Below are 115,343 nucleotides of genomic sequence, written 5' to 3'. Positions count from 1 at the left end.
CATCATTTTATCGCAGGCCGACAAGATGCTGCGATGCACATTTTGCCAGGGGCCAGGCGAGCCGACATTCTTTTTCAGGACGGGCTCGTCTGCCGTTTTCCAAAGGACCCGGGGATGGGGAGGCATGTTGAAATCGGCCGAAAGCGAGTCGGATTGCGCACGGACGGCGCCTGCCAGGCACAGCAACAGGAAAAGCCAGGGTAGCTTCATAACGGGTGGATTGTTCACCGTCAAAATACGACCTTTCGGTCCGAACCACATGTTTATGTGATAAACGGCCGGACGGCGCCGGCGTACCTTTGTGGCATTGTTAAATCATCCCCATGCGCACTCCCCTTCTCGCCAGCTTCCTTTGCTGCATCCTTTTTTGCACTGCCTGCAAACGTAACCGCACCGAAGTGTTGGCCACTTATTCCGTGCTCGTTCAGCAACTGGAATGGAAAGACGGCTCGTTCGAAAACTGGAAATACGACGCGAACGACAACATCGAAAACACGACGGGCGCCGGCCCTGCCAGTTCGGCCATCGAGCGGGATTTCCTCTATAACGGGGATCAGCTGGCCCTGATGCAGAAAACATCGCTCAAGGAAGATACCTTCTATTATGATGCGAACCGCCGGATCGTCCGCATCGAGGAAGGCATCATGGGCATGCGCGAACAAGGCCGGTTCCGGCTGGATTTCACGTACGATGGACAGGGAAAGGTCATCCAGATGGATTTCGGGCATTATAAACCGGGCGTCTACACGCTGATGACGAAGTCGATCTATACCTGGAGCGCAGACGGGCTTTTGCTGCAGATCAAAACCACGGCTCCCGGCAAGCCCGATGAGATCATCTATGACCTCACGCCTGAAAACCGGTCGTTCATTTTCAACGAATGGGCATTCGTAAACCGCTACCATCTTGTGTTCGACCAATACGAAATATGGAATATCCCCGTGCTGAAAAGTATGGACAGGTTACCGAAGCGCGTGGTAAGAACGCACAAGGTCGGCGGACAGGTATCCGATCAAACCACGCAGGAATACAGCCATAACGTGGACGCCATCGGCCGGCTGTTGCGCCGCGGCATGCCTAACGGCGACTGGATGAAGATCACGTATCAACCTACACGGTAAGCCCTTCCGTTATACAGCCGGTCCACGTAATTCCGTGGCAAAAAACGACAACGCCGCTCCCCGCAATGCAGACGGGAATCCACAGCGGCACACCTAACTATATGCTTATCAGCTGCTATTTCCGCTTCAGGGGAATTGGCATGGAATTGTTTGGAAAAAGGAAAACGGAACAGTTATGGAAAACAGGCATAAAAACTCCAGGCAAGGCATTCCCCACCCCGACTTAATGTACCTGGCCGTAAAATTCAACGTTTCGCTGCAAAAGGTGAAAGCGGCCGTGTATACGCTGGGTAACGATTTACGGCAGATCGAGACATGGTTCCGGCAACGGCAGGCGCTGCGCGACCGCAATCTTGTTTGACGATCAGAGCGGATCTTCGCGGAGGCGCTCGTCGGTGTAGGTGATTTCCGTCCGGCCGTGTGGCTTGGGAACGCCGTTCTCGTCTACGCTGACGAATACGATTTTATCGATGGTGAGGATGGATTTATGCGTGATTTTGTTGCGGACTTCGCAGGTGAGCGTGATGGACGTACGGCCGAATTGCGTGGCTTTGATGCCGAGCTCCACGATGTCTCCCTGGCGCGCGGAGTTGATGAAATTGATTTCGGACATGTATTTCGTAACGCAACGGTTGGTGCCGAGTTGAATGATGGCATAGATAGCGGCTTCTTCATCGATCCATCGGAGGAGGCTGCCGCCGAAGAGGGTGCCGTGGGCGTTGAGGTCTTCCGGTTTCACCCATTTCCTGGTATAAAAATTCATGTACGCTCCGGTTTTGGCGCAAAATTAGTTAAAATCATGCGGATTACTTCCGCTTCGCCTGTTCACTCCGGCAGTTAAACATTCTAAAGTCCCCCTTCACTCAACTTTTCTTGCCTTTCCCGACGTATCGCCGGTAATTTGCGGTGCGATGTCTACCAGGCGCGAATCTTTTTCCTTATACAAAAACCGCTTCCCGCAGCGCGGGGAGCGGTGATGATATAACCGGCTACACCGGTGAATTTTCTTAAATGGTTATGAAGCTGAAAAATGTAAGCCTCTGTATCTACAGAGGCTTCTATGTTTTTTGCACAAACATTATGTCAATTCATATGCCCCGTTATCCAGTAAGGGCCGTTCCGGCCCGGGGCTCGTCCCCTCGTCACAGATTTATGCATTTCATCACACTTTTTATGTTTTACGTAAATTTATTTTTGTTTAATGAAAATATCCATTTACCTTCGTTTCGTAATCAAACCTCTACCGCGTTATGTATACCTTTCTCAAAGCGGCATGGCGGAATTTGCGGCAAACGGGCTCCGTTGTGGAGAGCTCACCGGCGCTGACGGCGCGGATGACCGACATCATCCAGTTCCAGAAACCCTTATCCATCGTAGAACTGGGAGCAGGCACGGGCGTCATGACCAGGCATTTGCTCGGTCGTATGAGCCCCGCTTCCACCCTCGCTTCGTTTGAAATAAACCCGGAATTGTACCGCATCCTGTCTGCCGTCAAAGACCGGCGCGCGTCTCACCACAATGCAGACGTATTGCGGCTTCCGGCGTATATTCCCGACGAGTCGGCCGACTACATTCTCAGCGGCATCCCCCTCGCCAACCTCGACCCCGGCACCAAATCGCAGCTGCTCGAGCGTTGCCACAAGGCGCTCAAGCCCGGGGGCTTCTTCATCCAGTTCCAGTATTCCCTGAAAGACATTGCCGCCATCCGCCAGCGGTTTCCCGCGGTATGTTACGGTTTCACGCTGCTTAACATCCCACCCGCATTCATTTACTATGCCCAGAAATGACACATCCGCCACCGGCCGCACGCTCCGGATCATCAAGGTTTCGGTGCTGCTGGCCGCCATCGCACTGTACGTAATATTTGCCCAACGCTTCTCCACCGACGATCTTACGGCTTTCGTGGGGCGATATCCGGGGTGGACGGTCGCCGTATACTTCGCCATATGCGTGGCGCGCGGCGTGGCGCTTATTCCCGGAACGCCGTTCCTCGCGGCGGGCATCCTGCTGTTCCGCAACGAGCCCTGGCTGCTGCTGGGCGTGTTCCTGGCATCCATCGCCGTGGTATCGTGGATGTTGTACCACCTTTCGGGCTGGCTGGGCCTGGCGGCGTGGTTCGAAAAGCATTATCCGGAAAAAACGGAGCGCATGCGGCAGCGGCTGCAGGGGCCGTACGGACAGTGGTTCGTAGCCTTATGGGCCTTTGCGCCCATCGCCCCCACCGATCTGGTATGCTACGTGGCCGGTACGCTGAAAATCCCCCTGCGGAAATTCCTGCCGGCACTGCTGGCGGGCGAGGCGGTGATCTGTACTTTGTATATCTTTATCTTGCGTAACATCTGATCCATCCTGTATGCACCACACACCTCCTGTTTCACGCAACCGTTTCTTCCACGCCATGCGCTGGATCGTGAATATTTGCTGGTACCTCAATTTCGTATTAGCCGCCATCGGGCTATTCTTCCTTGTCACGTCGATGTTTGGCGGAACGAAATTCAATTTCAGCACCATCGTGCGCCTGAACGCGCCGCTTTCCGTTATTGCGGTGCCCGGCGGCGAAATGGAAACGCAGGACGTGCAACTGAAGATGCTCCTGCCGGTGAACAATCTTTACCGGATTTACTCCTTCGTGTTTTTCTTCCTGTTCGAATTCCTCGTCATCGCCGCCATTTACAACCTGCGCCAGGTTTTCCGTTCGCTGGGCCGGCAAAGCCCCTTCACCGGCGAAACCATCCGCCGGCTCCGGTATACCGCGCTTTTCATCGGCCTGCTGGCGCCTTACAACTTCCTGCTGAGCGTTATGCAGGCGGAGGTCGCCAATGCCTACATCCCCGCGGCGGAGCGCAACTTCCACATGAATTGGAATTTTGGATTACCTTACATCGCTGTTGCGGCTATCATTTACGTCATGGTAGATATTTTCCGGTACGGAATGCAACTGCAACAGGAAAACGAAGCTTTTGTATAATGGCGATCATTGTTAATCTGGACGTGGAAATGGCTAAAAACAAGATCTCGCTGAAAGATCTTGCGGCCCGGATCGATATTTCCGTTACCAATCTCAGCTTGCTGAAAACCGGCAAGGTGAAAGGCATCCGCTTCGAAACGCTCGAAGCCCTTTGCCGCGAGCTGAACTGTAAGCCGGGAGACATTCTCGATTATTCGGCACGCGAAGAATAACCGCCCTTGTCATAAAAACAGCAAAGGCCGCCTCAACGGGCGGCCTTTCGCATGTGATCGTTACAGTTATGGGAAAAGAGTCGTGGTTATTTGCCGAATGCATACTCGAACGCATAATTACCGGAGCCTACCTGCAGGGAAGCATCCTTCCCTTCCGCCGAAAGCTGCACCGGTTTGCCCGATTCCGTCACCGCAGCGCCGGCCGCGCCGGGCAACACGATTTTGGCGGTGGTATTTGCGGGAACGGTCACTTCCAGTTTCAGTCTCCCCCCGTCCAACTTCCATTTCGACGCAATGGTGCCGTACAGCGATTTATATTCCGCGCTGGCATGGGTGAGCCCGCCGCCGGGGCGCGGCTGAATGCGGAATTGCTTATAGCCGGGCGATGCGGGATCCGGCTGGATGCCCGTCACCGTTTTATACATCCAGTCGCCGATAGCACCGTAGGCGTAGTGGTTGAAGGAGTTCATCCCCACATCCTGGAAAGTGCCGTCGGGCTTGATGCCGTCCCAACGCTCCCAGATGGTGGTTGCGCCCATTTTCACGGGGTACAGCCAGGAAGGGTAGCTTTCCTGCATGAGCAGTTTGTACGCCACATCCGTATATCCGAAGCGCGTGAGCACATGGCAGAGGTACGGCGTGCCGAGGAAACCGGTGGTGAGGTGATTGCCATACGACGCGATGTTGTCTGCCAGCCGTTTTGCGGCGGACGCACGCTGCGCTTCGGGCAGGATGTCGAAGTTCAGCGCCAGCACGTACGCCGTTTGGGTAGACGAAACCATGCGGCCGTTGGGCGTTACGTATTCGCGGATGAACGCCGCCTTGATCCTTTTAATCAGCTCTTCGTACTTTTCTACGTCTGCACCTTTGCCCAGCACTTTCGCGGCATTGATGACGTTTTGGGTGGAATGGATGTAAAACGCCTGGGCGATGAGGTATTTATCGGTGATGGCAGAACGGCCATCGTTATCGTGCGGCGCGGAATAGAAGAGCCAGTCGCCGAAGTGCGGGCCATGGTTCCAGAGCTCGCTTTTGCTTTGCGCGGTGATGTAATCCACCCATTTGCGCATGCTTTCGTATTGCACTTCGAGCATGCGGCGGTCGCCGTAGTTTTGATAGAAATTCCAGGGAATGATGGTCACCACGTCGCCCCAACCCGCCGAACCGGGCGAAGGGATGGATTTTACGTCAGGGATCACGACAGGGATGTCGCCATTGCTGCGCTGGTCTGCCGCCACGTCTTTCATCCATTTGGTGAAGAAGCCCGTCACGTTCATGTTGTAGGCGGCGGTGTTGAAGAACACCTGCGCGTCGCCGGTCCAGCCGAGGCGCTCATCGCGCTGCGGGCAATCGGTCGGCACATCTACGAAGTTCCCTTTCTGCCCCCACTGGATATTTTTCTGGAGTTGATTGATGAGCGGATGCGAGCAGGAGAAGCTGCCGGTTTCGCCCATATCCGAATACACGGCCACACCGGTGAACATAGACGTATCCAGCGGCTGGCGCAGGCCTTTCACGCGGATGTAACGGAAGCCCTGGAAAGTGAACCTGGGCGCGAGGGTTTCCGTCCCCCAACCATTCAACACAAATTTATTCTCCTGTTTGGCGGCGCGGAGGTTGGCGGTATAGAAATTCCCCGCTTTGTCCAGCACTTCGGCATGATGCAGGGTAATGGTGTCTCCCGCCTTGCCTTTCACTTTCAGTTCAACCCAACCTACCATGTTCTGCCCAAAATCCACGACGGCATCGCCTTCGGGCGTGGTGATGAATTTGACCGGCTTCAATCTTTCGTGCTGTTTCACGCCGGGCCCTTCCTGCGCAACGAGGTTATCTTTCGTGAGCGGCAGTACGGCCACCTTTTCCCAGGAAGCATCGTGGAAGCCGGGGTCTGCCCATCCGGTTATTTCCATCAGCGTGTTAACGGTTTCGCCATTATAAATATCGGAGTAGCGTACCGGGCCGGCATCGACGGATTTCCAGGAGCCGTCGGTGGCGATGGTTTCCTTCGAGCCGTCGCGGTAGGTGATTTCCGCCTGGAGGAGCAATGCGGCGGTTTTGCCGTAGGTATTCCTTTGATTGAAGAACACGAGGTTGCCGCGATACCATCCGTCGCCGAGCATAGCGCCGATCGCGTTCTCACCGTTTCGGAGCATGGGCGTGATATCGTACACCTGGTACTGGAGGCGTTTGTCGTAGGCGGTCCAACCGGGCGTGAGATAATCGTCTCCCACCCTTTTGCCATTGATATGCGCTTCGTAGAGCCCGTGCGCCGTTACGTACAGGCGGGCGCTTTGAACCGGCTTGGACAACCGGAACGCTTTCCGGAAAAGCGGGCTGGGCCCGGGCTTCCCTGAAGTGTCGCTGCTCCGTGCGATCCACTTGGCCTGCCAGTCGGCCGGTTGCAGGAGCCCCATTTCCCAGGAAGCCACTTCGCTCCAGGGCGAGGCTTTCCCGTTTTTGTCGAACACGCGCACTTGCCAGTACACGCGCTGGCGCGAAGCGAGGGGGCCGCCGCCGTAGGGAATGTGCAACGACTCGCCGGAATTTACCTTGCCGCTTTGCCAGGCAATATCTTTCCCTTTGGCCAACGCGGCCGCGTTGGCACCGGTACGTACTTCATAGGCCGATTGCAGAAAATCGCGGCCGGAGGATTGGATCTGCCAGCTCATGCGCGGCTGCGATGCCGCGATGCCGATCGGCGCGGATTTATATTCCGTCGTCAATTTTTCGGGACGGAAAGATTGTGCGGAAACAGACAAGGGGACCGCCGCTGCGGAAACGGCGGCCGTTGTCAAAACGTGGAATAGCCAGGATTTCATATACATGTCGTAATCAGTTTTCTAGTGGTGCCGCTCAAAATATAATTTTCATCCGTAACTACTATCCTGCACTCACCTGCCCGTTCCCGATTTTTCGTTAAATTACAGGTACCCATCATCAAAACCATGCAACATGAAAGCATTACTTGCCGCGATCCTCTTCACTTTCACCATCCATACCGCTGCAAAAGCACAGGCAGACGCGGTGAACGGCGTGTGGCTCAACGAAGAAAAAGACGCGAAAGTCCAGATATATAAAAACGGTGACAAATACTTCGGCAAACTCATCTGGATGGCCCATCCGCTGGAAGCCGACGGTAAAACCCCGCGCCGCGATGCGAAGAACACCAATGCTTCCCTCCGCGCCCGCCCGCTGCAGGGCCTCGTGATCCTCACCGGTTTCGAATATGACGCAGACGATCAGGAGTGGGAAGACGGAAAGATCTACGACCCCAAAAGCGGCAAAACCTACAGCAGCAAAATGAAAATCAAAGGCAATACGCTGGATATCCGCGGGTACGTAGGCGCCCCGCTTTTCGGCCGCACAACAGTCTGGACGCGCGCCGAATAAAAAAATCCGCAGCCTTACTGCGGATTTCCCTTTTCATCACAAGCTTCCTTAGCGGTAATACGCTGCCATCTGCGGCGGGCTCAGCGGTTGCGGCACCACGTTCTGCACCGGCTTCACGGATTTCAGGTACGTGAAGATCGCCTTCAGGTCATCGTCGGCCAGGTCGGGCATTTGTGGCATGGGCGGCAGCAGGTGGCGCGTGCCTTCCAGGCCTTTGTACATCCCCTGGCGCAACGCTCTTCCGAACTGTTCTTCCGTCCAGCTGCCGATTCCCGTGGAATCTGCCGTCAGGTTCGCCGCGAAGGAGATGCCCCAGGGCCCGGCGATGGCGGTATTGTTCATATTGAACAGCACCCAGTCTTTCGCCGTAGCCGTGTCGAATTTAGCGACGGGCATCGCCGCGGGATGGCCGGAAAGCAGCAGCGCTTCGTCGGGAACGGGGCCCTGCGCCGTCATTTTCTTGGGGGAATGGCAGTCGTTACAGCCCATGATCTTTACGAGATAGGCGCCGCGTTTTACGAGACTGTCTTTGGAGGGAATTTCTGCCGTCGGCGCACCGGTAGTTCCCGTACAGGAATAGATCGCCATTGCGCTCAGCAGGGCAAGGCCGATGAGGGGTTTACAATTCATAACTCGGTAATTTTTTGCGCCGCTAAGATAGCAGCATTACCTAAGTATGCTATGGGCAGTACTACCCATCATGGGAAAAGCCGGGCGTTTCCGCCCGGCCGTTGGTTGCCTTAACGGCCTTCCTTCCTCCGTCAATCGTGCCCATGTTGCTTGACGAGCTTGTTATAAATCCCGAAAAGCAGGAATGGGGCCGCCCATTGCCCGATGAAAAGGCCTGCATGTTTCTTCCGCATCAGCGTCAGCGCAAGCGAAATACTCATGGCGCCAACCGCCGCCCACAAAAAGGTGTCTGAAGGCAGTTTCGCCGTCTGGTCTTCGATCATTTCCGCCACTTTCCCTTCGCCGTGGCTATTTGCTAATTTTTCCATAATGCATGGTTTTTAATCACTGTTTTTGTCGATGCTGAATTCGTTGTTTTCTTCGTCTTCCGAGCCGATGTCTTCCGCTTCGTCGTCGTCTTCGCTGCCGGGAACGTCCAGTTCGTCGTCTTCGTTGAGGGGGTCTCCATCGTCATCCGTTTCGTCGGGCAGGGCTTCGCGCAGGCGTTGTTCGTCTTCGTAGTCCGGGTCCCTGCTGGCGGCATCGTCGAGCAGGTCGCGTTCCAGGCCGGAGACATTGTCCTCGCCTTCGAGGTCCAGGTCTTCATCGTCTTCTTCCTCATCCAGTATGCCTTCCCCTTCCTCATCGGCGGAAGATGCGGTGGTGTCTGCCATTTCCCCTGCCGGGGGAACGTGGATGTGTTCCTGTCCGGGAATGTCTTTCACTTCCGGAAGCTCCATATTGATGTCTTCGGACGATGGCAGTTGTTCGTCCAGGTTTTTATCGGCGATGCCGGGTTGTTTTTTCATGATGCTCGTTTCAGGATATGGCGAAATAACCATGCCATGGATGAACAGCCGCAGGATGCAGGGAGATTTGTAGCGGGTTTGCCACGATCGCTTCCCCGCTTTGCCGGAATTCCACAACTCAACCCCTTCATCCGGCGGTTCGTGGATAAATCGGCGGCGTGCCGGGCCTGCGGGGCGACTTTTGCCGTAAATCATTCGATCATGAAACTGACCAGCTTCATCCTCATGATACAACTGCTGACCACCACGGCGCTCCATGCGGCCGATTTCAGGCTGGTGAAGCAATCCGGCGACGTTTTCCTCTACGAGCGCTGGATTGGCGACGGCGATGCCGCCGTTCGCGAGCTGAAGGCCGTATTCCTCGTGAAGGCGAACGCGCCATCGATCATCAGTCTCCTGCGCGATCCGCAACGCGGCCCCGGATGGAACCCTTCTGCCCGGGAATACAAAGTGCTGCCCGCGCCCGAGCCCGACAAATGGATCAACTACATCCGTTACGCCATCCCCTGGCCTTTCGAGGACCAGGACTGCTGCCTCTCCTTCCATGTGGAAAACCCGCTGGAAGTCCGCTTCGAAAGCACCCAGCACCCGGCTTTCCCGCCGGAAGAAGGGCGGACCCGGCTCACCGGCGTACGCGGAAGATGGCTGCTGGAGCCGCGGAACTCGGGGTTCGTGCAGGTACAATACTTCATTACCACCAACCGCAACCGGAAACTGCCGCGCTGGGCATCTGACCCGATCGTGCACAGCAACCTGGTCAAAACCATGACACAATTCAAACACCTCGCAGAACAATGACTTACACGCTGATTACCGGCGCCAGCGCCGGATTGGGAAAAGCTTTCGCCATACAATGCGCGCGGATGGGCATGAACCTCGTGCTCATCGCGTTGCCCGGCGGCCAGGCGCATTCGCTGGCGCGCCATATCATGGAAGAATACCCGGTAGACGTGCGCGCTTTCGAATTCGACCTCACGGATGTGGACCAATTGCAATACCACCTGCCTGCCATCCTGGACGCCTGCCCGGTAGATTTCCTCATCAACAACGCCGGTGTAGGCGGAACGGCCCCGATGGCGGAAACGCCGCTGGAGAACATCGACCGGATCATCCAGCTGAACGTACGCGGAACGGCGCTGCTCACACGGATCCTGATCCCGCATTTGCTGGAACATTCGCGCAGCCACATCCTGAACATTTCCAGCATGGCGGCTTTCACCCCGATCGCGTATAAAACGGTATACCCGGCATCGAAAGCCTTCATCACTTCCTTTTCGCTCGGGTTGCGGGAAGAGTTTTCGGGAACGGGCTTGTCGGTGAGCGTGGCTTGCCCGGGCCCGATCCTCACCAATTCCGGGACGGCGCGGCGGATCATCGGCCAGGGGCTCAAAGCGAGGCTGGGCCTGCTTCCTACCCACGAGATCGCGAAAGTGGCGATACGGCTCACGCTCGCGGGGCAACCCGTCATCATCCCCGGCGTGGCGAACAGGATCAGTCATTTCCTCATGCAGCTGATGCCCGGCAACCTGCGCCTGCGGATCATTTCAAGGGAAGTAAAAAAAGAAATGCAATTCAGTATATGAGCAAAATCCTCATCACCGGCGCCACTGGTCTCCTCGGCGCCAACCTCACCCGCGAGCTGTACCGGCTGGGACACGACATCCGCCTGCTGGTGCGCCCCTCCGCCAACCTGCGCACCCTGGCCGACATTCCCGTGGAATTGTTCCACGGCGATGTGGGCGACCCGCAGGCCGTTCTGCTGGCCGTTGCGGGATGCGAATACGTCGTCCACGCCGCGAGCATTACCGACCAGTGGGGCATTTCGTTCGAAGATTACGAGCGCGTCAACTTCACCGGCACCGTGCACATCGCGGAAGCCTGCCGCCGCCACGGCGTGAAAAAACTCGTGTACGTGAGCACCGCCAACACACTGGGCCATGGCACCAAAAACGAACCGGGGAACGAGCTCGCGGGGTTCTCGCTGTTCTCCGCCGGCTCTGGCTACATCAACAGCAAATACCTCGCGCAGCAATACGTACTGGAACAGGTGGAGAAACATGGATTGCCGGCCGTGGTCGTGAACCCGACGTTCATTATCGGTCCGCACGACGTGCGCCCCAGCAGCGGCAAACTATTGCTGCACGGCGTGCGGTCGTGGTTCGTGTGGTGCCCGCCGGGCGGGAAGAACTTCGTGCATGTGGGCGACGTGTGCCGCGGCATCGCCCTGGCGATCGAAAAAGGGAAGCCGGGCGATTGTTACCTGCTGGCCGGTGAGAATCACAGCTACCGTGAGTTTTTCCGTATCGTGAGCCGCACCATCGGCCGCAAGCGGCTGCTGTTCACTATTCCAGCCTGGGTGTTGAAAGCAGGCGGACTGGCGGGCTCGCTGGCCGGGCAATTCACCGGCCGCCGGCCGAAGCTCAATTATACGACAGCGAGGCTCCTTTGCCTGGGGAACTATTACTCCGGCCGCAAGTCCGAACGCGACCTCGGCATGCGGTACCTTTCCACCGAAACGGCCGTGGCCGACGCCTGCGCCTGGTTGAAGGAAAATGACTATTTTTAACCAGACGGCAACACATGGAAGTTAATTCGTTCGACAAATATTTTTCCAGCAGATACGCCCGCCTGTTCGTGCGGATCGTGATCCTGTACCTCATCTCCACCATCTTCAAATCTTTCGACCAATCCTTCATCGCCGACCTCAGCGTCTTTAACCTCCGCGGCCACATGTTCAGCATCGTGTACGTGCTGTATGGCCTGCTGGCCTGGGAAGGCGCTATCGTAGTAGCGAAATGGGCCGCGCCGCGGTTCACCCAGAAGAAATTTTTCCTCCTCGCCGGATGCCTGCTCGCTTACGGCGTGGTGGCGTCGTATATTTTCGGATTGACGTATGCCGTGTTCGACATCGTTTTCTTCCACCGCTACGAAGCCTGGGAAAGTGTGAGCCATTTCAGCTGGGACCTCATCTTCGGCACCTGGATCTTTTACCTGCTCCTGCTCACCGTCAACGGGATCATGTATTATTACAAAGCCTGGAAAGAAAATCAATTGCAGACCGAGCGCCTCATGCGCGAAAACATCCAGGCGAAATACGATGCGCTGCGCAACCAGATCGATCCGCATTTCTTCTTCAATTCGCTCAGCGTGCTGACGAACCTGGTGTACAAAAGCCCTGACCTGGCGGCCGATTACATCACCCAGCTGGCCAAAACCTATCGCTACATCCTCGACAAAAAATTCGAGAACCTCGTGCCGATCCGCACCGAGCTGGATTTCCTGGAGTCTTACCTTTTTCTCATCCGGATCCGCCACCAGAACAGCATCCGGTTCCATGCGGAGATAGACGATTCCGTGAAGCTGAAAGGCCTCATCCCGCCGGCTACGCTGCAATTGCTCGTGGAAAACGCCATCAAGCACAACCGTTTTTCCGCGAACGATCCGTTGCTGATCGAAGTAAAAAGCACGGGCGATTCGCTGGTGATCACCAACCAGCTGCGGGCGAGGCTGCATCCCGAAACGCCCTCCGGCATCGGGCTGGAAAATATTCATAAACGATACGAACTGGCCATCGGAAGGGGGATCGAAGTGATCCCTTCCCCGGATACGTTCACCGTCAAAATACCGGTCATTCTCTCATGAAAGTAACCATATTCGAAGACGAGATCCACAACGCGGAAAGGCTCACGCAGCTGCTGCGGCAATGCCGCGCCGATATCGAGATCGTGGGCGTGATCGCCTCCGTGGCCGAAGGCCTTCAGTGGATGAAGGAAGAACACCCCGCCGATTTGATGTTCATGGACATCCAACTGTCTGACGGCAACTGTTTCGAAATGTTCAACCAGGCGCAGGTAGTGACACCCATCATTTTCACGACCGCGTACGACGGCTTTGCGCTCCAGGCGTTCAAGGTGAACAGTATCGATTACCTCATGAAGCCGATCGACCAGAAGGAATTACAGCAGGCGCTGGACAAATTCGAGCAGTTCCGGCCCGCGCAGCCTTACCGGCTAGACATTGCAGGCATTGCCGAAGAATTCCTCCGGCGCGATCATGCCCGGTTTATCGGGCGGCTCAATAATCAGCTCATTTATGTAAAGGCGAAAGACATCGCCTGGCTGCAGTTTACCAAGGGCGTAACCTGGGCAGTTACGTTCGAAGGGCAGCGCCTTCCGCTCGATTATTCCCTCGACCAGATGGAAAAGCTCCTGGACCGGCACCAGTTTTTCCGGATCAACCGGCAATACATCGTGCAAATCGACGGCATCAAAAAGATCATGACCTATTACAACAGCCGCTTCATCCTGCAACTGGAGCCGGCTGCGGGGGAAGACGTCATCATCAGCCGCGAGCGGGTGAACGATTTCAAGAATTGGCTGGAAGGGCGCCTGTCTTCCGGTGTTTAGAAATGTTTTTCCTGGACTTTATCGTGATACGGCAGGTACATCGGTAAGGCGGCCGAGCCGTACCAGCGGAGGCAATCCGCCGCCAGGAGCCCTCCTGCCACGGCCGGATCGGACTGCAGGAGCGCCTCCGCTTCTTCGACGGTAGGTACATTGAGGATGAAAATCCCGCGCCAGTTGCGGTCGTTTTTCCCCAACGGTCCGGCCACAGCCAGTTTCCCGCTTTTGGCCATGCGGCCGATATTTTCCATATGCCCGCGGAAAAGGGCCGCTACGGTGTCTTTGTTATCGGTGGACCGGGGGCCGGTTTTTAGTATTACCAGCACATAATATTTCATGCCGTAGGCATCGGCGCCGAGGGAGTCGGCCAGGGGCTTGTTGTAGCCGGGGTTGGCCGTTTGCGCGTGGAGGGAAATGGCCGACAGGGCCAGTAACGCGGTGATAACGAGCAGCTTCATACAGGTTGTTTCCGCGAATGTAGGGAATTCCCCCTCACTAGGAATTATTAAAAAATATTGCTAGTATTGTCGGGAGGGCCTATTCCACCTGACATGGGAATCTACAATGGACGAAGCGTTTTTCAGGGCTACATATGAACGGTATTGGTCCAGGTTATACAGTATCTGTTACTTTACCATCGGATCGCGCGAGGCGGCGGAAGACACGGTGACGGAGGTTTTCATCTCACTGTGGAACAACCGCGACAGGCAAGTCATTGAAAATATGGACCACTACCTCGTTCGCGCCGCCAAGAACCTTTCCCTTAAATATCTCATCCGCCAGCAAAAAATGGACGCGGCGCTGTTGCGGATGGTAGATACCCTGCAAGACCATCACCGCCACTCCCAGCCCGAGCGCCCGCTCGAAGTGAAGGAAATCCGCGCCATGGCGCACCGCACCCTCGAATCCCTGCCGGAAAAAACCCGCGCTATTTACCTCATGAACCGGGAAGACGGCCTCACCTACCAACAGATCGCCGAAAAAACCGGGCTGTCCGTCAAATCCGTCGAATACCACGTCTCCAGGGCTTTGCGCGCGCTCAGCCAATCCCTCCTCGTCGTTCTCCTCGAACTTTCCTCCCACCATTCCGGCACGATTTAAAAAATATTTTTAAAAACGTTTAGGGTATTTGCCCTGAAATGGAACTTATATACAGGGACCATCCCGGAAAGACATGCAATTATCCAAAGAGATCATCGACAAATTCATCGCCGGCGAGTGCGCTGAAGCCGAATTGGCGGAAGTAGCCGCCTGGTTGCAAAGTGGTGAAACCGACGGGCTGGAAGAAGTTCCGGGCAACGGGGCCGCCATCTGGCGCAAGATCGAAGCGCGCCGCAGGCCTTTGTGGCGGAGGTTCGTCCGCCGTGCCACGGTAGCCGTCGCGGCCGCCGTGTTTGCCGCCGCAGCGATTTACGGCATCCGGCTCATGCGGGGGCCGCAGGAACTGACGGTCCGTGTAGCGGCCGGTCAAACCTCGCGCATCGTGCTGCCCGATAGTTCGGTCGTGTTCCTGCAGGGCCCCTCGGCGCTGCGGTACCCCAGCCGGTTTACGGAAGGCGAGCGGATGGTGTTCCTTACTGGCACTGGCGCTTTCGAGGTGAGCGGGAATGCCCGGAGCCCTTTTACGGTGGTGAGCGGCAAGGTGAAGACCACGGCGCTGGGAACGTCTTTCGAGGTGCGCGCGCCCGAGGGCTCGGAAGAGGTGAAGGTTTGGCTGCGCTACGGCAAGGTGGTGGTGACGCGCGAGCGCGACAGCATGTACCTCCGGCCCGGGGAGGCGCTGGGATACACCGGCGCCGCCAGAACGGTGGAGCGCGCCGCGCCCGAAGCTTACCGCGGCAGCGTGCTGTATTTCAAGCACGCGGGGCTAGACGAAGTGATCACCAAGCTCGAGAATTACTATAACATCCATATCGTCGCCGATACCGCGTTGTACAACCGGAAGTGGCAGGTGACAGGGGAATTTGCCCGGGAAAAACCCGAGTTCGTTGTCCGCAACATCGCCTTCATCGCCGATGTGCAATACCGGATGGCAGGCGATTCCCTCTGGCTGCTGCCGCAACCCATGCCACAGGGACCATGAAAAACAGCCGTCATATGCATACATCCGAACCTTAAAAAAACCGTCTCATCCTGCGACCCGTAAACCCACGGCGGTGCCGATGCACCGCAGGGAATCGTATTGCCCGTATCAAAGTATACAAACCAAAATCCATGTAGAAACATGCAACATGCTCCACGATGTTACGCACTGAAAACTGCCCGCAAGCTTTTACTCGCGGCGCTGTTCCTCATTACCCTGTTGCCGCTGGCCGCACGCGCCGACGCACAGGAGCTCGATACCAAAAAGATCTACATCAGCCTCCCCTATGACCGCTTACCGCTCGAACGCGTGTTCGCCGAGATAGAAAAACGGACAGACATCCGCTTCCTCTACGACGCCGCCGCCTGCAACGCCGGCCAGAGCGTGAAGCTCCAGGTGAAGAACGAATCGCTCTTCAACCTCCTCAATTACCTGAAAGAAACCACCGGCCTGGAATTCCGCCAGTCTGACCGGTACTTCTCCGTTCGCCCGACAAAAATGCCACTGCCCAAATCCATGCAGTCGGAAATCGCCGCGCCGCAGAACAACGTCATCAGCGGCAAAGTGACCGACGCCGACGGAACGCCCCTCATCGGCGTGAGCGTACAGCTCAAAGGCACTTCCACCGGCGTGGTGACCGACGCGCAGGGGAATTATTCCCTTTCCGCACCCGCCAACAGCGTGCTTATTTTCTCCTATGTAGGATATGAAAAACAGGAAATTACGCTGGAAGGGGAAACGACGGTGAACGTGCTCATGAAAACCAATTCCGGCGGCCTGGAAGAAGTGGTGGTGGTAGGTTACACCAAACAGAAGAAAATTTCCATCGTGGGATCGCTCGTGACGGTAACCGGCGACGAGCTGAAGCAAAGCCCCGCTTCCAATCTTTCCAACGCCCTCGCAGGACGCCTCCCCGGCCTCATCGCCATGCAGAACAGCGGCGCGCCCGGGGCAGACCATTCCCGCATCCTCATCCGCGGCTACTCTACGTCCGGCGATAACAGTCCGCTGATCCTCATTGACGGTGTAGAGCGTACCATGAACAATATCGACGTACAGGAGATCGAATCCATCACCGTGCTGAAAGACGCTTCCGCCACCGCGCAATACGGTATCCGCGGCGCGAACGGCGTTGTGGTAGTGACCACCCGCCGCGGCAAGGCCGGTCCGCCGAAAGTGGACTTCAGCGCCAACTACGCCGTGAACCAGGCTACGCAGCTGCCGGAATTCCTCGATTCCTACAACCACGCCACGCTGTACAACGAAGCCCTGGCCAACGACGGCCGCGCACCGCAATATTCCGAAGAAGCCCTGCAGCAATACAAAGACGGCTCCGACCCGCTCAAATACCCGAATACCGACTGGGTGAACCTGCTCTTCCGCGAAACTTCGCCCACGCAGCGCTACAACCTGAGCATCAACGGCGGCAACGACAAGGTGAAATACTTCGTGTCTGCCGCTTACCTCAACCAGCAGGGCATCCTTCGCAAATACGAGAATCCCGACTACGATACCCGCGACGTATTCCGCCGCTGGAACTTCCGGTCGAACATCGATATCGCGCTGTCCAAAGATTTCAACATCGCCGTTGACCTTGCCGGCGTGATCACCAGCAAACACGCTCCCACAGCGGGCGTTGAGGGCGACATGCTCCGCCAGGTGTATTGGTACCAGCCCACCTACCTGGCCCTGCTGCCCGACGGCAAGATCGCCCAGCCCGGCGCCCATACGCAGAACCCGATCGGCGATCTCAGTCGAACGGGCTACACCGAAACCTTCGACGGTACCGCACAGGGCACCATCCGCGCCATCCGCAAACTGGATTTCATCACCCGGGGCCTGAGCACGGGACTGAACTATTCCTTCGACCGCGCATTCAACTATCGCATGAACCGCACGCAAGGTTATGGTATGTACGTTTGGGACGAAGCCACGCAATCGCCGAAGCTCTCGCTCGGCAACGACTCCAACCTGGAGCCCATTACCGAGGCATCCAGCTCGCCGAACTATGCGCTTAACTTCGAATATTACATCAACTACGCCCGCCAGTTCCGGAAACATAACGTGACCGGTATGGTGCTGTACAACCAGCGCAAACGCGTGATCCAGGGCGCCCAGTACGGGAAGCCCTTCTTCGTGCAGGGCGTAATGGCGCGCATGAGCTATAATTACAACAATAAATACTTCGTGGACGTGAACGGCCGGTACGACGGGTCGGAGAACTTCCCGCAGGGCTCCAGGTTCGGGTTTTTCCCCTCTGTTGCGGCAGGATGGGTGATGACCAGCGAACCGTTCATGAAAGACGTTTCCTGGCTGAACTACCTGAAGCTGCGCGGCTCTTACGGCGTGGTGGGCAACGACCAGATCGGCGGGCGCCGCTTCCTCTGGCAAAGCATTTACCAGGCCGGATCCGGTTATAGCTTCGGACAGAACGGCGAAGTGTGGTATAATGGACTTTCCGAAGGATCGGCCGGTACGCGCGGCGTAACCTGGGAAAAGCATAAAATCCTCAACGGTGGCCTGGAAGCACGCTTCTTCCACGACAAGCTCGGCATCAACCTCGATGTATTCTCCAAAAACGTGACCGATATCCTCATCACGCCCGGCACCATCGTGGCAACATATGGCGGTCCGCTCCCGGCGATCAACATGGGCGAAACCAAAAGCCACGGATTCGAACTGGAACTGATCCATCAGAACGAAGTGAACAAAAACTGGGGCTACCACGTGAAAGGCAACATCAATTTCACGAAGAGCAAGGTGGTATATGCCGACGAGCCTCCCCGCCGCTACCCCTGGCTCATGCGCACGGGGCACCCCATCAACCAGTATTTCGGGTATAAATCCCTCGGTTTCTTCCAAAACCAGGAAGACATCGCCAAAAGCGCGGCGCAGTTCGGACAGGTGATCCCCGGCGACATCAAGTACGCCGACCTCAACGGGGACGGTGTGATCGACGCCAACGACCAGACTTCCGTAGCCGGGACCGACATTCCTACCCATACCCTGGGCGCCTCATTCGGCGTGCATTACAAACAATTCGATTTCAGCGTACTGTTCCAGGGCGCGTTCGGCGCCTATACCCTGCTGGAAGGGTTCGCCGCGTATGAATTCTTCAGCAACGGTAAAGTGACCGAAAAGCACCTCGGCCGCTGGACACCCGAAACCGCCGCAACCGCCACTTACCCGGCCCTTCACGCCACGCTCAACACCAACAACACCGTGGTGTCCGACTTCTGGATGAAACGCACGGATTACGTCCGCCTCAAGAACTTCGAGATCGGATACAGCCTGCCCAAATACCTCGTGAACCGCCTGAAGCTCCAGGGCATCCGGTTTTATGTGAACGGGCAGAACCTATGGACGTACATGAAAGACATGAAAGACTTCCAGTTCGACCCCGAAGCGCCCTCCGGCAACGGTACCTTCTATCCGCAACAGAAGATCTACAACTTTGGCGCAACCGTTAGCTTTTAATTCCTGATCCTGAAATCCAACAACATGAAGAAATTATCCGCATACATACTGCTCGCAGCCGCCCTCGCAGGCGCATCCTGCAAAAAAGTGCTGGACCAGGCCCCGCAGCTCGATTACGACGAATCGAAAGTATTCGGCGACATCGATCTCACCAACCAGTTCCTCACCGACGTTTACGCCTACACCTTCACCAAGCCCGGTAACTTCATGGATATCGGCAACTCCACCACCGGCGCGGGAACGGACGAGCTCGATAACTCCTTCGGCGGAACGCCCGTCGAAAAGTACCAGAACGGCTCCTGGAACCCCAGCGATAACCCGGACGATATCTGGGCCTACACCTACCGCACCATCCGCAAATGCAACCTCATGTTGCAGAACATCGATAAAGTGCCGAACAAGCACGCCGGCCAGGTAACGCAGTCCGACCTTACGCCCAAACGCATCAAGGGCGAGGTGTTTTTCCTCCGCGCATGGAATTACTGGGAGCTGCTGAAACGTTATGGCGGCGTACCCATCATCACACAGCCCTACGACGCCGATTCCGAAACGCTGCGCAACACCCGCCGCGGATCGGTAGACGATGTGGTGGGCCAGATCCTCAAAGACCTGGACAGCTGCGCCAACAACCCCGAAATTCCCCTGGTATGGTTCGGGCCGGACCCCAACAATCCCGGAAAGGAACTGAATCGCGGCAACATCGGGCGGGCCAGTAAAACGCTCGTAAAAGCCCTCAAGTCGCGCATGCTCCTGTTCTACGCCAGTCCCCTCTTCAACCCGGAAGGGAAAGTGGAAAGATGGCGTTCGGCGGCCGACATCTCGAAATCGCTTATCGACGACGGGAAATATTCCCTCCATCCCAATTATGCCAACATCTTCCTGTTCTCCGACAACAACGAAGTGATCCTTTCCAGCAACCGCGCGGCTTTCAACGAAGCCATCGCAGACCCTGCAGGCATGGGATGGGGCGGCACCAATCCTACGCAGGATATGGTCGACAAATACAACATGGCCAACGGCAAAGAAATCACCGATCCCGCCAGCGGCTACGATCCGCAAAACCCGTACGCGGGCCGCGATCCGCGGTTTTATGCTTCGATCAATTATCATGGGGCCGTTCATAAAAACGTAACGTTGAGCATGCTGCCCGGCGGCAACCAGGACCCGGCCATCGGCGGCGACTGGTCGCGCACCAGCTACTATATGCGCAAATTCCAGAATGCCAATAACCAGAGCGGCGTTCGCCGGTTCTTCCCCATCATCCGCCTCGCCGAGATCTACCTCAATTACGCCGAAGCGCTGAACGAGGCAGACGGCCCGGTAGCGGAGGTGCACCGCGTCATGAACCTCGTTCGCCGCCGCGGTGGCAACGGCATCACGCAAGATCTGCCCACAACGCTCACCAAAGACCAGATGCGCCAGCGCATCCAGAACGAAAGGGCCGTGGAACTGGCTTTCGAGAAACACCGTTTCTGGGACGCCCGCCGCTGGAAGAAAGGCGCCGAAATCCTGGGGGCAGACATCCATGGCGTGCGCGTAACCCGCAACGGGAGCGGAACGCTCGTGTTCACTTACATCAAGGTAGAACCGCGCAGCTTCAGCGACAAAATGTATTTCTTCCCCATCCCGCAGGGCGAAATCGACAAAAACCCGAACGTACTCGATCAAAATAAAGACTGGTAATGATGATAAAAACGCTGTTGATGATGGGCCTGCTCACACAGGCCGGCGGGCCGGGGCCCGGGAAGAACGAAAAGCCGAAATACATGTGGTTCGACGCGGAAGCCAACTTCAAAAGGTTTTCCAGCAAGGATTCCATCCGGTTTTACCTCGACAAGACCAAAGCCGCCGGCTTCAACCAGGTGGTGATCGACGTGCGGCCCATTTATGGCGACGTGCTGTACGGAAAAACGAAAACCATGCAGCCTCTCAAACAGGTAGGCGCAGAAAAGCGGACCGCCAAATGGGATTACCTGCAGGTGTTCATCGACGAGGCAAAGAAACGCAACCTTAAAGTGAGCGTATCTACCGCCATCTTCCCCGCCGGCCATCCGCAAACCGGCAATGGTCCTGCGTACCGCGACAAGCGCTTCGAAGGGAAGACCACGATGGAACATACGCCCAATGGCATGAAAGACATCCGGAACGATAAAACCAAAGTAGCCGCATTCCTCAATCCGCTCATGCCGGAGGTACAGGACTACGCATTGGGCTTTATCCGGGAGATCGTTTCCGGATATGACATCGATGGATACGTACTGGATTACTGCCGCTTCGCGGACGTGGAGAACGATTTTTCCGCTTACACCCGCGCACGTTTCGAGGCATACATCGGCAAAAAAGTAGACCGCTTCCCCGACGATATTTTCACCTGGGAAACGTATGAAGGCCAGAAAGTGAGGAAAGACGGGCCGCTGGCAAAACAGTGGTTCGCATTCCGCGCGGGCGTGATCCATGATTTCATCGCAAAGGTGCGGAAGGAAGTGAAAACCATCCAGCCCGACGTGCAGCTGGAATACTGGGCGGCCTCCTGGTACGGGCACCTGTACAGTAACGGGCAGAACTGGGCCAGCCAGACCTACGACGCTACGAAAGAATACGGCTGGGCCTCTCCTGCCTACAACAAAGCAGGCTTCGCCGAGCAGCTGGACGTGTTCATGAACGGCACCTATCTCGAAAGAACGTATGGCCTGAACGATCCCGAATCGATTGAATTCGGCCTGGCACGCGGTAAACGTATCATCAACGGCGCCTGCAAAATGTATGGCAGCCTGTACGCCCTCAACCACAGCGATATCGAAGACCAGGTGTACGTCTGCCTCACGCAGAGCGAAGGCCTGGTGATGTTCGACATCGTGCAGGTGATCGGGTTCAACTTATGGGACCGCCTGAAAGCCGGCATCGACCGGGCGGAGCGGTCTGGAAAGTAATAATGATTTAAGTGGAAACCTCAGCAAGCTGAAACGGGGCACATCTGTGCCCCGTTGTTTTTTTCATAAGCATAATGCTGCCTTGCAGCGTATCGGGTTAAAAAATTCCATCTCCATAACGGGTAGTCCTGCCCACCTGCGATTCTCCGCCGTTCGTGCCGCCGACGATCTGGTAATCGACGCCGTCGAAGGTAATGTTGAAGGGAAAACCAGCGGCTTGCGTCCAGCACCAAACGTAGGCCATGGTGGAATAGCCGTGCACGATGCCGGTGGCCGCGTCGAAATCGGAAAGGCCGTCGATGCGGGATGCCAAAGCCCTGCCCTCGCCGGAATAGATCGTTTTGGAGGCGACGGCGTCGGCGGTGTACACCTTCCAGAAAGTTCGGGTAACGGTATTGGTGACCGTATCGGTGTAGATGAATTTAGCTACCCAGAGTTTGTGCTCGAGGTCGAAAACGGCTTTGGTGGCCCAGGGATCGGAAATCGTTTTGGGCGTGCCGCCTTCGTGGAACACGAAGACTTGCGGGGGAATGACGGTCACTTTTTCGCTGGCGGTCGGCGTAGGCAATGTGGACGAGCCTTTGGCGGCCATCAGCGAGCCTTTGATCGTCTTTTCCACGATGGTTTCGGGTGTGGATTTTACCGTATTCCAGTTGGAAAATACCTGGTCGAAACGAACGGCGCCGTTATGCACGAGGGCGTACGTGCGCTGTGTTCCTTGTGGCGAAGTCCAGGTGAATTCGGCGATTTCCGCACCCAATGCGAGCAGGGAGTCCGCCATATGACCGGCCGTAGCCTGGAGGCTTTCGCGGTCGGCGGCGGCAAAATCGCTTAAAGCACGGAAGGCCGGATTTTTCATCGAGCCGGGTAAAAGATACACGGCTTTGCCGGACAGGAACAGCGATTTGGACGCAGCGGCATCCGCTTTCGGCAGCAACCGGTAACTTTGCGGCTGATACGGCGATTGCCGGAAGGTGGATTTCCATTGATCGAATGCGGCGGAAACCTGGGTTTGCAACGTATTTTCGGCGGGTGATCCGGGCGTGGCGTCGTTGTTTTTCTGACAAGCGGCCGTAACGACGAGGGCAAGCAACGGCAAGCCCTTGTAAAGGGAATTCTTCATGGTAATCGTGGAAGTGGATTTCTTGGGTTAAATAATTTATTTTAACTAAATGGCCATTAGTTTCATAAATATAATAGTATTACCCAGCTATTTATTAATTATTTTAATTATTAAGGAAGAAATTCACGTTTACTTTTCATGTAGATGAGAAAAAGCATTGAAACCCAATCATTCTGAAATTTGCCGGTTACAAAAAAGAAAACCGGCAAGCTTTCGCCTGACCGGTCCCTTTACCAATTCAACGTTAATGAACTATTTCGATAAGGTAAATGCTGGTAGTTGGATCAGCGCACCGCCTTGTTGAGCAGATGCATGCGCCAGGATACCCACGCAGGTAATATTGGCCGATTGTACGGCGTTCGGGTATGGCTGCGTCCCGGTTTTGAGGGCATGCAGGAACGCGTGTACCAGGTGCGGATGCGAACCGCCGTGGCCACCGCCCTGTGTGAACGACAGGTGTTGATGATCGTCTGCATCATACACCCCCTGCCGCGTGAACGCCTGTATCTCTGCCGGCAACAGGTGCGCGAAATCGGGGCATTCCGTTTCTTCAGGGATTTCCGGCTCGGGGCGCTTGGCCGTATGCACCACCAAAGGCCCTCCTTCGATCAGCGGCCATTCCACCGACTTTTTCGATCCGTACACTTCGAAGCTTTCGCGGTACTGGCGCGCCACATCGAACAGGGATCGGTAAATATGCGCGCCGACGTCGCTGTTCCGGAATTTGATATGGGTCGTCTCCACCGCAAACGGCGATCCGTAAAAACCATGCATCTCCTCGCGGATGGTACCCGAGCCGAAGCAGGACACGTATTCCGCTTCGCTGCGCATCAATCCCAGCACTGGCCCCACGCAATGCGTAGCATAATACATCGGCGGCAGGCCCGGCCAGTAGCCCGGCCATCCGTCCATATCCTGCTGGTGACTGGCTTTGAGGAACTGTACTTTTCCCAGTTCGCCCTTATCGTACAACTCCTTCATGAAAAGGAACTCGCGCGCATACACGACGGTTTCCATCATCATATAAGTCAGGTTCTTTTCCCGGCTCAGCGCCACGATCTCCTCGCACTCTTCCACTGTAGTGGCCATCGGCACCGTGCAGGCAACGTGCTTGCCGGCGCGGAGCGCTTTGATGGACTGCTGTCCATGGTCGGGGATGGGCGTATTGATATGGACCGCGTCGATATCCGGATCGAGCAGCATTTCGTCGAGATCGGTATACCGCTTTTCGATATGAAAGGCATCGCCGATCTCGTCGAGCTTGGCGCGGGTGCGCTGGCAGATGGCCGCCAGTTTCGCATCCGGATGTTTGAGATAGATGGGGATGAACTCGGCGCCGAACCCCAGTCCGGCGATGGCTACGTTAATAGGTCGGTTATACATGGCTCATTGTTTGAAAAGTTGTTGTAAAAAACGGATGCCTTCGCGGGCGAAAGTATCCTGGTCGGGCGCGCGCTGCTTCCAGATACAAACCGCACCGGCCAGTTCCTGCACATCGGGTGTAAAGCTTTCGATGGAAACCACACCGCTGTAACCGGTCTCCTGCAACGCATCGCGGAGCGAATGCCAGGGCGTTTGTCCCGTTCCGGGAATGCCGCGGTGGTTTTCCGATACCTGAACGTGCGTAAGCCAGCTCCCTGCCGTGCGAACGGCTTCGCCCGGGTCCGCTTCTTCGATCGACATATGGAAACTATCCAGCCCCACGCCCGCCGACGGATGCTGCAGTTCTTCCGCCATGCGGCGCGCATCTGCGGCGGTATTCACGAGGTCGGACTCGAAACGGTTCAGCGGTTCGATGGCGAGGCGGACGCCTTCCTGCCCCGCGATGCTACATACTTCCCGCAAGCCTTTCACGGCAAGGTCCCACTCCGCCTTACGCTGCGCTTCCGGCAGCTGGCGGGCTTTCCCCACGGCGGAGTACATGGGGCCGGCAAAAACCGGCGCGTCCCATTCCGCGCAAAGCTCCAGGCATTGCCGCATGTAGGCGATGCTGGCTGCGCGAACGGAGGCGTCTGCATGCGTGAGGTCCCTCGATGGACCGAAAGCGCCGCAAACAATGGCTGCAAGGCCGGTTTCTTCCAATGCGCGGCGCACGGCCTGCGCATCGATCTGTTCCGGGTATTCCACCGGAATTTCCACCGCTCCGAAACCCATGTCGCGTATCTTGAATAAAAGCGGGATGGAATGGGTGTTGAATGGAGACGTCCAGAGCCAGGTGCTAGCGCCCAGTGTAATGTTTTGCATGATCATCTGTTTTTTCCGGGTGCGCCCGGCGGATGCGGGAGCGGTCTCCTTGCCGCTCCCACCCTTCCGGGAACCTGTAAACGTGGAATATCAAAATGTGGATTAACGTACTACTTTCATGATGCCGTTCATGATCGACCAATGGCCGGGGAATGTGCACACGAACGGATAATCGCCCGGTTCGCCGGGCACCTTGAAGCGGAGCACGACGGTTTCCTGCGGGTTGACGAGCCGCGTGGAAAACAGTACTTCCGGCATCTGGGGCACATAGTTCATTTCCGCGCCATGCGGATCGGCAGCCAATTTGTTGGCCGCCTGGCCCACCTTCTGCAACGATCCCGGCGTAACGATGACGAGATTATGCTGCATGAAATCCGGGTTCTCCAGCACCACGTCCACCACCGTACCGGCTTTCACCGTAAACGACGCCTGGTCGTATTTCATCTCGTTCTGGATCACCTTCAGCATCACCGTCTGGTCTGCCTTTCCGGCGGGTGCACCGGCTACGGGCGCATCTTGCCGGTTGAGGTACGTGTAGGCGAACGTTTCGGCCAGGCCGCGTTCGGCGAAGAGTTTGACGCCTTCGCCGTTGAAGATTTTCTCGACATCATATTTCCACTCGCCCGCCAGCGGGATCTTCTTTCCACCGGCTTCGAGGTACATACCATCGGGTTTTCCGTACATACCGCCGCCACCACCTGTATCGGTCACTTTAACGGTGATGACGTTGCGGCCGGGCTTGAGCACTCCGGCGCGTATCGTGTATTTCCGCGGTTCGGCCCATTTCTTTTCCGTTTTGCCGACGGATGTCCCGTTTACGAAAGTTTCATCGGAATCGTCGATGGGCCCGAGGGAAAGCGTTGCAGCAGATCCTGCGGCGGCGGCCGGAACGTCGACCACCGTGCGGAACCAAACGATGCCGTCGATCGCGAGGCCGGCATTTTCGATGTATTGCGGAAGGCGCATGGTTTTCCATTTCGTGTCGTCGATATCGGTTACCGAACGACTCGCATTTTCAGCGGCCTTTTCACCGAACCCGGGATGCTCCGACATAAACGCAGCGATGAACCCTTTGCGGTGGTGCGCCGCCGCGGCATACAATCCTTTGGCCAGCCACTCGTCTCCCCTGACGGCGGGTTCCTTGCTCAAGTTGTACAGCGCGTGCCCGAGCGTGTCCGACGCCGGGATCCCCGCCACTGCCACGAATGCGGCCAGCCGGGTATTCGCATCTTTATCATGCAGCACGCCGGAAGCCAGCAACTGCTTGTCCGTCCACCGGTGGCGGGCCATGATCTGGATGGCCGCTTTGCGCACCGATGCATCTTCGTGCCGCAGGGCTTTCTCCACCGTTGCGCGATGTTTCCCTGCGGCGCCGAGCCCGTCGATGGCCCAAAGGGCATGCAGTGCGGCGGGGGCCTTTCCTGCGGCCAGTTCAGCGAGTTTCGGCAATGCGGCCGGATCTTTCTTTTCCACGATGAGCCGCTGGGCGGTCATCCGCCAGAAGAGGTTGTCGTGGTTAAGGGCATCGAGGTTAGATGCGGTGTTCCCGAGTTGTATTTTGGTGGATGGTTTGGCATTTTTATGTACCACGCGCCAGATGCGGCCATGGGTTTTATCGCGCAGGGGGTTTTCATAAGCATTCCCCTTTCCGTTGACCGCCGCATACCCGCCGCGTTCCACCGTGGGCGTGGGATTGTGCTGCACGATGAAGTTGTACCAGTCCAGCACCCACACGGCGCCGTCGGGACCGGTTTTCGCTTCCACCGGGCTTACCCATTCATCGGCCGAAGCAAACAGATTCCAGCCGTCTTTTTCCTTAAAACCGGCACCGTCTTTTTCGATGCGCGCCACATGCACGAGGTGCCCTGTCGGCTCGCAAACGAACGCTACGGACTGATATGCCGCAGGATATTGCGAAGCGGTATAGAAAGAATGCCCCGAAGCGGCGGTGAACCCGCCGAAAACGTCTACCTGCCGCACATGCGCCGTTACCGGGTGCATGGCATAATGCCCGTCGATCTTCGTGCTTCCGGAAATAGCAGCGCCTTCCACGCCATTGAGCGCGGCGTTCGGGATGCCGACGAATACGCTGTGGGTATTATTGGCGGTGGATGCGAAGATATCGTTGGCCGCGTTGAAACCGAAGCCCCAGGTGTTGTTGCTCGTCGGCGTGACGAATTCGAAGTCGGACACGTCCGGCCTGAAACGGTACACCCCTTGCGAAAAATCCCGGAATTGCCCGCCAGCATTGCCTTTGAAGCCGGAATACCCTACCGTTCCCCAGATATGGTTGTCCATACCGTATTGCAGGTTCGAGGGGCCGGCGTGGGTATCGAAAGTCCCCCATCCGCTGATCAAAATTTTTCTTACGTCGGCTTTGTCATCCCCGTTGGTATCCTGCAAAAACAGGAAATGCGGGGCCTGGGAAACGATGATGCCGCCATTGGCGAAAACGAGGCTGGTGGGGATGTTGAGCTTGTCGGCGAAAACGGTGAACTTATCCGCCCGGCCATCTCCATCCGTATCTTCGCAGATCTTGATCCGGTCGTCGCCCTCGCCTTCGGTGTTGCGGACGGTGTTGGGATAATCCACCGTTTCGATCACCCAAAGCCTTCCTTTCTCATCCCAGGCCATGGCGATGGGATTGATGATATCGGGTTCGGAAGCGAACAATTGCAGTTCGAATCCCGGCGGTACCTGTATGAGTTTCGCAGAGGAATCCGGGCTCAGCGGCAACTGGAACCGCGGCGCCGGATCGCGCTTTTCGTAGTTGGGTATGTTGGCCTCGTCGCGGTACTGCAACGTGGGCATGGTGGCACGGAAAGCTTCCCAGTTTTTGCGGGCTTTATCCCCGGCCGCCCACAGGATGCCGTTCTTTATTAATTGCTGGAATCCGGGGGCCGACCAGGTGCGCTCGTCGTGCCCGTAAGCCGTGTAGAACACGCGGCCGCTTCCGTATTCTTTTACCCAGGTCCAGGGCTCGTTGCGGCCGTTCTCGGGGCGTTCCTGAAGCACGGTACGGTCGTCCGACAAATGATCGTGAACATACGTTTCATCCCAGGTCGTGAAAGGTTGCAGGCCTTTCGTGACGGGGTGCGTGGTATCGAGCGTGGTGACGTTGAAAGTGGCCGTGTCGTGGGATTTGAATTGTCCGCCGACCATTTTCACGAATGCTTCCGAGTTGCGGAAGCAATAGCTGGCGCAGTGAATGGGAACGAAACCCTTGCCCCCGCGAACGAAGCCGAGCAGCGCAGCTTCCTGGGCCGGGGTAATGGAATCGTGGTTCGCATATAACATTAATACATCGAAATCCCGGAGGGTTTCTTCGTTAAGGACATCCGGATTATCCGCATAGGTGAACTGGATACCTTCCGTTGCCAGCGCGGAGGCCAGGATGGGCATGTACCGTTCGGAATGGTGATGGGTGGACGGATGACCGAGAAATAATACCTGCAGCGGCCCCTGCGGCGCTTTGGAACAGGCCGTCAGGAACAGGACGGTCAGCATCAGGCTTAAGACGTGGAATCGAAGTTTCATTGGTTGTCGTAATTACATCCCAAATTGCAACTTAAAAAAAAGACGCCATTCCTCGATTATGTCGGATTCAGACTGTATTTTGTCATGAATTTCGATTTATTACCTTTATCAGGACAAAAGACAGGTAACATGAAAGCCGTTCAGAAAGCCCGCATATCGCCGGACAGTGCATTTGCCGTGCAGCACCTGCATGCGCCGCATTTCGATCATAACTGGCATTTCCATGCGGAATACCAGTTGTTCGTGGTGCTGGAAGGCACCGGCACGCGGTTCATCGGCGATCATGTGGAGCCTTTTGCGCCGGGAGACCTCGTCTTTACCGGGCCCGACCTGCCGCACCTCTGGCGCAGCGACCCCGAGTATTTCGAGGGAGACCGCGGCCGGCAGACGGAAGGCGTGGTGATTTATTTCCATGAAGACCTCCTGGGCGCGGCGCTCCTGTCCAAAAACGAATCCCTCCGTATCCGGCAATTACTGACCCGGTCAACGAGGGGCATCCAGTTTACCGGGGCCACCCAGCAGGAAGCATCCCGCAGGATGCAGGAACTGCCGCAGCTGCGCGATTTCGACCGGGTACTGGCGCTCCTGCAGCTGCTCGACCTCCTGTCCCACTCCGACCACTACCGCCTCCTGGCCGGCGCCGGCTATACGAACGCGCTCAAGGCTGAAGACACCGAGCGCATGAACAGCGTGCATGCATACGTCATGCAGCATTTCCGCGAAAAGATCAGCCTCGGCGCCGCGGCCGCGCTGGCCAATATGACGCCCACATCCTTCAGCCGCTATTTCCGTACCCACGCCAACAAAACGTTCTCCGATTTCCTCAGCGAAATCCGCATCGGCTACGCCTGCAAACTCCTCCTCGAAAAAGAGATGGATGTAGCCCAGATCGCCTATGAAAGCGGCTTCCAGACACTTTCCAACTTCAACCGGCAATTCCGCGCCCTCACGTCGTACAGTCCGCTCGCCTACCGCCGCGCCTATTCCGAATCGGGATACCCCGCACAGGGTATGCCCAGAACGGAAGGCTGACAAACTTGTTTGCGGATTTTCCCTGCTTTGTAATATAAGTGTAAAACATAATTTAATACAACGTCCCGTTGCAGTGACGGGAGGTACTTTACCGCCGAGGCATCATGTCAACCGAACTGTATGCATGTAACCCATTGAGCAAAGCCACGTCAGATAGCGCATCCAACTTGAACATGAACCCTGGCCGAGTTTGTAGATAACGATAAGCATTCATCAACCAATTAATACGAACCCTCATGGTCTACAAAGCCCTGTGCCGTTCCATGCGAACGCGCCGAACCCTGTCCTTTTCATTACAGGCCCTCATCCTGGCCACCACGCTTCTCTGTTCTGCAGTATGGCGGTCCGCCTCCGCACAATCCATGGAAATGAAGGTGAACGCCGCCAATCCGAAGCTGCCCGACTGGGTACGGCTCATGTACGGCGAAAATCCCGATCCGGAAAAAGTGACGGAAGCGTTCGAGAAGTATTATGAAACGCATCCGTTCGTCAAGAACGAATACACGCAGTATTACAAACGCTGGCTGCGCGAAGTGAGCCGCAACCCGTATTCCTCGCCGCCCGACAAAGGCCCGAACGAGAAAGACCGCCAGCTCGGCCGCGCTTACCTGCAGCGTTCGAACGAAGCGGCACAGCTGCGCGCCCTGAGCGGCGTCGCCAACTGGACCTGCGTAGGGCCCATCAATTTCGACAACGGCGCGTCCGGCACCAGCTATGCTTCCGGAGCGGCGCATGTGTACACGGTGGAGCAATCGCTCAGCAACACCAACGTACTGTATGCCGGCACGGCCAACGCGGGATTGTTCAAGTCGACGGACAAGGGCCTCAATTGGACGGCCCTCACCGACAATATGCTCGTGAGCAGCATCCTGAGCGTGGAGATCGACGCGCTGAACGCGGACATCGTCTATTTCGGCGGCGCCAGCAGGCTCTACAAAAGCACCAACGGCGGCACGAGCTTTTCCCAGGCCGGCGATGCTACGTTCAACAGCGTCAACCATACCATCAACGACATCGTCTCCCGGCCCGGTTTCAACAACACCCTCTTCGTGGCGTCTAACCAGGGGCTGTACCGCTCACTCGATGCAGGGGCTAATTTCACGCAGATCATGACCGGTACTTTCCAGGAAGTGGAATTCAAGCCGGGCAGCAATACCACGGCTTATGCCATCCGGCAGACCGGCGTAAAAACAGAATTCTATAAAAGCACCGACGGCGGCGCCACCTGGACGATCAAGACGACAGGCTGGCCCAACCCCACCGCTTCCGGCGAAGAGCAGAAACGCACCGAGATCTCCGTGACGGCAGCCAACCCGAACATCATATACGCCCTCGCAACGGGCGCTGCGAACGGCGGCAGCGGGCTATACGGCGTTTATAAAAGCACCGATTCGGGGGAAAGCTGGTCGTTCTCCTGCTGCGGCACCGGCCCCGGCGGCGTGCCCAACGCCACCACCAACAAGAACCTCATGGCCTGGGCAGACGACGGCTCCGACGACGGCGGCCAATATTACTACGACCTCGCGCTGGACGTAGACCCTGCCAACGCCAACAACATCCAGCTCGGCGCGGTGAACCGCTGGGTAAGTACGGACGGTGGCGCGAACTGGACCTGTCCGGCCAAATGGAGCCATTCCAACAAAGTGAACTACGTGCATGCAGACATTCACGACATCCGCTTTTACGGCAGTGATCTCTGGATCGCCTGCGACGGCGGGATTTTCTACAGCAACGACGGCGGCGCCAACTTCCAGATACGCATGAAAGGCATCAAGGGGACGGATTTCTGGGGATTCGGCGTCGGCAACTGGGAAGGCAACAATGTGATGGTTGGTGGCACGTATCACAACGGTACCCTGCTGAAGGATAACAACACCTATACCGACGGCTGGATCAGTACCGGCGGGGGCGACAACTACCTCGGCGCCGTTTCCTACGCCAACGATCGCATCGTGGTATTCGATTACGGCAGGAAACAGCTGACGGGCAGCAGGGGCACGGCTCCTATCAATCTTCCCAACGGCAAGCTGCCCAACCGTTCCTACACCATCGGCCAAAGCAGCGACATCATCTGGGATGCGCAATATTACAACACGATCTGGCTGGGAGAAGGCAATGCGCTGTGGAAGTCGACCGATCATGGGGCTACCTATTCATCGGTATATGATTTCGGGGAAAAGATAGGATGCATTGCCGTGGGGTACCGCAATCCTTCCATCATGTACGCCGCTACGCTGGGTACGGTAAAGAAAGTGATGAAAAGCACGAACGGTGGCAGCAGCTGGACGGACGTAACGCCCACAGGGCTTTCCAGCAGCGGCGTAGCGTTCGACATTACCATCAGTGCCACCAACCCCGATCACATCTGGGTGGCGCGCGTGAATTCGACCGTAGACGGGCAGAAAGTATACAAATCCACCGACGGCGGCGCTACCTGGACCAACCTCAGTACTACATTGCTGAACGGCGAGCAGGTGACGGAAATCATCCATCAGCGGGGCACCAACGGCGGCGTTTATATCGGCACGAAGCGGTCGGTCTATTACCGCAACAACACCATGGCCGATTGGGTCCTCTTCAACCAGGGCCTTCCCGCGCTCACGTTCTGCACCCGCCTGGCGATCGATTATAAAGACGCCAAGCTCATCAACGGCACCAACCGCAGCGTATGGGCCAGCGACCTTTACGAAACCTCACCCCCGGAAGCCCTCATCGCCGTAGACGCGCCCACCAAAACCGTCGGCGATACCGCGCGCTATTACAACAATTCCGCGCAACAGGTAACCAGCGCAGCTTACAGCTGGAGCTTCCCCGGCGGGTCGCCCGCCACCTCTACCGCCCGCAACCCGAAAGTGGTGTACAGCGCTCCCGGGCAGTACAATGTTTCGCTCACGGTGACGGACGACCAGGGCAACAACAGTCTTACCAAAACGAATTTCATCACCATTACCGGCGGCAACGGGCTGATCGACAGCGCCATCTACGAGCTCAAGCCCAGCCACGGCCTCACGCGCAACCTCAACGTGACGGGCGGCGGCACGGCGGACGAAACCAACGTAGACATCCTCACCGACAACAGCGCCAATTACCAGCGCTGGCGCCTCATCAACGTCGGCAGCGGTTATTACAACCTGAAGCCGCAGCATGTTACCGGGAAAGCGCTGGACGTTTATGCCAACGGAACGGCGAACGGGACCAATGTGCAGATGTACGCCGAACATACCGGCAACTCCCAGCGATGGAAGATCGTCAACGTCGGCGGCGGGCTGTATAAATTGCAGGTAGCCAACGACCTTACCAAAGTCATGGAAGTGGCGGGCGGCGCCAACGCAGATAATGCGAACGTACAGATCGGCGCGGATGCCGATCTCGCCTCGCAGAAATGGCGGTTCGATATCATCTCCGCTCCCGCCTGCGGCGGCGGCACCGTTCCTGCCAAAAGCAACTGGAGCGTGAAGTTCGTATCCTCGGAAGAGCTCACCGGAGAAGGCGCGAACAACGGCCGGGCGATTCACGCGATCGACGGGAATACAAGTACTTACTGGCACACCGCCTGGTCTACTTCCACGCCCACCCATCCGCATGAGCTGCACATCGACCTGGGCGCCTGCGCCACGATCGGCAGCATCGGGTACCTCCCGCGACAGGATGCCGGAACCAACGGCACTATCACCGGGTATGAAATTTACACCAGCTCCGACGGTGTGAACTGGGGCACGGCTGCGGCTTCCGGCACCTGGCCATCGGGCGGCAAATCGGAGCGCACGGCCACTTTCACGGCGCGCAATGCACGGTTCGTACGGCTGAAAACGCTTTCGGCCGCCAGCAGCGGCGCATGGGCCAGTGCGGCGGAAATCAACGTGTACGCACCTCCGCCGGTGGTCGTGCAGGATTCCGTGCAGACGGGCGCAGAGAAGGTTTCCGTGGTGCGCGTATACCCGAATCCCGCCCAGCAATACCTGAACATCCAGCTGCCTGCCGGCGCAAAACTGCCGGTGAAATTCTGGGTGCATAACATGGACGGCAAACTGCGGCAATTCGGCATCCTTCAGCAAACCACCCACCAGCTGAATACCGCCATGCTGCCGAACGGCATGTACATCCTCACCATCGAAACACCGGGCGGCAGGGAAACTTCCCGCTTCGTGATACAACGGTAACAGGAAAGCGGACATACCTGAAAAGGTGTGTCCGCTTACTTTTCAGCAAACCGGTCCGCGCGGCGTGTAAGCGAACTTCCGGCAGCAGCATGCGTTGCGCATAGCGCTTAAAATGGATTTCGCATTATCCATTCGCCCGGACTCTGTTATTATTCAACGATCCGATGTAAAACAACCCGATGAAACACCCTCCTTTACATAATATTTTTCTCCTCGCTGCCGTGTTTTCCGTTGCCGGAAAGACCGCTGCCGCACAGGAGCGCCCCGCCGCCAGGGATTCCGTGCACCCGCTGGCGGAAGTCATTGTGACAGCCAATAAATTCGAAGAAAAAAGCCGGTTCGTGGCGCAGAAAGTGGAAGTGATGCATGCCCCGGAAATCAGGGCCTCATTGTCCAACAACACGGGCGGGCTCCTCGAACAAAGCGGGAAAGTTTTCGTGCAGAGAAGCCAACTGGGTGGCGGAAGTCCCGTGCTCAGGGGCTTTGAAGCCAGCCGCATCCTGCTCGTGGTAGACGGTGTGCGGATGAACAACGCCATTTACCGGACCGGCCACCTGCAGAACGTGATCACCATCGACGACGATATCACCGAAAAAGTCGAAATCATTTACGGCCCCGCCTCCACCATTTACGGATCCGACGCCCTGGGCGGCGTCATCCATTTCCGGACGAAAGACCCGCAGTTCCATCGCTTCGCCACCAACATCTCCGCCCGCTACAGCAGCGCGTTCGAAGAATATACCGGGCATGTGGACGTGAACGCCGGCGGCCGGAAGTTCGCCTCACTGACTTCGTTCTCCTATTCCGACGTGGGAGACCTCCGCATGGGGGCGCGCCGCAACCGGCACGACGGCGATTGGGGCAAGCGCAAACAATTCATTGGAAGCGTCAACGGTGCGGACTCGGTGCTATCCAATCCAGACGAGCGCATCCAGCGGAACAGCGGCTACCGGCAATACGACCTGTTACAGAAATTCAGGTGGCAGCCGAAGGAAGGACAGGAACATCTCTTCAATATCCAGTACTCCACCAGCAGCGACATCCCGCGGTACGACCGGCTGACGGACCTCCGCAACGGCAAATTGCGCTGGGCAGAATGGTACTACGGGCCGCAGGACAGGCTCATGGCCGCCTGGCAATTCAAATCCTCCCGGCTGAACGGCTTTTTCGACCAGCTGATGGCCGGGGCGAGCTATCAATCTGTGGAAGAAAGCCGCATGCAGCGCGCCTACCGTAATCCTCAGCGCGACCATCGCATCGAAAACATCCATGTAGCCGCGTTCCACCTCGATCTGCGCAAAAGCAAAGGCAGGCATGAGCTGAACGTGGGCGGCGACGGACAGTTGAACTTTCTCAAATCCACCGCCTTCCGGCAAAACATTCAACAGGGAGAAAAGCGGACGGGGCTCGATACGCGCTATCCCGACGGGCAGAACCGCATGCATTATTTCGGTGCATACGCACAGCACCTGTACAAGATCGTTCCCGGGAAACTGATCCTCAACGACGGCCTGCGCGCCAATTACACGACATTGCACTGCACTTTCGCAGACACGTCCATCCTCCACCTGCCCTTTACCGAAGCTAACCAGCGGCATGTGACCTGGAGCGCCAATCTAGGCCTGATCTACCTTCCAGACACACAAACTAAATTGTCGATCGATGCTTCCACCGGCTATCGCGCACCGAATATCGACGACATCGCAAAGGTTTTCGAATCTGCCGGCGGCGCGCAGCTGGTGGTCCCCAACCCTGACCTGCGGCCGGAGCAAACCGTCAATTTCGACCTCGGAGCGGCACGGCAATTCGGGAAACGGCTGTACGTGGAATTGAACGGGTTTTACAGCCTGCTGCGCAACGCCATCGTGCTGGACGCGTTTCTTTTCAACGGCAAGCCCGGCGTGGTGTACAACGGACAGCTCACGCCCGTGGTGGCGGCGCAGAACAAGGCCAAAGCCACGATCGCGGGCTTCCAGGCGGCGGCGCAATGGCAACTGCTCCAGCGCCTGCGCGCATATGGCAACGTCACGTATACGCATGGCAGATATACCGATGCAAAAGGCGCCCGTATGCCTATGGACCACATCCCGCCCGTGTTCGGCAAAGCCGGCGTTCAATTCGGCTGGCAGCAGCTGGAAACGGAAGGTTACGTGCTTTTCAACGGCTGGAAGAAAACGAAGGATTATAATCCCAACGGCGAAGACAACCTCGTCTACGCCACGCCCGAAGGCACGCCTTCCTGGACGACGCTCAACCTTTCCGCGCGCTATCCGGTGTTGCCATGGCTGAAAGTGCAGGCAGGACTGGAAAATCTCCTCGACGAACATTACCGCGTATTCGCATCGGGCATCAGCAGCCCGGGGAGGAATGTGGTACTGAAGCTGCAAGCCTCATTTTGATGGAAAGTTAATGTCATGGCGGCTTCCGGCCCGGGAGCCGCCATTATTCGAACACCAGTTCCACTGTGCAGGCGCCGGGTACGAAGAATTCCCGGCTTCCGTCGTCCAGTTGTTTGCCTTCTTTTCGATCACCATCCACTTTCACCGTTACCGCGGGCAGCGGTCCGTTTTCGGCAGGCAGTATCCGCATGCGGCAAAACATGGCCGGGTGGCCGGTTATGTTGAAGGAAAGGGAACCACCGGCACCGGCCGCTATTTCCCCGGTCGGGTAATCTACATACACCGTGCAACCCTGGTCTTTCAACACCTTGTAATGCCTGGGAACGATGCAAAAGGCCAGTCCGGCGCCGTACACCTCCTGCCCTACCGTTCCGGATTGGTTCCAGCCGTCCTGCAGGTCTTCGACCGGTATCCAGGTGTCTGGCTCAATTTCGCCGGTTTTAGGCTTTTCTGCCAGCATTTCGCGGGAGACCATGGGTGGGTAATAGAAAGAAGCGCGGTGCAACATATAGCGGATGAATTCGGACAACAGCAGCGTGATATGGGCGGGAATCCCGGCTTCCGGCGCCAGTTTGATGATATCGTGGAACGAAGCCAGCACCTCCTGTTCCTCGTACACCGCGGCATAGGGTGCATCGTTCAGCGGGAACAGCACGAAGAACGTGGCGAGGTTTTCCCCGAAGCCGTAATTGCAATCCCAGAGGCCCGTATTTCTGATGAGGCCGGCAATTGCGGTGATGGCCACTTTCCGGAAGATCTCCTCCCGTTTCACGAGGTACAGCCGCAGCAACGCCTTCGCTGCGAACGCAGTGACGTTGGCCTGGTAGAACATGTGGAAGCCCTTTTTCTCAAGCGCCCTTCCTGCCGCCGCCGCTTCTTCGAGAAAGCGTTCCTCCTTCGTCATATCGTACATCAGCAACATCAGGTGCGCGTAAATCCCGGCTACGTCGTGCTCTCCGCCCTTTCCCGGCGCGGTTTCCGCCTTGATGACCTCCAGCGTGTCCAGGTGATAAAACACCGGCCATTCGTACTTGAAATGATGCGCCACGCGAATGGCATATTCCACGGAATCCAGCAACAGATCACGGAAATCGCCATTGCTTTCCATGACCATCCGCGCCAGGTTCACAAGCGGATGATGGAGGTACCAGGAATCCATCACGCGCGGGCGCTTGTGCTCCTCCGATCGGTCGAGCTTGTCCATGGCGGAAGGCAGCCACCTGCCCATCGACCTGATCTTCTCATCGTAAAACGAAGGAATGCCGGCCTGTAAAGCACTGATGATCTTCAGGGATTCGCCGCTCCATTGCTGGTAATCCAGCAGCGGCAGCAGCACCGCCAGTTGCACCATGATCTCGGGCGCGGTATCGTAATCGCAGAGATAGGCATTGAGATAGGAATGTCCGCCGGCGCGGTACCAACAGCCGCAATTGACTTCCAGGTCGCGGAGGGTACGTTGCAGAACGGTTGGCCAGGGCTTGTAACTCGTAGGCGGCAGTGGCAGGTGCAGGTAAAGCTTGCCCGTCAGCTCCAGAAATAACGCGGCAAGTTCGTTTTCGTCTTCCGGCAATTGGGGGTGCATGGCGAGATACGCGTCGCCGATAATCATCTCCCGGCCGGCCGGCAATGCCTTTTCCGGCGAAGGCGGCAGGCCTGTCCCCAGTTCCGGCCATTTCCCACCCACGATATCGCCCAGGCTGGTATGGGTGGTCCTGGCGTAATCGTTCAGCGCCGTCAGGTTCTGGAAATAGAGGAATGCACAGGGATCGGTGGAACGGATGCCGCCAAACAGCCAGCCAGACCGCGTGCCTTCCTGCGCCACGAAAATCTCCCCATCAAAGGCTTCTTCCTTTCCGGCAGATCGCAGCACCATGAGGTCGCGCGGCCAGAACGGAATGCGGAGATCGCATGCCGGCGTGAGCTTCGTGATGCAGCGGACGAGCGGGAACGAGGGATCGGGGATCGACAACTCGATCTGGAAACGCCCGACCGAAGTATCCGCCTGAAACACGAAACGATTGCCGCCGGGCGCAGTGTTCAGCATCCGGAAACCGTTGCCGGGAAAATATCCCGTGCGCAAAGCCAATACCGGCTGCCGCCGGAAAGAAATGGTCAACCACAGCGAGTCGTCGGAATGATGCACATCGTAATCGAAATCGCCTGTCTGCCGCTTCCATAATCCGCCGCCGGCGGGGCGGCTATCGAAATGATACCAGGGAGAAAAACCGTTCATATGGATGATTGTGCTTATTGTCGGACTGCGGTATTACCACAGTAACATGATATGAAACGCCATTCCGGAAGGAAGGCTACGGGTTAAATCAATTGCTGTTTCGGCCGGATCTTCATTTCCACTACATCACAGCGTTCCGGCCGCGTCAGTACGAAGTGTACGGCATCGGCGATATCTTCGGCCATCAGCATTTTCTCTTCTTCGATCTGTTGCCTTTTTTCGTCGGACGGCTGTTCCTGCATATCCGTATCCACGGCGCCGGGCTCGATCAGTGAAACACGGATGCCTTTGGGATTAAGTTCCTTGCGCGCCGCTTCCGCAAAACCCTGGATGCCGGACTTAGTGGCTACGTACACGGAGCTTTTCGCTTCGCGGGTATCCGCGCTCATGGAACCGATATAGACGATATGGCCTTTCGTGCCGGCGGCGGCCATGCGTTTGGCGGCTTCGTGCGTACAGGCCAGGTATCCGAGCACGTTCACGTTGAGGATGTATTGCCATTCTTCGTAGTTGCCGGACAGAATGCCCTGGTAACCGAGAGCGGCATTGTTGACCAGCACGTCTATCCCGCCTTGCGCGTCCACTTCGGAGAATATTTTCCGGATACCGTCTTCCGTGGCCACATCCGCCGTAAACCCGATTGGATCGCCGTCGGTAGCCGATTCCAGCAAAGATTCCAGCGCTTCGTTCATGGCGCTCTCATCTCTCCCGAAAATCATCACCATGGCCCCTTCCTGCGCCAGTTTCCGGGCTATTTCCCGGCCGATGCCGGTGGTGCCGCCGGTGATGAGCACTTTCTTTCCTGCCAGCGATTTTTGCTTGCCGGCCAATGCCGGTTGCGTAGTTTGATGCTCCGCCATAACTGTGTTTTTTGGATTCATGAATCCTGTTTTTTGAAATGTGTCTTTTTCGGTTTTCGTCCATTGGCCGGTTCGGGCGGCTGTTCGCCCGATTCGATGAATACCCGGAAATTGTCCAGCTCTTCCTGCAACATTTTCCGGAACATGGATGTGAACATCCTGGCTACAGATTCCCCGGCGGGCCCCAGCGGCGCGCGGTACGTGATGACGGCATCGATGTCGGTACCGCCGTTTTCGCCGTCGCGGAACGTTATTTTGCCTGCGTTGTCGAGCACACTGTCGGGCATGGAATTCCATCCCAGCAGGGAGCCCTCCTCTTCCTTGACGATTTCAGCGTCCCAGGAAACGATGGACGGGAATCCCGGGAATTGCGCCACCCAGTGCGATACCTTTTCATCGCGCTGCTCCACCGAGCGGAGGTGCTTCATGAACAGCGGCAGGTTTTCCAGTTTACGCCAGAAGGCATATACTTCATTGCGGGGCTTGTTTACGGTGATAGCGCTGCGGATATTGATGTTGCGCGCCGGGTCGGGAAGCCTTTTTTTGCCAGCGGCCGTGTACAACGGGCAATTGCCCGATATGGCGCGATACAGCAGGAATGCGCCCGCTGCACCGCTTACCGTGCGCGCTTTTTTCCCGCAGGCAGCTTGCCAGAAAAGCGCGGCGCCGGCCAGGGCAGACAGGATGCGTTCCATCTTTCCTACGTTTACGGGCGGTTTAGGCCCGGCAGATGCGTTTTCGTTCATACGTTCCGTTTTTAGTTTGAAAGAATGTCCTGGGATTGCGTTCCCATCTTTTTCCATACATCATATCCGAAAATGGACGGGAACGCTACCCTATAACATGCAAACCCCGTGCATAGCGAAACAACAGGAAAATGCCGCGGTGCTTCGTGTAAGGATTCCGCAAAGTGAGGACTTCCGTGGAAACAGCCGTACCGCCTTCCACGCGGGCTTTGCAGGTATGGAGTTTGTGATTTTTCCATTGATCACCAATTCAGTTCATCATGGGAAAAGACAGAGAAGGGAAATTCATCCCGCCGAAAGGAAAGCCCACGGGAAACGGCCGTGAATCGGAACTGGGGCTTCGCCCGAATATGGAAGGCACTTCGATCCGGCAAGACCGCAACATCACGAAACGTTATACGGAGAAAGACGAGAAACTGGCGCCCAACGTGCGGGTCATGCACCCCAACCGCAATCTGCACAAGGGCGAGGAGGAATTAACGGCCCCGGAGCCGCGCCCTGCGGCTGGTGCACCGTCGCACACCGCTGGGAAGCCCCAGCCCGAAGGGATCCAGGAAATCACACGCCTCGACCGCGATCTGTTCGCCAGGCTTGCCGCGCACCGCGCGCCCATGTCCATCTCGCTACTGCTGCCGACCCATCGCCGCGGCATGGAGGTGAACGAGCAGCAAGACAGTATTGCCCTGAAGCATCTCGTCCGCCAGGCGGAACTGGCGCTCCTCAGCAACGGCGCCCCGCGAAACGAACTGGGGCCGCTGATGGAATGCGCCCGTATCCTGGTGCACGACCAGGTTTTCTGGCGCAACCAGCGCGAAGGGCTCGCCATCTTCCTCGCCCCCGGCAATTGCCATTTCATCCGCCTGCCCTTTCCCGTTAAGCAGGAATTTTACATCAATCATACGTTTTACCTCAGTCCGCTCCTCCCGCTCCTCACGGCCGGCGAACGCTTCTACCTGCTGGCGCTCAGCAAGCACCGCGCAACGCTCTATGAAGCCGATGCCTGGAGCATGCAGGAAGTGGAAGTGCCGGGCATGCCGCGCGGCGTGGAAGACGTGGTCCATTTCGAAGAGAAAGACGACCAGAAACTATTCCGTACGAGCAGTTCCGGTGCAGGCGGCGGCGCCAATTACCATGGCATCGGCGCCGGTAAGCCCGACGACAAGGCGAACATTTCCATGTACCTCGACGAAGTCGACGAAACCCTGTGGAAGGAGCTCCTCCACACCAGCAACCTTCCCCTCCTGCTCGCGGGCGTGGAGTACCTGCTGCCCATCTTCCGCCAACGCACGAAATACCGTTACCTGGCCGACGCGCAGCTTACCGGCAACATGGAGCACATGGGCGTCAATTCGCTTTTTCAAAACGCCCGGACTGCCATGGAGCCTTTGTTCTGCGAAAAGCGCGACAAAGCCATCGCACGGTTCAACAATAATACCGGCGGCAACCTTGCCAGTAAGGACCCTGCGGAAATCATCCCCGCTTGTTTTTATGCACGAGCAGAGCTGTTGCTGGTCACCGAAGGCGCTAAGCTTTGGGGCAAATTCGTGAAGGAGACCAATCAGCTGGAGCTGCACGGCCAGGAGCAGGAAGGCGACGAATGCCTCGTGAACGCGGCCGTCATGCAGGCGCTGCTCAACGGCGCGGAAGTGCACTACGTGCCCGCGAACAAAATGCCCTGCAAAACGGAGATGGTGGCCGTTTTTCGGTACTGACAAAAAAATCCCGGTCGCACATGACCGGGATTTTCCTTTTAGCTTTTATCCAGTAGCCGGAGGGCGTCGTCGTCCTTATATTGAACGATCTGCCGGCGCAGCTCCGCTTTCAGGTCTGCCGTGATTTTTTCAAAACCTTTCCGGCCGATGAGGTTATGTACCTGTCCCGGGTCTTTAGCCAGGTCGTACAGCTCCCAGTTATCCGCCGGGCCGTAGAACCGGATGAGCGTGTATCGCTCCGTACGCAGCCCGAAATGCGGTGAAACGCGGTGTGGTTCCGGGTATTCGTAATAATGGTAATAAGCGGCCTTTCGCCATTTCGATTTATCGCCATGGTTGGCCACGAGCGGCATGAAAGATGTACCCTGCATATCTTCGGGTGTGGGAACGCCCGCCCAGTCGAGGATCGTGGGTGCCCAGTCGATATTGCACATCAATTCCTTCACCTGCGTACCGGGCTTGATCTTCCCTGGATAGCGCACCACGAAAGGCGTCCGCAGCGATTCTTCGTACATGAAACGCTTGTCGAACCAGCCGTGCTCGCCAAGGTAGAAGCCCTGGTCAGACGCGTACACGACCACCGTATTTTCTGCGAGGCCGGAGCGGTCGAGGTAGTCGAGGAGCCGGCCGATATTGCGGTCGAGCGAATTGGCCGTTGCCAGGTAATCTTTCAGGTAGCGTTGATATTTCCATTGGGTGAGGGCGCTGCCGGTGGGCTTCAATGCGTCGAATTCCTTCGTGACCTTTCCTTCGTAATAACCTTTGAAAGCCGACAGTTGTTCTGGCGTGAAGCGGTTGTAGACCCAGCCATTATAGTTGGCGTGCACTTTCAGGTCGAAGTCGAGCCGCATGGTGGTAGCGATGGTCATATCCTGGTTCCGGGCGGCTTCGCGGCCTTCGTACGTATCGTTGAAATTGGCGGGCGTGGGGAAGTTGATGTGATCGTAGGCGCCGAGGTCTTGCAGGTCGGGCAGCCATTCGCGGTGCGTCGCTTTATGGCCTACTACCAGCATGAAGGGTTTCGTAGTATCGCGGTGCCGGATCCAGTCGAGGGAGTAGTCTGTCACCAGGTTGGTCACATACCCTTCGGACCGGGCGGTATCTTTTCCTTTTTCGATAAAGTCGGGATTGTAATAGTGTCCCTGTCCGGGCAGGATGCGCCAGTAATCGAAGCCTTCGGGCAAACTGCCGAGGTGCCATTTCCCGATCCACGCGGTTTGATAATGGTTTTGCTGCAGTACCCGTGGAAAGAGGACCTGCGTTACATCGAACCGCTGCTCGTTCCTCGGATAGCCGTTGCGGTGGCTGTATTTGCCGGTCAGCAACGTAGCGCGGCTCGGCCCGCAGATGGAATTGGTGACGAGGGCGTTCCGGAAAATCGCGCCTTCCCTTGCGATGCGGTCGATATTCGGCGTTTTGGCGAGCCTGCCGCCATATGCGCTCACGGCCTGGAACGCGTGATCGTCTGAGAAAATGAAAATGATATTGGGCCTTTTCGAAGATTGTGCGTTGGCGCCCAGCCCCAGCAGGGTCAGGGAGGCCAGCAGCATACTGCGGAATTGCATGTCACTGTTTTTGATGGTCTGATCAAAGATAATCATCCGCGCCAGCTTTCCGGCATAAAAATCAAACGTTATATTTGATGTAAATCCCACTGCCATGCGCTTGTTCATCCTTTCCCTGTTCCTGTTCGCGCAAGCTTCCTCAGCCCAGCAGAAAAACTGGGCGGTCATCAACGATCCTGACGGGTCCACGAACGTCCGCCTGCAACCATCCGCCACTTCCCCAGCTCCCTACCAGGTCAGTCAATACCAGGTTTTTTCCTGTACGAAACAGCCCGGCGACTGGTGGCGATTCGAAATACCGGCAAGCACCGCTATCCCGTTGCCCGGCGGTAAAGGGTACATCCACAAAAGCCGGGTGCGCCTTTTCCGCGAGATGCCCGATTCCGCCCTTCAAACTACCATCTGCCGCATCCTGGCCAATTACCGCGCATCCGTGGTGGCGCATTCCCGGTCTTTTGACAAATATCTCGCCAACGGGAAGCGATTTTCTGCGGATGAGGAAGCCGAACATAAAAAGCTCGTGAGCAGAAGCGAGAACCTGCATGAATACGGTTACGTTCCGCTCCTGTTCTACATGCCGGATTATCTCCAGCGTACCCGCGACAGCGTTGTGCTGCTGGAATGGTGCAGGGTATTGGCGGAAGATACCGGTAGCGCCAGCGAAACCCCGGGATATGCGATGGCGGAGATTTTCAGCCAGGCGCCAGAATGGGTGGCGCGCATCATCAGGCCGCTTCCCAAACGGGAACGTTCCGTGGTGACCGGTCAGATCTTATTCGGGTTGATGGAACTAAAACTTCCGGAAGCGAAGCGGAAAGCGTTCGAAAAAAGGCTCCGGGAACTGGAAAATCAATGAAATATAACACTGATTCAACCCGATTGGCTGCTGAAGCACCTTCGCGCCTATCCCAAAGCCCAACGCATGCAGTTTTACGACGATATTTCCCAAGGGCTTACGTTCGCAGACGAATTACCGCCTGCCCAGCTTTTGCAACTGGAGCAGAAATTAACGCAGGAAAGGAAGCGGCCGTAGCATTACTGCATAAATACATCGTCGCGGGTGAGGTCGTAGAACAGGTTCTGTAATTGGTGCAAATGCACGAGGGGACGGCCGTACGGCACAAATGCCTTTCCATTTGCCGCCAGGGGCTGGAATTTGTCGCCGTCGTCGCGGATGTAGATACTGTCTGACCGGTTATACTTGTAGGTGTATACATCCGGATCTTCGCCGTAATCGGGGTCGCCAGCGAGAAAACCGAACTGGAAGAGATGCTGTACTTCCAGTTTCAGGGGGTTCGTTTTTTCGAGACGGAGCCGGCTGCGCGGGAGGCCTGAATTGTATACATAGCCTTCATGGATGCCTTCCACACGGAACACGGTTTCGACCATATGGTAGTCATAATACCATAGCAGGTTGCCGATCCGGATGTCCGTTGCTTCGATCATGCCCGGAAATTAGGGATTTTTGCGGGGATGTGGAAATGCCGGGGTCAGGACTCGTCGCGCGTGTTGCGCACCAGCCCGATGCCCGCAGCGAAAAATACCACACCGATCACACCGACCACCAGCATTTCGCGCCAGTTGGTATTTTGACGGATAAAACCGTAGCCCGTGTAGAGGATGCCTACGATGCCCAGCACCGTGAGCAGCGTCCCGAAAGTCCGTTTGAGGTTCATAAGCCCGAGTTTACCTGTCACCAATCAATATTTGTGCCTTTTCGCTTCCGGAATCTGTGGATTTTCGTTATCTTCCCCTGAAACAATTTATCCCGACGCCATGACAAGTATGCTCACCATCATGGACTGGTTTGGTCCGCTTCCCGTTTTTGAAAAGATCTTTTGGTCTGTGGCCATCCTGTTTTCGCTGCTGTTCCTTATCCAGAACGTACTGAGCCTGCTCGGCGGGGACCATGACGGAGCAACGGGCGATGTGAGCGATATGCTGGATGCGGACGACGGGATCGGGTTCCAGTTTTTCACCATCCGCAACATGTTCGGCTTTTTCACCATCTTCGGATGGGTGGGCCTGGCCTGCATCCACAATGGGCTGTCGCCCGCGGTAACGATCATTACCGCATCCGTGGCGGGCCTGGGCATGATGCTCATCATGGCCGCCATGTTCTATTACACCGGCAAACTCGCTTACGACGGTACGCTCAGGATGCACAACGCCCTGCATGCCACCGCTTCGGTATACCTTACCATCCCTCCCGCCCGTACCGGCACTGGAAAAGTAACCCTCCAGGTCCAGGGCGCCTGGCGGGAGCTCGACGCCATGACGGACGAAGCCGAGCCCATCGGCACCGGCGCTTTCGTGACCGTCCGCTCCGTGCTCGACAACCAGGTATTAATCGTCACCAAACAAACCCGATAGTAACATGGATTACATGCTGATTGCCGTTCTCGTAGCGGTCGTTTTTGTGTTCACCCTCCTCTATGCCCTTTTCAAACGCTACAAACGATGTCCTTCAGACCAGATACTCGTCGTATACGGTAAAGTAGGCAAAGGCCCGGACGGTTCCCACAGCGCCAAGTGCATCCACGGCGGCGCCGCCTTCATCTGGCCCGTGATCCAGGATTATGCGTTCATGGAACTGACGCCCATTTCCATCGAAGTAAACCTCACCAACGCCCTCAGCCGCCAGAACATCCGGGTAGACGTACCGTCCCGCTTCACCGTGGCCATTTCCACCGAGCCCGGCACCATGACCAACGCCGCCGAAAGGCTCCTCGGCCTGCAGCGCAGCGCCATCCACGACCTCGCCAAAGACATCATCTTCGGCCAGCTCCGCCTCGTGGTAGCTACCATGGACATCGAAGAGATCAACAACAACCGCGATAAATTCCTCGCCAACGTGGCCAGCAACGTGGAAGCCGAAATCAAGAAAATCGGGATGAAGCTGATCAACGTGAACGTGACCGACATCAAAGACGAATCCGGCTACATCGAAGCACTCGGCAAGGAAGCCGCCGCCAAGGCCATCAACGAAGCCAAGAAAAGCGTGGCAGAACAGGAAAAACTGGGTGAAACCGGTAAAGCCGAAGCCGACCGCGAAAAAGATATCACCATCCAGCAAACGCTGAAAAACCGCGACGTCAGCATCGCCGAAACCCAGCGCGACCGCGACTCCCAAATCGCCACCGCCAATAAGGACAAGGCCATTCTCATCGCCGCCGCCAACCGCGACGAATCCATCGGTAAAGCCGAAGCGGAAAGGGACACGCGTATCCGCGCCTCCGAAGCCAACGCACGCGCCGTAGAAGGTGAAAACACCGCCCGCGTGATGATCGCCCAGTCGGAAGCCGAACGCCGCGAAAAAGAAGCCGAAGCCGCCAAACGCGCCGTTGCCGCGGAAAAAATCCAGTCCGCAAAAGCCCTCGAAGAAGCGTACGTGGCCGAAAGAAAAGCGGAAGACGCCCGCGCCGACCGCGAGCGCGCTTCGCAAAACGCCAACATCGTCGTAACCGCGGAAATCCAGAAACAGAAAGCCATCATCGAAGCTCAGGCCGAAGCAGAGAAAATCCGTGAAAAAGCCAAAGGCGAAGCAGACGCGATCTACGCCAAAATGGAAGCCGAAGCGAAAGGTATGTATGAAATCCTCACCAAACAGGCAGAAGGTCTCGACCGCATCGTACAGGCCGCCGGCAACAACTCCAAAGACGCCGTGCTGTTGCTGATCGCCGACAAATTGCCGGAACTGGTGAAATTGCAGACCGAAGCCATCAAAAATATCAAGATCGATAAAATCACCGTTTGGGAAGGCGCCAACGCGCAAAACGGGCAATCGTCGACCGCCGGGTTCATCAGCGGCCTCTATAAAGCCGTTCCGCCGTTGCAGGACATGTTCAACATGGCCGGTATGGACCTCCCCACCTATCTTGGGAAACACAAGAACGGAGATACCGAACTACCCGCCACCACCGAATAAAATTCCCAGAAGCCATCCCACCGGATGGCTTCTTTTTTTCACGATAAATTCACCGTCATGCCATTCTACCGCCATTCTCTCCTGATCTTCGCCGCAGCGTTCCTCTGCGCCTGCGACAGTAACCACGAACCGCCGCCACCGCCGCCGAGCGAGTACCGGTTCACCGAAGTTTTTACATTGCCCGCCATGCCCGTTGAAGACCAGGGCCGCTCGGGCACCTGCTGGTGCTTCTCCACCACCTCGTTCCTCGAATCGGAAATCCTCCGCCTGTCCGGCGACAGCGTCGACCTTTCAGAAATGTACTTCGTCCAAAACGCCTACCTGCTCAAGGGCGGGAACTTTATCCTCCGCCAGGGTACTTCCCGTTTCACGGAAGGCGGCAGCAATCACGATCCGCTTTTCAGTATGCCGGTATGGGGCATGATGCCTGAAAGTGCTTACCAGGGGCATAATGTGGGCGATTCGATATTCGACCATTCAAAAATGTACCCGGAAATGCTGGACAGCATGCAGATCTGGGCCGATCCCGGCAAAAAGCGCACCGCAGCCTGGAAACAAGGCCTGCCGGCCATTCTCGAAAAATATATGGGAAAAGCTCCCGGCACGTTCCACTACAAAGGCGTGGAATATTCCCCGCAAAGCTTCTGTGCGGCCATGCCTATCCGGCCGCAGGATTACATCAACATCACCTCGTTCAGCCACCACCCGTTTTATCAGCCCTTCATCCTCGAAATCCCCGCCAATCATCTCAACGGGCCATTCTATAACCTCCCGCTGGACGTCTACATGGCCGTTATCCATCATGCGCTGGACAGTGGCTTCACCCTCGCGCTCGACACAGACGCCATGGAACCGGGATTCTCCCCGCAATACGGCGTAGCCTTGGTGGCGGCCGATCCGGGAAATGCGGAAACCGTGGCCTGGAAAGTGCAGCCCGAAATGGCGGACATCAGCCAGCAATACCGGCAGGAAGAATTCGAAAACCTCCGTACGGTAGACGATCATAACATGCACATCGTGGGCAAAGTCAAAGACCAGCATGGGAAAGTGTATTTCAAGGTCAAGAACTCCTGGGGCGAAAAGTGCTGCAATAACGGGTTCATGTACATGAGCCAGCCATACGTAAGGCTCAAATCCATCTACGTCATGCTGCACAAAGACGGCCTGCCGGCAGACATCCGTGCAAAACTGGGATTGTAATTGGGATGAACGGCGTTGTGAATAATTGTCATTTTTACTATTTTAACGGGACCGTCCGGAAATTCCGGGCTATTATTTTCCACGTCAAGTTAGCTAGCATGAAACAACCCGTTATGCGCCAGGCACCTGTCTGCGCCCTTGTCTTTTCCGCACTGCTGGCCGGTTGCGGACAACCGGTCACCGATCTGCGGATCAAAAAAATGGATTCCGCCCAAACGGCAAAAATCGCCACCGCCATCGAAGCCGAGGTAAAACCGGTACTGGCGGAAGGTTTGACGATGCAGCTCTGGGGGATCGATTCGCTGGTGGTGTCTCCCATCGCCATCGATATCGACGACAACGGCAGTATTTACTACACGACCACCAACCGGCAGAAGCATTCCGAGTTCGACATCCGCGGGCACCGGGAATGGGAAATCCCTTCCATCAGCCTGGCCACCGTCGAAGACCGCCGGAAATTCCTGCACGAAGAGCTATCCCCCGAAAACAGCCACCGCAACAAATGGCTCGCCGATCTGAACGGCGATAGCTCGCACGACTGGCGCGACCTGGCCATCGAAACCGAACTCGTTTACCGGCTCGACGATTCGGATGGCGACGGGCGGGCCGACCGTTCGCAGCTCGTGGTCAACGATTTCCACGACGAAGTGACCGACGTGGCCGGCGGCGTGCTGGTAGACGGTAAAGACCTCTACGTGGCCGTTGCGCCCGACCTCTGGAAACTGCGCGACAAAAACGGCGACGGGATCGCGGACGAAAAAACGTCATTATCACACGGATACGCCGTGCACATCGGGTTCAGCGGCCACGGCATGTCTGGCGTGGAAATGGGGCCAGATGGACGGATATACTGGCAGATCGGCGATATCGGTTTCAACGGAACGGATAAAACCGGGAAGAAATGGGAATTCCCGAACTGCGGCGTCATCGCCCGCTCGAACCCCGACGGCAGCGACTTCGAAATTTTCGCGCACGGATTGCGGAATACGCATGAATTCGTGTTCGACGAATACGGCAACCTTATCAGCGAAGACAACGACGGCGACCATCCCGGCGAAAAAGAGCGCCTGGTGTATGTCGTGAACGGCGCAGACGCCGGCTGGCGCAGCAACTGGCAATACGGCAAGTACCGCGATCCGCAGAATAATGCCTATAAAGTCTGGATGGAGGAAAAAATGTACCTCCCCCGCTGGGACGGGCAGGCCGCATACATTGTTCCGCCGGTGGCCAATTTCGTGAGCGGCCCCACCGGCATGGTGTACAACCCGGGAACGGCGCTGGGCCCGGAATATAACAATACCTTCTTCATCGCGGAGTTCGTGGGCAATCCTTCCGGCTCCGGCATCCACAGTTTCAGGCTGAAGCCTTCGGGCGCAGGGTTCGAACTGGGCGACCAGAAAAAGGTGCTCGGCGGCATACTGGCCACTGGCCTCGATTTCGGGCCAGACGGCGCGCTGTATGTGGCTGATTGGATCGATGGATGGGATACCCACAACTACGGCCGCATCTGGAAACTCGATCGTGCAGGCGCTGCCGAAGCTGCCGCCAGGAAAGAAGTGAAAGCCTTGCTGGCCGCCAGCTTCGCGGATAAGAAAACCGAAGAATTGGGCAAGTATTTACAACATGCGGATTATCGCGTGCGGTTGAAAGCGCAATTCGAACTGGTTGGCCGTGGCCAGGCAGGGAAAAAAGTCCTGGAAGCCGCGTTGCAGCAAACTTCCCATCAATTGGCCCGTGTGCACGCCATCCAGGGCCTCAGCCAGCTGGGCCGCAAAAACCAGGACGACGCGGCGGCGCTCGCAAACGCCCTCCGCGACCATGATCCCGAGATCCGGGCGCTCGGCGCCAAATGGTTGGGCGATATCAAACGGAAAACCTCAGCACCTTCCATCGTTCCGTTGTTGAAAGATACGTCCAGCCGCGTGCGGTTCTTTGCCGCCGAGGCACTGGGGCGCATGCAGTATGCGCCCGCCATCCCCGATATTATTGCCATGCTGGAAGCGAACAACGAGCAAGACGTCTACCTCCGCCACGCCGGTGCCCTGGCCCTTGCGCGTATCGGTAATCCCGCGCCGGTGGCGGCTCTCGCCACAAACCCATCGCGCGCGTTGCGCATCGCCGCGGTAGTGGCGCTCCGCAGGATGAAGAGCCCCGAAACCGCCCGGTTCCTGCAGGATGCGGATGAGTTCGTTGTAACGGAAGCTGCCCGTGCCATCAACGACGACAACAGCATTCCTGCCGCCATGCCGGCGTTGGGCGCGCTGCTCGGCAGCACATCGTTCAGCAACGAGCCCCTCATCCGCCGGGCCATCAACGCCTGCCTGCAATCCGGCAGCGACTCGCTCCTGCAGACGCTCATCGCCTACGCAACGAATGCATCTAAACCAGCGGCCATGCGCGCGGAAGCCGTTGCGGCACTGGGCGTTTGGCCCAACCCGTCTGTCCTCGACCGGGTCGACGGCTGGCCCAAAGGCCCGAAAAAGCGCGACGACAAAAAAGTCATCGCAGCTGCTTCACGATCACTTATTCAACTGTTGGCCGATAAGGAAACGGGCGTAAAAACCAGTGCGGCGTTGGCGCTGGAGAAACTGAAGGTCGCCGCGGGTGCTCCTGCACTGCTGGCCGCCGTAAAAAACGACGGTTCGCCGGAAGTCCGCATCGCCGCGTTACAGGCGTTGGTGACCTTGCAGGCGCCTGAGCTGGAAACCGCGCTCCGTGCAGCGTTGACGGACAAGGAAAAGAACGTGCGCGTGGCCGGCCTCGATCTGCTCGACCGGATGAAAATCCCCCAGGCTACCATGTCTACACTGCTGGCAGACGTGATCGCCACCAAAACGCTGGAAGAAAAACAAGCGGCCATCCTCGCCCTCGGCAAATTACAGCCCGAACATTCCTCCGCACCGCTCCGCAAGCTCCTCGACCAGATGGCCGCAGGCTCCCTTCCTCCGGCGGTAGTATTGGAACTCGGAGAAGCCATCGACAGCAGCGGTGCCAAAGACCTGGCGGAACGCTACAAATCCATCAGCGCCAAACGCGCGCCGGATGAGCTGATGGCGCTCTATGCGGGCAGTCTTGAAGGCGGCGATCCCCATCGCGGGCAACGCATTTTCTTCCGGAACGAGAATGCGCAATGCATGAAATGCCATTCGTACGACGATCGCGGCGGGAATGCCGGTCCGCGGTTGAACGGCGTTGGCGCCAGGCTCAGCCGCCAGCAGATACTGGAAGCCCTCATCAACCCCAGCGCGCGCCTGGCACCGGGTTTCGGGATGGTGGTGCTGGAATTGAAGGATGGTAAGAAGATTGCGGGCGTATTGCAGGGAGAAAGCAAAGCCGGGCTGAAAGTGAAGGTGGGCGCGGAGCCGGAACAGCTCATCGCAGCGGCGGACATCATCAAAAAAACCTATTCCCCTTCCAGCATGCCGGATATGAAAACCGTGCTGTCGAAAAAGGAAATCCGTGACCTGGTGAGTTTCCTGTCCAGCGCGAAAACCGATGAATGATATGCCTGACGTAAACGGCAGGCGCTTTCCGTCCAGCGAAAGTAACCGGCTGAACGATACTACTGCATCCTACCGGGAGCCCCGCAGCCGCGGGGCTTCCTTCGTCAACCGAAACCCGGCCCTAAAGAACGAAAGGCGGCCTCCGACCGGAAACCGCCCTGCTTTTTATCTACCACTCAAATCATCTGCTATTTCCCTCCGAAACGCCGCTCCTGGATGCGGTCGTACAACTTTACATAATCCGGGTGCTCCGTACCGCAAATACGGTCCCACACCCGGAAATACAGCCCGTAATTCCCCTTGAACTTCGAGTGATGCAGGTTGTGGAAGGTGGAAGTGTTCACCACTTCGAACAGCACCGAATGCCGGAATTGCTTTGGCATGATCTCATATCCCAGATGCCCGTAAACGTTGATCACGAGCGACGACAGCGCGAAAAGCGCCACGGAGAGGGGATGCATCGGCATCGTAAACACGAGCACAATTACCACAGCCCCTTCCGCAGCGGCTTCCAGAACGTGGAACGAATAGGCCGTCCACGGCGATGGATTCGTGGACTGGTGATGGACCAGGTGGGTTAAGCGGAACAGTTTCTTATGGTGGAGGATGCGGTGCATCCAGTAGAAATAAGTGTCATGAACGATGAGCGCCAAACCCACGCTGACAGGCACCCACCAGGCCGGGTACGCCTGAATGTCCATATAAATCATCGTATACGGTCGCACCCATTCCGAAAACGCGAAAATGGCCGTTGCCGCCAGCAGGAAGCTTGATATGGAAGAATGCATCACTTCGCGCAAAAAATCCTTCCGGGAAGCCTTTCGCTCCTGGATTTTGTTGTTGGACAATTTGATGGACAGGAACCTGTAGCAAATGAGAAAAGCCAGTCCTGCTACGAAATAATACCGCAGCAACGTGAGCACGGCTTCACTGAAAACGTACTTGAAAAAACCGGTCATAAGCGATCGTTTTACATTCCCCGGGGCCCGCGGGCCCCGGGGTTAGATGTGTATCGGTGAGTGAATGGCGGCGGTGTCAGTAGCCGGGGTTCTGGTAGAGCGACGGCGCGATCTCCAGTTCCGCGGCGGGAATCGGCAGCAGCAATTTGCTATCCGACCAGGGTTGCTTGTCCGGGTACAGGGCTGCCATTTCTGCCGCTTTCCCGGCGCGCTTCAGATCGAACCAGCGGTGGCCCCATTCGGCAAACAGCTCTACCCTTCTTTCCCGGAGGATGGCGTCCAGCAGCGCTGGTTTTGTGGAAGCGGTGGTGCGCTCCAGCCCTGCCCGTTCGCGGATGGCGTCCAGGTCGGCGGCGGCGCCGGCAAGGTTGGTGCCCTGCTGTGCGCGGGCTTCTGCACGGATCAGGTACACTTCCGCCAGGCGGACCATGCATTGGCCGAGGTCTGCCGGTTCCACCAACGTCAGCGAGGAATTGTATTTCGCCGAAAAATAAGTGGTCTTACCGTTATAAGGAGCGGCCTCCGGCCAGGGGATCGAGTCCATCCAGACCGTCTTGCGGCGGTCGTTGGGCTCAAATGCGCCCGTCAGCTCCGGCGACATCTGGAATATGGGAATGATCATCCCCAGGTCCACACTGATCATTTCAAACATATCCTTGTCGTACCATAACATGTGCGCATCGGGCGGCATGACGCTGAAGCGGTATTTAGGCGAGAAATTGAAGGCGTCCATCAGGTAATCGATATTCTGCCCGGCTGCGTTCCGTTTGAGCGACCAGATGGTTTCCCGGCTGGTTTCACGGAATGTTTTAGCCAATGGTTCCAGCACATAGGCAGCGTTGCCGATTACCTTGGCAGCTTCTGCTTCCGCTTCGGCCCACCGGCCCTGGTAGAGATACACCCTGGCGAGCAGGGCCGCGGCGGCGAAGCGGTTGGGACGGATGCGGGCGCCCCCGCCGAAATGGTAATCGGGCTGCAGGAGGTCCCAGGCGTCTTTCAGGTCCGCCTCCAGCTGCGCATACACTTCCGGCATGCCTGCCCGGGAAAGGTAGCGCGTCTTCGTGACGTCTGTAGTCAGCACCAGCGGCACCGGCCCGAACAGATTGGCGAGGTTAAAGTGCGTCCAGGCGCGGACGAATTTAGCTTCGCCCACTACTTGCCGGCGCGTTGTATCCGACAGATGCGGAGACGCCGATCCTTCCACCCCTTCGATCAGGCTATTGGCAATATAAATGTACCGGTACCCCTCATTCCAGATGGCAGACAACCGATCGTTGCGGGGCAGCACTTTGTTGAGGTAAAACGGGCCGTTCACCAGATCAACCGTTCCGGCGCTGGGAAAACATTCGTCGGCCATCAGCCCGCCTATCAGCGTAAGGCCACCGAAGACGAATGTATTCTCTGTTGTTGTGTTGATCATTTCCCCGTAAAGAGCGGCCAATGCGGCATTGGCCTTGGCATCGTTCTGGAAAACCTGTTCGGTGCTGATGGAATTGATAGGCGGATCGATCTCTATCAGCTTGCTGCAGGAAACGGCGGACAGCAAAGCCAGCAGCAGCCAGGTTTTCAGGCGATAAGTTTTATGAAAGCGTTTGATTGGATGGATCATGGGTCGGCAGGATTAAAATGAACAGTTAATGCCAAAAGAAACATTCCGTGCAGGCGGCGTCAGCCCGGGCGAATCCGGGTCTACGCCTTTGAAGTCTGTCAGGATAAAGAGGTTGTTGGCGTCTGCCCGCAGCGTGACCTGTTGCAGCTTCCGGTTTTTCAGCCAGCGGTCAGGCAAGCTGTAGCCGATGCCGGCGGAAGGGATGCGGAAAACGTACACCTTCCTGTACCGGCCGGTAGACTCGGTAAAATAGTTGCCGCCGGGATGCGGCTGCGTGGTGGCCCTTGGCACCGTGGTTACATCACCGGGCTTCGTCCAGCGGTTATCGTACACCCATTGCAAAACGTTCTTCATCGTTCCCAATTCGCCGCCGAAAGCGTCGAACACATTTTTCTTCTTATACACGAAGTTGGTGGCGAGGTTGAAACGGCCGAGGGTCAGGCTGGAATACATGCCCAGATCGGCCAGCGGCTGCACGAGCACCGGCACAACGCGGTCGCCCTGCCACATCGGTACGTCATAATTTTCCGCGATTTTCCCGTCCCCGTCGGCATCCCTGATCATCGGGTAACCGGTAGCCGGGTCGATACCCAGGTATTCGAATGCGTACCAGACGTTCACGGATTCCCCGATCCGCAGATTCCTGTAATATGGCGATTTCTCGAACATGGGGTAATCGACCAGTTCGTTCCGCGACTGGTGCATATTTATCCTGACCGTCCAGTTCACCCGTTCTTTCCGGATTACCTGGAAAGTGGTGCTGAGCTCAAATCCCTCGTTCTTGACGTCTGCAGGGGAATTGGAATAAACGGTACCAAATCCTGTAAACGCTCCCACCGGAAAATCGATCAGCTGATTGTTGCACCTGTCGCGCCAAAGCGCGAAATCTATCATGACCCGGTTATCCAGGAACCCTGTTTCCACGGCTACTTCCGATCTCCTGATGCCCTGCCAGTGATATTCGTTGTTGGCATGCAGCTGGGCTTTGAGCGGCAGCACTTCATCGTAGGGCAACATAGGTTCCTGCGCGGTACCCAGGTTGTTCCACTGCGTCATAAAACGGTAATCGGAACCGCCGTCGCCCCCCACTACGCCGTGGCTGCCCCGGAATTTCAAGAGGCCCAGCCATTTCGGCAGGAGCTTTTGCGCAAACGCTTCTTCCGTCACGATCCATGCGCCGGCCACCGATCCGAAGTTCCCGAACTGGCGCCCCGGGCCAAAGCGGCTGCTGCCATCGCGGCGCCCGCTGAGGCTCAGGATGTATTTTCCCATCCAGTTGTAATCTGCCGACAAATACACCCCGGCATACTTGTATTGCCCGCTGAATTCCACTACCCGCAGGGATCTTGCGTTCGACATGGAACCCAGCAGGTCGTCGCTGGCGAAGTCGGAGCCCATCGTAGCCTGCGACCAGGTCATATTGGCCTGATAGGTGGCGCCGGCCAGGGCGCTGAACTTCCCGCGGCTGATGGCGCGGCTGTACCGGATGCTGGGATCGATGTTCACGTTGGTATTGCTGTTGTTTCCCAAAGACATCCTCCCTTTTGTGACCGACAAATATTCTGGCTGTGAAGCCTTTGGCGTTGTGGCCCTCGACAATGCCGTCATTTTATTAAACCCCGCAGCAAGGTTTACGTCCAGCCCGTTGGCCAGGTTATAGGCCATGTTGATGGAGCCCGTCGCCGTATTGTTTTCCGATTGGGCCGAGGACCCGAGGCCGCTGAACGGAAATTGCTTCAAGGGCGCATATGCATCGAAATTCAGTTCGCCATTCGGCTTGTAGATGTCTGGCGCGTTGGGCGCAAGATTGAGGCTGCCCGTCATCGTGCTGGCGTCGCTGTTGCCGTTGTTGTACATGCCCGTGAAATCGAGCGAAAATTTCTGGTCCAGGCTTTTTATGCCCATGGCGAATGCCAGCGATATCGTCTTTGCTCCGCCGGAAGTCCGCTCGATCGACTTCGAATCGCTGTACCCTGCAGAAAGCCGGTAACTGGTATTGCCGCTGCCGCCGGAAACGCCGATGTTGGCAGTGGTATTCCTCCCGGTTTTTCCGTAGAGCACTTCGTACCAGTTGGTGTATTTCGTGGTGTCCCATACCATGAGGTCGGGCGCGAAGCCGCGGCCCGGTGTAGCGGTAGGCTCGATGCCGTCATTGGCGAAAGCTTCCCTTCTTAGTTTCAGGTAATCCTGTGTACTGAGCATTTTGGGGAAACGGATGGCGTTATTGAAACCCGTGTTCAGCGAAACCGAAACGCGCGGTGTGCCCGTTTTCCCTTTCCGGGTAGTGATGATGATCACGCCGTTGGCGCCCCGGCTGCCATAAATGGCCGTGGCGTCCGCATCCTTCAGCACTTCGATGGATTCGATGTCGCGCGGGTTGATGCCGAAAAACGGGCTCATGCCGCCAGACACGCCGGACTGTTCGATCCCCAGCGACATCTGGTTGCTGCTGAACAGGCGTTCGCCCGCGGTTGTCTTCAAATTCAGTACAGACATCGGCACTTTATCGATGATGATGAGCGGATCGGAAGGGATGTTCGGGTTGATGGATTTGCGGCCACGGATCTCGATCTTGATGGGTGCGGCCGGGTTGGCGCCCAGCCGGGTGACGGAGAGCCCCGGCACACGGCCTTCCAGCGCCAGCAGCGGGTTCTGGACCGGGAGGTTTTCTATTTCCTTTCCGGATACGGTAACGATGTTGCCGGGATTGAAGCGTTTGCTGGTAGTGCCGTACGCTTTTACGACCACGTTGTCGAGATTGTTGGCCGCCGGCTTGAGGAAGCCGCTCACCAGCCGGTCGTCTGTCAGTATTTTCCGGAATTGCTCGTAACCGATATAGGTGATCACGATCTCCTCTCCTTTCACAACCCCTTTCAGTTCATACCTGCCCTGCGCGTCGCTCAGCACCATTTTCCGGGTTTTGGACGACATGACGGAAGCCCCGGGCAACGGCGCGCCGCCGCCGAACACCATGCCCCTGATATGCATGGTATCTTCCGCCGGCTGGGATGGGGAGGCCTGCGGCCTGACGCGGGCGGCCGTGTTCACAGACACCACTTTATCGATGACTTCATACCGGAACGGCGAGCCTTCAAATACTTTCGCAATGGCGGTTTCCACCTTTTCGTTCCTGAGGTCCAGGCTCACGGGGAATTCCTTTTCCTTCAAATCTTTCGCGTAGACGAAATAGAATCCCGTCTGTTTTTCGATTTCCTTGCAGACTTTTTCGATGGGCGCTTTTCTGACGGAGAGGTTCACCGTTTGCGCGCTCAGCGGCAGTGCCGCCAGCAGGGCCAGCGGTAGCATGAACAGGCGCCTGGTTGCGGACGCCTGTGGCCGGCGGGGGATAAATAATTTGAATATTTTAATGTCGTTCATGCCTGATAAGCAATTTAGATTCCTGGTTATTTGTCTGATCGTATGCTTGTTCACGGTCTTACGGTAACCGTGCGCCCGTTTACTTCAAAATGTACCCATCCGGTGCTTTCGAGCACTTTGAGGATGTCGGAGAGTTTCATGCTGCGGGGGATTTTACCGAGGAATTGCTGGTTTACTTCTCCTTCGTACACCACGTCTACGTCGTACCACCTTTCCACCTGCCGCATGATTTCCCCGATGGATGCGTTTTCGAGGCTGATGAGGCCGTTCTTCCAGGCCGTGGCCGCGTCAACATCCGCTTCCTGCACCGTGAGCTGGTGCGATCCTTTCAGCACCGCCTGCTGGCCCGGAGCGAGCACTTCAGTGCTTCCGCCGTTGCTCACGCGCACTTTGCCGCTTACGAGCGTGGCCGTGCGCAGGGGCTCATCCCCATATGCCTGGACATTGAACTGCGTTCCGAGCACGTCTACCGTCATGGGCCCTTTTCCCGGCGCCGTCACGGCTACACGGAAAGGCCTCGCGGCATCGGCTGCGATGTCGAAGTACGCTTCGCCGCTCAGTTCCACGAGCCGCTCGCCGCCTTTGAACGCCACCGGGAACCGCAGGGACGAAGCGGCGTTCAGCCACACTTTGGACCCGTCGGGCAGCGCAATCTGGTATTGCCCGCCGCGCGGCGTGGTGACGCGGTTCCAGGATTGCAAAGCCGCATCCTGTGCCGAATTGTCGTCGTACGCCACTACCCCATCTTCCGCTTTTACGATCCTTGAATTGCCCTGCAGGGCGAGCGTGCCAGTGCCGGCGCTGTCGAGCCCGATGAGGCTCCCGTCTGCCAGTTCCAGCACCGCGCGGTTGCCCCCGGGCAACGCGTCACCTTTGTAACGCGCTGCCACTGAGGTTTCCGGGGTCTGTCTATGCTTATGAGAAAATAAGTACAATGCCGCCGATCCTGCCACCAAAACAACCGCTGCCGCAGCTACGGCACGCAGCCACAGCCGCCGCACTTTCCCTTCCGGCTGCCATTCTTTTTCGCCGATGCGCAGCCAGACGTCGTTCAGCGCGGCAGATTCGTCGTACCGGTGAAAGGCCTGCATCGCCGATTCGACGGCCGGCATTTCCTGCATCTGCGCGTAAGCGGTCCTGTGGCTTTCCGGCTGCATGCGGAGCCAGGATTCGAGGGCGGCTTCGCCATCAGCGTCCAGCGTGCCCTGCAGCTTGCGGTGCATCAGGCCGGCAATGCGGGCTGCCGTTTCGAGATGGGTTTGTTCGTTGCCGGGATTGGATCGGGTGTTCATGATTTAGCTTTTCTTGTCTTCCAGCTGTTTGATCTTGCGGTACATGGCTTCGAGATGAAGTTTGGTGGCGGGATCGGTGGTGCGGTCCATCGCGGTCTTGACGATGCCTTTCACCTTCATGATCTCCGCCATCGCGATGCCCGCAGCTTCGGATTCGGATGCAGACGGGTCGGGGGACTGCATCACCGCCATGAGCGCGCCCAGGTAAGTGCGCTGCATATTGCGCTGGTAAAGGTCCGCTTTCATCTGCCCGCCGGTCAGCGGTTTCCAGATGGCGGTACGGATCCGGCCGATGTATTCATGAATGCCCAGCGTGTTGCTGCTGCCGAAACGGTCTTCGTTGCTGATCATGAAATTGAGGCGCTGCACGTCAAATAGGGAATTCAATGCCTTTTCCTGCAGATCGCCCACAAAATCCTTCACGGCCGCTTCCTGCGCAATGTTGTAGACTTTCGGGTCCATAAGCCACTGCGGTGTGTTGAACAGTTCGTCTTCGAAGAACCTGATGGCAGCCAACTGCTTTTCGCGCGGAACGGGCTCATGGGCGGGGCGCAGATCGCCGTCGTTGCGGACGGTATACTGCGTGGTGCCGATAAACCGGATCACATGGCCCACATACCGGCCATACTGGCCCTTCACGGTTTGGTACATCTCGGTCAGCTCTTCGTTCAGCCCGCCATCAGTGGCCGTCCACTGCGGCAAGCCGGCGATAACGCGCTTGAGGTTTTTGATGCCGAGGGCATTGGCTTGGGCCACATCGTCGCCCAGGTCTTCCATCTGGCAGCGGGGGTCGCTTTTGCGGGTCTCGCCATCGCCGAACCACAAGCGGGGATTGGCCGCCAGGCGTTCCGTGGCCAGTTTGCCCATGATCTTTTCATCGTCTGCGGCCGTGGCGGCGCCGGTGTATTTGTAACCCCATTCAATGGCCCACTGGTCGTATTCGCCGATGCGGGGGAAAAGGAGTTCGCGCGGGATATTGTCTTCCGGCTGCGCCACGTAATTGAAGCGCGCGTAGTCCATGATACTGGCGGTATGGCCGTGCCGGGCGAGGTAGGTTTTGCTGCGGAGGCTGTCTGTAGGCGTCATGGCGCTGCTCCCGAAATTGTGGCGCAGGCCGAGCGTATGGCCGACTTCATGGCTGGACACGAAGCGGATCAGCTGCCCCATAAGCTCGGTATCGAATTTGGCTTTGCGGGCACCGGGATCGTTGGGCGCGGCCTGCACCATGTACCAGTTGCGGAGCAGCTGCATCACGTTATGGTACCAGCCGATATGCGTCTGGATGATCTCGCCGCTGCGGGGGTCGTGAGTATTCGGGCCATATGCGTTGGCAACGGGCGAAGGGAAATAGTTGATGAAAGAATACCGCGCGTCTTCCATGTGCATGGAATCGTTTTCCGGCCATTCTTTCGCCATGATGGCATTCTTGAAACCTGCTTTCTCGAAAGCCGGCTGCCAGTCGTTCACGCCGAGGATGAGGTATTTGCGCCATTGCTTCGGCGTAGCGGGGTCGATGTAGAGCACGATCGGGTTGGCGGGCTCCACCAGTTCGCCGCGTTTGTACTTCTCCATGTCTTCCGGTTTGGGCTCCAGTCGCCAGCGGTTGAGGAACTGGCGCTGTTTGGTTTTCTGCTGGTCGTCGCTGTATTCCATGACCCAGTCCGTAAAGTAGCCCACGCGCTCGTCGAAATGGCGGCGTTGCATGGGCCTGGCGGGCAGGAGCACGAAAGAGGTGTTGGTTTCGAGGGTGATGGGCGCGGCGTTCTTTTCGAGCGGATTGGCTTTAAAGGTGCCGTTTTTGGAGGAAGCGATCTCCACGTTCAGCGGGTATGCGCGGATGCTGCGGATCTCATGGTCTTTGAGGGTCTTGGCATCGAGCGCGGCGGTCAGCTGTCCTCGGTCCAGGCTATGGATGATGCTGCCGGCTTCCTTGAGGTACCGGCTCATCTCGATAACGTAACTGGCGGAATCCTTGCCATAGGCCTTGATGGGGAAAGAAGCCAGCACGGCGTTCACGTTCGAGCTGTTCACCGCGCGGCGGATCTGGTCTGCGGAATCGGCGTGGCTGTACACCATGTTCACCCGCATGCGGATCGTTTCGTTCGGGCCTTTTTCGAAGTAGATGGCGCTATTGTCGAGCTCCTCGCCCGCATGCACGTTCATACCTCCGGGCGCGCCGGTGAGCCGGTTGATCACGAGGATGTCGCGGCCCAGGATGCTGTCCCCGATCTCGAAGAAAACGCTGTCCATTTCCTTCGAATGGATAACGGTGAACAGGCCTTTATGGACGGTGAGGTTTTTTGAGATGACGGTAGCATAGGGCTTGACGCCGTTCTTGCTTGCCGGCGGAACCGGCTTTGCCGCAGCGGCTGCGGTGGCGGCGGCTTTCTTCTGTTTTGCTTTTTTGCCGCCTTTGAATACTGCGCAGGAGGCAAGTACGGTGGCAAGGGAAATATAAACGTAGCGTTTCATCGCGAAGTTTTCGGTTGTTTGATAAAAATGAATGGGGGAAGCATAACGCAGGACGGCCCTGTTACTGGAAGCATGCGGCGCCGGAAACGGCTTTGATGCCCGGAACGGTTTGCAGGGTGCGCAGGTAAGCGGAAGCCCGGAAGGCGGAAGATCGGTCCCACAGCAATACCACAGAGATGCTGCGAACGGGCGTCTTCACACTGAAATCGGCCCGCTGCGTGGCTTGATCGCCGGCGCGCAGGTCGAGCACGATCCCGTTATCGTTACTGCCCGCCCACTGGTTGATCATTGGGCCGGCAATGGGCCGGTAGGTTTCCGCGAGACTGAATGCGAGAGAATCATAGGATGCATCCGGAAGAGGAACGGTCAGCCACGAGGCGCCCGTCCCATCGATCGACAAATCTACCATTCCCTCCGCAAATCCGGAAGCGAAAGCGGGGTTTCCCGATGCAAAACTGCATTCCTGCTTTTGTCCGCCAGGGAAATCAGGTTCCGGCAGTTTGTTGCGCGACTTCGGCAGGCCGGCCCCTCCAGAGCATCCCGCCGCCACGCCGGCCAGCAGCAGGCAGGCCGTCGACAGATGTTTAAAGTTGAATTTTATCATAAGTTCAAGCGTTACTGGAAATAGAACACGCAACTTTCTCCATCGAACTAGCCAACTTAAAAATATTTTTTCCCGCGGCCCGTGCTTGCCGGATTCCGGCGAATTGCCTACTTTAGCCCGCTTGCCTTTTGCATTCCACATTAAACCAAAGTCTTATGCCAGCGCACGCGGACCCGTGGGAGGAGCTCATTCCCGCGTTCCAGCAAGGTGATTCTTCTGCTTTCAATGCTTTCTTCCGGGAGCATTACAAGCCATTGTGCTATTTCGCGGAGCAATTGACGGGGAATACGGCGGCGGCGGAAGACGCGGTGAAAGACAGTTTCGTGAAACTGTGGGACGGGCGCGAAGGGTTCCAGCATCCCAAAAGCATCAAAAGCTTTTTATATACCGCCACGCGCAACGCCTGTCTGAATCTGTTGCGGCATGAAAAGGTGAAGGAAAATTTCAGGGAAGAAGCAAAATACCTGGACGCATCCGCGGCCGACGCGCCGGTTTTGCAGGAAATGATCCGCACGGAGCTGATGCAATCTATTTACAAAGAAATCTCGCTGCTGCCCGAAAAGCGCAGGCAGGTGTTCAATATGGTTTTCCTGGAAGGGATGAGTTTCGAAGAAATCGCCCGGGAACTGGGCATTTCGGTGTTTACGGTGAAAGAGCACAAGGCAAAAGCCCTCGCGCAATTGCGGCTCCGCTTCAGCGATCGCCAGCTGGTACTGTTCATCCTATTCGGCGGTTCCCTCTTCCCCGCCTTTCGCTAAACCGCTGTCACGCTGACGGTAAGCGTCTCCCCAATCGCACAGTGCCTGCATTACGGGGATGAGCTGTTTGCCCAGCGCCGTCAGTTTATATTCCACTTTCGGGGGCGATACGGCGTAGACTTTCCTTTCGATGACCCCGTCGGCCTCCAGTTCGCGCAATTGTGCGGTGAGCGTGGCATGGGTGATGTCGATCATCTTTTTGCGCAATTCCCCGAACCGCATGGGGCATTCTTTCCGGATGGCGTTCAGCAGCAATAATTTCCACTTTCCACCGATCACCTGCATGGCCAGTGTCATGGAACAGTTATTTTCCAGCAAATGCGCGGATGCGGCGTTCACCGCAAAGGCGCCATTTTCCTCGTTAGTATCTTTTTTCATACCCGGTATCTTTCGTTGAACTACTTGTCTGCGGGCCGCAGCTGCCTGAAATTTGGCGGTTTAAAGGTAACGAATAATGAAAAGACAGACATCAGACGGATTAAGGCTCGCCATCATTTCATCGGCCATCTTCCTGGCCGTAATCGATATTTTCATCGTGAACGTTGCGCTGCCGTCGATCCGCGCCGGACTGAACGGCAGCGATGCGGACATGCAGCTCGTCATCGCCATGTATTTGCTGGGATATGCGTCGTTCCTCATCGTGGGCGGCCGGCTGGGCGACCGGTTCGGCAAGAAGCGCATCTTCGTTTGGTCGATGCTCCTGTTCACGCTGGCGTCCTGCTTTTGCGGGGCTGCGGGCACGCCGCTGCAGCTGAACATCGCGCGGTTCGTGCAGGGCGTGGGCGCGGCGCTGCTCGTGCCGCAGAGCATCGCGCTCGTGCATGTGCTGTACCCCGGGCACCAGGAGCGCATCCGCGCGCTGGGGATTTACGGGACCATCGCGGGCGCGGCTTCGGTGATCGGGCAGTTCCTGGGCGGGATCATCCCCGACCTGGATACGGCCGTGGCGGGATGGCGGCTCATCTTCCTGATCAATCTCCCCGTCGGACTGCTGGCCGCTGCATTGGCGTGGCGCAAGCTCCCGGAAACGCCTCTCGCGCCCCGCGCCCGTTTCGATGTGGCGGGCGTAGCCCTGCTCACGGCGGGGCTGATATGCCTCGTGTTCCCGCTCATCCGGGGCCGGGAGCTGGGCTGGCCGCTGTGGTGCATCGGGATGCTGGGCGCCTCCGCCCCCATCCTGGCCGCGTTCATCTGGCTCCAGCGCAGGAAACCGGAACCGCTCATGCAATTACGGCTGTTCGCCATCCCCGATTTCCGGATGGCGCTGTGTGCTACGCTGTGTTATTTTATGGTCCAGGACTCGTATTTCCTCATCCACTCCGTTTTGCTGCAAACCGGCCTGGGATTGGGCGCCACGTCAACCGGGCTGCTGTTCGTGGCCCAGGGCGTCGGGTATGTGCTGGCTTCCATGATCGCTATGCGGCTATTGGGAAAATATGGTAAAAAGGTACTGCTGGCGGGCGTTTTGCTCATGATCGCCACGCTGCTGATGCATATGTTCCTGTTTGCCGGCGAACGGCCGGGGAACACCGCCCTGCTGCCCGTGCTGTTCCTATACGGGATGGGTTGCGGAACGGTATTGCCGTCGATGCTCACCATGGCCATGAAGAGCGTCCCGGCGGAGCTGTCGGGCGCGGCGTCGGGGACGTACAGCACCATCCAGCAGGTAGCCGTGGCGCTGGGAGTGAGCATCTGCGGCGGGGTTTTCCTCAGCCTGCTGCAGGAAGGGAATGATTATACGCAGGCGTATCTGCCGGCAATGGGGCTCAACATCCTCCTGCTGTTGCTGACCGGTTGTTGTTTGTACCTGTTGCCTGACGGGGATGCCCAACCCTTGCATTCCTGGCATTGAAAAACGTAGTTCCGGGACCGGAGACACATGAACGGCAGGAGAATTGCGTGTATTCTTGACAACTTATGTTATATTTAAGCACCGATTTTCCAAGCAAATCATTCAAATATGAATATCTATCCGACTCCCCATTTCCTGCGCGCGCTTTGCGTAGGCGGAGCCGTGGTGATCGCATCCTGCGGCCAGGGCACTTCCGGGAACACGAACCAGGACAGCACCGCGCAACCTGGCGCGTCAGACACCACCCAGCTGCCGCCCGTGGAAACCACGGCTGCCAACACCGATTATAAACCCGCATTCGAAGGCCAGACTCGGATCGGCGGTGTAAAAACCCAGACGCCGTATGAAGGTAAAGTGCTAGCCGAAGGGCTCAGCAAACCCTGGGGCATCACTTCCCTGCCCGACGGACGGCTGCTCATCACCGAAAAAACCGGTACCATGCGCATCGCCTCCACAGACGGGAAACTCAGCGACGCCATCACCGGCATCCCGGCCGTGAATTCCAACGGACAGGGCGGCCTGCTCGGCCTGCGCGTGGACCCCGACTTCGCCAGCAACCGCATGGTATACTGGGTGTTCTCCGAACAGCGCCCCGGCGGCACGCTCACCGCGGTTGCCAAAGGCAAGCTTTCGGCCGACGAAAAGAAGATAGAAGGCGCCACCGTTATTTACCGCGCCACGCCTGAATACGACGGCACGCTCCACTACGGCGGCCGCATCCTTATCGACAAAGACGGCAATCTCCTCGTGAGCACCGGCGAACGTTCCGACCTGGCTACGCGCCCGCAGGCGCAGGACCTCAAATCCGGCCTGGGCAAGATCGTCCGCATCACGAAAGACGGACAACCCGCAGCAGGCAATCCTTTCGCCGGCAATAGCAACGCCCGTCCCGAATTGTATTCCTACGGCCATCGCAACGTGCAGGGCCTCGCGTTCCATCCCGTTACAGGCGATCTCTGGGAAACCGAGTTCGGGCCCCGTGGCGGCGACGAGCTGAACCGCGTGGAAGCCGGCAAAAACTACGGCTGGCCTACTATCACCTACGGCCTCGAATACAGCGGCAAAAAGATCGGCGACAGCATCCAGCAGAAGCAGGGCCTGGAGCAACCCGTTTACTATTGGGACCCCGTGCTTTCCCCCAGCGGCATAACGTTCTATAAAGGGACCGACATTCCCGAATGGCAGAACAACCTGTTCATCGGCGGCCTTAGCAGCACGCATATCGCGCGGATCGTGATCGAGAACAATAAAGTGGTGGGAGAAGAGCGCATCCTTGCAGGCGAAGGCCAGCGTTTCCGCGATATTACGCAAGGGAACGACGGCGCACTGTATGCCGTAACCGACCAGGGACGGCTGTACCGCATCGCGAAGAAATAATGACACCGTAAATAGTGAAAACGCCCGTGGAGCAAGGAGTTCCACGGGCGTTTTTCCGTTTGTATGATCTCACCAGAATTTGTACCAGGGCTTTTTGTCCGGCGACTCCGGCGGCCGGATGTGCCAGAATGCATCGTTGAACGGGGTTGCTGCGTAAGGTTTCGTGAGCTCATACGCATAAGGGTACACGGAGTCTTCGAAACCGTTTTGCGCGCGCTTGATGATCTTCATCATCGGCCAGACCTGCGACCCGTCGGGAAAGCGGACCTCCGCGTTGATCTCGCCCTGCGGGTCGGAATCGTCCAGCACCCAATCTGCACCGGGAACATGGCGGATGATGGTTTCGCCGAGATAGGCGCCCAGGCCGAACAATATCTGACCGAAGTTCGATGCCAGCACCGAGCCGGGTACCGGTTGCGCATCTACGATATTCTTCTGGAGAAATCCGTCGATATGGACGATACTGTCCACCGTATAATCGAGCGGGAGCTGGATACTGCCGAAGCATTGAACGATCCATTCGGAACAGGCAGTGATGTCTTCTTTCAGTTGAGGCATATTCGGGATATAAGCTAGATCGGGTTGACCGTAATTTACGAATAAACCGCCGGAATTTCATCCCTGTCCCCGCTCAACCCGCCCGTATCATAAACAATATTCTCACCCATTTGCGCATTAATCTCATTTTTCGCTAAGATCGTTATCAAATGTGGTAAGATCGTTAAAGCCCCTGCCCCATCCTCCCCTGTATTTTCGCTGGACTAAATTTCACAGACATGAAAAATACGGGAAGAGCACTACTCATCTTCTTCGCCATTATCGCCAACGTCTATGTCGCCTATGGTCAATCCCGCACCCTGACGGGCACGGTTTCAGACAACAGCAACCAGCCATTGCCGGGGGTGACGGTATTAATAAAAGGCCGGACCGGCGGAGCCGTCACCGATGCGACGGGGAAATACACGCTGCAGATAGACGCCGGCGGTACCGCGACCATCGAATTCAGGCTGATCGGCTATGCTACGGTCAGTAAACCCCTCGGCACCGCGCCCACCCTGAACATCATCATGGAGCCCGACGTAAAAGGCATGAACGAAGTGGTAGTGGTAGGTTTCGGCACCCGGAAACGCGCCACGCTGGCGGGCTCCGTAGGCCTTATGAAAGCAGATGCCATCGCCGGAAGGCCTATTACCAACGCTTCGCAGGCGCTCTCCGGACAGGTGCCGGGCGTTTGGGTGAACCAGACCAGCGGCCAGCCCGGGGCCGACGGCGCCAGCATCCGCGTGCGCGGCATCGGCACCATGGGCAATTCGGACGCGCTCGTGCTGATCGACGGTGTGGTGGGATCGCTGCTGAGCGTAAACCCCGCAGACATTGAGTCCATATCCGTCCTCAAAGACGCGTCTGTAGCCATTTACGGCTCGCGCGCCGCCAACGGCGTCATCCTCGTTCAAACCAAAAGCGGGGCAAAAGGCAGGATCAACCTCGATTTCATGACCTCCTACGGTAAGCAGAAAGCCACCAAACTGCCCGAAACGCCCACCAATGCAGTGGATTACATGGAGCTCTACAACCAGGCGCTCAAAAACCAGAACCAGCCCGCCTATTATTCCGATGCGGTGATCAACGAATACCGCAATGGAAAAGACCCCTATCTCTATCCCAACACCGACTGGCGCAACCTCGTGATCGGATCTGCCGGTATACAATCCAACCAGGTCAGCATTTCCGGCGGAGAGAACAAAACACAATTCAACGTTTCCCTGGGGTATACCGACCAGGACGGCATCGTGCGGAACGGGAACGCCAAACTGCACAACCTCCGCGCCAACGTGACCACCAAAGTGAACGATAAACTGGAAGTAGGCCTCCGCACCGGGATGCGCTACGAAAAATCGCGGGAATCGCATAACGGCGCGGGCAACCTGTTCACCGAACTGAACCGTACGCTGCCGTTCTACACGCCTTACACCTCCAACGGGGAATACGGCGGCACCTGGGTGCGCTCCATCAACACCCAGTTCCGCAACCCGCTTGTGATGACCGACGAAGGGAAGAACGAAACCACGCGGGGATTCTTCAACGGCAACGCCTTCCTCAATTATGAGATCATCCCCGGACTGAAATTCAACGTCACCGGTGGGGCCAACTACGTTACGACCGACAACCAGACGTTTACGCCTAAAGTGGACATCTACAACCCGAAAACGCTGACGGTGGCCACCACCATGAACGCCGGCGGGGCGAAAGCCCTGAACAGCTGGGAGAAAACGCTGTACACTACGCTTTTCAGCAGCTTGACCTATAACAGGACCTTCGCGCAGGACCACGACCTGACGCTGATGGGAATTTACAGCCAGGAACAGAGCGATACGCGCAACCTCGGCGGATCGATCATGGGCTTCGTGAATAACCGGCTGACGGAAATCAACGCCGGGCTGGAAACGCCGCTGATCAACGGAACTACCTACGGATGGGCGCTCCGCTCCTACATCGGCAGGCTCAATTACTCCTACAAAGAAAAGTACCTGCTGGAAGCCATCGGGCGGTACGACGGTACCTCCCGCGTTTCGGCTGCCGGGCGCTGGGGCTTCTTCCCCTCCGTGCTCGTAGGCTGGCGCATCACGAAGGAAGCGTTCATGCAGGACCAGAAAATATTCGACGAACTGAAGCTGCGCGCCTCCTGGGGCAAATCCGGGAACGACCAGATCGGGGAATACGCATACATCGAGACCTATAAGTTTTCCCGCTTCTATCCTTTCGGCAGCCAGATTTTTTCCGGCATCGCGCAACGGGGGATCGTGGACAATTCCATCAAATGGGAAATCGGTAAGAAACTGAACCTGGGGCTGGACGCAGGATTTCTCAAAAACAAGCTCAACGTGACTTTCGACTGGTTCCGTGACAACCGGGAAGGGATTTTATATCAACTGGCGACACTGCCCGACTTCCTCGGCGTTCCCGAAAAACCGACCATGAACCTTTCATCCGTTAAAAATACCGGCTGGGAATTTTCAGCCGGGTACAACGATAGGATCGGTGCAGTGGATTTCAGCGCAGGGTTCAACCTGACGCACGTCAAAAACGAGATCACTTACATCCCGGCAGCGCAATTGGGACAGAACAGCAATATCGCCGGCCATCCGGTACAATCCTTCTACATGTGGAAGGCTCTGGGCATTTTCCAGACGCAGGATGAGGTGGACAAAAGCGCCAAACCCACGACTGGGACCGTGGCGCCCGGCGATCTCAAATTCGAAGACATCAGCGGGCCGAACGGCGTGCCGGATGGGGTGATCGACCTCAACGACCGCCAGGTGGTGGGCAAACCGCTCCCGACCTGGACGTACGGCGAGTACTTCACTGCCGGCTGGAAAGGTTTCGACGCGCGGGTGAACCTCCAGGGCATCGCCGATGTGGACTCTTATGTGGGCGGCGAGCTCTTCTTCCCGTTCCTCAATGGTGCAGGCATACTGAGCCGCTGGGAAAAAGGCAACACCTGGACGCCCGAAAACCCCGGCGCCAAACTGCCCCGGCTGCTGCAATACAACGCTTCCTCGACGCAGAACTACAGCGGCAACAGCTTCTGGCTGCAGGATGCTTCGTACATGCGGATCAAGGACATCCAGATCGGGTACACGTTGCCGCAGGCATGGCTGAAGAAAGCAGGGATCCAGGGGCTGCGGGTGTATGTAGACGCCCAGAACGCCTTCACGTTCTCCCGTTTCGAAGGCATCGATCCGGAACGCCCGCTCACCAACGCATCTTCCGCACAATATCCTAACGTCAGGATCATTTCCGGCGGCGTCAACGTTAAATTCTAACCGCAAACATCCGAACTCATGCATAAAAATGCCCTCTTCATATCACTGACCGCCGCAGCGCTGCTCGGCACTTCCTGCGGGAAGGAATTCCTGAACAAAGTACCGCAAGACGCCATCACGCCCATCACTTTCTGGAAAACCGAAGCCGACGCCAAAGCGGCCAATATCGGTTGCTATTCCTCGCTGTGGGACGTTTCCACGGAAGTATTGCCCTACCTCGACGTGCTCACACCCAACGCTTTCAACAACTATCCCTGGGAAGGCTGGAAGAATATTTCACTGAGCCTGCATACGCCCAGCGATATGGGCAGTATGCTGTCGCTCTACCGGGGCGCGTATTCCGGTATTTCGGCCTGCAATGTTTTCCTCGCCAATATCGACAAGGTGACGATGAACGGCGACAGGAAGAACGGCATGAAAGGCGAAGCCTACTTCCTCCGGGCCTATTACTATTCGCTGCTGGTGAATTACTGGGGCGGAGTGGCCATGCCCCTGGAATCGCCCTCCATTGCGCAGATCGACCTGAAAAAAAGCACCCGCGCCGAAGTATACGCACAAGTGGAAAAAGACCTGCTCGCCGCCACCGACCTGCTTCCCACCACGGCCGCCGAGCCGGGGCGCGTTACGAAAGGCGCCGCCTGGGGCTTGCTGACGCGCGTCTACCTTTACCAGGAAAAATGGCAGGCAACCGTGGACGCCGCCAAAAAGGTGATGACGATGGGATATGAACTGTACCCCAGCTACCGCGGGCTTTTCCTGGAAGCGAACGAGAACAACAGCGAAGTGATTTTCGACATCCAGTTCCTCCAGCCCAGGTACCCCACGAGCTGGGACATCTACCTTGGCATCTACGATCCGCTCAACGCGCCGGGCTGGAGCTCCATCGAGCCCACGCAAGACCTGGTGAACGAATACGAGATGAAAGACGGCACGCCGTACGACGCTAAAGAAGCCGTCCGTAACCCCAAAAACCCCAACAACGAAAACCGGGACCCTCGGCTCGACCAGACCATCTTCCGCCGGGGCAAAAATTACAACAGCGTGCCCTATCCTGTGGATGCAGACGGCTGGCCGGGCGTTTACACGGGCTATAGCTTTAAAAAATACACGAAATACGATAACAGCACCAGCCTGGCCGATGCAGTGGGCGCTACGGGGCTTTCGCAAATCAACGGGATCATTATCCGTTATGCCGACATCCTGCTGATGCTCGCAGAAGCGAAAAATGAATTGTCGGGCCCGGATGCCGAAGTGTATGGCGCCATCAACAAGGTGAGGGCGCGCCCTTCCGTGGAAATGCCTCCCCTGCCCGCGAACCTTACGAAAGAGCAGATGCGCCTGCGGATACGGCACGAGCGGCGCGTGGAGTTTGCCGGGGAAGGACTGTACTATTCCGACATCCGCCGCTGGAAGATCGCGGAAACGGAGCTGAACAAAACCCTGGTGCTGAATGGCTCGCAGATGCGCGGCGCCACGGAGAAGCGGGTGTTCCGGAAGGAAAGGGATTATCTCATGCCGTTCCCGCTCAACGACATCGAAAACGCGCCCAATATGAAAGATCAGCAGAACCCTGGATATAATTAGTAATTCACTGTGTTCTTTGACAGCCGGCCCGCATTTCTGTGGGCCGGCTTTTTCTCGTGTAATGGAAAGTACATTCCGGTGGTTTTTCTGGTTTAACCAAACTTGATTACATATTTCTATTCCTTGAAAGCACGGCCGAAAATAACACAAATGCTTCTCCGACAATTTGCGTAAATTATGCCTGAAACCACTTGCACCAGCTTATTCAAAACCAGGACAATCAATTCACTATGACGCCTAACTTTCAAATACAATTCCGGCCCACTGAACTTCCCGACCTCGAAGTTTTCTTCCAGTTCCAACTAGATAGCAAAGCAAATTACCTGGCCGCATTCACCGCCAAAGACCCCACCAACAAACCAGCCTATCTCGAAAAATACGCCAAGCACCTTGCAGATCCATCCATCACTATGCTAACAATCCTCGTCGACACAACCATTGTTGGCAGCATCGCGAAATTCATCCTGGAAGGAAAAGCTGAAATCACTTATTGGATAGACCGCGACTATTGGGGAAAAGGCATCGCAACGGCGGCACTGCAGCATTTGCTCTCTATTGAAACCACAAGGCCTATTTTCGGGCGGGTTGCGTTTGACAATATCGGCTCCCGGAGGGTATTGGAAAAATGCGGCTTCAATATGATCGGCACCGATAAAGGTTTCGCCAATGCACGGCAGGCGGAGATCGAGGAATTGATCTTTCGGCTGGGATAATGCGCCGGCCTCATTTTCGGCCGCATAACGCAAAGATGACTATTTCGATTCGAGTATTTGTTTGAGTTGCTGCAGATCGGCTTCTACCAGCTTCGCATCTTCCGTAAATTCCTTTTCCGTTCTGCCGGTCATCCAGAAAAGTGTAAATATAAATTCGCTGCCCATCGCATTTTCAATTACCCGCATGGGATTGTTGATGGTTGATCCATCCGGAAGCGTCACCAAATGGTCGATGACCCCAAACTCGTTTTTCGGCGCAAAATCAATACGGATGTGCCCCAAATCCGTTTCCGCCAGCCAGGCATTTCCCGTATCCGGACGAATCGACTTCACGAATTTCACCCATTTCGGAAAATTTTCCGGATCGGACGCAAATCGATACACCTGGTCTGCAGGCTTGTTGATCGAAATGCTGATGTGCTTTGCCGGGTATGTCATATTGGACGTTTTTTTTCGCATAATTTCCGCCCCCGGGAAGTGTAAAATACTTACCGTGGCAAGGAACATGATAAACAGCTTCATAGCACAAATGTATGGCGCCCGGCTGGCCCCGATTTGTAAGTATCCGACATTATTGCGCTACGGTAGGAGAAAAACCGGTCAGCCTCGAAAACTCTTTCGTAAAATGGGCGTTGTCATAATAATTGAGCGAGTAATATATATCGGATAATCTGCCATAGTTCCCCGATCCCAACAGCCGCATCGCTTGTTGCACCCGCATAATGCTGAAGTATCGTTTTAAAGGCAACCCTGCATATTTCAGAAAATGCCGCTGCAGCGTTCTTTCCGTAACATGGTGCTCACTTGCGATTTTGGGAACTTCCAGGGGTTTGCTGAAGTCCAGCGAATGGACGATATGCTGTACATAGTGGGATGCTTCTTTCAATTTTCCGAGGAAGAACCGGTCGAGGTGCATGATGAGGTCTTTGGAAAGCAAGCTCCTGTAATCAGGGACATCTTTCGGACGCAGCGGCAAGGAAATATCCTGGATGTCGCTTAAATCGCCGAACTCGAAAAACGCATGAAAACCGAAGGGCTTGAAGCGGATGCCGATGATATTCGTATGCGGCGCGTTTTCGGTCAGCTTCAAATGGGTCATGGGGCCGGCCAGAATAACGGCTTCGTTTTCGATGACACTATTTTCGGAAACGATATGGAGCTTGTCGCCCAGGTTAATGATAATATCGACGCAGCCGTCGGGAATAATCTTACGGGTGCGGGGAGCTGATATGTTGTGGCGAATCGTCCAGTAACAGTCGATATTATCTTGAAGCGAGTGATGCGGCTTGAATTCGAGGTAGCTCATTATTGGCGGGTATTACATGGCAGGATAAAAAAGGGACAAGCCTTGATTAGACTTGTCCCTTGAAGGTGACCCTGTAGGGGACAGAATTATGTTTGTAGAGGTGCGTAAATGTTGAGGTTCAGATTGTTCTCCAACTCTGTTAACCGAATAGCTAACTTTCTATGCCAATTTCCCAATGGAGGTGAACGGTGAAAAGTTCGGAATTTATCACGAAACAACAAAATAAACTCATAGAGAGACAACTAAATTCTTAATTAGCTTCCCTTTACTCCAATGTCCATCAATTTCTTGTACAAAATCTTCCTTTACTATTTTAGCACGCTTAATTAGTCTCGTTTTATTTTCCAGCCTGACATAAAGCCCTTCGATGCTTGCAGTTGAAAACGCCGATTTCGTTGTATTCAATATAGTTATAAGTTCAGCTTTTTTGAATCTTTTTTCGCCAATTAATGGAACCGGATGAATATTACATTGTTTAAAAAGATAGTTTCTTTCATGTGTAGGCAAAAAATACCTATGTGTTAAATCATATACATCAAATCCTAGGAAATAATCAGGCAATGTCTCATAATAAATTGAGTGCTTTGCATAGCACCATTCGCCAAAAATGATTCTCGGGCCTATTAAAACATCTTTTAATGATAGCATTCTTAGGTACATCCACTCTGTGAGTTTGGCAAATTGAGGATGACTGCTAGAATCAATGTAAGCTCCTCTATTTTGAATTCTAAAATTACCTTCTTCATCCAATGATATTCCGATATTTGCACCATCTATCTTTTCTTCAACAACAACCTCATGTAAGTAAAATTCATTTGCTTCTACATCTGACAATTGCTTATCGTCTCTTATATTTAACCCCGGCAAGACAAATAAATGTGGTGTGCGAGGAAATTTGAAAAAACTCATCGATTCATTTTTTTTCTAAACTTTTCTGCAAGACTCTTTTTGCAAAGGAAAACAACTTGTACACCTACTTCATTTAAAGATTGTTCCCACCCAATCCATTTACTATCAGAAGCTTGATATATTGGCGCTTTGTAGTCATTTGCGATTGCAACAGCCACAAATTTCCTATCTGAGTGGTCAAAATCTTCTATTTCGTCAGGAAATTCTTCATATTCATTTTCCGCTATTTCAGTTAATTCAACACTTCTTATTCGAGTATCATTTCCTTGGTTAGTATATACCCATTTTAAAAATTGCCTTGCATAATTTACCTCACTGATATATTGAATTTTGTTTTCATATTCACCAATAATCTTGTAAATGTTATCAATAATAACTATGTGCTTATTTTCGATAATTTCATCAATTAGTTGGATACACGATTCGCGACATGAATCAGGCATGTCTGAGTAGCCTCCTGCTACAAGCGGTATATTTGTATCAATAATAACTTCACTCATTTTTTACTCGTTTTTCGTTTCATGGCTGCATAAGTCATTGCTCTGAGATCTTCCAGATCATCCCCAAAGAAATTGTTCGGCCAGTTTTTTATATTTCCATTTGAGTCTACCTCCAGTTCAATTAGTTTGGCCTCACCGGATTCTTGCGTTATGAAATATAGAGCAACATCGTCTGCATTTAGCTTTTCTTCTGCGATTCTTCTTTGGATTCTTCGTATCAAATGCTCTGAATGCGATTCAACTACAATTTGCGTATTCCGTTCTTGCCCATTTTCCCTAGAATGAATTGCCTCTATAAAAAGATCTCCTAAATGCGCTTGAACAGATGGATGAAGGTGAATTTCTGGTTGTTCAAAGAAAAGTATAGACTCCTCTTTAACGTAAAAACATTGCACAATTACAGGTAATATTTGCGAAATGCCAAAACCCACATCAGTGATTAACACTTCAGGTGAATTGGCATTAATTTTAATTTTCACTTCATGTTCAATTCGTCCTTTAGTTATAGGAATTACTCTAAAACTATGTATTAAACCCATTTGTACAAGCCATCTGGCGATTAACACATCAAATTGTTCGCTTTTCTGTTTAAACCCTTTAGATATCATCCTCCCTTGAGACTTAGCAGCAAGTATAGCATTTATAGACTGCTCGCCTTTTTCACCAACGTCTGGAGGAACTTGGCCAGAAAATTGATAAACTCGTTTAGGGTGTCCTCTTAAAGGTCCAACATAATACATGCTTTTGAACAGATTAATAATAGCCAGCGACAAATCCTGTAGAAATCCGGTGTTTTGATAATATGCAACGGCTTCATTCGGAAAGCCAAAGAAATTTTCTGGCTGGCCTACGTTCCATGCTCTGCCCTTTTGCCTTTTTGCAGAATAGTTGTCGGTTATTAACTTGTATTTGCCTTTGTCAAGTTGAAGGCCAAATGACATTGGATGCCCGTTGGGCAATGTATACAGGAATTTTTTCAATTGAATTATACCTTCACTAGAGGGGGATGAAATTTTAGCTTCGAATTCTAGTTGGGTGTAACTACCCAATTGCTTACCTTTGACAGCATCAGTTATTGTAATTTCATCAGTATCAAATGATAACTTAAATTCCAAATTGTTTTTTACATTATGGTTATGAACGACATCATGAAATACCCCAAGATCTACTAATGACTTTTCATCTCCTAGATGCAAAACCCTTTGTCTGTCGTAAGATTCAATTGTTTGCTTTAACATAAGTAAAAACTGCGCAATTGATGATTTCCCGGAACTATTATTCCCGCAAAAAATAGTTAGGGGGGCCATTCGTATTTTTCCTGAAGCGGCCCAAGCTTTGAAATTCTTTATGTCTAGTTCGTGGATCATTTATTAAACTTTAAATACCTATGAGAAAAATGAAAATACATTATAATTAAAACATTGTCCATTTCTAACGGATTCTTTTTATAAAAAGTAAAAGGAACAGCCGGCGTTTGAATAAATGGAATTGAGTAATTGGATCGCCCGGTTGGGGCGATAGCAAGATGTATTGTTGTCTACAACAACGCCGGGCGGCTCCATTTTATCCCTTGCTTGGCTCGTCGAATTTGGCGAAGAACTCCGGGATGGTCATGCCCATTCCTTCGATGATTTTGAATAGCGTGGACACGCGCATGTCGTTCCCATTTTCATAGGCGCTATACATGGGGCGGCTGATCTCCAGGTCATAGGCGAAATGTTCTGCGGAAGAAAAGCCCGACGCCTTGCGTGCAGCCTTAATCCTTTTACCTAATTTTGCCAGAATCGTTTTCTTGGGGGTGACGTTCTCAGCATACGCTTTCTTTCTATCTGTAATTCTCTTTGCCATACTTAAAGTAAACCTATCTCTTACTTAACAGTAACCCTAAATAATAAGGCTAAATATAAAGTAGTTACTAAATACTTTACGTAGTTAGAAATATTTCCTATATTCGCATAAATTCGCAGGACTAAAAATATTAGTAGCTGCTTCTGAAGTCTCACCGGCAAATACCTTGGAAAGTATACGAAATGAGACGGAAGAGGGAAGCTCGCGTTCGTGCGCGGGCTCTTCTTGTCCGTTTCAGGGCCTTTCCAAGGGGCTCGCCGGCGGCAGGTTGAGTTCCGCGCCTTTTTTATGCCCGGAATCCCTGCCCCAAAATTCCGGATTATGGAAAAATCACAAATCATCGAGGATTTAACCCGGGAGTTCGTAAAGCAGCTTCAACACCTGGGCGTCGTACACCTTACCGTCTACTTCACAGGCGGTCAAGACCTATTTGCCCCGAATTATGCCATCCGGCACATCCCTATCAACAACGGGGAGATTTCTTATCAAGACCTTGAATTAGATAATAGCCCAATTCCTACAACCATCATCATCAAGAAACATAATTTCTAAAACCAACACCTAAACTTTTCAATCATGGAAATAGTAGCCTCCTTTTTAAGTACCCTTGCAGCCTACGTTATAGAAATGGACCAAGAATTTAAACGGCGGGTTTGTTTAGACTGCGGCTGGAGCATCCCAACGTTCTATCGAAAAATCAAGCCGGGGCAATTACTTACACCGGCCGAAAAGCAAGCGATTCAGAACATTGCCAAACAAATGGCAAAACAACTTATTTCTCACGCCAATAAATAGCTATGAACCACGAATCACCCAAAAAACGCGGTAGGCCCCGAAAAACCGTGGATGGGCTTCATGGGCAAACTGACCGCTTCTTCCAACAGTTCGCAAAACTTCCGTTTTCTGAAAAGGAAGAAATGGTCTTAAATGGCATAACGGTAAAATACTTGGCCGACCTGATTACGTTTCTCCGGATGGATGGGGCGCTCATGGAAAGGCTTTTATTGCTGGATTCTGGCGAATTGGCCCCGATGAAAGAAGAAGATAAGTTCGGCCCGGTTGTCAGTGATAGGATAATGGCCATTTTGGAATTGTACAGCTACGGAGTGGATTCAATGGGAGAATTTGAGTTATTCAACGAATGGATGAAAAGGCCCAGTGAGAAATTTGTCTTTCATCGCCCTATTGATGTTATTAATACGCATCCGGGTTTGTTGGAGGTAAGGCAGGCGCTGCATGAAATCAGAACAGGGTACTATTAAAGATTCATTGCATGAAACTTTACAGGATCATACACAAATCATTGGTTCACGAACTTTCGATGCACCCCGGATTCGGCGCAACCATCTCTAATGATAATGCATTCTTATTGGCTTTCGACTCCTTTGCTATGGCGGTTTTGGAGCACCCGTTTTATAGCCTTGTGCTTGGTTTCCCTACAACATTCCATGTTGTAATCTATGGACTTCCGGATACTGAACGGAAACATATCACGGAAAGCCCTGCCTGTTTGTATGAGGAAAGGGAGATCGGAAATAGGAAATTGGGTAGTTGGGTAGACGTATTTTTACATAATAATACCGCACTATGCGCCGAATATCAGTCGCGCGATTGGCCAAGTCAGTCCAATTATGTTATAAATATTCGCCACCCACTTTTTAGCGAGGTTGTTATTGAGGAGACGTTTGCCGTCAAATAATACCCAATTACTTTGCTTCCTTTTGCCCCGCTTTATCAGCGGCAGTTCCCACCAATCTATGTTTTAACGCCTGCATATTGTTACTGATCTTCCGTTGCGTCACTTTCGCATAAATCTGTGTTGTACGGATGCTTTTATGCCCTAAGAGCTGGCTCACCGTTTCAATGGGAACATCATGCTCCAGCGTAATCGTGGTTGCAAAGGTGTGCCGGGCGGTATGGGTGGTTAAATGCTTGTCGACCTTGCACAAAACGGCTATTTCCTTCAAATATGCATTATACCGCTGGTTGCTATTAACTGGGAGCAACCGGCCGCTATTTGAACATTCTGGATGGTCTTTGTAGCGGGAAATGATTTCTAGCGGGATGGGCAGTAGCGGCACACGTTCGGGGTTATCCGTTTTTATTCTGTTCTTAATTATCCATTTTTCCCCGTCTATGCCTATGGTTACATTGTCTTGCCTTAGACTATAAACATCCTGATACGCATAACCCGTAAAGCAGCAGAAAATATATACATCCCGGACTTCCCGCAGGCGTTCAATATGCAAATCCGCCTTGTAGATGGCCATTACTTCCTCCATCGTCAGTCTTTCCCTTTCCGGATCTTCATACCTGCATGTAAAGCCTGCAAAAGGATTTTGATTTATCCAGCCTTGCTCCACGGCCATTTTAACCACCTGTTTAAGAATTTTAAGGTATTTAGTCGCCGTATTGCCTGTCATGCCCTGTTTGGTGGTCAGGAAGTGTTCGAAATCCGCAATGAAGGAGTGTTTGAGGTCGGCAAGTGGTTTGTCTGACTGGTTATACTGGTTTTTAAGGAACGCCAGCACCTTCGCGCGTCCAATCTCAAGCCTTTGGTGGGAAGCCGGAGCCTTTTTCCCTACGGCAACCTTTTCCGCAAACCGGCGATTATGGAAATCAAAGGCTTCGATGAGCGTCCGCTGTTTTTCCGTAATTCCGAGATAGGCGTTCCGAACGGCTTCGGCGGTTATGGCTTTGTCAAGCGCCTGTAGCTGCAGGAAATGGCGGTGGATGTCCGCCTTCATGATGGTAAGCTGCTGGTTGATTGCCTTCGCGTCGGAAGTGTTCCCCTTGACGAATTGGCCAACCTGATTCCAAAGTTTCGGTTCGACCTGGCGGGTAGTGGAGATTTCCACCCGTTTCATGTCTACCGTAATCCGCAGGTAGATAGTGGGCAAACCGTTTTTACAGCGATGGCGGTTCAGCCAGAAAAGGAGAGAGAAAGTTTGATGTTCGTTTCGCATGTTACGCGGTTTTACGTTTACCAATCTTGTTGCTAGTTCACCTGTCCTGTCAATTGGGCGAAACTGGTAAAACTCAAGCCGGAACAACGTTTGACCGCTGATCGGTTAGCGAATATACGGTGCTGGTACGCTAACCGATGCGCTAACCGAACTATCTGAACCTTTTTGTACAATATTCTACGGATTATTTATAAAAAAACCGCGTAAACATTGTATTTACGCGGTTTTCTACAAATTTGCCGAAGTCTGTTCACTTCGTCTGTGACCCTGTAGGGACTCGAACCCTAGGCCCGCTGATTAAGAGTCAGCTGCTCTACCAACTGAGCTACAGAGTCGTGATTGGTGGGAGCAAATGTAAGTAATATTAAATTAACATACAAAAAATGAAAAACATTTACTCCTGCTCAATTAAGTCAACTCCTTAAAAGTCGGCCTTGCCCTCTTACCTGCCGTCACATCACGCACAATTACTTCTATGTTCCTGTTCACCGGATCATAAGGCTGCAAGCTGATACCCTTTATAATAAGGACGCTGGCTTCATTATCCTTTTGGGCCAACAGCAAATTCATGGCGTGATTACCCATCAGCACGAAATCACCAGGCTTCCGCTACATCGCAGCTTCAGAATAAAACAATGCCTTGTCGAGCTGATCGAGATGCAACGCCTCCAAAGTAGCTTCCATCGGAATGGTGTGGCTTTCACTTTCAATATTAAATGCCGTCTCCAACAGCTCAAGTGCCTCAGCGTGCCTTTCCAGCCGTTGGAGCGACTTCGCCATCAAAACCATGCTTTGCCAGTGATCAGGGACCATTTCCAGGCATTTTTGAAAATCCTTTATAGAAGTCTCTAACAGCTGCTTTTCTGCGGCATCCAGCTTCCTGGCATGATATCCATTCAAAATGATCAGCCCTTGCTGGTTTCTCCCGGCCTGTTCAAACAAGGTATTAAACATCTCTAACCGGGATTTTTCCTTTTCAAATGCGTCGATCTGGTCATAAATCGATCCATTCACGATACTTTCAATTTCATCCGGCGCCAACGTTTTCCCGTAAGCCGAAAATGGGTTCAATATAAAAGTGGCTCCTTTCGCCACTTCAAACAAGTCTTTGCCGTCCAGGCCCAGGAAAGACACTTCTTCCTTTACAATGCCTTTATCGAAAATCCGGTTCGTTGAGGTGAAAACAGGTATCTGCCCGTCATCAAAAGTGATGAACCGAACGGTAGTCTCCTTTTCAGATGATTGGTAGCCAGCCGTCAACCCGGGCTCCAATGGCGTCAGTACAAACAGTCTGTTCCATAATAATTTCTGGTAAAATTCCTTCCGGGCAGACAGGTCCGCTTCTGCCTGCATCAGGCAACGCTCCAGTTCGTTTTCCGGAAATGTCGATTCGGGTTTCCGTTTCTTGAATATGTCGAATATGCCCATTTTTCACTTTTAGTTTAATGGTATAGTTACCCGGTAAAAATAAGGGTTATATGTTGATCTTCCCCTCTTCCCTCCATTCCGCCGCATCGTTAGGATTTTTTTCCCCTTCCGTTTATCTTTGAAACGCCGGTATGACTCAAAAGTGAAATAAGTATTGCAAAATAGAGAGTTACATAGTGAGAAAGATTTGATTTCAAGTGTAAGCGTAGGCGACATAGCAGCATTTGATGCGCTTTTCATGGAAATGTTCCCGGCGTTATGCCTGCTGGCAAATGGCATCGTGAACGACGAATCCGCCGCAAAGGATATCGTATCCGAAGTTTTTCTGCAATTATGGAAAAACAGGACGGCCCTGATCGAAGTAAGGAGCATCAACGCGTATTTGTATGCCGCAACCCGCAACCGCTCCCTCAACCTCCTCAAACAGCGCAAGCGGAACGAAAAGAAAGTCCAGGGTTACGAAGCGGAACTGGAAGACAAGACCTACGAAGACATCCTGCAAAACGTGTTTCACGCGGAAACCGTTCGCCTGCTGCACCAGGCCATCCTAACCCTGCCTCCCGAATGCACCAAAGTGATACAGCTCAACATCGAAGGCCTCAGCACCAGCGAAATCGCCCAGAAACTGGGCATCTCCCCTTCCGCGGTAAGCCATCAGAAAGCCAGGGCCATCAAACTATTACGGGGAAAAATCGTTCCCGGCATGGCCCTTATCAGCCTGTTCCTCGCCGACTAACAGATTACTTTTTTATTTCTATGAAAATTTTGCCAGCCGGAAGTCAATTCCCGGACATATGCGTTGTCATATAGTGAATAGACATGAGAAACGATGGATGCAGACAATTTGCCGGAACATGAATTGCCCGGCCTGCTGCGGGCTGCAGCACTGACCGTTAAGGAAAAGCTCGACCGATTGACGGATGCGGAAAAGGACGAGCTGCAACATTGGCTGGAGCAAAAGCCGCAACACCAGGAATGGTACGACTCGCTGCGCTCGGGCGACGGACTTTCCAGGCTCAACAGGGAATACAGCAACTTTACCGCCGCCGCACAGCCGGTACTGGCGGATTTCCACCGGCAACACTTCCCGCAACCGGCCCCCTCCCGCACCATGACGTTCCTCCGCGCGCCCTGGATTCGCTACGCAGCGGCTATCTTGCTGCTCGTCGCCGGTGCCTGGTATTTCATGCCGCGCCAACAACCCAAGCTGGCGCAACAGCCACCGAAATCCATACAACAACAAATCCTGCCCGGCCAGGATGGCGCCATTCTTACCCTGGCCGACGGGTCCACCATCCAGCTCGATTCTGTCGGGAATGGCGTTGTTGCCCAGCAAAGCGGGGCCGACCTCTCGGTAAGCAACGGCCAGCTCCAATACAAAGCCAACGGCAAATCGGCCACGGCAGAAACGTTCAATACCCTCACCACTCCCAAAGGCCGGCAATACAAAATCATCCTGCCCGACGGCTCCTCCGCCTGGTTGAACGCCGCCAGCTCCATCCGTTTCCCCACGCAGTTCACGCAGGAGGCCCGCCGCGTCGCGATCAGCGGGGAAGTTTATTTTGAAGTGGCCGCCATGAAAAAAGCAGGTGAAACATTACCCTTCATCGTGAACGCCGATAACCGGTTTGAGGTGGAAGTACTGGGCACCCATTTTAACATCAACGCCTATACCGACGAACCAGTGCTCAACACCACGCTCCTGCAAGGCAAGGTAGCGGTTACCACACAGCGGCCGGAAGGAAGGCAGAAAGTGGTTTTGAAGCCCGGAGAACAGGCCGCCCTGGCCCTTCACGGCGGCGAAGCCGGTGAGATGACCGTCAGGCCCGGAGACCCCGGCAAGGTACTGGCCTGGAAAAACGGGGTGTTCGATTTCGATGACGTTGGCATCGAAGAGGTGATGCGCCAGCTGAAGCGCTGGTACGATATCGACGTCAAATACGCGGCCGGCGTACCTAAAATTGAATTCGTAGGAAAAATGACGCGGGATATTCCGCTCGAAGGTTTATTGATAGCACTGGAAAAATCAAATGTCCATTTTCGTCTGGAAGGCAGAACGCTGATCGTTTTGCCCTGATGCAGCCAAAATAAAATGCCGGAACCGATTGGCGTCGTTTCCGGCGGGTTTTAGCTGTTTCATAAAAGGTTCATACACCGTTTTTATTTACAACCAAAATTAGTTCACAATTTATGCAAAAAACTGCTTATGGTTGCCTGAATTTCTCTGCCCTGCAGGGGAACAGGCTGTCGGCACAAATTTCAAAAGCGATGAGGCTGCTACCTCTTTTTCTCGTCACAGCCCTGGTCTCCGTGCAGGGCGCAACTTCTGCCCAGTCCGTCACGCTTTCCGGCAAAAACCTGCCACTGAAGAAAGTGTTTTCGGCCATCGAAAAGCAAACAGGATATGTGGTGTTCAGCAACAAAGAATTGCTGCACGGATCAAAAGCCGTTTCGCTCTCCGTTGCGGACGCTCCTTTAAAAACCGTGTTGGACCTCATTTTAAAGAACCAGCAGCTGGATTATGTGCTCCAGGGCAAAACCATTATCCTGTCGGGCAAGCCGCGCAGCACCTCCGTTGAAACGCAGGCCGCACCCGCTCCCGTTGCGGTATTGACAGGAAAGGTGACCGATATGGAAGGAACGGCATTGCCCGGCGTGAGCATACAGGTGAAGGAAACCCAAAAGGGAACGGCCACGGCCGCCGACGGGAGCTTTTCCATCACCGCCGCAGAAGGGAACACGCTCCGGTTCTCCTACGTCGGCTTTACACCCCGCGAAATGGCAGTTACCGCCGAAATGCTGAAAGAAGGACGGCCTGCATTGACGATACAGCTCGCCCGGGCCGCTACGAAACTCGACGAAGTAGCGGTGACCGTCAACACCGGCTACCAGACCGTTTCCCGGGAAAGGATGACCGGCTCCTATTCATCCGTACAAACCCGGCGCCTGGAAGGCAAGCTGCAGCCCAGTCTGCTGACGGCCCTCGAAGGACAGGCAGCCGGCGTGGCCATCACCAAAGAAGGTAAAGTGGAAGTGCGCGGGAGATCCACCTTTCTGGCCAACGGCGAGCCGCTCGTGGTGATCGACGGGTACCCTGCGCCCGGGGGACTGGAATCCGTCAATATCGACAACGTAGAAACCATCACTATATTGAAAGATGCCGTAGCGGCTTCCATTTACGGCGCCCGCTCCTCCAACGGCGTGATCGTTATCACCACCAAAACGGCTAAACGCGGGAAGCTGCAGCTCAGTTACAAAGGCAGCACCGGCATGACGTTCCGCCCGCAATTATCCTACCTCAATAAAACCGGCGCCGCAGATTACGTGGATGCGGAAATCGACTATTACAACAGCGACGTAGCCAACGTTGGCTGGGATTATGAAACGTACTCCGCCTATGGCCGCGTCACGCAGTTATTGATCAGCCAGGCGCAGGGATTGCTGACGGAAGCCGAAGTGAATGCGGAGCTGGGCAAGCTGAGAACGAACAATACACTGGGCCAGCTGGAGCGGTATTTATACCGGCCGGCTACCACGCAGCAACACAACATTTCCCTTTCCGCCAGTTCGGACAAGTTCGCCACCAATGCCGCGGTGCGCTACATCGCCAACAAAGGCAATATGAAAGGCAACAGCAACGACCGGCTGATCCTCGACCTTAAAAACGACTGGAAACCCTCGGACCGGGTCAGCATCAAAATGCTTACCAATATCAATTTCAATAATAACAACACGCCGTTGGAAGCCGGTGATATGCTCGATTTCTCCACCCTGCGGATCATGAAGCCTTATTACGATATCGTTGACCAAAACGGTCATCCGCAGGCAATTCCCGCGGTCAGGCCAGACCTCGTCAAACGCTACGAGGATTACGGCGGGCTCAAATCCATGGAATACAACCCGCTGAACGACCTCGGTTTTTCCACCTCCCGGAACCAGGCGTTCATGGCAAGGCTCGGTGCCAGTATCTCCGTCAACATCCTCGACGGTCTCACCGCCGAAGCAGGCGGTTCCTGGACGAGGGGCAGCGGCGTATTGCGCAACATGCGCGGCGCCAACTCGTTGTATGTGCGTTCGTTCTACAACGCCGCGTCTTCCATCTCCAGCCCCGGCAAACATTACCTGCCGGAAGGCGCGATCATGAACGAAACCCGCAGCCAGAGCGAAGCCTATACCCTCCGGGCGCAGCTCAACTACGGAAAATCGTTCAACCGCGTTCACCGGGTGTCGGTGATCGCCGGCAGTGAGCTGAATAAAGACCTCGTAGACAATAACGCCGCTCCCAGCAGGGTTGGCTATAACGACCAGGCCGGAACATTCGCCACTTTCAACTACCTCGATTTCAACAGCAACGCCTATAAACCGGACTTCCTGTTCCCGGATGGGATGAACGTGCTCAGCAACGGTTCCTATTCCCTGCGCGATAACCGCTTCTTCTCCGTTTATTCGAACGGCTCCTATGAATACGACAACCGCTTCATTCTGAGCGGCAGCGCGCGCATCGACCAGGGCAACCTCTTCGGCACCAATCCCAAATACCGGTACAAGCCCAACTGGTCTGTTGGCGGCACTTACAAGCTCGGCCAGGAGAAATTCTTCCACGTTCCCTGGATAGACCAGCTGAACATCCGCGGCTCCTACGGCATCAACGGGAATATCTCCTTTACCCAGGGCCCGTTCCTGCTGATCACACCGGCGAACTACTCGGCCACCACCGGCGGCATCCCCTATTCCATTTCATCGTTGCCCGACAATAACCTGCGCTGGGAACGCACCATCATCACCAATATCGGGACGGATGTGCGCATGATGGACGGCAGGCTCCGCTTTACGCTCGATTATTACAACAAATTGAGCAAAGACCTCCTGGCGCCCGACTTCATCGATCCCACTTATGGCAGGTTCATGGTCACCCGGAACGCCGGTTCCGCCAGGAATACCGGTATCGAGCTTTCCCTGGACGCGGATGTCGTGAAAGGCAATAAATTCGGGTGGAACGTCTTCTTCAACGGCAGCTACAACAAGAGCAAAGTACTGCAGTTCAACTACGATTATCCCAGCCCCAATTTCCTCACGTTCAGCTTTTCCAGCACCATACTCGGCAGCAATGCAGGCGCCGTGTTAAGGACCGGCTACCCGCTCGACGGCATTTTCAGCTACCGCTTCGCGGGACTGGACAATACCGGAACGCCGCAATACTATTCCGAAGCAGGCAAAAAAATCTACGGGAACGACCTGACCGTGAAAGACATGGTGTATTCCGGCACTGCGCGGCCGAAATTCATCCTCAGTCTTACCAATACCTTCAGCTACGAACGCTTTGACCTTTCCTTCATGGTGATCGGGCAAATGGGCGGCGTTTTCCGCAAAGACACCTACAACGGCGACAATTTCGATCATAAAGACGTGACCCTCCGCTGGCGCAAGCCCGGCGACGAGGCGCATACCATTTATCCCAAGCTCGCCGCTTTCAATACCGATGCCTGGTATTTCCCGTATACGGAAATGCTGGTCCAGAAAGCGGATTTCGTAAAGCTGCGGGACCTCACCCTTTCCTACAAGCTCGACAACAAAATCTGGGGCAACACCGGCCTCAGCAATGCCAGGGTTTATTTCCAGGGCCGCAATCTCCTGACATGGACGGCCAACAATGTGGGGATCGATCCCGAAACTATCGAGCAAACCGTGAACAAGCCCGTTAACCGGGCGCTGCCGATGCGACCTGAATGTTATATCGGTTTTTCCATCAATCTTTAATCCGATCCTTATGCGCAATCAAAAATATCTGATTTTCCTCTCCGCCGCTTTATGCCTGGGCGCCTGTAAAGAATACCTGGACGTGAAGCCCAAAGGAAAGCTCATCCCTTCTTCCGTAGCGGATTTCGACCATCTGCTGGACAACACCGGCACGGTAGACCTGAATTTCCTGGACGGCAACAAAGGCTCCCTGCTCGCCGAGTTGGGCGATAACCTGGAAATGACGGAAGGACAGGGCAAAGTCGGCTTCGTGCTCAGCAGCCATCCCAATGTGGAACGGTACTATGCTTATATTTTCCGCCAGCCTTACAAAAACCCCAATCTCGACGATCCATTCTGGAGCGCCGGGTCGCAGGGCATCTATCCGCAGATATCCTACTTTAACAACGTCATCGAAGGCATCAGCGGCATCAGCGGGAAAACGCAGGAAGAAGCCGCAGTGGCGCGCACCTCCACCGCACAGGCGCTGGTAGCGAGGGCCTGGTGTTATTTTAATGCCAACATGATTTATGGGCCGGTATTTAAACCCGGTTCCCCCAACGCCGCCAAAACCATTCCATACGTAACGGACGTCGATATCAATAAACCAATCCCGGAATTATCCACTTCGGCGGAAGTGGCTGCCAGGGTACTCAGGGAATTACATGCTGCTTTGCCCGACCTTCCCACGCGGTCTACCTGGCCTTCCCGCGCCAACAAGGCCACCGGCCATGCGATGCTGGCTTACTACCACCTGTTCACCCAAAAGCCCGACAGCGTGGTGCATTATGCAAACCTGGCCTGGGCCGCGGCAGGCGGAGCGGCGAACGTGTTATATGATTACAACAAATTCAGGCTGGCGGATCCGGCCAGACCGCTGACTTCGTTGTTGTTGTCGTCGCAAGACGGGCTCGTGAACCTCGTCAACAGCCGGGAAATACTCTTTTACAGGGCCACCGATAAAGATGCGGGCATCGGCGCTTCCCTCTCCTATCCTTCCGGAGAGCTGCTGGCATTGTACGACCGCTCCACCGATCTCCGGTTCAGCCTGTTCTATCTCAACGCCCCGGGGTACAAAACAACGCTCGGCGGAGGGTACGACGACGGCATGCGCATCAGCAACTACCGTTTCCGGAAAACGAAAATGACGGACGGGTTCTCCTGGCCCGAGATCTTACTGATGCGGGCGGAAGGCTATGCCAGGATGAACAAGCTCGACCTGGCGATGGCCGATCTCAACACGCTCCGCCAATACCGGCATAAAACCGGCACGCCCGATCTTGCCATGGGCACGCAGGACCAGGTGATCCAATGGGTGCTGGAAGAAAGGAGGCGGGAGCTCCCCATCGGCGGCTTCAAAAGGTTCCTCGACCTGAAACGCTTTACCCTCGATACAGGCAAGCCCTGGTCCAAAACAAGGATCGAACACAAAATGGGCGGACAAACTTTCCAGGCCACTATCGACTCGAAGGATTTCATCATCCCTATCAGCAATGTGGTACTGAAGTTCAATCCCAATTGGGGCATCCCCCTCGAAACCCGTCCTTATTAATCTTTAACCGATGAACATGCAAAAGTTATTGCCGGTATTGATCCTGGCTGGATTCGCCTCCAGCGCTGCCGCCCAGCAACAGATTATCATAAAAGGGACCGTAAAAGGCGATCTGAAAGGATACAACAAAGTGTATGTGCTGGAATCGGGCATACGAAAGGATTCGGTGGAAGTGGAAAATGGCCGGTTCACCATCCGTATTCCCTGGGTAAAAGATGCGGTCCCCACATTGCAGGCGGAGCATGATACCCGCCTGAAGCCACCGTCTCCCGCCTTCCCGGTTGTGGCCGACAGGCCCGGCACGGTTAACATCGACGTTACCGATCCCGCCAAAGGCTTTCGCGCCGGTAAGATCAGCGGCAGCAAATCGGCCGTTGCCTTCCAGGCATTTGAACAGGGAAGGGAAAAACAGCGATTGGAAATAAATGCGGAAATGAGCAAACGATTCGAGAACAAGCCCAAACACGATTCGGCCTATAATGCGGAATTCCTGGGCCTGATGATGCAACGGCTCATTCCGTACATCGGCAATTTCGTGGAAGCCAATGCGGATGCTTACATTGCAGCCTACATACTGGGCCGCTATCAACCCATCATTCCGGAACAGGACCTTCAGCGTTTCTACGATAAACTGAGCCCGCTTCAAAAACACTCACGTCCGGCAATGGACGTGCAGGCAAGGCTCATCGGCTATAAACGCGCGGTACCTGGCCAGGATGTCGCCGATTTTACGTTGAATTCGCCGGAAGACCAGCCGGTCGCTTTCAGCAGCTATCGCGGTAAATATGTGCTGATCGATTTCTGGTCGAGCTGGTGCGGCCCCTGCAAGGCGTCGTTCCCGCATATGAAGGAGCTGTACCAGAAATATAAAGGCGAGCCGTTCGAGATACTCGGAATTTCCATCGACGAAAAAAAGGCTGCCTGGCTGAGCGAGCTGCAAAAGCAACAGTTGCCCTGGCCACAGGTACTGGATACGAAAAACGTATCGGTGAACAGCTTTGCCGTAACGGCCGTCCCTACCGGTTTCCTGATCAGCCCGGAAGGAAAGATCATCATGAAGCAAGTGGGATTCGGTGAAAACGGCGACGGGGAAATAGAAAAAAAGCTCAAAGAGCTGTTTGGCCACTAATCTGCTTGGATATTCTTTCTTACGCCATCATTCTAAACCTGGAAAGGGCTTCCTGTAACAGGGAAGCCCTTTACTTCAGATACTTTCAGCTGATGTTTACAGGTATAAAAACCAGCTGCCGGCATGCCGGGATTTCGATGTTCAGTTGAAAGCAGATTCTCCGCTACCAGTTCCCGCAGCGATTCTTGAATATCGCGAAGCCCGCGCTCCAATCGCTCCATTCCCCGCAACTGTTCTTCACCCGGAACAGGAAGCTGATCGGCAGGTTCGGATCAGTGGGATTGAACGTCAGCGAGAAACCTGAATTGGTCACCCCGCTGCACTGGAACACGCCTGTGCCCCAGGTAATGGAATAACTGCCCGCCGGCGGGTACACCTGCCATTCCACTTCCGTAATGTTCCTCGAGGATAAAATACTGCATGCGGAGGTGGTGCTGGATGCGTAATAGTCGGCCAAGCCTACGTCGAATGTAGTGCTCGACTGGCAAGGGCCGTTTTTACTGACTTTGATTCCGTCGTTGGACGGTGTCGGACAAACTGCCCCGGCTGCACTGGGGCGCGGGGTTTCAGCCAAGGTCTGCGCATGCGAAAGATAACAGCCTGCGCTGAATAAGGTCAACAGGATTAATCTTTTCATAACGAATCATTGATTAGGGTAAAAGAATAAGGGTAAAAAAGGGTTACAATCTGTGTTCACTGTCGCCAGCGCTCGGGCTAACTGACATCACTGAAATTATCGCATTTTCTTTTCTTTTCCAAAAAACTTGTCGGGGCAAATTACATGTCATCGCGCCGCTTTGTCTGATCATCAACTTGCCGAAAGATCGCATTCACTTTCCCCTGGATAAAAACCGGGATAGGCAAAACCAACGCCACAGCAACCATCCAGCCCATCCATCGTTCCCGCTTCCCGGATAATTCCGCCAGTACATGCGCGATCTGCCAGGAGATATAAACATGCGCCACCAGCAACACGCTCCCTCCTGCCATGAACGCCCCGACACGCAAACCGGCGTAAACTTTCGGCGGATCGGGAAAAAAGAGGGAAACGCCGAACATAACCAGCGACGAAACCCACAACGGCCATGCCTCCCGGCAATTCGCCAGCCTCCCCTTCCATTCGGGAACATCCGCGCGCTCAGCCCATCGCAACACCGAAAAAAACCACCATCCCCAAAGGCAAAACGCCACCGCAAATTGCACGGGCAAATACCACGGAGTACCCCAAATCGAAACCGGAGCGATCAAGATCAGAAAAAAAAGCCAGCTACGCGGCTTCAGCATAAAGCGCATGTTACAAGGAGCGTCTAATGTATGTATGTCTAATGTCTAATCCCAAAAAAAAATGAAAATCCCCGCTAGTTCCGCACCAGCAGCGCCGGCGCGCCCAAATCGAACGTTATTTTCCGGCCCAGCCAGCTGATCCACATAATGCCGTCGTAAATCAACCCCTCCACCAACTGCGCACGGAACGGCCCCGTCCGGATAGACGGCTCACCATCCACCGCAAGGTCCCGCAACTGGGTGATATATATGGACGACTTGAAATTTTCGTTGAATTCGCTCTTCCGCTCCACTTTCCGCACCCGCGCCGTATCCGAGATATTAACATTCAGCCGGCTGAGGTATTTGGCGTTGAGGCGGAACACATCTTTTCCTGCACCGCTATCCAGCGAGCATTGCAGGCGCAGGCTGTCGTTCACCTGGAAATACGCGAACAGCGTCAGCGAATGATTGCGGGATTGCTCCAGCTGCAGCGGCACCACTTTCGCCGACTTCCGGATCGAAGCGAGGGTTTGCTTATTCTCGAACCGGAGCACGTTCTGCGTGAAATCGATCGTGAAAGGCTGGTCTTCCAGTAGTTTCACGGCAATGATCCCATCGATCCCGCCGAGATTGGCGTCCAGGAAGCTTACTTCCGATTCGGCTTTTTTCATGGGGCCGAAGGCTATGTCGCGCACCCGGTACAGATCGATGTCCAGCCGCTCGCCCGTGGCCCTGAAGCCCGTGTATCCGCCGTCTTCCCGCTGCGTATTTTTCAGTTTATCGAAAAAAGCCTTCGTAAAAACGGTGATGCCGGCCCCGGTATCGAAGATGAAATTCCCTTCTACCCCGCCCACTGTCGCTTTCACGAGGATATGGCCGGATCCCGTTACCTGGAAGGGGATTTCCGTCCGGGGATCATGGGCTTTCGCCGGTGAAAGGAAAATACAGGCGCAAAGGATCGCCAGCAGGCATCGTCTCATGTTAAACGTTTGCGCGAAGATACACAATCGGGGAAAACGGGGAAATGCGATATCGTGTTGACATTGCGGTAGAGTTGGACGATTTCCTTTGCAGGATGAAGGAATTCTGCCGTCTACCCCCGCCCAAAGCCCCCGCGCTTTTCGGACGCGCTACCTACCCGTCCGGCATGATTTAAAGAAAAGATGGATACGACATTGCTGAAAAATCCGTTAAGACTGCCGGAGCATTGTTCCTGGCTGTCTTATTTTTCATGCCCTTTCATTTTGCCAAACCGAACGGTGAAAAAAGCAGGTACAAACCAATCACCAGCGCAATCAGCCCCCCCATCGCCAGGTACCGCCACTTCCACGGCGTTACTTCCACGAGATTGTTCCATTGCAAGACAAAGGGCGCCTCACGCGGCCGCCATTTCCCGATGGCCAGCATGAGCAATACCGTCGCAAGGAAAAGGATAGCGAGTACATGTAAAAAATGTATCCCCACGTCCACCACGAACTGCGATAATGCATAACACGCAATGAAGAACGCCAATCCAGCTTTGGCCGCAAGCGCGGGAACGCGGCGCGTGAAAAAACCTACGACCATGATCGTAAAAATGGGTACACTGAAAAGCGCGCCCACTTTCTGCAACCAGGTATATAAGCCGCCCTGCGTGAAATGAATGAACGGCGCAATGCAAACCGCGCCCGCACAAAGCAGCACCTCGAACCTGCGCGCCGTGCGCATCCCGCCGGGCGCGCCTTTGCGGAGGTTCAGCACGTACAGCGTTGCGGAACTATTGATGCCGGCTACGAACGTGGTGAGCGATGCACCGGCCAGCAGCGCGGCCATGAACCCCGTATACACGGGCGGTGCCACGTCGCGGATGAGCGTCGAAAACACGGAGGCGGAATGCGGCAGAGTCCCGTAGATATGCGCCGCCACGATCCCCGGCACATTGAGCAGCAGCGGCAGCACCAGCTTCCCCAATCCCGCGAGGGCCATCCCCTTCTGGCAGGAAGCCAGGTCGCGGGAGCCGAGCGCCTGCTGTACGATGTATTGCTCCGTGCTCCAGTAATATAAATTGACCAGCAACATGCCGGTAAAAATCGTTCCGAAAGGAATAGCGTCGTGCTTGCCGCCGACGGCGTTCAGGCGATACGTTTCCGTTGTCAGCACGGTTTCCAGCCCGGTTTGCCAGCTACCTGCTCCGAGGTGCCGCAATGCGAAGTACGGCAACAGTAATCCGCCGGTAAACATCGCCAGGCCCAGCATCGTCCCGGAAACCGTCATGCCTTTTAACCCGCCCCTGACGGAGAACAGCGTGCCGAGCGCGCCCATCACGGCCACCAACAGCCAAATCGTGGGCCAGTAACCTATACCGGTAAGTTCGGACACGTCAAAAAGCCCTTCCAACGCCACGGCGGCGCCATATAGCACGGATGGCAGGAGATTCACGATATAGTTGAGCAGGAAAATGAGGGATACGAAGGTTTTGGTTTGCCGGTCGTACCGCATTTCCAGGAAATCCGGCGTGGTGGAAATTCCGGTTTTCAGGTAAATGGGCAGGATGAATTCCGCCACCGCCATCATCACCACCACCGACGTTACGCCCCAGGCCATCACGCTCATGTTGTTGGTGAACGTGAGCTCGTTTTCGCCGATAAACGAGGTGGTATTGATGTTGGCGAATATCAGTCCGCAGCCCACCGCCACGAAACCCAGGTCCCTGTTGCCGAAAAACAGTCCGGTAGCGGTCAGGGGCTTCGTCCGCCGCGCACTTCGCCACACCAGCCATGCGGCGGTGGCTATCGTGATAAAAAATGCGCTGAGGGTGGCGGCGTTCATGATTTACAGATTGAAATGAACGGGCTGTTTCCCGTCCCAGGCCCGGGATTGCGCCGGCTTGCCTTTTTCCTTCACAATGATCTTATAATTCCTGCCGTTGCGTTGCACAGACAGATCGATGACCGTACCGAAAGCATATACGTTCTGCAAAGACATCTGCCCCCATTTCGACGGGAGCTTTGGGCACACCGCAAACGCTTTATAGCCGACAGGGTCGAACCCGAACAGCCCTTCCACGATAGCGCGGCAATACAGCCCGCTTTCGGCCGAAAGATGGCGCTGGTCCCCTTCGGGCCAGGCTTCTATCGCATAGGGGACGTGATCGCCCAGCAAACGTTTCGAAGCGTAATACGCCAGGTATTTCAGCGCCGTGTCCGTAGCCCCCGCCTTGAAAATACCGCGGAAAGCGTACAGGGTAGAGCGGTCCCAGAAAGTTTTGGAGCCGGATTCGGTGAGGAGGCCGTCGGGGCTCCAGAGCCTGGGCGACAGCAAAGCCGCCAGGGTCGCATCTTTCCGGTCGTTGATGCCCATCACCAGCGGCAAGCAGATCCAAGCGCGGAGCTTATCGTTCCCGTCGAAATAGCGATAGGTATTAAAACCCTCCACATTGGCGCCGAAGTATTTTTCGATGTTCGTTTTGAGTTGGTCCGCTTCCGATTTCCATTCCGCCGAAACCTGCCGCTCTCCTATCCAGTCCGCCATCCGCGCGCCATACAACAGCGAGGCGTAGGTCAGCACGTTGGTGGAAAGATTATACTTCCCGGCTTTGAAGCGCCCTTCCAGCTCATCCGAATCCGAAAAATAAACGCCGTCCGCCGATTTCTTGCGCAACATGTATTCGTTGCACCATTTCACGAGCGGCCACAACGCCGTCATATCCTGCGGATTGGACACCGTGAGCGCATACTTCGCAGCACCGTAACCAATCATGGCCTGGTCTCCCCGGTCGCCGGCGCCATTCCAGTAACTGTCGCCCTCCGCGATGATGGAACTGGGAATGGGTTTATATTCCGGGTTGATGTATCGCGCGAAAATGCGGAAACTGTTGCGCGCCGAAGCCAGCCCGGCGTCATAACCGAGATACCCGAAAAACGGGTTCACGTATTCCGCCTGGTCGTTGGCCCAGATGGCCGCGTAATATTCCCCGCCGCCGGGGCCGTGCATGAGGCCGGCCTTCGTTTCGTAAATGCTTTCCGCTGCGCGGAGCTTGGCGAAAGCGAACATCCGGTTGATGGTATCGTTCGGGGTTTGGAGCACGAGTTTATCTTCCACTTCCTTCACCAGCGCCATCCGCTGGCTTTCCTCGAAAGCGGGATCGATGTAAAACGGGGGATCGGCCTGCTTCCGGGCCGAATACACGACATGAAAATCCACGAAGCGCCCCGGCGCGAGGGACTTCCGCCCGCCGTTCCAGGTCTTCACCTGCACCACGTACGCGCCGTAGACGCCCCTGGCCGCATCCGTCAAAATACTGCTGTCCGTTTCCGGGATATCGAGCACGAGGTTTTGCCTGCCGCGGTTCTCCAGGCGATAGGCTTCCACGAACGCCGCTTTGCCGGTGGATGGAAAAAGGCGCCGCGTCACCACAACATCCGTCCCGATTCGGCTTTCACAAACCAGTTTGCCGTGTATATAAAAACCCCGGATGGTTTCCGTGACCGGCTTTCCATCTATCAGGACCGAATCCATCGCACTGCCTTTGAATACGCGGATGAGGTTGGCGCGGGTATTGTTGGGGATGGAACGCAGCATAGGGAAAACCAGTTTCCGGCTGAAAACGGGCTTGCGGGCTTCGTTGAAACCATAATGCACGATCGCCGACAGCTGCTTCCCGCTCATTTCGAGATGGTCGGTATGCGGCGGCGTGGATACCGCATCCTGGCGGATCCCGCCATCGCCGGTCATGGTCCAGGTACGCTGCGCGCGGCCTGCAAGCGGCAGCAGCAACAGCAGGCAATAAATGTATCGCATGTTGATCTCGTTAAATTGGATAATGTTCAGGATCAGAGAGACGCCCGCCGCGCCAATGTGGTCGGGATCGTGGTTTGCACCTTTTCGCGGCTGAGAACGGCCTCCGCAGCCATTTTCCCCATCGCGGCAAAGTCGGCCGAATAGGTGGTGATGCCCACGAATTCCTTCGCCGGCTCGTCGTTGTGCGACAGGATGCCCACGTCTTTCCCCGGCTGCAATCGTTTCGCCTTGCATTCCTTGAGGATTTCCCACATGGCAAAGTTGTCCAGCGTGAAATAGACTTTATTCCTTTCCACCGTACCTGCCGTAAATTCTTTTTCGATGCGGCCTTTGATGTGATGGGTTTTCAGGAATTTCCGGAAAGACACGGCGATCTCCTTCGGGTCCAGCGAATCGGGGGAATGGAAAAAGATGAACTCGTCGAATTTCCGGATTTCGTCTGCCAGTTCGGTGAAGGCGCGGTAGGAGGATTTTTCGAATTCCTGGGTGATGTGGTTGAAATCCCCGTCCAGCGGCTCAAACCGGTCGAACATCAGGAATTTGTTACGGGGGATGGTATCGAGCAGCTCCTTCGATTTCGGGTGCGGTATCGGGGCGATGACGTACATGCCGAATTGCCCGCGGATGCTTTGCAGCACGGTTTCGAAAACATCGATATTCCCGTGGTGAAAGTAAAGCTGCAGGCTGATGGAAGGGCCCAGCGTTTGCCGGAAATTCCTGTAAAACTGCTCTTCGAAAGTATCGAGGTTATACATGACCAGCGCCACTTTGAGGAGTTGTTCGGTACTTTGGCCCGACACGAAATATCCCAGCCTGTTGCGGGCTTCGATGATCCCCCGCCCGGTGAGCTCCCGGTAGCCTTTCATAATGGTTTCCCGTGAAAAGCCCAGCTCCCGGATCATGGCGTTCACGGAAGGGAGCGTGTCTCCGGGAGACAGCACCTTATCGTTGATGGAATTGATGATGCCCTGTACCAGGCGGTCGTGCTTGGAGTAAGACACCACGGTTTCCAGATCGGTAATCTTGTCAAAAACGTTCATAATTAGTCCTCTTTTTCAGCGATGGCTTCCATTCCGGGAAGCAGTTCCACTTCCGCCCAGGTTTTGCTGTTGCCCATAACATCCGTTTCCACGCGGGTTTTCATTTTCTTTCCGTTTATCCGGATACCGGTTGCCCGGCCGTTGAAAGCGGCGCGCCAGGTAAAAGGGCGGCTTCCTTCGTTCTTCAGCACGCTCCGCCGCGGCTCGTGCCGCAAACGGATGTCCGAAGATAACACCTTCAGCCCGCCAATTTCGCAAAAATGCGGCGAGCAGCTATTGTAAACGGTAGTCAGCCGGTTGTTCCGCCCGTCCGGCGAAACGCCCATGACACCCTGTACGATCCCTTCCATCACCCCGAAAGACACTTCAGGATATTCGCGCCGCGGCGTTGCCGGGTGGGTCAGGTACAGGATGAAGCGGTACGATTCGTCGAAATAACCGAAGCGGCTGAACTGGTACGATAAATACGAAAGATTTTCCACGTTCCATTCCTTGCTGCCCATGTTGGCGATGGTCTTGCGGACGCGGTCGCCGTTTTTCAGCGCATCGTACCAAAGCAGGAACGTTTCCCCTTCCCCCCTTCCGAATTTACGGCCATGGGTGAAATACGTGTTGTATAAACCGGCCTGCCCGTCCCACCAGTTCGTTTCCAGATGTTGCCGGTATGCCTCCGCCTTTGCCCGGAATTGCTTTTCCGCCCTGCGGTCTCCCCGCCAGCCTGCTATATCCGCATACGCCGAAAACCCTCGGTACATGGCGGCAACGAGGTCCGCCCCCATCCCCATATCGGCGATGGCTTCATAATAGGAAGGCAATCCCCTGCAGCGGTGGAAGTAATCTTTTTCGTTGAAAGGCACCGGCGCGTTGGGAAACGGCGGCCGGCGCAGCAACGCCTCCGGCCGGAGGTGCCACCGGTCCACGAACGGCCCCACCGTGATCGCGGAAAAGTTACGGAACGCAGCGCTGTTGATGAACGCCGTGTCTCCCGTCCACATATACATCCGCCAGCCCGCGTAGATCAGCTCGAAATTGGCGTTCAGGTTGTACCAGAACTCCTTATCATTCCGGTAATCTTCCACGGCCGGCTTTCCCGATTTATGTATCTCCCAGAACGTACACCAGTCTTTGCTTTCGGAAATCCCTTCCAGGAAACGGCCGAGCATATTCCGGTTCTCCGCCTGCATGCCCAATACTTCCGCACCAATGAGCTGGTGCGACACATCCCGCACGCAAAACGCGCTGCGGGCCGGCAAAGCCGCCTCGTACCAGGGGCCCACCGGGTCGGTTGCCTGGCCCCGGTAAGACAATGCCATATCCCTCGCCCTTACGAACGCCTGTTCCAGCGCCGTGTCCGACGAAGTGAACTCCGCCTGCGCAAAAACGCCAGAAGGCAGTACCACAAAGGCCGCAGCCAGGAAATGCATCCATTTCGCCCACCGGCGGCGTACCATTTCAAACATCATAAGCCTTTTCAATTGAATATTGCAGTTTCATAACGTGGAACGTTGATATGAAATATACTTAAAAATCGATTCCGGATGCGTGCACAATTAAAGAAAGCAACCCTGACCGTAGAAACGGCAGGGTGCGATTAAAAAACTGTATGTATAACCAGTCAGCATACATCACTTGTATAAAGGATTTTGCGGCAACCCGGTGCGGTTGATCTCCGTCCGCGGGATGGGCAGCAGGTAATGTTCCGGCTTGAAGGCGCGTTGCTCCAGCGTTTGGTACACGTACGTCCTGACGCCGGTAGTTGCGTTGCGGGTAATGATCACCTGGCGGCAGGGCTTGTTTTCCGTCGTTTCCGCGATCTTCCAGCGGCGGACGTCGTAATAACGGTGCCCCTCGAAGCAAAGCTCTACCTGCCGCTCGTTGCGGATCCGCGCCAGCAGCGCCGGGCCGCTTTCCGTCAAAGGCGCCGTGATACCGGCGCGCAGCCGGATCTTGTTCAGGTATTCCCGGGCCACGGCTTCATGCCCCAGCTGGAATTCCGCTTCGGCGTAGTTGAGGTAGATCTCCCCGAGCCGCGACAAAATCCAGAAACGGTTGGCCTGCAGGTCGGTATTGAAATTGAACGTCGTGTCCATGTACTTGCGGAAGGAGTAGCGCGTCAGGCTGTTGTTCCAGGCGTCGTACCCCTGGTCGGAATCGTAGCCGCCTTCGTAGAACTGCGCCTCGTTGGTGGTACGGTCGCTGAAATAGGCCGCGTTGCCGGTAGGCCGCCCGTCGTGCACTATATCCGCATAGAAGCGCGGATCGCGCCCTGCGTAAGGGTTCTGCGGATCGTAACCGGATTGCGCGTCGGAAATGTTTTTCCCGTTGGCCATACCGAACGCGTCCACCAAATCCTGCGTGGGCGCAAATGCCGCCCAGCCGTGGTACCCGTTGGGGAAGCACATCATTTCGATGCCGGTGAACGCATCCCATTCGTATTCCTTGTTCGACAGCCGCGCACCGATGATCTCGCTGTTGTACACCGTGAACAGGTCTGCGTAATTACCGGTATAGAGCGTAAACCCGGGCAGGTCCATCACTCTTTTGGCCGCAGCGGAAGCCGCCGCCCATTTCGCCGCGTCGTTGGAAGGGTTCCAGAGCGGGCTCGCCATATACAGCAGCAGCCTCGATTTCACCGCCAGTGCCAGCGGGGCGCTCGCACGGCCTTTGGGTTGATTGATGCCCGTCAGCAGGGTCGCCGCCGCTTCCAGCTCGTCGCTTACGAATTTCGCGCATTCGTCGAAGGTACTGCGGGGGACTTTGAAATCGGACGACAGGCCGAAGGGCGTTTTTACGAGCGGAACGCCGCCATAGTCGCAGATCAGCTGAAAGTAAGCGTATGCGCGGAGGAACGTCACCTCCCCTTTGATCCGCTTCCGCGTGGCATCGTCGCCCGGAACCTGGTCGATGCGCGACAGCAGGATATTGGCGTTCTGGATATGCGAGTAATTCTTCGCCCAGATGTCGAAACTGCCCGCATTGTCGGGCGAAAGCAGCCCTTTGTTGATCACGTTGCGGACACCGGCGTAGTCGAATTTATTGAAACCTTCGTCAGACGCGGGCGACAGCAAAAAGCTGCGGTTGATCGAACTGCCCCAGTCGTACGTGCAGGTGGGCAGGATGTTGTAGATGTTGTTGGCGAAAGCTTCCGCCAGCTTGATGTCTTTCCAGACGGATTCGTCGGTATACGAATCCAGCGGCGCTTTGTCCAGCACTTTGGAGCACGACGGCAGCAGGAAATTGCCCGCACATAAACCCGCCAGTAGCAATATTCTCAGTTTCATGATAGGAAAGTTTGAATGGTGAAAGCCTTAAAGCCCGACGTTGAGCCCGAAGCGGAAAATCCTCGTTTGCGGATAATTGATGCCTGTGGTGTTGTTCGTTTCCGGGTCTACGCCGAATTTCTTCATTTTGTCGAACGACAGCAGGTTGTACCCGCTGGCATACAGGCGCAGGGCGCTGAGGCCGCTGCCGGAAAAGAATCTTGTTGGAACGGACCACGACAGCTCGAGGCTCTTCAGCCGCAGGAACGAAGCATCGCGCAGCCAGAAGTCGGAATTGTTGTAATAGGAAGCGTTGACACTGTTGCTCGTATGCGCGCGCGGATATTCGCTTCCGGTGTTTTCCGGCGTCCAGCGGCCGTCGTACAGCCATTGCGGCGGGGCGATGAGGGAACCCTGCACCTGGGAGTTGATCATCTGCTTCGCTTTGGTTTGGCCGGACAGGAGCATGTTCAGGCCGATGCCTTTGTAGCTGAGGCCGAGATTCACGCCATACACCACTTTCGGCGTGGCGGTTTCGTAAATGCGGACCTGGTCGTTGGCCGTGATGACACCGTTGCCATCGGTATCCTTGATGCGGATATCGCCAGGGCGGGCGCCGGGCAGGTGAACGGAACGGTCGATCTCGTCCTGCGAACGGTAAATGCCGTCAGACGCATACAGTAGCCAGGAATCGATGGGGTATCCTTCGGATTTCTGCCATTGGGGAACGGAAGCCGCTTCGTCACGGAAAAGCACTTTGCTTTTCGCGAAAGTCCCGTTCACGCCGGCCGAATACCGCAGTTCGCCCGCATCGCCGGTGTAGGTCAGGGCGAAGTCGACGCCCCGGTTCAGCGATTTCCCGATATTCTCGGAAGGCAGCGCCATTCCGGTAAACAAGGGGATCGACGCATTGCGCTTGGCGAGAATGTCTTTTCTCACATACCGGAAATAGTTGGCGGTAAACGTCAGCCGGTTGTCCAGCAACGTCGCGTCCACCCCGAAGTTTTTCGTATCCTGCTTTTCCCAGGTGATGTTGGGATTGGGCGTGCTGGTGAGCGAAATGGCGTTGTTCAATGCATAATCGTCGCCGAAGTAAGTATAATAGTTTTTGTTCGTCACCAGCTGATAGCGGGTCAGGAAGAGATATTGGGCCACGGCATCGCTGCCGAGCAGGCCCCACGACGCGCGAAGCTTCAGCTCGTTGATAAAGGGCACGCTTTCCTTGAAAAACCGCTCTTCGGAAATCCTCCATCCCGCGATCACGGCCGGGAAAAGGCCCCAGCGGTTCTGCGTCGGGAAGTTGAAGGAGCCGTTGTACCGCATCGTCACTTCCAGGAGGTATTTATTGTCGTACCCATACTCTACCCTGCCCAGGTAACTCGCGCGGCCGTCTTGCGCCGACGAGCCCGTGGCGTTCTGTCCGTCGGCCGTACCGGTAAAGATCTGGTCGATCTGGTCGCTCAGCAGGTTGCGGCGATAGGCGTAAGTGCCCCAGGACGACGAAGTCGTGGATTCATACCCCGCGAACGCGCCGATCTTGTGGCGGCCGAAAGTGCGGTCATACGCCAGTTTGATGAACTGTGTGCTGCCCGAAAGCATGTCTTCGTTCTGCGCAACGCTGGCCGAAGAAACCGTGCTGGAACGCTGGTTGGTATAGGTGTTGGTAGACCGGTCGAATGCATATGCATCCCAAGGCCGGTTGAAAACTTTCCTGTGACGGAGGTTCACGTCGTAAGACACATATCCGCTCAGCGACAATCCTTCCGTAACGAACGGCATTTTCAGGTCGAATCCCGCTTGCGGCGTTACCACGTAATTCTTCACGCGGTCGTACCCCGGCGCGTCCGTTACGAGGATGGCGGGATTGCGGCCCGCCGCCACGCCTGCGCTGGGCAGGCCGTTTTCCCAACGGGCGGGAATGAACGGGTACAGCGAGCGTGTTTCGTGCAGGATGCTGCCCACGCCGTAGGTAGGATAGCGCCGGTCTTCGTTGCGTGCGGCGATATCTAGGTTCACTTTCAGGTTGGAAGAGATCCGCGCGTCGATGTTGGAGCGGATGTTGAACTGCCGGTAGCGCTCGATGCTGTTGCGGAAGTTGCTGGACTGGTCTACAAATTGGCCCGAGAAATAATATTTCACCTGCTCGTTGCCGCCGCTCACGCTGAGGGAATGGGAAGTTTGCGGCGCGTTTTTGCGGAAAACTTCGTCCAGCCAGTTGGTAGACGTATATCCGGGAACGTTACCCGCCTTGTACTTATCGATCTCTCCCTTGGCGTAGGTATTGGGGTTTACTTCGTTGAAGTAGGTCATGTATTGCCAGGCGTTCACGATTTCGGGCTGGCGGGTGAGTTGCTGGAAGCCGTAGTTGCCGTCGTACTGGATGGTCGGCTTGCCGGATTTGCCTCTTTTGGTGGTGACGAGGATGACGCCGTTGGCCGCCCGTACGCCGTAAATGGCTGCGGATGCGTCTTTGAGGACGGTCACGCTTTCAATGTCGTTGGGGTTGATGCGGTTGAAACTGCGGTCGGGGATGCCGTCTACGATGATGAGCGGGCTGGTGCCGCCGCCGAAAGAGTTGAAGCCGCGGATGACGAGGGAAGCATCGTCTTCTCCGGGGCGCCCGGAGCGGTTGTTGGCGATGACGCCCGGCACGCGGCCGGCGATGGCGTTGGATACGTTGGACGAGCCGCTTTGAATCAGTTCGGCGCCCCGTACGGAAGATACGGCGCCGGCAACGGAAGTTTTTTTCTGAGAACCGTAGCCGATCACCACTACTTCGCCGATGTCTTTGGAAGCCGGGACGAGCGTGATGCGGAGCGGGGTGCCGCTACGGGAGGGGATTTCCTGCGTTTCGTATCCCGTAAAGGAAACAACGAGTACGGCACCGGAGGCGACACTGAGCTGAAAGCGGCCGTCTTCGAGGCTGACAGCCCCGTTCGAAGTACCTTTTTCCGCGATGGAAGCCCCGGGTACCGGTTCTCCCTTTTCATTCGCCACCTTACCGCTCACCTGGATTTTTTGCTGCGCCCAAACGGGGGAAACGACGGCCAGCATCATGGCCAGCACCAACATCGTTTTCCATAGGCACGTGGAAGTTCGGGAGCCCGCCTGCGTATGGCAGCTCCTGGAAAAATAAGCTTGCATAGATTTTACTTTTGGTTGTAGCTGTGGAATTTATTCATACCTGGAATACGCAGACAACCTCAGCTGCTGTCGCAACTACGTGGAAGAAACTGTTTCATGGCAATAGTTTTGGTTGACCTTGCGGGAATAGCGCCGCAGGAAATACGTAAAGACTATGTTATTCTAGTCTATTCTACTGCAAATATAGGGAACGGTTTCAAATGCGCAACTTTTTTCTCTTCAGGGAAAGATGGTGCCATCCGGGAACGCAAACGTTATCATCTCCACAACGGGCCATGGAAAAGAGTTCCGCATCCATATATTGGACGCGGTCGATCGAAAAATAGTATGGAAATGGGGATTATCGCTCCTTCCTGCGGAGGCGCTCCAGCTTTTGCCCGTAGATCTCCGTTAACCGGTCCATAGGCCGGGAAAGGACCTTCGGCGCCCGGAAACGGTATCCCGCGAACACCCTGAAAATGAGCCGGCTGTCGCTGTTGATGACGGCATTGTTTTCCTGCCGCGAAGCGTTGGAAATGACGTTCATATACGTTCCTGCGTATACCCGCTGACCGTTATACCCGATCCCCGCGCGGCCGTCTACCCGGAATGCCGGCGTATGGTGGTGGTCTACAGCCGGCCCGTCCGGATAACGCGTTGTCAATTTCGTGAAAATATATCCCGCTCCAGGCGTTACCCCCAATGACGCATACCAGTACTGCCACACGAAAGTATACTGGTAACCCGCGCCCAGCAATACTTCGAAGTTGTTCGTCCGCTGCGTGGCCCCGCCCGGCGCAACCGGTACGGAACGGTCGTCTATAATGTAATACCGGTACAGCAGCAGCGGAATGAAACTTCCGGCGCTCCTGCGCTGGCGCTCTGTTTGCGTCAGCACCGCGTTCACCGAAAACCGCGGATTGAAATTATAAGCCGTAATGCCCTGGAAGCTCCTGAACACCAGATCGGGGAACTGCAGGTACGGCATCCCCTCCTTCCAGCCCGGCACGTAATCCGCCGTGTTTTCGAGGTAATAGCCTTTGGTCCTGCTGTAACTGAGCTCCTGCTGCCAGTGGCGGAAAGTAAAGCCCAGCGCCATTCCCCGGGCAGCCGTCTTCCCCATCTGGCCATCATCCCCGTTCCCGGACAAAAACCGCGGCGCCACCTTGAAACCCACCGAGAGAAAGCGGTACGAAAAACCGAGATGCACCGCCGCACTGGCATTGGGCGCCAGCTCCAGGTCGCGGCCCGGCGTCAGGAGCGCAAGCTCTTCGAGGTCTTCGCTGTACGTGGCCTTCACGGTCGCGTAATCCCCGATCTTTTCGACGTACGGACGCCCCGCCGGCAGGGAATCCCGGTGCGGGAGACTGTCGGCCGGAAAAAGGATAACACTGGCGCAGGAGGCCATCCATCCCAGGCAAGTATTGGCTAAAGGCATGAGACTGAGGGTTTTGATCGCTGACCGCAAAATAAGGAAGATTATCGTATCTGCTTTTCAAGCTGCCGATATCCTTACTTCCCTTTTCAAAATTGAGTATATTCAGTGAAAATTCCCTTGCCATGAAACTCACCGCAAAAGCCCGGTTTTTAGCAGCGATCGCGGCCATTTCCCTGTCATCCTGCGCCACCATCATCTCCGGCAGCAAACAAACGTTTATGCTCAACACCAAACCGGAAGACGCCACCGTGACCGTGCTCGACAAAAAAGGCAACACCGTGTTCAGCGGCCAAACCCCTGCTCAGGTACGCCTCAAATCCGGCGCCGGTTATTTCTCGCCCGCGAAATATGAAATCACTTTCACCAAGCCCGGGTTCGAATCGCAAACCATTCCCGTTCATTTCAAAATCAACGGCTGGTATTTCGGGAACATCTTCCTGGGCGGCGCGATCGGGCTCCTCATCGTTGACCCGCTCACCGGCGGAATGTGGACCATCAACGAACCGGCGAAAAACATCCTCCGTACCCTCAAAACACGCGACGGTATTGCTTTGGAAGTAATCGAGCTCAAAGACCTGACGAGCGATCAGCGCGCATCGCTCGTGAAGCTGCAATAAAAAAAGCCGGTGTTCCCGGCTTTCATTTTTTTATAGGCGGACGGCCCTCATTCCTTCACATATCCCGCTTCCACCTTCAATGCTTCCAATGCGTTCACAAGGAATACCAGCGGCGCGTTCCAATTGATGGCGACTTCATTGCATGCGAAGGCGCTGTCGCGGTCTACGTAAGCCGTTTCCACTTCCCGGAACGGATACCTGGCACCGTCTTCCATCCTGATGTTCGGGCCACCCACGAGGAGCCCCGGCACAGGATCTGCTACCCCGTCTGCAACCGATGGGCGGTGGTGCGGATGCATGGGCCGCTTTTCGCCGAAACCCGTCACGAAGCAATACCCCGTTGCGTTTCGGCCCAACAGGTAATCGAGATTGGAAAGGGCATGATCGAGATAAATGCGGTTTTGGGTGGCGAGATAGGCATACACCAGCAGGATGCCCTGCGTGGCCGCATTGGAATTGCCACCCCAGTTGAAATCCGCAGGCGTTTGTCCCATAACGGTACCGAACGCATTTTTTTCCGACGAACGGATGAGCTGATCGGCCTGCCGGATGAATAATTCACCCATCCCCTTTTTGTGGAGCGGTTTGGCGGGATGGCGATAAGCGCTCCAGTGGCCGAGGGTTTCCACGGTGTACCAGTTCGGCAGCGCATAGCCCGTGTGCAATTCATCCGTGCTGTCGAACTTTTGTCCGCCTACGGCCGTCACCAGCTCCATATACGCCCAAAACCTTTCATCGGCCGAATTCCTATCTCCATATTCGCCGGTTTGAATTGCGGGCTTCGTTTTCCGGTTGATTTCTTTCTGGTTGTACAGATATGTGGCGCCGGTATGTCGTTCGGCCCAGTCCCACGCGCGGACGGCCGCCCTGCTGCAGCTATCCGCCAATCCGGGGAATTGATCTTCGAACGGCCGGTAAATCCGCGAAGCCATGGCCATTACGGCGGCAAAATCGTAGGCAGCCGTGCTGCTTTTCTGCACCACGTACCTCGGCTGCGTGGAGGCGTTGTGCGGCATTACCATTTTGTCGAACCCGGCGTTGGTGCATTTGTGGTAAACGCCGCCGTCGTTGGGGTCTTGCATAGTCAGCATCCAGCGCAGGTTGTACAGCGATTCGTCGAGGATATCGGGAACGCCGTTGCCGCTTTCAGGAATATTAATATCGAGCCGGTCGAAGTATGCGGGAAAAATTTCGTAGGCAGACAGCAGCATGTACATCGTAATGCCGGAGTTGACGATGTATTTGTTGTAATCGCCGGCATCGTACCATCCGCCTGGCGAAGCGATCACCGTTCCTGCCGGTCTTTTGCCGTCGGCTGCGGAGGGATGGACGAGCACCCGCGTGTCCGGATGCCCGGCCGGGCGCGCCCATTTGCCGGCGTATCGCGCTTCCAGCGGCATGGACGCCCGCTGGAAATAAAACCCTTTCAACACGGCTGCCGCCAGGTCGCGATAAGGCGCATCCCCGATCCCGAAAGGATACGAAGCCGCCATTCCCGGCACCCGCAGCACGAAGCGCCCTTTCTTTTCCAGAGCGCTGAAATCAGCCATGCGTACGCGCGATGCCGAATACTGCGATAACTTTTCCGGCTGCAGCACACCGCGGAATACCGTATCGTTCCCGTCTGGTGTAGTGATGAAAAACAGGTCGGAAGGGACCGGGCCCATGACCGCCGCCTGTTTGGGCCCGGCGGTATAAAAACCGGACTGGTTGAGACGGACGGGATTTTCCTGCGCCGCGGCAAAAGCGCCGCTCAGCAAGGCCCCGATTATGCAGGCAGGGAACTTCATGTAGCATGGTATTTACTGCATGAAGATACATAAATCAGCTTCCGTTTCTTTTCTTTCTGCAACGATCGTTACGCAGGTTTTTCATTTTCCGCGGGATCGTATAATAACGCGGTGCAGAGGCAAACCTGGCGCTCTTTGGCGCAAAGGATGCCGTGGTTGGCGCAGCTGCGGCAGCCTTCCCAGAAGGCATCGTCCTGCGTGACCTCTGCAAAGGAAACCGGCCTGAAGCCCAGTCTGCTGTTTAATTTCATCACCGCCGCGGATGTCGTGATCGAGATGATCCCGGCATTGGGGTACAGCTGCCGGCTTAGCCGGAAAACCGCCTGTTTCAGGGCCGCGGCCACGCCCATGCCCCGGAGCTCCGGCCGCACGATGAGGCCGCTGTTGGAAACGAACTTCCCTCCTTCCCAGGTTTCGATGTAGGCGAATCCGGCCCATTCGCCGCCGGCCATCAGCGCTATGACCGCCTTGCCCTGTGCGATCTTGCCGCGGATCATTTCCGGAGTGCGCCCTGCGATACCCGTTCCGCGGGCTTTTGCGGAAGTACTGATGGTTTCGGCGATAAGGCTGGCGAAGCGCGCGTCTGCCAGCGTGGCGGTGCGCACTTCGAAGATGACGGGAGGTCCCGCTTCCGGCGCAGACGGTGCGTTATGGGCGTGCATGATCTTCCGGTTTGAGATGTTCACGGATGAAAAGATTGTACAGCGGCGCGGGCACGAGCGAAAACAGCCGGATGCGGCCGGCCTGTCCGGCAACTTCCGCATGGGAAATCCCCGGAACGATGATCCGCTCCACCGCATCGCGGACGCGCTGGTTGCCGCGCTCGTACAGCCTTCCGGCGACACGGAGGCATTTCTCCAGTGCCGGGAAGTTCTCATCGCGCCATTGGCGGAGCGTATGGTCGCGGAGGCATTCCATCGTTTCATACAAATGAAAAATGGCGGGGAATTGACGCAAGGGCTTGTGCAGTTCCGGCAACGCGTCTTCTATCAGCGCCGGAACTTCGTAAGTATTGAGCATGATCAATGGGTAAGTTGAATGATGATCTGGATGAGGACCGACAGGGCAAAGGAGCCCGCGATCACATAGTACATCCACTTATTTTCCGGCGGGGGCACCGGCTTGCGGTAAACACGATGTGTAGGCATGATCTAATTTTCAGACAGTATGCCAAAGCGGATGCCGGACGCGCGTCAACACAGAATCAACTTGAAAATGAACAGCTTGCAATCAATTGGGAAAGTAAACTGCAACTACAACCATGCAAAAACGGAAAACGCCCTTCCGAAACTGAAGTTTTCGTGCTGGCGTAAAAGTTAGGGGCGGAACGAATTATTCCCTATATTTGACGTACGGCAACATTCGCCGTTAACCCGAAATCATGCACATGAAAAAATTATCACTTTCCCTGACCATCGTTGCCGCTTTAGTAGTCGTGATCAGCGCCGCTTTCAAAATCAATCACTGGAATAACGCAGACGTAATGTCGCAGATCGGTGCATTTGCATTGCCCGTTATGCTGATCGGTTTTTCCGTTTACATTTTCTCCCTGGTGAAGGAAAAACTCGCAACTGCAAAACAACGCCGCTAAGCGCTGATGTTCAAGAAAATATTGCAACTGATAAAAAAGTCGGCCGCCGCACCGGCTGAGGAGCCCCTGCCTGCTCACTGGAAAGAACTATCCGTTCATCCGGACACATGCACGATCTCGACCGGCACCGCCATCCGCGACACTTCCAATACGCGAACGTCCTTAGACACAAGGACCCCGTACATGGAAACCTGGCAACAGGCTTATATCCGGTGCAACGCGCAGGTGCAAGGTAAAACGCATCATTTTATGAGCGAGGCCTTGAATATCGACCCGCAGGCCCTGCATATGCACCTGTTGCAACAGGCGCGCATACGCATATGGTACGATCCTGCCGAACCGGGCAACCATCGTTTCGATCTTTCTTTCTTTGGGAAAAAATAAAGGGATTATCCTGCGACGGGGGTGGCCGGTGTAATGCGGTAAGCGCAATGGCGCGCGCCTTCGAGGACATGGTCGAGCCGCTCGATCGTCCCCCATTCCCGGAAAATCTCCTGGAAGGTTTGCAGTTCCACCTTGCAGATGTCGTGGCAGGCGGTAGCCGCTGCGCAAATGGGACAATGGTTCTCGATCATGACAAAACAGCCGTCGCCCTCCCGGCGGTATTCGGCCAGGTAGCCGTCGCGCGAGCGGAGCTCGGCGAACTTACGGACTTTCGCTTCCAGCCCTTCCTCCTCCTTTAATATATCGTAATACCGCAAAAGTACCTTGTACTCCCGGGCGGAGATCACATTATTCAGGGCTTCAGCACCTAATACATCACGAATTGTATCTATAAGTTGAACGGTGAGTTCGGCATGGGTATCGGGGAACCGGCGGTTCCCTTTGTCGGAGATGCTCCAAACGAGTGATGGGCGGCCCACGCCGCGGGAAATGGACTCAAACAGCACCCAGCCTTCTTCGGCCAGCTTCTGGAGCTGTTGCCGGGCGCCCTCGGCGGTAATGCCCAGCTCAACGGAAACGGCCCCGGTGGTAAGGGGGCCTTTCGTTTTGAGCAGCAGTAACAGCCGGTCTGCGGAAGAGGTATGATGTGCCTTATAATTATCCAAGTTTTTACTTGCTTTATTCGCAAATATCGTAACTTTGTCGGGATTTCAAGCAAATAAATTAGCGGAAAAGTTCGAAAATAGGCCAGTGATGAGGATTACCGCTTTCAGCACGCTATCTTTGCACTTGGTAAAGGCCGGGGAAGGTCGCAGGTTCGGATCCTGTCATCCCGGTTGGCCCCGCAAAGTTAATTCGAAATAACTGATTTGTAGAGTATATAATTATTATGAGCGCAGAACAAGACATATTACAGGAACTGGCAGGCCGTGAGTACGAGTTCGGGTTTGAGACGCAGATCGAAATGGATATTGCGCCCCCGGGCCTCAACGAGGACATCATCCGCTTCATTTCCGCCAAGAAGCAGGAGCCGGAATGGCTGCTGGAGTGGCGGCTGAAGGGGTTCCAGCTTTTCCAGAAACTGACTATGCCCAACTGGCAGAATTTCAAATTGCCGGAAGTTGACTTCCAGGCGGTTTCCTATTATGCCGCACCGAAGAACAAGGTGAAATACAACAGCCTCGACGAGGTGGACCCCGAACTGCTCCGCACCTTCGAAAAGCTCGGCATCCCGCTGGAAGAACAGAAGATGCTGTCGGGCGTAGCGGTAGACGCGGTGTTCGACTCCATTTCGGTGGCTACCACCTTCAAAGCGCAGCTCCATGAGCTGGGGATCATTTTCTGCTCCTTCGGCGAAGCCGTTCAGGAACATCCCGAGCTGGTGAAAAAGTACCTCGGCACCGTGGTACCCCAATCCGACAATATTTACGCCGCACTGAACTCCGCCGTTTTCTCCGACGGATCGTTCGTATATATTCCTAAAGGCGTTCGCTGCCCCATGGAACTGTCTACCTATTTCCGCATCAACGCGAAAAATACCGGACAGTTCGAGCGCACGCTCATCATCGCCGACGACAGCTCCTACGTGAGCTACCTCGAAGGCTGCACCGCTCCCATGCGCGACGAAAACCAACTGCACGCAGCCGTGGTGGAACTCATCGCCCTGGACCATGCGGAAATCAAATATTCTACCGTTCAGAACTGGTACCCCGGCGATAAAGACGGGAAAGGCGGTATCTACAACTTCGTGACCAAACGCGGGATCTGCAAGGGCAAAAACTCCAAGATCTCCTGGACGCAGGTGGAAACCGGCTCCGCCATCACCTGGAAATACCCCGGCGTTATCCTCCAGGGCGATAATTCCATCGGTGAGTTCTACTCCGTGGCCGTTACCGCCAACAAACAGGTGGCAGATACCGGTACCAAGATGGTCCATATCGGGAAAAACACCAAAAGCCGCATCATTTCGAAAGGTATCTCCGCCGGCCACGGCCACAATACCTACCGCGGCCTGGTGAAGGTAGGCCCCAACGCCACCAACGCCCGTAACTTTACCCAGTGCGATTCCCTGCTGATCGGCGACCGTTGCGGCGCCCATACCTTCCCCTACATCGAGTCCAAAAACAACTCGGCGATGGTGGAGCACGAAGCCACCACCTCCAAGATCGGGGAAGACCAGGTGTTTTACCTCAATCAGCGTGGCATTGACAATGAACAGGCCGTGAACATGATCGTGAACGGTTACGCAAAAGAAGTATTGAACCAGCTGCCCATGGAATTTGCCGTGGAAGCGCAAAAATTATTATCCATCACGCTGGAAGGCAGTGTAGGATAACCTATAAACACAAAGAGATGCTAGATATCAAGAACCTGCATGCTGCAGTAGAAGGAAATGCTATTCTGAAAGGCATTAATCTGACCGTGAAACCGGGCGAAGTACACGCCATCATGGGCCCCAACGGCTCCGGCAAATCTTCCCTCGCCTCCGTGCTCGCCGGTCGTGAATCTTATGAAGTGACCGACGGCTCGGTAGACTTCCTGGGTAAAGACCTGCTGGACATGAGCCCCGAAGTGCGCGCACGCGAAGGGCTGTTCCTCGCCTTCCAGTACCCGGTAGAAATTCCCGGGGTTTCCAACATCAACTTCCTCAAAACGGCCGTTAACGAGATCCGCGCCTATCACGGCGAACCTCCCATGCAGGCCAAAGCTTTCCTGGACATGCTGAAAAGCAAACAGAAGCTCATGGAGTTCGATGCCAACCTCATGAACCGCTCCCTGAACGAAGGTTTCTCCGGCGGTGAAAAGAAACGCAACGACATCTTCCAGATGGCCATGCTCGAGCCCAAGCTCGCGATCATGGACGAAACCGACTCCGGACTGGATATCGACGCGCTCCGCATCGTATCTGCCGGTGTCAACAAACTGCGCAGCAAAGACAACGCCTTCATCATCATCACCCACTACCAGCGCCTGCTGGAATACATCGTTCCCGACTTTGTACACGTGCTCTACAACGGCCGCATCGTGAAATCCGGCACCAAGGAACTGGCGCTGGAACTGGAAGAAAAAGGCTACGACTGGCTGAAAGAAGACATCCGTTTAGAAGAACCTGTACAATAACACATGACGACTGCAACTAAAAATATATCATTCAACGAGGCATTGCCCGCGCTTTTCGGCGCGCAGTTTTCCGCCAATGGCTGGTTCACCGGCCGGGAAGCGGCACTGAAGCAGTTCCTCGCCCTCGGCGGCATCCCGACGGTTAAAGTGGAAGACTGGAAATACACCAATGTAGTGCCGTTTTTCAAGAACGACATCCAGGTTGCCCTGCCGGAAGTCCCGGAAGTAACGGCCGCGCAGCTCGAAGCCACCGGCCTGCTCCTCCCCGACACCTACCACCTCGTGCTCGTGAACGGCGTAATGCAAGCCCATCTTTCCCAATTGCCGCCCGCCGCGCAGGTGACCGTGAGCAGATTGAGCGAAGCCGGTTCGCAGCCCGCCGTGGAACGCTATTTCCACCAGAGCCCCAAGATCGCCGAGTTTCATTTCGCGCAGCTGAACGCCGCCCTTTTCAATGACGGCCTGTTCATCGAAGTGAAAGCCAAAGCTCAGGTAGAACAACCCATCCAGGTGGTACATCTCTACCTCGCCGATCAGCCCCGCCTCTTCAATCCCCGCCACCTTGTGGTCGTGAACGAAGGCGCTTCCGTGCAGATCGTGGAATCGGCCGCAGGTATCGGTCTTACCGATAACGTGGTGATCAACAGCGTTACCGAATCCATCGTTTCGGAGCGCGCCCAACTGAGCCAATACCAGTTACAGACCGGCGGCAGCCAACTCCGTTCCATCAACCAGAACCTGGTGGAACAGAAAGGCAAAAGCCTCTATAACAACTATACTTTCACCCTCACCGATTCCGACTTCGTCCGCAACAATCTCAACATTTCGCTGGACGAGGAAAGGACCGAAACGCACATGTACGGCTTCTATATCGCAGCCGGCAGCCAGCTGATCGACAACCACACGTCTGTCGACCACCGCATGCCCCACTGCGAAAGCAACGAACTGTACCGCGGCGTATTGATGGACAAAGCCACCGGCGTGTTCAACGGAAAGATCTATGTGCATGAAGATGCGCAGAAAACCAACGCTTTCCAGCAAAACAACAACCTGGTGATCAGCCCTGACGCAGCAATCTACACCAAGCCGCAGCTGGAAATTTTCGCGGACGACGTGAAATGCAGCCACGGTTGTACGATCGGCCAGGTGAGCGACGACGCGCTGTTTTACCTGCGCGCCCGCGGCATCGGCGAGGCGGAAGCCCGCAACCTGCTGGTGAAAGCGTTCGCGTTCGATATCACCGCCAAGGTGACCATCCCGGCTGTGCGCAAACAGGTAGAGCAAATCGCATCGCAATACCTGCACGCCTAGCCTTCACCCTTAAAACCCGGAAGGACCATGGAAACAGCGACTGCACAAGATATTTTATGGCCGGAAGCGGAGTTGATCAGGAATGAATTCCCCATTCTCCAGCAAACCGTCAACGGGCGGGCCCTCGTGTATCTGGACAATGGTGCCACTACGCAGAAGCCCGTTTCGGTGATCCGTTCCATGCAGGAATATTACACCCAATATAACAGCAACGTGCACCGCGGGGTGCATACGCTGAGCCAGCAGGCCACAGCGGCTTACGAAGCCGCCCGCCACGCCGTGGCCGCCTTCATCGGCGCGCATCATCACGAAGTGGTGTTCACCAAGGGTACGACAGACGCCATCAACCTGGTGGCCGCCGGTTTCCGGAAATCTTTCCTCAGGGAAGGCGACGAGATCATCATTTCCGCCATGGAGCACCACTCCAACATCGTTCCCTGGCAGCTCGCCTGCGAGGAAAAAGGCGCGAAACTGAAGGTGGTCCCCATTTCGGACAAAGGCGAGCTCGACATGGACGCTTTCCGTTCCATGCTCAACCCGCGCGTGAAACTGGTTTCCATCACCTGGATTTCCAATACCCTCGGCACCGTAAACCCCGTCAAAGACATCATCGAACTCGCGCACGAACAAGGCATCCCCGTGATGCTCGACGCCGCGCAGGCCGCTGCACATACGCCTATCAGGGTGCATGAGCTGGATGTGGATTTCCTGGCGCTGTCGGGCCACAAACTGTTCGGGCCCACCGGCATCGGTATTCTTTTCGGAAAGGAAAGCTGGCTGGAACAACTGCCTCCCTACCAAGGCGGCGGCGACATGATCAAGCACGTTACTTTCGAAAAAACGACTTACGCCGACGTTCCCCTGAAATTCGAAGCCGGCACTCCTGCCATTTGTGAAGCCATCGGGCTCGGCGCAGCCGTGGCCTGGGTAAACAAAGTAGGGATCCATAAGATACAGGCCTACGAACATCAGCTGACGGAATACGCCGTAGCCGCGCTCAAGCAGATCGAAGGCCTCCGTTTCATCGGGGAAGCCAAACATCGCAGCGGAGCCATTTCGTTCCTCGTTGGCGATACGCATCCCTCTGATGTAGGCGTGCTGCTCGACCAGCAGGGCATCGCGGTGCGGACGGGCCACCATTGCACCCAGCCGTTGTGTGACCGCTTCGGCATCCCCGGAACGGTACGCGCGTCGCTCGCGGTTTATAACACGACAGACGATATCGACCGGCTGGTGGAAGGTGTGCGGAAAGCCGTAACTTTGCTGGGATAAATTTAGAACGACATGACAATCAAAGAGCAACAGGACAGGATCATCGAGGATTTCGAAGTGTTTGGCGACTGGATGGAGAAATACGAATACATCATTCAGCTGGGCAAAGACCTGCCGCTCATTGACCCGAAATACAAGACAGACGACAACCTCATCCGCGGGTGCCAGAGCAAGGTTTGGCTGCACGCGGAACTGCAGGACGGAAAGCTGGTCTTTACGGCCGACAGCGATGCCGTGATCACCAAAGGGCTC

97 protein-coding genes and 1 tRNA gene (2 of these 98 running past the window's edge) are annotated in these 115,343 nt (G+C 55.4%); 49 read left to right on the top strand and 49 right to left on the bottom strand.

Annotation, left to right across the window (positions count from 1 at the left end; genetic code table 11):
* A protein-coding gene (locus tag ACQKLP_RS12700; RefSeq protein ID WP_427323122.1) for a heparinase II/III domain-containing protein crosses the window boundary here: on the bottom strand, positions 1 to 210 show its 5' end (the start). The gene continues 1,650 nt to the left of window position 1, outside the view; the window shows 210 of its 1,860 coding nt (coding positions 1-210); its start codon is at positions 208 to 210; its stop codon lies beyond the left edge, outside the window.
* A 113-nt stretch (positions 211 to 323) separates the two neighbouring features.
* Between ACQKLP_RS12700 and ACQKLP_RS12695 the strand changes: the two genes are divergently transcribed.
* Both ACQKLP_RS12695 and ACQKLP_RS12690 read left to right on the top strand, forming a co-directional pair.
* Entirely contained in the window at positions 324 to 1,121 is a 798-nt protein-coding gene (locus tag ACQKLP_RS12695) for a hypothetical protein (protein ID WP_427323121.1), read from the top strand.
* Between the two features lie 175 nt (positions 1,122 to 1,296).
* A complete protein-coding gene (locus ACQKLP_RS12690) occupies positions 1,297 to 1,482 on the top strand; it encodes a hypothetical protein (RefSeq protein WP_427323120.1) in 186 nt (61 codons plus the stop codon).
* A gap of 3 nt (positions 1,483 to 1,485) precedes the next feature.
* Here ACQKLP_RS12690 and ACQKLP_RS12685 read toward each other — a convergent pair whose 3' ends face one another.
* Positions 1,486 to 1,884, bottom strand: a complete 399-nt coding sequence (locus tag ACQKLP_RS12685; protein WP_427323119.1) for an acyl-CoA thioesterase — start codon at positions 1,882 to 1,884, stop codon at positions 1,486 to 1,488.
* Between the two features lie 487 nt (positions 1,885 to 2,371).
* Between ACQKLP_RS12685 and ACQKLP_RS12680 the strand changes: the two genes are divergently transcribed.
* The 4 genes from ACQKLP_RS12680 to ACQKLP_RS12665 are packed head-to-tail and all read left to right on the top strand — an operon-like array spanning position 2,372 to position 4,301.
* Positions 2,372 to 2,908, top strand: coding sequence for a class I SAM-dependent methyltransferase (locus ACQKLP_RS12680; RefSeq protein ID WP_427323118.1), 537 nt, complete (start codon positions 2,372 to 2,374; stop codon positions 2,906 to 2,908).
* Positions 2,895 to 3,464, top strand: coding sequence for a TVP38/TMEM64 family protein (locus tag ACQKLP_RS12675; RefSeq protein ID WP_427323117.1), 570 nt, complete (start codon positions 2,895 to 2,897; stop codon positions 3,462 to 3,464). Before ACQKLP_RS12680 ends, ACQKLP_RS12675 begins: the two co-directional genes overlap by 14 nt.
* 10 nt (positions 3,465 to 3,474) lie before the next feature.
* The gene (locus ACQKLP_RS12670) at positions 3,475 to 4,089 is read left to right on the top strand and encodes a DUF2975 domain-containing protein (protein ID WP_427323116.1); all 615 of its coding nucleotides are present in this window, start codon (positions 3,475 to 3,477) and stop codon (positions 4,087 to 4,089) included.
* On the top strand, positions 4,089 to 4,301 hold the full coding sequence (locus ACQKLP_RS12665; RefSeq protein WP_427323115.1) for a helix-turn-helix domain-containing protein: 213 nt from the start codon (positions 4,089 to 4,091) through the stop codon (positions 4,299 to 4,301). Before ACQKLP_RS12670 ends, ACQKLP_RS12665 begins: the two co-directional genes overlap by 1 nt.
* A gap of 86 nt (positions 4,302 to 4,387) precedes the next feature.
* Here the strand turns inward: ACQKLP_RS12665 and ACQKLP_RS12660 are convergent, their stop codons facing one another.
* Positions 4,388 to 7,126, bottom strand: coding sequence for a family 78 glycoside hydrolase catalytic domain (locus ACQKLP_RS12660; RefSeq protein ID WP_427323114.1), 2,739 nt, complete (start codon positions 7,124 to 7,126; stop codon positions 4,388 to 4,390).
* 127 nt (positions 7,127 to 7,253) lie between these two features.
* Here ACQKLP_RS12660 and ACQKLP_RS12655 point away from each other — a divergent pair, with 127 nt between their 5' ends.
* Positions 7,254 to 7,691: a DUF2147 domain-containing protein gene (locus ACQKLP_RS12655; protein ID WP_427323113.1), complete on the top strand. Its 438-nt coding sequence runs from the start codon at positions 7,254 to 7,256 to the stop codon at positions 7,689 to 7,691.
* Between the two features lie 48 nt (positions 7,692 to 7,739).
* Here ACQKLP_RS12655 and ACQKLP_RS12650 read toward each other — a convergent pair whose 3' ends face one another.
* The 3 genes from ACQKLP_RS12650 to ACQKLP_RS12640 all read right to left on the bottom strand — a co-directional run bounded on the left by ACQKLP_RS12650 (position 7,740) and on the right by ACQKLP_RS12640 (position 9,169).
* Entirely contained in the window at positions 7,740 to 8,321 is a 582-nt protein-coding gene (locus ACQKLP_RS12650; protein WP_427323112.1) for a diheme cytochrome c-553, read from the bottom strand.
* Positions 8,322 to 8,452: 131 nt separating this feature from the next.
* Positions 8,453 to 8,689 carry a hypothetical protein gene (locus ACQKLP_RS12645; RefSeq protein ID WP_427323111.1) on the bottom strand — a complete coding sequence of 79 codons (237 nt, stop codon included), beginning with the start codon at positions 8,687 to 8,689 and terminating at the stop codon, positions 8,453 to 8,455.
* A gap of 12 nt (positions 8,690 to 8,701) precedes the next feature.
* The gene (locus ACQKLP_RS12640; protein WP_427323110.1) at positions 8,702 to 9,169 is read right to left on the bottom strand and encodes a hypothetical protein; all 468 of its coding nucleotides are present in this window, start codon (positions 9,167 to 9,169) and stop codon (positions 8,702 to 8,704) included.
* A gap of 201 nt (positions 9,170 to 9,370) precedes the next feature.
* Between ACQKLP_RS12640 and ACQKLP_RS12635 the strand changes: the two genes are divergently transcribed.
* From ACQKLP_RS12635 to ACQKLP_RS12615, 5 genes are read left to right on the top strand one after another with little or no spacing between them, the layout of a single operon-like run.
* Positions 9,371 to 9,967 carry a hypothetical protein gene (locus ACQKLP_RS12635; RefSeq protein WP_427323109.1) on the top strand — a complete coding sequence of 199 codons (597 nt, stop codon included), beginning with the start codon at positions 9,371 to 9,373 and terminating at the stop codon, positions 9,965 to 9,967.
* Positions 9,964 to 10,752 carry an SDR family NAD(P)-dependent oxidoreductase gene (locus ACQKLP_RS12630; protein WP_427323108.1) on the top strand — a complete coding sequence of 263 codons (789 nt, stop codon included), beginning with the start codon at positions 9,964 to 9,966 and terminating at the stop codon, positions 10,750 to 10,752. Before ACQKLP_RS12635 ends, ACQKLP_RS12630 begins: the two co-directional genes overlap by 4 nt.
* Entirely contained in the window at positions 10,749 to 11,735 is a 987-nt protein-coding gene (locus ACQKLP_RS12625) for an NAD-dependent epimerase/dehydratase family protein (protein WP_427323107.1), read from the top strand. Before ACQKLP_RS12630 ends, ACQKLP_RS12625 begins: the two co-directional genes overlap by 4 nt.
* Before the next feature lie 14 nt (positions 11,736 to 11,749).
* Positions 11,750 to 12,811, top strand: coding sequence for a sensor histidine kinase (locus ACQKLP_RS12620; RefSeq protein ID WP_427323106.1), 1,062 nt, complete (start codon positions 11,750 to 11,752; stop codon positions 12,809 to 12,811).
* Positions 12,808 to 13,575, top strand: a complete 768-nt coding sequence (locus ACQKLP_RS12615) for a LytR/AlgR family response regulator transcription factor (protein WP_427323105.1) — start codon at positions 12,808 to 12,810, stop codon at positions 13,573 to 13,575. Before ACQKLP_RS12620 ends, ACQKLP_RS12615 begins: the two co-directional genes overlap by 4 nt.
* Here the strand turns inward: ACQKLP_RS12615 and ACQKLP_RS12610 are convergent.
* Positions 13,572 to 14,030: a YciI family protein gene (locus tag ACQKLP_RS12610; RefSeq protein WP_427323104.1), complete on the bottom strand. Its 459-nt coding sequence runs from the start codon at positions 14,028 to 14,030 to the stop codon at positions 13,572 to 13,574. The genes ACQKLP_RS12615 and ACQKLP_RS12610 overlap by 4 nt on opposite strands.
* 106 nt (positions 14,031 to 14,136) lie before the next feature.
* Here ACQKLP_RS12610 and ACQKLP_RS12605 point away from each other — a divergent pair, with 106 nt between their 5' ends.
* The 5 genes from ACQKLP_RS12605 (at position 14,137) to ACQKLP_RS12585 (ending at position 22,062) form a co-directional block, all read left to right on the top strand.
* Positions 14,137 to 14,673: an RNA polymerase sigma-70 factor gene (locus ACQKLP_RS12605; RefSeq protein WP_427323103.1), complete on the top strand. Its 537-nt coding sequence runs from the start codon at positions 14,137 to 14,139 to the stop codon at positions 14,671 to 14,673.
* Between the two features lie 73 nt (positions 14,674 to 14,746).
* Positions 14,747 to 15,655: a FecR family protein gene (locus ACQKLP_RS12600; protein ID WP_427323102.1), complete on the top strand. Its 909-nt coding sequence runs from the start codon at positions 14,747 to 14,749 to the stop codon at positions 15,653 to 15,655.
* Between the two features lie 141 nt (positions 15,656 to 15,796).
* Positions 15,797 to 19,132, top strand: a complete 3,336-nt coding sequence (locus ACQKLP_RS12595) for a TonB-dependent receptor (protein WP_427323101.1) — start codon at positions 15,797 to 15,799, stop codon at positions 19,130 to 19,132.
* A gap of 24 nt (positions 19,133 to 19,156) precedes the next feature.
* Positions 19,157 to 20,815, top strand: coding sequence for a RagB/SusD family nutrient uptake outer membrane protein (locus tag ACQKLP_RS12590; RefSeq protein WP_427323100.1), 1,659 nt, complete (start codon positions 19,157 to 19,159; stop codon positions 20,813 to 20,815).
* On the top strand, positions 20,815 to 22,062 hold the full coding sequence (locus ACQKLP_RS12585; protein WP_427323099.1) for a family 10 glycosylhydrolase: 1,248 nt from the start codon (positions 20,815 to 20,817) through the stop codon (positions 22,060 to 22,062). The genes ACQKLP_RS12590 and ACQKLP_RS12585 overlap by 1 nt, the downstream gene beginning before the upstream one ends.
* Positions 22,063 to 22,159: 97 nt before the next feature.
* Here ACQKLP_RS12585 and ACQKLP_RS12580 read toward each other — a convergent pair whose 3' ends face one another.
* From ACQKLP_RS12580 to ACQKLP_RS12565, 4 genes are all read right to left on the bottom strand, one after another.
* Entirely contained in the window at positions 22,160 to 23,185 is a 1,026-nt protein-coding gene (locus tag ACQKLP_RS12580; RefSeq protein WP_427323098.1) for a hypothetical protein, read from the bottom strand.
* A 252-nt stretch (positions 23,186 to 23,437) separates the two neighbouring features.
* Complete coding sequence (locus ACQKLP_RS12575; protein ID WP_427323097.1) at positions 23,438 to 24,568, bottom strand: Gfo/Idh/MocA family protein; 1,131 nt, start codon at positions 24,566 to 24,568, stop codon at positions 23,438 to 23,440.
* Between the two features lie 3 nt (positions 24,569 to 24,571).
* A complete protein-coding gene (locus ACQKLP_RS12570) occupies positions 24,572 to 25,429 on the bottom strand; it encodes a sugar phosphate isomerase/epimerase family protein (RefSeq protein ID WP_427323096.1) in 858 nt (285 codons plus the stop codon).
* Between the two features lie 102 nt (positions 25,430 to 25,531).
* The gene (locus ACQKLP_RS12565) at positions 25,532 to 28,966 is read right to left on the bottom strand and encodes a PVC-type heme-binding CxxCH protein (protein ID WP_427323095.1); all 3,435 of its coding nucleotides are present in this window, start codon (positions 28,964 to 28,966) and stop codon (positions 25,532 to 25,534) included.
* 129 nt (positions 28,967 to 29,095) lie between these two features.
* On the opposite strand from ACQKLP_RS12565, the gene ACQKLP_RS12560 reads away from it, so the two are divergent.
* From ACQKLP_RS12560 to ACQKLP_RS12550, 3 genes are all read left to right on the top strand, one after another.
* Complete coding sequence (locus ACQKLP_RS12560; RefSeq protein WP_427323094.1) at positions 29,096 to 29,998, top strand: AraC family transcriptional regulator; 903 nt, start codon at positions 29,096 to 29,098, stop codon at positions 29,996 to 29,998.
* Between the two features lie 263 nt (positions 29,999 to 30,261).
* Positions 30,262 to 34,158, top strand: coding sequence for an RICIN domain-containing protein (locus ACQKLP_RS12555; RefSeq protein ID WP_427323093.1), 3,897 nt, complete (start codon positions 30,262 to 30,264; stop codon positions 34,156 to 34,158).
* A 179-nt stretch (positions 34,159 to 34,337) separates the two neighbouring features.
* Positions 34,338 to 36,557 carry a TonB-dependent receptor plug domain-containing protein gene (locus ACQKLP_RS12550; RefSeq protein ID WP_427323092.1) on the top strand — a complete coding sequence of 740 codons (2,220 nt, stop codon included), beginning with the start codon at positions 34,338 to 34,340 and terminating at the stop codon, positions 36,555 to 36,557.
* A gap of 43 nt (positions 36,558 to 36,600) precedes the next feature.
* Here the strand turns inward: ACQKLP_RS12550 and ACQKLP_RS12545 are convergent, their stop codons facing one another.
* The 3 genes from ACQKLP_RS12545 to ACQKLP_RS12535 form a co-directional block, all read right to left on the bottom strand.
* Positions 36,601 to 38,790 carry a hypothetical protein gene (locus tag ACQKLP_RS12545; RefSeq protein ID WP_427323091.1) on the bottom strand — a complete coding sequence of 730 codons (2,190 nt, stop codon included), beginning with the start codon at positions 38,788 to 38,790 and terminating at the stop codon, positions 36,601 to 36,603.
* Between the two features lie 83 nt (positions 38,791 to 38,873).
* Positions 38,874 to 39,650, bottom strand: a complete 777-nt coding sequence (locus ACQKLP_RS12540) for an SDR family oxidoreductase (RefSeq protein WP_427323090.1) — start codon at positions 39,648 to 39,650, stop codon at positions 38,874 to 38,876.
* Between the two features lie 17 nt (positions 39,651 to 39,667).
* Entirely contained in the window at positions 39,668 to 40,396 is a 729-nt protein-coding gene (locus ACQKLP_RS12535) for a YgaP-like transmembrane domain (protein WP_427323089.1), read from the bottom strand.
* A gap of 260 nt (positions 40,397 to 40,656) precedes the next feature.
* Between ACQKLP_RS12535 and ACQKLP_RS12530 the strand changes: the two genes are divergently transcribed.
* Positions 40,657 to 42,108, top strand: a complete 1,452-nt coding sequence (locus tag ACQKLP_RS12530; protein ID WP_427323088.1) for a hypothetical protein — start codon at positions 40,657 to 40,659, stop codon at positions 42,106 to 42,108.
* A 38-nt stretch (positions 42,109 to 42,146) separates the two neighbouring features.
* Here the strand turns inward: ACQKLP_RS12530 and ACQKLP_RS12525 are convergent, their stop codons facing one another.
* Positions 42,147 to 43,673 (bottom strand): sulfatase family protein, encoded by a 1,527-nt coding sequence (locus tag ACQKLP_RS12525; protein ID WP_427323087.1) that lies wholly within the window; start codon positions 43,671 to 43,673, stop codon positions 42,147 to 42,149.
* A 94-nt stretch (positions 43,674 to 43,767) separates the two neighbouring features.
* On the opposite strand from ACQKLP_RS12525, the gene ACQKLP_RS12520 reads away from it, so the two are divergent.
* On the top strand, positions 43,768 to 44,529 hold the full coding sequence (locus ACQKLP_RS12520) for a hypothetical protein (protein ID WP_427323086.1): 762 nt from the start codon (positions 43,768 to 43,770) through the stop codon (positions 44,527 to 44,529).
* A 179-nt stretch (positions 44,530 to 44,708) separates the two neighbouring features.
* Here ACQKLP_RS12520 and ACQKLP_RS12515 read toward each other — a convergent pair whose 3' ends face one another.
* Both ACQKLP_RS12515 and ACQKLP_RS12510 read right to left on the bottom strand, forming a co-directional pair.
* Complete coding sequence (locus tag ACQKLP_RS12515; RefSeq protein ID WP_427323085.1) at positions 44,709 to 45,119, bottom strand: hypothetical protein; 411 nt, start codon at positions 45,117 to 45,119, stop codon at positions 44,709 to 44,711.
* Between the two features lie 44 nt (positions 45,120 to 45,163).
* Positions 45,164 to 45,349: a hypothetical protein gene (locus ACQKLP_RS12510; RefSeq protein WP_427323084.1), complete on the bottom strand. Its 186-nt coding sequence runs from the start codon at positions 45,347 to 45,349 to the stop codon at positions 45,164 to 45,166.
* A 100-nt stretch (positions 45,350 to 45,449) separates the two neighbouring features.
* On the opposite strand from ACQKLP_RS12510, the gene ACQKLP_RS12505 reads away from it, so the two are divergent.
* From ACQKLP_RS12505 to ACQKLP_RS12490, 4 genes are all read left to right on the top strand, one after another.
* Positions 45,450 to 46,046, top strand: a complete 597-nt coding sequence (locus tag ACQKLP_RS12505; protein ID WP_427323083.1) for a hypothetical protein — start codon at positions 45,450 to 45,452, stop codon at positions 46,044 to 46,046.
* Between the two features lie 4 nt (positions 46,047 to 46,050).
* Entirely contained in the window at positions 46,051 to 47,601 is a 1,551-nt protein-coding gene (locus tag ACQKLP_RS12500) for a flotillin family protein (protein ID WP_427323082.1), read from the top strand.
* Positions 47,602 to 47,658: 57 nt separating this feature from the next.
* The gene (locus ACQKLP_RS12495) at positions 47,659 to 48,801 is read left to right on the top strand and encodes a C1 family peptidase (protein WP_427323081.1); all 1,143 of its coding nucleotides are present in this window, start codon (positions 47,659 to 47,661) and stop codon (positions 48,799 to 48,801) included.
* Between the two features lie 98 nt (positions 48,802 to 48,899).
* A complete protein-coding gene (locus ACQKLP_RS12490) occupies positions 48,900 to 52,304 on the top strand; it encodes a PVC-type heme-binding CxxCH protein (RefSeq protein WP_427323080.1) in 3,405 nt (1,134 codons plus the stop codon).
* 188 nt (positions 52,305 to 52,492) lie between these two features.
* On the opposite strand, the gene ACQKLP_RS12485 is transcribed toward ACQKLP_RS12490, so the two are convergent.
* The 6 genes from ACQKLP_RS12485 to ACQKLP_RS12460 form a co-directional block, all read right to left on the bottom strand.
* Positions 52,493 to 53,263: a sterol desaturase family protein gene (locus tag ACQKLP_RS12485; RefSeq protein WP_427323079.1), complete on the bottom strand. Its 771-nt coding sequence runs from the start codon at positions 53,261 to 53,263 to the stop codon at positions 52,493 to 52,495.
* Positions 53,264 to 53,339: 76 nt separating this feature from the next.
* Complete coding sequence (locus ACQKLP_RS12480; protein ID WP_427323078.1) at positions 53,340 to 54,872, bottom strand: RagB/SusD family nutrient uptake outer membrane protein; 1,533 nt, start codon at positions 54,870 to 54,872, stop codon at positions 53,340 to 53,342.
* A 12-nt stretch (positions 54,873 to 54,884) separates the two neighbouring features.
* Positions 54,885 to 58,250, bottom strand: a complete 3,366-nt coding sequence (locus ACQKLP_RS12475; protein ID WP_427323077.1) for a SusC/RagA family TonB-linked outer membrane protein — start codon at positions 58,248 to 58,250, stop codon at positions 54,885 to 54,887.
* A 50-nt stretch (positions 58,251 to 58,300) separates the two neighbouring features.
* Positions 58,301 to 59,542 (bottom strand): FecR family protein, encoded by a 1,242-nt coding sequence (locus tag ACQKLP_RS12470; protein ID WP_427323076.1) that lies wholly within the window; start codon positions 59,540 to 59,542, stop codon positions 58,301 to 58,303.
* Positions 59,543 to 59,545: 3 nt separating this feature from the next.
* Positions 59,546 to 62,014 carry a zinc-dependent metalloprotease gene (locus ACQKLP_RS12465; protein ID WP_427323075.1) on the bottom strand — a complete coding sequence of 823 codons (2,469 nt, stop codon included), beginning with the start codon at positions 62,012 to 62,014 and terminating at the stop codon, positions 59,546 to 59,548.
* A gap of 61 nt (positions 62,015 to 62,075) precedes the next feature.
* The gene (locus tag ACQKLP_RS12460; protein WP_341839325.1) at positions 62,076 to 62,618 is read right to left on the bottom strand and encodes a hypothetical protein; all 543 of its coding nucleotides are present in this window, start codon (positions 62,616 to 62,618) and stop codon (positions 62,076 to 62,078) included.
* Between the two features lie 155 nt (positions 62,619 to 62,773).
* Here ACQKLP_RS12460 and ACQKLP_RS12455 point away from each other — a divergent pair, with 155 nt between their 5' ends.
* Positions 62,774 to 63,376: an RNA polymerase sigma-70 factor gene (locus tag ACQKLP_RS12455; RefSeq protein WP_427323074.1), complete on the top strand. Its 603-nt coding sequence runs from the start codon at positions 62,774 to 62,776 to the stop codon at positions 63,374 to 63,376.
* On the opposite strand, the gene ACQKLP_RS12450 is transcribed toward ACQKLP_RS12455, so the two are convergent.
* A complete protein-coding gene (locus tag ACQKLP_RS12450) occupies positions 63,341 to 63,754 on the bottom strand; it encodes a winged helix-turn-helix transcriptional regulator (protein ID WP_427323073.1) in 414 nt (137 codons plus the stop codon). The genes ACQKLP_RS12455 and ACQKLP_RS12450 overlap by 36 nt on opposite strands.
* Positions 63,755 to 63,830: 76 nt before the next feature.
* Here ACQKLP_RS12450 and ACQKLP_RS12445 point away from each other — a divergent pair, with 76 nt between their 5' ends.
* Together ACQKLP_RS12445 and ACQKLP_RS12440 are read left to right on the top strand one after the other, a co-directional pair.
* Positions 63,831 to 65,228 carry an MFS transporter gene (locus tag ACQKLP_RS12445; protein WP_427323072.1) on the top strand — a complete coding sequence of 466 codons (1,398 nt, stop codon included), beginning with the start codon at positions 63,831 to 63,833 and terminating at the stop codon, positions 65,226 to 65,228.
* Positions 65,229 to 65,336: 108 nt separating this feature from the next.
* The gene (locus tag ACQKLP_RS12440; protein WP_427323071.1) at positions 65,337 to 66,605 is read left to right on the top strand and encodes a PQQ-dependent sugar dehydrogenase; all 1,269 of its coding nucleotides are present in this window, start codon (positions 65,337 to 65,339) and stop codon (positions 66,603 to 66,605) included.
* Between the two features lie 69 nt (positions 66,606 to 66,674).
* On the opposite strand, the gene ACQKLP_RS12435 is transcribed toward ACQKLP_RS12440, so the two are convergent.
* On the bottom strand, positions 66,675 to 67,163 hold the full coding sequence (locus ACQKLP_RS12435) for a hypothetical protein (RefSeq protein ID WP_427323070.1): 489 nt from the start codon (positions 67,161 to 67,163) through the stop codon (positions 66,675 to 66,677).
* A gap of 218 nt (positions 67,164 to 67,381) precedes the next feature.
* Here ACQKLP_RS12435 and ACQKLP_RS12430 point away from each other — a divergent pair, with 218 nt between their 5' ends.
* The 3 genes from ACQKLP_RS12430 to ACQKLP_RS12420 all read left to right on the top strand — a co-directional run bounded on the left by ACQKLP_RS12430 (position 67,382) and on the right by ACQKLP_RS12420 (position 72,726).
* A complete protein-coding gene (locus ACQKLP_RS12430; protein ID WP_427323069.1) occupies positions 67,382 to 70,429 on the top strand; it encodes a SusC/RagA family TonB-linked outer membrane protein in 3,048 nt (1,015 codons plus the stop codon).
* An 18-nt stretch (positions 70,430 to 70,447) separates the two neighbouring features.
* Complete coding sequence (locus ACQKLP_RS12425) at positions 70,448 to 72,013, top strand: RagB/SusD family nutrient uptake outer membrane protein (RefSeq protein ID WP_427323068.1); 1,566 nt, start codon at positions 70,448 to 70,450, stop codon at positions 72,011 to 72,013.
* Positions 72,014 to 72,243: 230 nt separating this feature from the next.
* Positions 72,244 to 72,726 carry a GNAT family N-acetyltransferase gene (locus tag ACQKLP_RS12420; protein ID WP_427323067.1) on the top strand — a complete coding sequence of 161 codons (483 nt, stop codon included), beginning with the start codon at positions 72,244 to 72,246 and terminating at the stop codon, positions 72,724 to 72,726.
* Between the two features lie 39 nt (positions 72,727 to 72,765).
* Here ACQKLP_RS12420 and ACQKLP_RS12415 read toward each other — a convergent pair whose 3' ends face one another.
* The 6 genes from ACQKLP_RS12415 to ACQKLP_RS12390 form a co-directional block, all read right to left on the bottom strand.
* Positions 72,766 to 73,164, bottom strand: coding sequence for an SRPBCC family protein (locus ACQKLP_RS12415; protein WP_427323066.1), 399 nt, complete (start codon positions 73,162 to 73,164; stop codon positions 72,766 to 72,768).
* Between the two features lie 133 nt (positions 73,165 to 73,297).
* Positions 73,298 to 74,032 carry a DUF6597 domain-containing transcriptional factor gene (locus tag ACQKLP_RS12410; protein ID WP_427323065.1) on the bottom strand — a complete coding sequence of 245 codons (735 nt, stop codon included), beginning with the start codon at positions 74,030 to 74,032 and terminating at the stop codon, positions 73,298 to 73,300.
* A 228-nt stretch (positions 74,033 to 74,260) separates the two neighbouring features.
* The gene (locus tag ACQKLP_RS12405) at positions 74,261 to 74,941 is read right to left on the bottom strand and encodes an RNA ligase family protein (RefSeq protein ID WP_427323064.1); all 681 of its coding nucleotides are present in this window, start codon (positions 74,939 to 74,941) and stop codon (positions 74,261 to 74,263) included.
* The gene (locus ACQKLP_RS12400; protein ID WP_427323063.1) at positions 74,938 to 75,441 is read right to left on the bottom strand and encodes a hypothetical protein; all 504 of its coding nucleotides are present in this window, start codon (positions 75,439 to 75,441) and stop codon (positions 74,938 to 74,940) included. The genes ACQKLP_RS12405 and ACQKLP_RS12400 overlap by 4 nt, the downstream gene beginning before the upstream one ends.
* A complete protein-coding gene (locus ACQKLP_RS12395) occupies positions 75,438 to 76,808 on the bottom strand; it encodes a DUF3696 domain-containing protein (protein ID WP_427323062.1) in 1,371 nt (456 codons plus the stop codon). The genes ACQKLP_RS12400 and ACQKLP_RS12395 overlap by 4 nt, the downstream gene beginning before the upstream one ends.
* A 196-nt stretch (positions 76,809 to 77,004) precedes the next feature.
* On the bottom strand, positions 77,005 to 77,289 hold the full coding sequence (locus ACQKLP_RS12390; RefSeq protein ID WP_427323061.1) for a helix-turn-helix domain-containing protein: 285 nt from the start codon (positions 77,287 to 77,289) through the stop codon (positions 77,005 to 77,007).
* Positions 77,290 to 77,610: 321 nt separating this feature from the next.
* On the opposite strand from ACQKLP_RS12390, the gene ACQKLP_RS12385 reads away from it, so the two are divergent.
* The 4 genes from ACQKLP_RS12385 to ACQKLP_RS12370 are packed head-to-tail and all read left to right on the top strand — an operon-like array spanning position 77,611 to position 78,988.
* Complete coding sequence (locus ACQKLP_RS12385) at positions 77,611 to 77,841, top strand: hypothetical protein (protein WP_427323060.1); 231 nt, start codon at positions 77,611 to 77,613, stop codon at positions 77,839 to 77,841.
* Positions 77,842 to 77,865: 24 nt separating this feature from the next.
* Positions 77,866 to 78,084 carry a hypothetical protein gene (locus tag ACQKLP_RS12380; RefSeq protein ID WP_427323059.1) on the top strand — a complete coding sequence of 73 codons (219 nt, stop codon included), beginning with the start codon at positions 77,866 to 77,868 and terminating at the stop codon, positions 78,082 to 78,084.
* Positions 78,085 to 78,086: 2 nt separating this feature from the next.
* Entirely contained in the window at positions 78,087 to 78,551 is a 465-nt protein-coding gene (locus ACQKLP_RS12375; RefSeq protein ID WP_427323058.1) for an antitoxin Xre/MbcA/ParS toxin-binding domain-containing protein, read from the top strand.
* An 11-nt stretch (positions 78,552 to 78,562) separates the two neighbouring features.
* Positions 78,563 to 78,988 (top strand): hypothetical protein, encoded by a 426-nt coding sequence (locus ACQKLP_RS12370; protein ID WP_427323057.1) that lies wholly within the window; start codon positions 78,563 to 78,565, stop codon positions 78,986 to 78,988.
* Positions 78,989 to 78,995: 7 nt separating this feature from the next.
* Here ACQKLP_RS12370 and ACQKLP_RS12365 read toward each other — a convergent pair whose 3' ends face one another.
* From ACQKLP_RS12365 to ACQKLP_RS12355, 3 genes are all read right to left on the bottom strand, one after another.
* Positions 78,996 to 80,255, bottom strand: coding sequence for a site-specific integrase (locus tag ACQKLP_RS12365; protein WP_427323056.1), 1,260 nt, complete (start codon positions 80,253 to 80,255; stop codon positions 78,996 to 78,998).
* Between the two features lie 262 nt (positions 80,256 to 80,517).
* Positions 80,518 to 80,590 (bottom strand) — tRNA-Lys (locus tag ACQKLP_RS12360).
* 274 nt (positions 80,591 to 80,864) lie between these two features.
* Positions 80,865 to 81,683 (bottom strand): SseB family protein, encoded by an 819-nt coding sequence (locus ACQKLP_RS12355; protein WP_427323055.1) that lies wholly within the window; start codon positions 81,681 to 81,683, stop codon positions 80,865 to 80,867.
* 154 nt (positions 81,684 to 81,837) lie between these two features.
* On the opposite strand from ACQKLP_RS12355, the gene ACQKLP_RS12350 reads away from it, so the two are divergent.
* From ACQKLP_RS12350 to ACQKLP_RS12330, 5 genes are all read left to right on the top strand, one after another.
* Complete coding sequence (locus ACQKLP_RS12350; protein WP_427323054.1) at positions 81,838 to 82,419, top strand: RNA polymerase sigma-70 factor; 582 nt, start codon at positions 81,838 to 81,840, stop codon at positions 82,417 to 82,419.
* Positions 82,420 to 82,512: 93 nt separating this feature from the next.
* Positions 82,513 to 83,760: a FecR family protein gene (locus ACQKLP_RS12345; protein WP_427323053.1), complete on the top strand. Its 1,248-nt coding sequence runs from the start codon at positions 82,513 to 82,515 to the stop codon at positions 83,758 to 83,760.
* Positions 83,761 to 83,951: 191 nt separating this feature from the next.
* Complete coding sequence (locus ACQKLP_RS12340; protein ID WP_427323052.1) at positions 83,952 to 87,440, top strand: SusC/RagA family TonB-linked outer membrane protein; 3,489 nt, start codon at positions 83,952 to 83,954, stop codon at positions 87,438 to 87,440.
* Between the two features lie 10 nt (positions 87,441 to 87,450).
* Entirely contained in the window at positions 87,451 to 88,971 is a 1,521-nt protein-coding gene (locus ACQKLP_RS12335; RefSeq protein ID WP_427323051.1) for a RagB/SusD family nutrient uptake outer membrane protein, read from the top strand.
* 16 nt (positions 88,972 to 88,987) lie between these two features.
* Complete coding sequence (locus ACQKLP_RS12330; RefSeq protein WP_427323050.1) at positions 88,988 to 90,100, top strand: redoxin domain-containing protein; 1,113 nt, start codon at positions 88,988 to 88,990, stop codon at positions 90,098 to 90,100.
* Positions 90,101 to 90,263: 163 nt separating this feature from the next.
* Here ACQKLP_RS12330 and ACQKLP_RS12325 read toward each other — a convergent pair whose 3' ends face one another.
* From ACQKLP_RS12325 to ACQKLP_RS12280, 10 genes are all read right to left on the bottom strand, one after another.
* On the bottom strand, positions 90,264 to 90,737 hold the full coding sequence (locus tag ACQKLP_RS12325; RefSeq protein ID WP_427323049.1) for a hypothetical protein: 474 nt from the start codon (positions 90,735 to 90,737) through the stop codon (positions 90,264 to 90,266).
* Positions 90,738 to 90,877: 140 nt separating this feature from the next.
* Positions 90,878 to 91,384 (bottom strand): hypothetical protein, encoded by a 507-nt coding sequence (locus ACQKLP_RS12320; protein WP_427323048.1) that lies wholly within the window; start codon positions 91,382 to 91,384, stop codon positions 90,878 to 90,880.
* Positions 91,385 to 91,458: 74 nt separating this feature from the next.
* Positions 91,459 to 92,346 carry a retropepsin-like aspartic protease gene (locus ACQKLP_RS12315; RefSeq protein WP_427323047.1) on the bottom strand — a complete coding sequence of 296 codons (888 nt, stop codon included), beginning with the start codon at positions 92,344 to 92,346 and terminating at the stop codon, positions 91,459 to 91,461.
* Between the two features lie 259 nt (positions 92,347 to 92,605).
* Positions 92,606 to 94,174: a solute:sodium symporter family transporter gene (locus ACQKLP_RS12310; protein WP_427323046.1), complete on the bottom strand. Its 1,569-nt coding sequence runs from the start codon at positions 94,172 to 94,174 to the stop codon at positions 92,606 to 92,608.
* A gap of 3 nt (positions 94,175 to 94,177) precedes the next feature.
* On the bottom strand, positions 94,178 to 96,145 hold the full coding sequence (locus ACQKLP_RS12305) for a hypothetical protein (protein WP_427323045.1): 1,968 nt from the start codon (positions 96,143 to 96,145) through the stop codon (positions 94,178 to 94,180).
* Between the two features lie 32 nt (positions 96,146 to 96,177).
* On the bottom strand, positions 96,178 to 97,185 hold the full coding sequence (locus ACQKLP_RS12300) for a GntR family transcriptional regulator (protein ID WP_427323044.1): 1,008 nt from the start codon (positions 97,183 to 97,185) through the stop codon (positions 96,178 to 96,180).
* A gap of 2 nt (positions 97,186 to 97,187) precedes the next feature.
* Entirely contained in the window at positions 97,188 to 98,648 is a 1,461-nt protein-coding gene (locus tag ACQKLP_RS12295) for a hypothetical protein (protein WP_427323043.1), read from the bottom strand.
* 162 nt (positions 98,649 to 98,810) lie between these two features.
* Entirely contained in the window at positions 98,811 to 100,466 is a 1,656-nt protein-coding gene (locus ACQKLP_RS12290; RefSeq protein WP_427323042.1) for a RagB/SusD family nutrient uptake outer membrane protein, read from the bottom strand.
* 27 nt (positions 100,467 to 100,493) lie between these two features.
* Complete coding sequence (locus tag ACQKLP_RS12285) at positions 100,494 to 103,589, bottom strand: SusC/RagA family TonB-linked outer membrane protein (protein ID WP_427323041.1); 3,096 nt, start codon at positions 103,587 to 103,589, stop codon at positions 100,494 to 100,496.
* 340 nt (positions 103,590 to 103,929) lie between these two features.
* Entirely contained in the window at positions 103,930 to 105,006 is a 1,077-nt protein-coding gene (locus ACQKLP_RS12280; RefSeq protein WP_427323040.1) for a DUF4421 family protein, read from the bottom strand.
* A 122-nt stretch (positions 105,007 to 105,128) separates the two neighbouring features.
* On the opposite strand from ACQKLP_RS12280, the gene ACQKLP_RS12275 reads away from it, so the two are divergent.
* Positions 105,129 to 105,623, top strand: a complete 495-nt coding sequence (locus ACQKLP_RS12275) for a hypothetical protein (protein WP_427323039.1) — start codon at positions 105,129 to 105,131, stop codon at positions 105,621 to 105,623.
* Positions 105,624 to 105,670: 47 nt separating this feature from the next.
* Here ACQKLP_RS12275 and ACQKLP_RS12270 read toward each other — a convergent pair whose 3' ends face one another.
* The 4 genes from ACQKLP_RS12270 to ACQKLP_RS12255 all read right to left on the bottom strand — a co-directional run bounded on the left by ACQKLP_RS12270 (position 105,671) and on the right by ACQKLP_RS12255 (position 108,561).
* Positions 105,671 to 107,413 carry a glycoside hydrolase family 9 protein gene (locus ACQKLP_RS12270; RefSeq protein WP_427323038.1) on the bottom strand — a complete coding sequence of 581 codons (1,743 nt, stop codon included), beginning with the start codon at positions 107,411 to 107,413 and terminating at the stop codon, positions 105,671 to 105,673.
* Between the two features lie 68 nt (positions 107,414 to 107,481).
* Positions 107,482 to 108,075 carry an N-acetyltransferase family protein gene (locus ACQKLP_RS12265; RefSeq protein WP_427323037.1) on the bottom strand — a complete coding sequence of 198 codons (594 nt, stop codon included), beginning with the start codon at positions 108,073 to 108,075 and terminating at the stop codon, positions 107,482 to 107,484.
* Positions 108,062 to 108,433, bottom strand: a complete 372-nt coding sequence (locus tag ACQKLP_RS12260; RefSeq protein WP_427323036.1) for a DUF7674 family protein — start codon at positions 108,431 to 108,433, stop codon at positions 108,062 to 108,064. The genes ACQKLP_RS12265 and ACQKLP_RS12260 overlap by 14 nt, the downstream gene beginning before the upstream one ends.
* Positions 108,434 to 108,435: 2 nt before the next feature.
* Positions 108,436 to 108,561 carry a hypothetical protein gene (locus ACQKLP_RS12255; RefSeq protein ID WP_427323035.1) on the bottom strand — a complete coding sequence of 42 codons (126 nt, stop codon included), beginning with the start codon at positions 108,559 to 108,561 and terminating at the stop codon, positions 108,436 to 108,438.
* 239 nt (positions 108,562 to 108,800) lie between these two features.
* Here ACQKLP_RS12255 and ACQKLP_RS12250 point away from each other — a divergent pair, with 239 nt between their 5' ends.
* Complete coding sequence (locus ACQKLP_RS12250) at positions 108,801 to 109,004, top strand: hypothetical protein (protein WP_427323034.1); 204 nt, start codon at positions 108,801 to 108,803, stop codon at positions 109,002 to 109,004.
* Between the two features lie 6 nt (positions 109,005 to 109,010).
* Positions 109,011 to 109,388 (top strand): hypothetical protein, encoded by a 378-nt coding sequence (locus tag ACQKLP_RS12245; RefSeq protein WP_427323033.1) that lies wholly within the window; start codon positions 109,011 to 109,013, stop codon positions 109,386 to 109,388.
* A gap of 5 nt (positions 109,389 to 109,393) precedes the next feature.
* Here the strand turns inward: ACQKLP_RS12245 and ACQKLP_RS12240 are convergent, their stop codons facing one another.
* Positions 109,394 to 110,053 carry a helix-turn-helix transcriptional regulator gene (locus ACQKLP_RS12240; RefSeq protein WP_427323032.1) on the bottom strand — a complete coding sequence of 220 codons (660 nt, stop codon included), beginning with the start codon at positions 110,051 to 110,053 and terminating at the stop codon, positions 109,394 to 109,396.
* Between the two features lie 224 nt (positions 110,054 to 110,277).
* Between ACQKLP_RS12240 and sufB the strand changes: the two genes are divergently transcribed.
* The 5 genes in view from sufB to ACQKLP_RS12215 are tightly spaced (at most 27 nt apart) and all read left to right on the top strand, a layout consistent with a single transcriptional unit that may run on beyond the window.
* Complete coding sequence (gene sufB / locus ACQKLP_RS12235; protein WP_427323031.1) at positions 110,278 to 111,723, top strand: Fe-S cluster assembly protein SufB; 1,446 nt, start codon at positions 110,278 to 110,280, stop codon at positions 111,721 to 111,723.
* 17 nt (positions 111,724 to 111,740) lie between these two features.
* Positions 111,741 to 112,508 carry a Fe-S cluster assembly ATPase SufC gene (gene sufC / locus ACQKLP_RS12230; RefSeq protein WP_341839280.1) on the top strand — a complete coding sequence of 256 codons (768 nt, stop codon included), beginning with the start codon at positions 111,741 to 111,743 and terminating at the stop codon, positions 112,506 to 112,508.
* Positions 112,509 to 112,511: 3 nt separating this feature from the next.
* A complete protein-coding gene (gene sufD, locus ACQKLP_RS12225; RefSeq protein WP_427323030.1) occupies positions 112,512 to 113,819 on the top strand; it encodes a Fe-S cluster assembly protein SufD in 1,308 nt (435 codons plus the stop codon).
* Between the two features lie 27 nt (positions 113,820 to 113,846).
* Positions 113,847 to 115,091 (top strand): aminotransferase class V-fold PLP-dependent enzyme, encoded by a 1,245-nt coding sequence (locus ACQKLP_RS12220; RefSeq protein ID WP_427323029.1) that lies wholly within the window; start codon positions 113,847 to 113,849, stop codon positions 115,089 to 115,091.
* A 12-nt stretch (positions 115,092 to 115,103) separates the two neighbouring features.
* Positions 115,104 to 115,343 carry the 5' portion of a SufE family protein gene (locus tag ACQKLP_RS12215; protein ID WP_427323028.1) on the top strand. It continues 189 nt past the right edge of the window, so 240 of the gene's 429 nt are visible here — the first part of the coding sequence; it begins with the start codon at positions 115,104 to 115,106; the stop codon falls past the right edge of the window.

The organism is Chitinophaga sp. NPDC101104 (assembly GCF_050277495.1).
Lineage (GTDB): Bacteria > Bacteroidota > Bacteroidia > Chitinophagales > Chitinophagaceae > Chitinophaga.
This window is presented reverse-complemented; position numbering and strand designations above follow the sequence as displayed.

Excerpts from the sequence above, each read along its gene's own strand:
- ACQKLP_RS12640 (WP_427323110.1), bottom strand. The coding sequence starts at position 9,169 with ATGAAAAAACAACCCGGCATCGCCGATAAAAACCTGGACGAACAACTG.
- ACQKLP_RS12245 (WP_427323033.1), top strand. The coding sequence starts at position 109,011 with ATGTTCAAGAAAATATTGCAACTGATAAAAAAGTCGGCCGCCGCACCG.
- ACQKLP_RS12480 (WP_427323078.1), bottom strand. The coding sequence starts at position 54,872 with ATGATCCATCCAATCAAACGCTTTCATAAAACTTATCGCCTGAAAACC.
- ACQKLP_RS12250 (WP_427323034.1), top strand. The coding sequence starts at position 108,801 with ATGAAAAAATTATCACTTTCCCTGACCATCGTTGCCGCTTTAGTAGTC.
- ACQKLP_RS12595 (WP_427323101.1), top strand. The coding sequence starts at position 15,797 with ATGCAACATGCTCCACGATGTTACGCACTGAAAACTGCCCGCAAGCTT.
- ACQKLP_RS12305 (WP_427323045.1), bottom strand. The coding sequence starts at position 96,145 with ATGCGATACATTTATTGCCTGCTGTTGCTGCTGCCGCTTGCAGGCCGC.
- ACQKLP_RS12470 (WP_427323076.1), bottom strand. The coding sequence starts at position 59,542 with ATGAACACCCGATCCAATCCCGGCAACGAACAAACCCATCTCGAAACG.
- ACQKLP_RS12400 (WP_427323063.1), bottom strand. The coding sequence starts at position 75,441 with ATGAGTGAAGTTATTATTGATACAAATATACCGCTTGTAGCAGGAGGC.
- ACQKLP_RS12665 (WP_427323115.1), top strand. The coding sequence starts at position 4,089 with ATGGCGATCATTGTTAATCTGGACGTGGAAATGGCTAAAAACAAGATC.
- ACQKLP_RS12375 (WP_427323058.1), top strand. The coding sequence starts at position 78,087 with ATGAACCACGAATCACCCAAAAAACGCGGTAGGCCCCGAAAAACCGTG.
- ACQKLP_RS12490 (WP_427323080.1), top strand. The coding sequence starts at position 48,900 with ATGAAACAACCCGTTATGCGCCAGGCACCTGTCTGCGCCCTTGTCTTT.
- ACQKLP_RS12255 (WP_427323035.1), bottom strand. The coding sequence starts at position 108,561 with ATGCCTACACATCGTGTTTACCGCAAGCCGGTGCCCCCGCCGGAAAAT.
- ACQKLP_RS12275 (WP_427323039.1), top strand. The coding sequence starts at position 105,129 with ATGAAACTCACCGCAAAAGCCCGGTTTTTAGCAGCGATCGCGGCCATT.
- ACQKLP_RS12520 (WP_427323086.1), top strand. The coding sequence starts at position 43,768 with ATGCGCTTGTTCATCCTTTCCCTGTTCCTGTTCGCGCAAGCTTCCTCA.
- ACQKLP_RS12345 (WP_427323053.1), top strand. The coding sequence starts at position 82,513 with ATGGATGCAGACAATTTGCCGGAACATGAATTGCCCGGCCTGCTGCGG.
- ACQKLP_RS12565 (WP_427323095.1), bottom strand. The coding sequence starts at position 28,966 with ATGAAACTTCGATTCCACGTCTTAAGCCTGATGCTGACCGTCCTGTTC.
- ACQKLP_RS12615 (WP_427323105.1), top strand. The coding sequence starts at position 12,808 with ATGAAAGTAACCATATTCGAAGACGAGATCCACAACGCGGAAAGGCTC.
- ACQKLP_RS12580 (WP_427323098.1), bottom strand. The coding sequence starts at position 23,185 with ATGAAGAATTCCCTTTACAAGGGCTTGCCGTTGCTTGCCCTCGTCGTT.
- ACQKLP_RS12560 (WP_427323094.1), top strand. The coding sequence starts at position 29,096 with ATGAAAGCCGTTCAGAAAGCCCGCATATCGCCGGACAGTGCATTTGCC.
- ACQKLP_RS12660 (WP_427323114.1), bottom strand. The coding sequence starts at position 7,126 with ATGTATATGAAATCCTGGCTATTCCACGTTTTGACAACGGCCGCCGTT.
- ACQKLP_RS12620 (WP_427323106.1), top strand. The coding sequence starts at position 11,750 with ATGGAAGTTAATTCGTTCGACAAATATTTTTCCAGCAGATACGCCCGC.
- ACQKLP_RS12585 (WP_427323099.1), top strand. The coding sequence starts at position 20,815 with ATGATGATAAAAACGCTGTTGATGATGGGCCTGCTCACACAGGCCGGC.
- ACQKLP_RS12590 (WP_427323100.1), top strand. The coding sequence starts at position 19,157 with ATGAAGAAATTATCCGCATACATACTGCTCGCAGCCGCCCTCGCAGGC.
- ACQKLP_RS12300 (WP_427323044.1), bottom strand. The coding sequence starts at position 97,185 with ATGAACGTTTTTGACAAGATTACCGATCTGGAAACCGTGGTGTCTTAC.
- ACQKLP_RS12315 (WP_427323047.1), bottom strand. The coding sequence starts at position 92,346 with ATGAGACGATGCCTGCTGGCGATCCTTTGCGCCTGTATTTTCCTTTCA.
- ACQKLP_RS12440 (WP_427323071.1), top strand. The coding sequence starts at position 65,337 with ATGAATATCTATCCGACTCCCCATTTCCTGCGCGCGCTTTGCGTAGGC.
- ACQKLP_RS12260 (WP_427323036.1), bottom strand. The coding sequence starts at position 108,433 with ATGCTCAATACTTACGAAGTTCCGGCGCTGATAGAAGACGCGTTGCCG.
- ACQKLP_RS12280 (WP_427323040.1), bottom strand. The coding sequence starts at position 105,006 with ATGCCTTTAGCCAATACTTGCCTGGGATGGATGGCCTCCTGCGCCAGT.
- ACQKLP_RS12545 (WP_427323091.1), bottom strand. The coding sequence starts at position 38,790 with ATGAACGGTTTTTCTCCCTGGTATCATTTCGATAGCCGCCCCGCCGGC.
- ACQKLP_RS12500 (WP_427323082.1), top strand. The coding sequence starts at position 46,051 with ATGGATTACATGCTGATTGCCGTTCTCGTAGCGGTCGTTTTTGTGTTC.
- ACQKLP_RS12650 (WP_427323112.1), bottom strand. The coding sequence starts at position 8,321 with ATGAATTGTAAACCCCTCATCGGCCTTGCCCTGCTGAGCGCAATGGCG.
- ACQKLP_RS12600 (WP_427323102.1), top strand. The coding sequence starts at position 14,747 with ATGCAATTATCCAAAGAGATCATCGACAAATTCATCGCCGGCGAGTGC.
- ACQKLP_RS12340 (WP_427323052.1), top strand. The coding sequence starts at position 83,952 with ATGAGGCTGCTACCTCTTTTTCTCGTCACAGCCCTGGTCTCCGTGCAG.
- ACQKLP_RS12435 (WP_427323070.1), bottom strand. The coding sequence starts at position 67,163 with ATGCCTCAACTGAAAGAAGACATCACTGCCTGTTCCGAATGGATCGTT.
- ACQKLP_RS12630 (WP_427323108.1), top strand. The coding sequence starts at position 9,964 with ATGACTTACACGCTGATTACCGGCGCCAGCGCCGGATTGGGAAAAGCT.
- ACQKLP_RS12635 (WP_427323109.1), top strand. The coding sequence starts at position 9,371 with ATGAAACTGACCAGCTTCATCCTCATGATACAACTGCTGACCACCACG.
- ACQKLP_RS12320 (WP_427323048.1), bottom strand. The coding sequence starts at position 91,384 with ATGCTGAAGCCGCGTAGCTGGCTTTTTTTTCTGATCTTGATCGCTCCG.
- ACQKLP_RS12445 (WP_427323072.1), top strand. The coding sequence starts at position 63,831 with ATGAAAAGACAGACATCAGACGGATTAAGGCTCGCCATCATTTCATCG.
- sufD (WP_427323030.1), top strand. The coding sequence starts at position 112,512 with ATGACGACTGCAACTAAAAATATATCATTCAACGAGGCATTGCCCGCG.
- ACQKLP_RS12575 (WP_427323097.1), bottom strand. The coding sequence starts at position 24,568 with ATGTATAACCGACCTATTAACGTAGCCATCGCCGGACTGGGGTTCGGC.
- ACQKLP_RS12395 (WP_427323062.1), bottom strand. The coding sequence starts at position 76,808 with ATGATCCACGAACTAGACATAAAGAATTTCAAAGCTTGGGCCGCTTCA.
- ACQKLP_RS12495 (WP_427323081.1), top strand. The coding sequence starts at position 47,659 with ATGCCATTCTACCGCCATTCTCTCCTGATCTTCGCCGCAGCGTTCCTC.
- ACQKLP_RS12515 (WP_427323085.1), bottom strand. The coding sequence starts at position 45,119 with ATGATCGAAGCAACGGACATCCGGATCGGCAACCTGCTATGGTATTAT.
- ACQKLP_RS12670 (WP_427323116.1), top strand. The coding sequence starts at position 3,475 with ATGCACCACACACCTCCTGTTTCACGCAACCGTTTCTTCCACGCCATG.
- ACQKLP_RS12555 (WP_427323093.1), top strand. The coding sequence starts at position 30,262 with ATGCGAACGCGCCGAACCCTGTCCTTTTCATTACAGGCCCTCATCCTG.
- ACQKLP_RS12570 (WP_427323096.1), bottom strand. The coding sequence starts at position 25,429 with ATGCAAAACATTACACTGGGCGCTAGCACCTGGCTCTGGACGTCTCCA.
- ACQKLP_RS12605 (WP_427323103.1), top strand. The coding sequence starts at position 14,137 with ATGGACGAAGCGTTTTTCAGGGCTACATATGAACGGTATTGGTCCAGG.
- ACQKLP_RS12675 (WP_427323117.1), top strand. The coding sequence starts at position 2,895 with ATGCCCAGAAATGACACATCCGCCACCGGCCGCACGCTCCGGATCATC.
- ACQKLP_RS12535 (WP_427323089.1), bottom strand. The coding sequence starts at position 40,396 with ATGAACGAAAACGCATCTGCCGGGCCTAAACCGCCCGTAAACGTAGGA.
- ACQKLP_RS12485 (WP_427323079.1), bottom strand. The coding sequence starts at position 53,263 with ATGACCGGTTTTTTCAAGTACGTTTTCAGTGAAGCCGTGCTCACGTTG.
- ACQKLP_RS12325 (WP_427323049.1), bottom strand. The coding sequence starts at position 90,737 with ATGAAAAGATTAATCCTGTTGACCTTATTCAGCGCAGGCTGTTATCTT.
- ACQKLP_RS12425 (WP_427323068.1), top strand. The coding sequence starts at position 70,448 with ATGCATAAAAATGCCCTCTTCATATCACTGACCGCCGCAGCGCTGCTC.
- ACQKLP_RS12310 (WP_427323046.1), bottom strand. The coding sequence starts at position 94,174 with ATGAACGCCGCCACCCTCAGCGCATTTTTTATCACGATAGCCACCGCC.
- ACQKLP_RS12415 (WP_427323066.1), bottom strand. The coding sequence starts at position 73,164 with ATGACATACCCGGCAAAGCACATCAGCATTTCGATCAACAAGCCTGCA.
- ACQKLP_RS12355 (WP_427323055.1), bottom strand. The coding sequence starts at position 81,683 with ATGGGCATATTCGACATATTCAAGAAACGGAAACCCGAATCGACATTT.
- ACQKLP_RS12525 (WP_427323087.1), bottom strand. The coding sequence starts at position 43,673 with ATGCAATTCCGCAGTATGCTGCTGGCCTCCCTGACCCTGCTGGGGCTG.
- ACQKLP_RS12330 (WP_427323050.1), top strand. The coding sequence starts at position 88,988 with ATGCAAAAGTTATTGCCGGTATTGATCCTGGCTGGATTCGCCTCCAGC.
- ACQKLP_RS12690 (WP_427323120.1), top strand. The coding sequence starts at position 1,297 with ATGGAAAACAGGCATAAAAACTCCAGGCAAGGCATTCCCCACCCCGAC.
- ACQKLP_RS12455 (WP_427323074.1), top strand. The coding sequence starts at position 62,774 with ATGCCAGCGCACGCGGACCCGTGGGAGGAGCTCATTCCCGCGTTCCAG.
- ACQKLP_RS12680 (WP_427323118.1), top strand. The coding sequence starts at position 2,372 with ATGTATACCTTTCTCAAAGCGGCATGGCGGAATTTGCGGCAAACGGGC.
- ACQKLP_RS12430 (WP_427323069.1), top strand. The coding sequence starts at position 67,382 with ATGAAAAATACGGGAAGAGCACTACTCATCTTCTTCGCCATTATCGCC.
- ACQKLP_RS12390 (WP_427323061.1), bottom strand. The coding sequence starts at position 77,289 with ATGGCAAAGAGAATTACAGATAGAAAGAAAGCGTATGCTGAGAACGTC.
- ACQKLP_RS12475 (WP_427323077.1), bottom strand. The coding sequence starts at position 58,250 with ATGAACGACATTAAAATATTCAAATTATTTATCCCCCGCCGGCCACAG.
- ACQKLP_RS12505 (WP_427323083.1), top strand. The coding sequence starts at position 45,450 with ATGACAAGTATGCTCACCATCATGGACTGGTTTGGTCCGCTTCCCGTT.
- ACQKLP_RS12285 (WP_427323041.1), bottom strand. The coding sequence starts at position 103,589 with ATGCAAGCTTATTTTTCCAGGAGCTGCCATACGCAGGCGGGCTCCCGA.
- ACQKLP_RS12645 (WP_427323111.1), bottom strand. The coding sequence starts at position 8,689 with ATGGAAAAATTAGCAAATAGCCACGGCGAAGGGAAAGTGGCGGAAATG.
- ACQKLP_RS12540 (WP_427323090.1), bottom strand. The coding sequence starts at position 39,650 with ATGGCGGAGCATCAAACTACGCAACCGGCATTGGCCGGCAAGCAAAAA.
- ACQKLP_RS12385 (WP_427323060.1), top strand. The coding sequence starts at position 77,611 with ATGGAAAAATCACAAATCATCGAGGATTTAACCCGGGAGTTCGTAAAG.
- ACQKLP_RS12510 (WP_427323084.1), bottom strand. The coding sequence starts at position 45,349 with ATGAACCTCAAACGGACTTTCGGGACGCTGCTCACGGTGCTGGGCATC.
- ACQKLP_RS12220 (WP_427323029.1), top strand. The coding sequence starts at position 113,847 with ATGGAAACAGCGACTGCACAAGATATTTTATGGCCGGAAGCGGAGTTG.
- ACQKLP_RS12290 (WP_427323042.1), bottom strand. The coding sequence starts at position 100,466 with ATGAAACTGAGAATATTGCTACTGGCGGGTTTATGTGCGGGCAATTTC.
- ACQKLP_RS12270 (WP_427323038.1), bottom strand. The coding sequence starts at position 107,413 with ATGAAGTTCCCTGCCTGCATAATCGGGGCCTTGCTGAGCGGCGCTTTT.
- ACQKLP_RS12405 (WP_427323064.1), bottom strand. The coding sequence starts at position 74,941 with ATGAGTTTTTTCAAATTTCCTCGCACACCACATTTATTTGTCTTGCCG.
- ACQKLP_RS12465 (WP_427323075.1), bottom strand. The coding sequence starts at position 62,014 with ATGAAACGCTACGTTTATATTTCCCTTGCCACCGTACTTGCCTCCTGC.
- ACQKLP_RS12410 (WP_427323065.1), bottom strand. The coding sequence starts at position 74,032 with ATGAGCTACCTCGAATTCAAGCCGCATCACTCGCTTCAAGATAATATC.
- ACQKLP_RS12460 (WP_341839325.1), bottom strand. The coding sequence starts at position 62,618 with ATGATAAAATTCAACTTTAAACATCTGTCGACGGCCTGCCTGCTGCTG.
- ACQKLP_RS12380 (WP_427323059.1), top strand. The coding sequence starts at position 77,866 with ATGGAAATAGTAGCCTCCTTTTTAAGTACCCTTGCAGCCTACGTTATA.
- ACQKLP_RS12295 (WP_427323043.1), bottom strand. The coding sequence starts at position 98,648 with ATGATGTTTGAAATGGTACGCCGCCGGTGGGCGAAATGGATGCATTTC.
- sufC (WP_341839280.1), top strand. The coding sequence starts at position 111,741 with ATGCTAGATATCAAGAACCTGCATGCTGCAGTAGAAGGAAATGCTATT.
- ACQKLP_RS12420 (WP_427323067.1), top strand. The coding sequence starts at position 72,244 with ATGACGCCTAACTTTCAAATACAATTCCGGCCCACTGAACTTCCCGAC.
- ACQKLP_RS12335 (WP_427323051.1), top strand. The coding sequence starts at position 87,451 with ATGCGCAATCAAAAATATCTGATTTTCCTCTCCGCCGCTTTATGCCTG.
- ACQKLP_RS12695 (WP_427323121.1), top strand. The coding sequence starts at position 324 with ATGCGCACTCCCCTTCTCGCCAGCTTCCTTTGCTGCATCCTTTTTTGC.
- ACQKLP_RS12610 (WP_427323104.1), bottom strand. The coding sequence starts at position 14,030 with ATGAAGCTGCTCGTTATCACCGCGTTACTGGCCCTGTCGGCCATTTCC.
- ACQKLP_RS12365 (WP_427323056.1), bottom strand. The coding sequence starts at position 80,255 with ATGCGAAACGAACATCAAACTTTCTCTCTCCTTTTCTGGCTGAACCGC.
- sufB (WP_427323031.1), top strand. The coding sequence starts at position 110,278 with ATGAGCGCAGAACAAGACATATTACAGGAACTGGCAGGCCGTGAGTAC.
- ACQKLP_RS12450 (WP_427323073.1), bottom strand. The coding sequence starts at position 63,754 with ATGAAAAAAGATACTAACGAGGAAAATGGCGCCTTTGCGGTGAACGCC.
- ACQKLP_RS12530 (WP_427323088.1), top strand. The coding sequence starts at position 40,657 with ATGGGAAAAGACAGAGAAGGGAAATTCATCCCGCCGAAAGGAAAGCCC.
- ACQKLP_RS12655 (WP_427323113.1), top strand. The coding sequence starts at position 7,254 with ATGAAAGCATTACTTGCCGCGATCCTCTTCACTTTCACCATCCATACC.
- ACQKLP_RS12550 (WP_427323092.1), top strand. The coding sequence starts at position 34,338 with ATGAAACACCCTCCTTTACATAATATTTTTCTCCTCGCTGCCGTGTTT.
- ACQKLP_RS12265 (WP_427323037.1), bottom strand. The coding sequence starts at position 108,075 with ATGCACGCCCATAACGCACCGTCTGCGCCGGAAGCGGGACCTCCCGTC.
- ACQKLP_RS12685 (WP_427323119.1), bottom strand. The coding sequence starts at position 1,884 with ATGAATTTTTATACCAGGAAATGGGTGAAACCGGAAGACCTCAACGCC.
- ACQKLP_RS12370 (WP_427323057.1), top strand. The coding sequence starts at position 78,563 with ATGAAACTTTACAGGATCATACACAAATCATTGGTTCACGAACTTTCG.
- ACQKLP_RS12625 (WP_427323107.1), top strand. The coding sequence starts at position 10,749 with ATGAGCAAAATCCTCATCACCGGCGCCACTGGTCTCCTCGGCGCCAAC.